Source organism: Intestinicryptomonas porci (genome assembly GCF_033971905.1).
Lineage (GTDB): Bacteria > Verrucomicrobiota > Verrucomicrobiia > Opitutales > Intestinicryptomonadaceae > Intestinicryptomonas > Intestinicryptomonas porci.
Map to the genome: position 1 here is coordinate 56691 of NZ_JALBUT010000005.1, position 114279 is coordinate 170969.

General features: G+C 45.4%; 100 protein-coding genes, 2 tRNA genes and 1 other RNA gene (2 of these 103 running past the window's edge). 50 read left to right on the forward strand and 53 right to left on the reverse strand.

Annotation, left to right across the window (positions count from 1 at the left end; genetic code table 11):
* Together MOX91_RS05160 and MOX91_RS05165 are read right to left on the reverse strand one after the other, a co-directional pair.
* Positions 1 to 866: the 5' portion of an alpha/beta hydrolase gene (locus MOX91_RS05160; RefSeq protein ID WP_370397016.1), read on the reverse strand. Its footprint begins 100 nt before the window's first position; the window shows 866 of its 966 coding nt (coding positions 1-866); it begins with the start codon at positions 864 to 866; its stop codon lies off the left edge, out of view.
* A 71-nt stretch (positions 867 to 937) separates the two neighbouring features.
* Entirely contained in the window at positions 938 to 1519 is a 582-nt protein-coding gene (locus tag MOX91_RS05165; RefSeq protein ID WP_370397017.1) for a sugar O-acetyltransferase, read from the reverse strand.
* Positions 1520 to 1623: 104 nt separating this feature from the next.
* On the opposite strand from MOX91_RS05165, the gene MOX91_RS05170 reads away from it, so the two are divergent.
* Positions 1624 to 2517: a LysR family transcriptional regulator gene (locus MOX91_RS05170; RefSeq protein WP_370397018.1), complete on the forward strand. Its 894-nt coding sequence runs from the start codon at positions 1624 to 1626 to the stop codon at positions 2515 to 2517.
* Positions 2518 to 2521: 4 nt separating this feature from the next.
* Here MOX91_RS05170 and MOX91_RS05175 read toward each other — a convergent pair whose 3' ends face one another.
* From MOX91_RS05175 to MOX91_RS05185, 3 genes are read right to left on the reverse strand one after another with little or no spacing between them, the layout of a single operon-like run.
* Complete coding sequence (locus MOX91_RS05175; RefSeq protein WP_370397019.1) at positions 2522 to 3409, reverse strand: DUF362 domain-containing protein; 888 nt, start codon at positions 3407 to 3409, stop codon at positions 2522 to 2524.
* Between the two features lie 23 nt (positions 3410 to 3432).
* Positions 3433 to 4296, reverse strand: a complete 864-nt coding sequence (locus MOX91_RS05180; protein ID WP_370397020.1) for a TIGR00282 family metallophosphoesterase — start codon at positions 4294 to 4296, stop codon at positions 3433 to 3435.
* Positions 4296 to 4964, reverse strand: a complete 669-nt coding sequence (locus tag MOX91_RS05185) for an adenylate kinase (RefSeq protein WP_370397021.1) — start codon at positions 4962 to 4964, stop codon at positions 4296 to 4298. Before MOX91_RS05185 ends, MOX91_RS05180 begins: the two co-directional genes overlap by 1 nt.
* A 79-nt stretch (positions 4965 to 5043) precedes the next feature.
* Here MOX91_RS05185 and MOX91_RS05190 point away from each other — a divergent pair, with 79 nt between their 5' ends.
* Complete coding sequence (locus tag MOX91_RS05190) at positions 5044 to 7245, forward strand: DNA polymerase domain-containing protein (RefSeq protein ID WP_370397022.1); 2202 nt, start codon at positions 5044 to 5046, stop codon at positions 7243 to 7245.
* Between the two features lie 3 nt (positions 7246 to 7248).
* Here MOX91_RS05190 and hemN read toward each other — a convergent pair whose 3' ends face one another.
* From hemN to MOX91_RS05210, 4 genes are read right to left on the reverse strand one after another with little or no spacing between them, the layout of a single operon-like run.
* Entirely contained in the window at positions 7249 to 8598 is a 1350-nt protein-coding gene (hemN, locus tag MOX91_RS05195; RefSeq protein WP_370397023.1) for an oxygen-independent coproporphyrinogen III oxidase, read from the reverse strand.
* Complete coding sequence (gene hemE / locus MOX91_RS05200) at positions 8595 to 9623, reverse strand: uroporphyrinogen decarboxylase (RefSeq protein ID WP_370397024.1); 1029 nt, start codon at positions 9621 to 9623, stop codon at positions 8595 to 8597. Before hemE ends, hemN begins: the two co-directional genes overlap by 4 nt.
* 1 nt (position 9624) lies before the next feature.
* Positions 9625 to 11181, reverse strand: a complete 1557-nt coding sequence (gene murJ / locus MOX91_RS05205) for a murein biosynthesis integral membrane protein MurJ (RefSeq protein WP_370397025.1) — start codon at positions 11179 to 11181, stop codon at positions 9625 to 9627.
* On the reverse strand, positions 11181 to 12260 hold the full coding sequence (locus MOX91_RS05210; RefSeq protein ID WP_370397026.1) for a M24 family metallopeptidase: 1080 nt from the start codon (positions 12258 to 12260) through the stop codon (positions 11181 to 11183). Before MOX91_RS05210 ends, murJ begins: the two co-directional genes overlap by 1 nt.
* 50 nt (positions 12261 to 12310) lie before the next feature.
* On the opposite strand from MOX91_RS05210, the gene MOX91_RS05215 reads away from it, so the two are divergent.
* The 4 genes from MOX91_RS05215 to MOX91_RS05230 are packed head-to-tail and all read left to right on the forward strand — an operon-like array spanning position 12311 to position 15278.
* Positions 12311 to 12790, forward strand: a complete 480-nt coding sequence (locus MOX91_RS05215; RefSeq protein ID WP_370397027.1) for a DUF192 domain-containing protein — start codon at positions 12311 to 12313, stop codon at positions 12788 to 12790.
* Position 12791: 1 nt separating this feature from the next.
* Positions 12792 to 13076, forward strand: a complete 285-nt coding sequence (locus MOX91_RS05220) for a hypothetical protein (protein ID WP_370397028.1) — start codon at positions 12792 to 12794, stop codon at positions 13074 to 13076.
* Entirely contained in the window at positions 13073 to 14422 is a 1350-nt protein-coding gene (gene mnmE, locus MOX91_RS05225; RefSeq protein ID WP_370397029.1) for a tRNA uridine-5-carboxymethylaminomethyl(34) synthesis GTPase MnmE, read from the forward strand. Before MOX91_RS05220 ends, mnmE begins: the two co-directional genes overlap by 4 nt.
* 28 nt (positions 14423 to 14450) lie before the next feature.
* Complete coding sequence (locus MOX91_RS05230; RefSeq protein ID WP_370397030.1) at positions 14451 to 15278, forward strand: GYF domain-containing protein; 828 nt, start codon at positions 14451 to 14453, stop codon at positions 15276 to 15278.
* A gap of 32 nt (positions 15279 to 15310) precedes the next feature.
* On the opposite strand, the gene MOX91_RS05235 is transcribed toward MOX91_RS05230, so the two are convergent.
* Together MOX91_RS05235 and MOX91_RS05240 are read right to left on the reverse strand one after the other, a co-directional pair.
* Positions 15311 to 16297 (reverse strand): endonuclease/exonuclease/phosphatase family protein, encoded by a 987-nt coding sequence (locus tag MOX91_RS05235; RefSeq protein ID WP_370397031.1) that lies wholly within the window; start codon positions 16295 to 16297, stop codon positions 15311 to 15313.
* The gene (locus tag MOX91_RS05240) at positions 16294 to 16914 is read right to left on the reverse strand and encodes a riboflavin synthase (RefSeq protein WP_370397032.1); all 621 of its coding nucleotides are present in this window, start codon (positions 16912 to 16914) and stop codon (positions 16294 to 16296) included. Before MOX91_RS05240 ends, MOX91_RS05235 begins: the two co-directional genes overlap by 4 nt.
* Before the next feature lie 192 nt (positions 16915 to 17106).
* On the opposite strand from MOX91_RS05240, the gene MOX91_RS05245 reads away from it, so the two are divergent.
* The 3 genes from MOX91_RS05245 to MOX91_RS05255 all read left to right on the forward strand — a co-directional run bounded on the left by MOX91_RS05245 (position 17107) and on the right by MOX91_RS05255 (position 20927).
* Positions 17107 to 18423 (forward strand): Gfo/Idh/MocA family protein, encoded by a 1317-nt coding sequence (locus tag MOX91_RS05245; protein WP_370397033.1) that lies wholly within the window; start codon positions 17107 to 17109, stop codon positions 18421 to 18423.
* A gap of 21 nt (positions 18424 to 18444) precedes the next feature.
* The gene (locus tag MOX91_RS05250) at positions 18445 to 20133 is read left to right on the forward strand and encodes a hypothetical protein (protein WP_370397034.1); all 1689 of its coding nucleotides are present in this window, start codon (positions 18445 to 18447) and stop codon (positions 20131 to 20133) included.
* A 104-nt stretch (positions 20134 to 20237) separates the two neighbouring features.
* Positions 20238 to 20927: an ABC transporter ATP-binding protein gene (locus MOX91_RS05255; RefSeq protein ID WP_370397035.1), complete on the forward strand. Its 690-nt coding sequence runs from the start codon at positions 20238 to 20240 to the stop codon at positions 20925 to 20927.
* Between the two features lie 56 nt (positions 20928 to 20983).
* Here MOX91_RS05255 and MOX91_RS05260 read toward each other — a convergent pair whose 3' ends face one another.
* The 3 genes from MOX91_RS05260 to MOX91_RS05270 form a co-directional block, all read right to left on the reverse strand.
* Positions 20984 to 22414 (reverse strand): AbfB domain-containing protein, encoded by a 1431-nt coding sequence (locus tag MOX91_RS05260; protein WP_370397036.1) that lies wholly within the window; start codon positions 22412 to 22414, stop codon positions 20984 to 20986.
* Positions 22368 to 23756 (reverse strand): glycoside hydrolase family 2 protein, encoded by a 1389-nt coding sequence (locus MOX91_RS05265; RefSeq protein ID WP_370397037.1) that lies wholly within the window; start codon positions 23754 to 23756, stop codon positions 22368 to 22370. The genes MOX91_RS05260 and MOX91_RS05265 overlap by 47 nt, the downstream gene beginning before the upstream one ends.
* 164 nt (positions 23757 to 23920) lie before the next feature.
* On the reverse strand, positions 23921 to 24904 hold the full coding sequence (locus MOX91_RS05270) for a diaminopimelate dehydrogenase (protein ID WP_370397038.1): 984 nt from the start codon (positions 24902 to 24904) through the stop codon (positions 23921 to 23923).
* A 269-nt stretch (positions 24905 to 25173) separates the two neighbouring features.
* Here MOX91_RS05270 and MOX91_RS05275 point away from each other — a divergent pair, with 269 nt between their 5' ends.
* The 3 genes from MOX91_RS05275 (at position 25174) to MOX91_RS05285 (ending at position 29291) form a co-directional block, all read left to right on the forward strand.
* Positions 25174 to 27171, forward strand: coding sequence for a hypothetical protein (locus MOX91_RS05275; RefSeq protein ID WP_370397039.1), 1998 nt, complete (start codon positions 25174 to 25176; stop codon positions 27169 to 27171).
* 64 nt (positions 27172 to 27235) lie between these two features.
* Complete coding sequence (locus MOX91_RS05280) at positions 27236 to 29143, forward strand: ATP-binding cassette domain-containing protein (protein WP_370397040.1); 1908 nt, start codon at positions 27236 to 27238, stop codon at positions 29141 to 29143.
* A 74-nt stretch (positions 29144 to 29217) separates the two neighbouring features.
* A tRNA-Pro gene (locus MOX91_RS05285) sits at positions 29218 to 29291 on the forward strand.
* A 132-nt stretch (positions 29292 to 29423) separates the two neighbouring features.
* Here the strand turns inward: MOX91_RS05285 and MOX91_RS05290 are convergent.
* On the reverse strand, positions 29424 to 30332 hold the full coding sequence (locus MOX91_RS05290) for a TolB family protein (RefSeq protein WP_370397041.1): 909 nt from the start codon (positions 30330 to 30332) through the stop codon (positions 29424 to 29426).
* 290 nt (positions 30333 to 30622) lie between these two features.
* Between MOX91_RS05290 and MOX91_RS05295 the strand changes: the two genes are divergently transcribed.
* On the forward strand, positions 30623 to 31672 hold the full coding sequence (locus MOX91_RS05295; RefSeq protein ID WP_370397042.1) for an SEL1-like repeat protein: 1050 nt from the start codon (positions 30623 to 30625) through the stop codon (positions 31670 to 31672).
* Between the two features lie 77 nt (positions 31673 to 31749).
* Here the strand turns inward: MOX91_RS05295 and MOX91_RS05300 are convergent, their stop codons facing one another.
* A complete protein-coding gene (locus MOX91_RS05300; protein ID WP_370397043.1) occupies positions 31750 to 32673 on the reverse strand; it encodes a bile acid:sodium symporter family protein in 924 nt (307 codons plus the stop codon).
* Between the two features lie 149 nt (positions 32674 to 32822).
* Here MOX91_RS05300 and MOX91_RS05305 point away from each other — a divergent pair, with 149 nt between their 5' ends.
* Positions 32823 to 34070 (forward strand): hypothetical protein, encoded by a 1248-nt coding sequence (locus MOX91_RS05305; RefSeq protein ID WP_370397044.1) that lies wholly within the window; start codon positions 32823 to 32825, stop codon positions 34068 to 34070.
* Between the two features lie 51 nt (positions 34071 to 34121).
* On the opposite strand, the gene MOX91_RS05310 is transcribed toward MOX91_RS05305, so the two are convergent.
* The 3 genes from MOX91_RS05310 to MOX91_RS05320 all read right to left on the reverse strand — a co-directional run bounded on the left by MOX91_RS05310 (position 34122) and on the right by MOX91_RS05320 (position 37683).
* On the reverse strand, positions 34122 to 35234 hold the full coding sequence (locus MOX91_RS05310; protein WP_370397045.1) for a 3-keto-disaccharide hydrolase: 1113 nt from the start codon (positions 35232 to 35234) through the stop codon (positions 34122 to 34124).
* Positions 35235 to 35450: 216 nt separating this feature from the next.
* On the reverse strand, positions 35451 to 36566 hold the full coding sequence (locus MOX91_RS05315; RefSeq protein ID WP_370397046.1) for a 3-keto-disaccharide hydrolase: 1116 nt from the start codon (positions 36564 to 36566) through the stop codon (positions 35451 to 35453).
* Between the two features lie 106 nt (positions 36567 to 36672).
* Complete coding sequence (locus MOX91_RS05320) at positions 36673 to 37683, reverse strand: lipid A deacylase LpxR family protein (protein WP_370397047.1); 1011 nt, start codon at positions 37681 to 37683, stop codon at positions 36673 to 36675.
* A gap of 19 nt (positions 37684 to 37702) precedes the next feature.
* On the opposite strand from MOX91_RS05320, the gene MOX91_RS05325 reads away from it, so the two are divergent.
* The 11 genes from MOX91_RS05325 to rsmI are packed head-to-tail and all read left to right on the forward strand — an operon-like array spanning position 37703 to position 45254.
* Positions 37703 to 38263 (forward strand): RsmD family RNA methyltransferase, encoded by a 561-nt coding sequence (locus MOX91_RS05325; protein ID WP_370397048.1) that lies wholly within the window; start codon positions 37703 to 37705, stop codon positions 38261 to 38263.
* A 7-nt stretch (positions 38264 to 38270) separates the two neighbouring features.
* Entirely contained in the window at positions 38271 to 38915 is a 645-nt protein-coding gene (locus MOX91_RS05330) for a hypothetical protein (RefSeq protein ID WP_370397049.1), read from the forward strand.
* Positions 38912 to 40054, forward strand: coding sequence for a MotA/TolQ/ExbB proton channel family protein (locus MOX91_RS05335; RefSeq protein ID WP_370397050.1), 1143 nt, complete (start codon positions 38912 to 38914; stop codon positions 40052 to 40054). Before MOX91_RS05330 ends, MOX91_RS05335 begins: the two co-directional genes overlap by 4 nt.
* Before the next feature lies 1 nt (position 40055).
* Positions 40056 to 40610 (forward strand): MotA/TolQ/ExbB proton channel family protein, encoded by a 555-nt coding sequence (locus MOX91_RS05340; RefSeq protein ID WP_370397051.1) that lies wholly within the window; start codon positions 40056 to 40058, stop codon positions 40608 to 40610.
* Positions 40607 to 41020 (forward strand): ExbD/TolR family protein, encoded by a 414-nt coding sequence (locus MOX91_RS05345; RefSeq protein WP_370397052.1) that lies wholly within the window; start codon positions 40607 to 40609, stop codon positions 41018 to 41020. The genes MOX91_RS05340 and MOX91_RS05345 overlap by 4 nt, the downstream gene beginning before the upstream one ends.
* Positions 41017 to 41697 (forward strand): TonB family protein, encoded by a 681-nt coding sequence (locus tag MOX91_RS05350; protein WP_370397053.1) that lies wholly within the window; start codon positions 41017 to 41019, stop codon positions 41695 to 41697. The genes MOX91_RS05345 and MOX91_RS05350 overlap by 4 nt, the downstream gene beginning before the upstream one ends.
* Entirely contained in the window at positions 41694 to 42911 is a 1218-nt protein-coding gene (locus tag MOX91_RS05355; RefSeq protein ID WP_370397054.1) for a tetratricopeptide repeat protein, read from the forward strand. Before MOX91_RS05350 ends, MOX91_RS05355 begins: the two co-directional genes overlap by 4 nt.
* Positions 42912 to 42924: 13 nt before the next feature.
* Positions 42925 to 43716: a dihydropteroate synthase gene (gene folP / locus MOX91_RS05360; RefSeq protein WP_370397055.1), complete on the forward strand. Its 792-nt coding sequence runs from the start codon at positions 42925 to 42927 to the stop codon at positions 43714 to 43716.
* Between the two features lie 4 nt (positions 43717 to 43720).
* A complete protein-coding gene (gene folB, locus MOX91_RS05365; RefSeq protein WP_370397056.1) occupies positions 43721 to 44086 on the forward strand; it encodes a dihydroneopterin aldolase in 366 nt (121 codons plus the stop codon).
* A complete protein-coding gene (gene folK, locus MOX91_RS05370; protein WP_370397057.1) occupies positions 44086 to 44568 on the forward strand; it encodes a 2-amino-4-hydroxy-6-hydroxymethyldihydropteridine diphosphokinase in 483 nt (160 codons plus the stop codon). The genes folB and folK overlap by 1 nt, the downstream gene beginning before the upstream one ends.
* Entirely contained in the window at positions 44565 to 45254 is a 690-nt protein-coding gene (rsmI, locus tag MOX91_RS05375; RefSeq protein ID WP_370397058.1) for a 16S rRNA (cytidine(1402)-2'-O)-methyltransferase, read from the forward strand. Before folK ends, rsmI begins: the two co-directional genes overlap by 4 nt.
* 6 nt (positions 45255 to 45260) lie before the next feature.
* Here rsmI and MOX91_RS05380 read toward each other — a convergent pair whose 3' ends face one another.
* Positions 45261 to 45857: a recombinase family protein gene (locus tag MOX91_RS05380; protein ID WP_370397059.1), complete on the reverse strand. Its 597-nt coding sequence runs from the start codon at positions 45855 to 45857 to the stop codon at positions 45261 to 45263.
* A 237-nt stretch (positions 45858 to 46094) separates the two neighbouring features.
* Between MOX91_RS05380 and MOX91_RS05385 the strand changes: the two genes are divergently transcribed.
* Both MOX91_RS05385 and MOX91_RS05390 read left to right on the forward strand, forming a co-directional pair.
* Positions 46095 to 47057, forward strand: a complete 963-nt coding sequence (locus MOX91_RS05385) for an adenine-specific methyltransferase EcoRI family protein (protein WP_370397060.1) — start codon at positions 46095 to 46097, stop codon at positions 47055 to 47057.
* Positions 47054 to 48154: an HNH endonuclease family protein gene (locus MOX91_RS05390; protein ID WP_370397061.1), complete on the forward strand. Its 1101-nt coding sequence runs from the start codon at positions 47054 to 47056 to the stop codon at positions 48152 to 48154. Before MOX91_RS05385 ends, MOX91_RS05390 begins: the two co-directional genes overlap by 4 nt.
* 1 nt (position 48155) lies before the next feature.
* On the opposite strand, the gene mnmA is transcribed toward MOX91_RS05390, so the two are convergent.
* From mnmA to rnpB, 4 genes are all read right to left on the reverse strand, one after another.
* Positions 48156 to 49229: a tRNA 2-thiouridine(34) synthase MnmA gene (gene mnmA / locus MOX91_RS05395; protein ID WP_370397062.1), complete on the reverse strand. Its 1074-nt coding sequence runs from the start codon at positions 49227 to 49229 to the stop codon at positions 48156 to 48158.
* A gap of 1 nt (position 49230) precedes the next feature.
* On the reverse strand, positions 49231 to 50415 hold the full coding sequence (devC, locus tag MOX91_RS05400) for an ABC transporter permease DevC (protein WP_370397063.1): 1185 nt from the start codon (positions 50413 to 50415) through the stop codon (positions 49231 to 49233).
* Positions 50415 to 51320: an efflux RND transporter periplasmic adaptor subunit gene (locus MOX91_RS05405; RefSeq protein WP_370397064.1), complete on the reverse strand. Its 906-nt coding sequence runs from the start codon at positions 51318 to 51320 to the stop codon at positions 50415 to 50417. The genes devC and MOX91_RS05405 overlap by 1 nt, the downstream gene beginning before the upstream one ends.
* Before the next feature lie 21 nt (positions 51321 to 51341).
* An RNA gene (rnpB, locus tag MOX91_RS05410) (RNase P RNA component class A) lies at positions 51342 to 51724 on the reverse strand.
* Between the two features lie 182 nt (positions 51725 to 51906).
* Between rnpB and MOX91_RS05415 the strand changes: the two genes are divergently transcribed.
* On the forward strand, positions 51907 to 52134 hold the full coding sequence (locus MOX91_RS05415) for a ferredoxin (protein WP_370397065.1): 228 nt from the start codon (positions 51907 to 51909) through the stop codon (positions 52132 to 52134).
* Between the two features lie 408 nt (positions 52135 to 52542).
* Positions 52543 to 53541 (forward strand): cation diffusion facilitator family transporter, encoded by a 999-nt coding sequence (locus MOX91_RS05420; RefSeq protein ID WP_370397066.1) that lies wholly within the window; start codon positions 52543 to 52545, stop codon positions 53539 to 53541.
* A 46-nt stretch (positions 53542 to 53587) separates the two neighbouring features.
* On the opposite strand, the gene fabV is transcribed toward MOX91_RS05420, so the two are convergent.
* On the reverse strand, positions 53588 to 54766 hold the full coding sequence (gene fabV / locus MOX91_RS05425; RefSeq protein ID WP_370397067.1) for an enoyl-ACP reductase FabV: 1179 nt from the start codon (positions 54764 to 54766) through the stop codon (positions 53588 to 53590).
* A gap of 10 nt (positions 54767 to 54776) precedes the next feature.
* Positions 54777 to 55673, reverse strand: coding sequence for a polyprenyl synthetase family protein (locus MOX91_RS05430; RefSeq protein ID WP_370397068.1), 897 nt, complete (start codon positions 55671 to 55673; stop codon positions 54777 to 54779).
* A gap of 149 nt (positions 55674 to 55822) precedes the next feature.
* Here MOX91_RS05430 and MOX91_RS05435 point away from each other — a divergent pair, with 149 nt between their 5' ends.
* Positions 55823 to 59083 (forward strand): SEL1-like repeat protein, encoded by a 3261-nt coding sequence (locus MOX91_RS05435; protein WP_370397069.1) that lies wholly within the window; start codon positions 55823 to 55825, stop codon positions 59081 to 59083.
* Between the two features lie 111 nt (positions 59084 to 59194).
* Entirely contained in the window at positions 59195 to 62437 is a 3243-nt protein-coding gene (locus MOX91_RS05440) for a glycosyl hydrolase 2 galactose-binding domain-containing protein (protein WP_370397070.1), read from the forward strand.
* 188 nt (positions 62438 to 62625) lie between these two features.
* On the opposite strand, the gene uxuA is transcribed toward MOX91_RS05440, so the two are convergent.
* From uxuA to uxaC, 6 genes are all read right to left on the reverse strand, one after another.
* Positions 62626 to 63807: a mannonate dehydratase gene (gene uxuA, locus MOX91_RS05445; RefSeq protein ID WP_370397133.1), complete on the reverse strand. Its 1182-nt coding sequence runs from the start codon at positions 63805 to 63807 to the stop codon at positions 62626 to 62628.
* Positions 63808 to 63833: 26 nt separating this feature from the next.
* Positions 63834 to 64649, reverse strand: a complete 816-nt coding sequence (locus MOX91_RS05450) for an SDR family oxidoreductase (RefSeq protein ID WP_370397071.1) — start codon at positions 64647 to 64649, stop codon at positions 63834 to 63836.
* Between the two features lie 91 nt (positions 64650 to 64740).
* Positions 64741 to 66573: a hypothetical protein gene (locus MOX91_RS05455; RefSeq protein ID WP_370397072.1), complete on the reverse strand. Its 1833-nt coding sequence runs from the start codon at positions 66571 to 66573 to the stop codon at positions 64741 to 64743.
* Complete coding sequence (locus MOX91_RS05460; RefSeq protein WP_370397073.1) at positions 66570 to 67664, reverse strand: Gfo/Idh/MocA family protein; 1095 nt, start codon at positions 67662 to 67664, stop codon at positions 66570 to 66572. The genes MOX91_RS05455 and MOX91_RS05460 overlap by 4 nt, the downstream gene beginning before the upstream one ends.
* Position 67665: 1 nt before the next feature.
* Entirely contained in the window at positions 67666 to 68811 is a 1146-nt protein-coding gene (locus MOX91_RS05465; RefSeq protein ID WP_370397074.1) for a Gfo/Idh/MocA family protein, read from the reverse strand.
* A gap of 21 nt (positions 68812 to 68832) precedes the next feature.
* Positions 68833 to 70236, reverse strand: coding sequence for a glucuronate isomerase (uxaC, locus tag MOX91_RS05470; protein ID WP_370397075.1), 1404 nt, complete (start codon positions 70234 to 70236; stop codon positions 68833 to 68835).
* A gap of 114 nt (positions 70237 to 70350) precedes the next feature.
* Between uxaC and MOX91_RS05475 the strand changes: the two genes are divergently transcribed.
* The 3 genes from MOX91_RS05475 to eda all read left to right on the forward strand — a co-directional run bounded on the left by MOX91_RS05475 (position 70351) and on the right by eda (position 73163).
* Positions 70351 to 71331, forward strand: a complete 981-nt coding sequence (locus MOX91_RS05475) for a LacI family DNA-binding transcriptional regulator (RefSeq protein WP_370397076.1) — start codon at positions 70351 to 70353, stop codon at positions 71329 to 71331.
* 87 nt (positions 71332 to 71418) lie between these two features.
* A complete protein-coding gene (locus tag MOX91_RS05480) occupies positions 71419 to 72513 on the forward strand; it encodes a sugar kinase (protein WP_370397077.1) in 1095 nt (364 codons plus the stop codon).
* Between the two features lie 14 nt (positions 72514 to 72527).
* Complete coding sequence (eda, locus tag MOX91_RS05485; protein ID WP_370397078.1) at positions 72528 to 73163, forward strand: bifunctional 4-hydroxy-2-oxoglutarate aldolase/2-dehydro-3-deoxy-phosphogluconate aldolase; 636 nt, start codon at positions 72528 to 72530, stop codon at positions 73161 to 73163.
* Between the two features lie 139 nt (positions 73164 to 73302).
* Here eda and MOX91_RS05490 read toward each other — a convergent pair whose 3' ends face one another.
* Both MOX91_RS05490 and MOX91_RS05495 read right to left on the reverse strand, forming a co-directional pair.
* Complete coding sequence (locus MOX91_RS05490; RefSeq protein ID WP_370397079.1) at positions 73303 to 73707, reverse strand: ankyrin repeat domain-containing protein; 405 nt, start codon at positions 73705 to 73707, stop codon at positions 73303 to 73305.
* On the reverse strand, positions 73671 to 74051 hold the full coding sequence (locus MOX91_RS05495; protein ID WP_370397080.1) for an ankyrin repeat domain-containing protein: 381 nt from the start codon (positions 74049 to 74051) through the stop codon (positions 73671 to 73673). Before MOX91_RS05495 ends, MOX91_RS05490 begins: the two co-directional genes overlap by 37 nt.
* Before the next feature lie 126 nt (positions 74052 to 74177).
* Between MOX91_RS05495 and MOX91_RS05500 the strand changes: the two genes are divergently transcribed.
* Positions 74178 to 75125, forward strand: a complete 948-nt coding sequence (locus MOX91_RS05500) for an SAM-dependent methyltransferase (RefSeq protein WP_370397081.1) — start codon at positions 74178 to 74180, stop codon at positions 75123 to 75125.
* Here the strand turns inward: MOX91_RS05500 and MOX91_RS05505 are convergent.
* Together MOX91_RS05505 and MOX91_RS05510 are read right to left on the reverse strand one after the other, a co-directional pair.
* Complete coding sequence (locus MOX91_RS05505) at positions 75122 to 78163, reverse strand: UvrD-helicase domain-containing protein (protein ID WP_370397082.1); 3042 nt, start codon at positions 78161 to 78163, stop codon at positions 75122 to 75124. The genes MOX91_RS05500 and MOX91_RS05505 overlap by 4 nt on opposite strands.
* A complete protein-coding gene (locus tag MOX91_RS05510) occupies positions 78156 to 80891 on the reverse strand; it encodes a PD-(D/E)XK nuclease family protein (protein WP_370397083.1) in 2736 nt (911 codons plus the stop codon). The genes MOX91_RS05505 and MOX91_RS05510 overlap by 8 nt, the downstream gene beginning before the upstream one ends.
* A 123-nt stretch (positions 80892 to 81014) precedes the next feature.
* Between MOX91_RS05510 and MOX91_RS05515 the strand changes: the two genes are divergently transcribed.
* The 8 genes from MOX91_RS05515 (at position 81015) to MOX91_RS05550 (ending at position 90120) form a co-directional block, all read left to right on the forward strand.
* Positions 81015 to 81869 carry a class I SAM-dependent rRNA methyltransferase gene (locus MOX91_RS05515; protein ID WP_370397084.1) on the forward strand — a complete coding sequence of 285 codons (855 nt, stop codon included), beginning with the start codon at positions 81015 to 81017 and terminating at the stop codon, positions 81867 to 81869.
* Between the two features lie 158 nt (positions 81870 to 82027).
* Entirely contained in the window at positions 82028 to 82486 is a 459-nt protein-coding gene (gene nuoE / locus MOX91_RS05520; protein WP_370397085.1) for an NADH-quinone oxidoreductase subunit NuoE, read from the forward strand.
* 1 nt (position 82487) lies between these two features.
* The gene (locus MOX91_RS05525) at positions 82488 to 84338 is read left to right on the forward strand and encodes an NADH-ubiquinone oxidoreductase-F iron-sulfur binding region domain-containing protein (RefSeq protein WP_370397086.1); all 1851 of its coding nucleotides are present in this window, start codon (positions 82488 to 82490) and stop codon (positions 84336 to 84338) included.
* Positions 84339 to 84357: 19 nt separating this feature from the next.
* Positions 84358 to 86736, forward strand: a complete 2379-nt coding sequence (locus MOX91_RS05530; RefSeq protein ID WP_370397087.1) for a sulfide/dihydroorotate dehydrogenase-like FAD/NAD-binding protein — start codon at positions 84358 to 84360, stop codon at positions 86734 to 86736.
* Between the two features lie 21 nt (positions 86737 to 86757).
* A complete protein-coding gene (gene gltA / locus MOX91_RS05535) occupies positions 86758 to 88194 on the forward strand; it encodes an NADPH-dependent glutamate synthase (RefSeq protein ID WP_370397088.1) in 1437 nt (478 codons plus the stop codon).
* Positions 88195 to 88965, forward strand: coding sequence for a 5'/3'-nucleotidase SurE (surE, locus tag MOX91_RS05540; protein WP_370397089.1), 771 nt, complete (start codon positions 88195 to 88197; stop codon positions 88963 to 88965).
* Positions 88966 to 89682: a ComF family protein gene (locus tag MOX91_RS05545; protein ID WP_370397090.1), complete on the forward strand. Its 717-nt coding sequence runs from the start codon at positions 88966 to 88968 to the stop codon at positions 89680 to 89682. It abuts the gene before it with no gap.
* Between the two features lie 120 nt (positions 89683 to 89802).
* Entirely contained in the window at positions 89803 to 90120 is a 318-nt protein-coding gene (locus tag MOX91_RS05550) for a protease inhibitor I42 family protein (protein WP_370397091.1), read from the forward strand.
* On the opposite strand, the gene MOX91_RS05555 is transcribed toward MOX91_RS05550, so the two are convergent.
* Together MOX91_RS05555 and MOX91_RS05560 are read right to left on the reverse strand one after the other, a co-directional pair.
* Positions 90106 to 91026: a bile acid:sodium symporter family protein gene (locus MOX91_RS05555; RefSeq protein ID WP_370397092.1), complete on the reverse strand. Its 921-nt coding sequence runs from the start codon at positions 91024 to 91026 to the stop codon at positions 90106 to 90108. The two genes, MOX91_RS05550 and MOX91_RS05555, sit on opposite strands and share 15 nt — an antisense overlap.
* A 76-nt stretch (positions 91027 to 91102) precedes the next feature.
* Positions 91103 to 91179 (reverse strand) — tRNA-Arg (locus tag MOX91_RS05560).
* 291 nt (positions 91180 to 91470) lie between these two features.
* Here MOX91_RS05560 and MOX91_RS05565 point away from each other — a divergent pair.
* The 4 genes from MOX91_RS05565 (at position 91471) to MOX91_RS05580 (ending at position 97346) form a co-directional block, all read left to right on the forward strand.
* Complete coding sequence (locus tag MOX91_RS05565; protein ID WP_370397093.1) at positions 91471 to 95235, forward strand: glycoside hydrolase family 2 TIM barrel-domain containing protein; 3765 nt, start codon at positions 91471 to 91473, stop codon at positions 95233 to 95235.
* An 80-nt stretch (positions 95236 to 95315) separates the two neighbouring features.
* Positions 95316 to 95999, forward strand: coding sequence for an SGNH/GDSL hydrolase family protein (locus tag MOX91_RS05570; protein WP_370397094.1), 684 nt, complete (start codon positions 95316 to 95318; stop codon positions 95997 to 95999).
* Positions 96000 to 96163: 164 nt separating this feature from the next.
* The gene (gene rpsR, locus MOX91_RS05575) at positions 96164 to 96346 is read left to right on the forward strand and encodes a 30S ribosomal protein S18 (RefSeq protein WP_370397095.1); all 183 of its coding nucleotides are present in this window, start codon (positions 96164 to 96166) and stop codon (positions 96344 to 96346) included.
* A 58-nt stretch (positions 96347 to 96404) separates the two neighbouring features.
* Positions 96405 to 97346, forward strand: a complete 942-nt coding sequence (locus tag MOX91_RS05580; RefSeq protein ID WP_370397096.1) for an L-threonylcarbamoyladenylate synthase — start codon at positions 96405 to 96407, stop codon at positions 97344 to 97346.
* Here MOX91_RS05580 and MOX91_RS05585 read toward each other — a convergent pair whose 3' ends face one another.
* Genes MOX91_RS05585 through MOX91_RS05600 form a run of 4 tightly spaced genes read right to left on the reverse strand, consistent with a single transcriptional unit; the run spans position 97347 to position 100579 of the window.
* The gene (locus MOX91_RS05585; protein ID WP_370397097.1) at positions 97347 to 98135 is read right to left on the reverse strand and encodes a DUF1189 family protein; all 789 of its coding nucleotides are present in this window, start codon (positions 98133 to 98135) and stop codon (positions 97347 to 97349) included.
* A complete protein-coding gene (locus MOX91_RS05590) occupies positions 98132 to 98935 on the reverse strand; it encodes an RluA family pseudouridine synthase (RefSeq protein ID WP_370397098.1) in 804 nt (267 codons plus the stop codon). Before MOX91_RS05590 ends, MOX91_RS05585 begins: the two co-directional genes overlap by 4 nt.
* Positions 98935 to 99981 carry a hypothetical protein gene (locus MOX91_RS05595; protein WP_370397099.1) on the reverse strand — a complete coding sequence of 349 codons (1047 nt, stop codon included), beginning with the start codon at positions 99979 to 99981 and terminating at the stop codon, positions 98935 to 98937. Before MOX91_RS05595 ends, MOX91_RS05590 begins: the two co-directional genes overlap by 1 nt.
* 1 nt (position 99982) lies before the next feature.
* On the reverse strand, positions 99983 to 100579 hold the full coding sequence (locus MOX91_RS05600) for a Maf family protein (protein ID WP_370397100.1): 597 nt from the start codon (positions 100577 to 100579) through the stop codon (positions 99983 to 99985).
* A 32-nt stretch (positions 100580 to 100611) separates the two neighbouring features.
* On the opposite strand from MOX91_RS05600, the gene MOX91_RS05605 reads away from it, so the two are divergent.
* Positions 100612 to 101388 (forward strand): ABC transporter ATP-binding protein, encoded by a 777-nt coding sequence (locus MOX91_RS05605; protein WP_370397101.1) that lies wholly within the window; start codon positions 100612 to 100614, stop codon positions 101386 to 101388.
* Here the strand turns inward: MOX91_RS05605 and trhA are convergent.
* Complete coding sequence (gene trhA / locus MOX91_RS05610; RefSeq protein WP_370397102.1) at positions 101385 to 102050, reverse strand: PAQR family membrane homeostasis protein TrhA; 666 nt, start codon at positions 102048 to 102050, stop codon at positions 101385 to 101387. The genes MOX91_RS05605 and trhA overlap by 4 nt on opposite strands.
* Before the next feature lie 121 nt (positions 102051 to 102171).
* On the opposite strand from trhA, the gene MOX91_RS05615 reads away from it, so the two are divergent.
* Positions 102172 to 103152, forward strand: a complete 981-nt coding sequence (locus MOX91_RS05615) for a glycosyltransferase family 2 protein (RefSeq protein ID WP_370397103.1) — start codon at positions 102172 to 102174, stop codon at positions 103150 to 103152.
* A gap of 72 nt (positions 103153 to 103224) precedes the next feature.
* On the opposite strand, the gene thiE is transcribed toward MOX91_RS05615, so the two are convergent.
* Positions 103225 to 103884 carry a thiamine phosphate synthase gene (thiE, locus tag MOX91_RS05620; protein WP_370397104.1) on the reverse strand — a complete coding sequence of 220 codons (660 nt, stop codon included), beginning with the start codon at positions 103882 to 103884 and terminating at the stop codon, positions 103225 to 103227.
* A gap of 73 nt (positions 103885 to 103957) precedes the next feature.
* Positions 103958 to 105037, reverse strand: a complete 1080-nt coding sequence (locus tag MOX91_RS05625; protein WP_370397105.1) for a tyrosine-type recombinase/integrase — start codon at positions 105035 to 105037, stop codon at positions 103958 to 103960.
* A gap of 231 nt (positions 105038 to 105268) precedes the next feature.
* Between MOX91_RS05625 and MOX91_RS05630 the strand changes: the two genes are divergently transcribed.
* Positions 105269 to 106003, forward strand: a complete 735-nt coding sequence (locus MOX91_RS05630; protein WP_370397106.1) for a hypothetical protein — start codon at positions 105269 to 105271, stop codon at positions 106001 to 106003.
* A gap of 84 nt (positions 106004 to 106087) precedes the next feature.
* Here MOX91_RS05630 and MOX91_RS05635 read toward each other — a convergent pair whose 3' ends face one another.
* The 8 genes from MOX91_RS05635 to leuS form a co-directional block, all read right to left on the reverse strand.
* Positions 106088 to 106633 (reverse strand): hypothetical protein, encoded by a 546-nt coding sequence (locus MOX91_RS05635; RefSeq protein ID WP_370397107.1) that lies wholly within the window; start codon positions 106631 to 106633, stop codon positions 106088 to 106090.
* A gap of 80 nt (positions 106634 to 106713) precedes the next feature.
* Positions 106714 to 108471: a menaquinone biosynthesis decarboxylase gene (locus tag MOX91_RS05640; RefSeq protein ID WP_370397108.1), complete on the reverse strand. Its 1758-nt coding sequence runs from the start codon at positions 108469 to 108471 to the stop codon at positions 106714 to 106716.
* A complete protein-coding gene (locus MOX91_RS05645; protein ID WP_370397109.1) occupies positions 108468 to 109058 on the reverse strand; it encodes a UbiX family flavin prenyltransferase in 591 nt (196 codons plus the stop codon). The genes MOX91_RS05640 and MOX91_RS05645 overlap by 4 nt, the downstream gene beginning before the upstream one ends.
* A complete protein-coding gene (locus tag MOX91_RS05650; RefSeq protein ID WP_370397110.1) occupies positions 109055 to 109921 on the reverse strand; it encodes a UbiA-like polyprenyltransferase in 867 nt (288 codons plus the stop codon). Before MOX91_RS05650 ends, MOX91_RS05645 begins: the two co-directional genes overlap by 4 nt.
* The gene (locus tag MOX91_RS05655; protein ID WP_370397111.1) at positions 109921 to 110334 is read right to left on the reverse strand and encodes a SufE family protein; all 414 of its coding nucleotides are present in this window, start codon (positions 110332 to 110334) and stop codon (positions 109921 to 109923) included. The genes MOX91_RS05650 and MOX91_RS05655 overlap by 1 nt, the downstream gene beginning before the upstream one ends.
* Positions 110331 to 111173 carry an LpxI family protein gene (locus MOX91_RS05660; RefSeq protein ID WP_370397112.1) on the reverse strand — a complete coding sequence of 281 codons (843 nt, stop codon included), beginning with the start codon at positions 111171 to 111173 and terminating at the stop codon, positions 110331 to 110333. Before MOX91_RS05660 ends, MOX91_RS05655 begins: the two co-directional genes overlap by 4 nt.
* 1 nt (position 111174) lies before the next feature.
* Complete coding sequence (locus MOX91_RS05665) at positions 111175 to 111924, reverse strand: hypothetical protein (protein ID WP_370397113.1); 750 nt, start codon at positions 111922 to 111924, stop codon at positions 111175 to 111177.
* Positions 111924 to 114279: the 3' portion of a leucine--tRNA ligase gene (gene leuS, locus MOX91_RS05670; RefSeq protein ID WP_370397134.1), read on the reverse strand. The gene runs 377 nt beyond the window's last position; only the last 2356 of its 2733 coding nucleotides appear in the window; its start codon lies off the right edge, out of view; the stop codon is at positions 111924 to 111926. The genes MOX91_RS05665 and leuS overlap by 1 nt, the downstream gene beginning before the upstream one ends.

A 114279-nucleotide genomic window follows, 5' to 3' on the forward strand; every position in this document is an offset into this window, starting at 1 on the left:
AGCTTTTTGTTTTCTCCCTTTAATTTTTTGAAAGCGTCTTCGCTGAAATACCTCGAATGGGCGTTTTGCCCGTGGACAAGCATTACGGCGTTTCTTATTTCGCCCGCGTAAGACAAAATCGGCATGTTTATAAACGGAAGGGCGGAGGTTTTATTCCAGCCGCCGTTTGAATTTAGCGAGCGTTTATGGTATCCGCGCTTTGTTTTGTAGTAGGCGTGGTAATCCTTCAAAAATTGCGGCGCGTCTTGCGCAATCTTGTCCGGCAATCCTCCCGCAAGCGCGTTTGTCCCGCTTAGGGCGTCGGCGGTGCGCTGGGCGTTTATCGATTTTTTCAGCTCGTATCTGGCGTCTTCATCCATTGAGTCGAAGTAGCCGTTTGCGCTTACCCTGCACATGTCGTACATCGTGGACGCCACTGCGGCTTTTATTCTGGTATCCATTGCCATGGCGTTTAATGCAAAGCCTCCCCAGCCGCAAATTCCGATAATCGAAATTTTTTCGGAATCGACGTCCTTTCTTGTAGATAGATAATCGACTGCGGCGCAAAAGTCTTCCGTATTTATGTCTGGAGACGCCACATAACGGGGTTCTCCTGAGCTTTCGCCCGTGAAAGAAGGGTCGAATGCTATTGCAAGGAAGCCGCGCTCTGCCATCGTTTGGGCGTAAAGTCCCGATGCTTGCTCCTTTACTGCGCCGAATGGTCCGCAAAGTGCGATGGCAGGCATCTTTTCGCTTGCATTTTTAGGAATATAAACGTCAGCGCAGATGGTTATACCGTATCTGTTGCGAAATGACGCTTTTTCGATTTTTACTTTGTCGCTTTTGGGGAACGTTTTGTCCCAATCGTTTTTTTCGGAATTATTCATGGTTTGTTTTGCAATGAGTTCAAGTGATGAAATAAAAACGAGAAGTGCTAAGGGTAATTTTTTTATTGTTTTCATGATTTTTCCTTTATTTTCCTTATAAATTTTGCGGGGACTCCCGCCACTACGGCGTTGTCTTCAACATCTTTTGTTACAACTGCGCCCGCGCCGACTATCGCGTTTTTGCCAATGATTACCCCGGGCAAAATTACGGCGTTTGCGCCAATCCAGGCATTTTGTTTGATTACTACGGGCTTTATTAAAAGGTTGTGCCTTCCTTCGGGATTTTCGGGGTGGGCTTCTGTCGTTATTTTTACGCCGGGGGCTATAAATACATCGTCTTCTATCGTGATTGAGCCTTGATCGAGGAAGGTACAGCCAAAATTGATGAACACGTTTTTGCTGATTTTCGTGAGCTTGCCGAATGCCGTGTAAAACGGCGGGAAAACTCTTACAGACGAATCCAATTTTTGCCCCCAAATTTCTTCCAGAAGTTTTCTTGCTTCATCGTCAGTATGGGGAGAATTGTTAAGTTCGCAAACAAGGCGCCTCGTGTTTTCAACTTCTTCGCATATTTCATTGAAATCAGGGTCGGTGTTTTTTATGACGCTTTTTTTGAGCATCCTTTCCGTCAGTTCTTTTGTTTTTCTTTTCATTGGCGCGTTTTTTTATTTTCATGATTATGCCGCATTTTTTATGAAATAGCAAATACTTATATTTTATGCTGTACAATGCCTTTAAGCTATGCTACAAAATTTATATGGAAACAAGAGTTTTGAAGTATTTTCTTGCGGTTGCAAAAGAGGGTAGCATGACGTCGGCGGCAAAAACTTTGCATATTACCCAGCCGACGCTTTCGCGGCAAATAATGGAGCTTGAAGAGGAAGTCGGGCACAAGCTCTTTACAAGGGGCTATCACAGTCTTTCGCTTACGATGGAGGGAATGTTTTTGAGAAAGCGCGCTGAAGAGATTATGGACATAATTTGCAAGACCGCTTCGGAGCTTAAATCCGCAAATAAGGGCGTTTCGGGCGATGTTTACATCGGGTGCGGGGAAAGCAAATCAATGGAAATAATTGCGGAAGCCGTAAATGAAACAAGGAAGGAATACCCGGAAATACATTTTCATTTTTTCAGCGGAAATTCCATATATGTTTCGGAACAGCTTGAAAAGGGCGTTTTGGATTTCGGGGTGTTTATTGAGCCTGCCGACACGTCGAATTTTGAAAGCATCGCTTTGCCTGCAAAAGACGTTTGGGGCGTTGTAATGAGGAACGATTGCAGGCTTGCAAAAAAGAAGTCGATTAAAGTTAAAGATTTGGTTGGCTTGCCGCTCATATGTTCAAGGCAGGCGTCAGAAGAATTCAGCCCGAACAATGCGTATAAAAAATGGTTCGGCAAATATTTTGAAAAACTCGACATTGTAGCGTCGTACAACTTGATTTACAACGCCTCGATAATGGTGAGAAGCGGGGTCGGATACGCCATAACTCTTGACAAGCTTTTAAACGTTATGGGCGGCGGGGATTTGTGTTTTAAGCCGCTTAGCCCCAGGCTTGAATCGGGGTTGAAATTCGCATGGAAAAAACGCCAAGTGTTTTCAGGCGCGGCTGAAATGTTTTTGGAGCGCATGAAGCGGAAATTCGCAAAATAAATTTTTAGGCATCCAAATCGACAAGCTCATAGTCTGGCGAGCCTATGCCGAGATTCTCCGAAGCATCTATTATGAGAACGCCGCGCCTGTCTTCAATTCTTCTTATTAGCGACGCTTTCCCTTTGTCTTTTGAGGCGTAAACCATATCAACGCACGCTTTGTCAAGAGCCACGGGGTCGAGCGACGACATTATTCCGATATCAGACATTTCGGGCTTTGCGGGGTCTGAATCGCAGTCGCAGTCTATGGAAAGGTCTTTCATTACATTTATGAACGCGATGTTGCCTTTCATGAAGTCAGTTATCGACTTTGAAGCGTCCGCCATCGACTCCAAAAATTTATCCTGCTCGCAAGACCATATTTTTTTAATGTCTCCCGCGCCGTGGATATATGCCTTCCCGTGCGAAGAGGCAATCCCTATTGAGATGTTTTTTAACGCCCCGCCAAATCCCGCCATCAAATGTCCCTTGAAATGCGACAGCACCATAATGGAGTTGTAATTTTTCAGATGCGAGCCGACATAATTTGACTTAATCCGCTTCCCGTTTGGAATTTTAAGCTCAATTTCGCCGTCGGAATCCATTATGTCAACATTTGCGATTTTGGAAAAGCCGTGCTCTTCCATAACCTTCAAATGCTTTTGGGTGGTATCTCTGCGACCTTCGTAAGCCGTGTTGCATTCAACAATGGTTCCTTTTAGCAAATCTACAAGTGGCTTTATGAAATCCGGCTTTAAGTAGTGGTTTCCCCCTGGTTCGCCCGAATGTATTTTTACGGCGACTTTACCTGATAATTCCCGCCCCAAAACTTTATACATATCGACAAGTTTTTCGGGAGTTATTATTCTCGAAAAATAAACTTTGGGTTTTGAGTTTTTTCGGGGTGAGGGCATATAACTTTTATTCGCTTGCGAATTTAATTTTGCGCTTCGGCTTGTTCTTCCGCGAGGCGTTTTTGCGCAAGCCTTATTTCTTCGGGCGTCGGCGGCAACGGCTCGCCGAATTTCGGGAATATGAACTGTTCGATTGATACAGGCTTTTTTGAAGCATCGTCTATTTCGACAATGCAGCCGCAAATTCTCGGGTCTTTTTCGGCGACTTTGAATGCGCGCGGTCTGCCGTCCATGAATTTTTGCAGTACGGCGTTTTTGTCCCTGCCGAGGCAGCCGTCCCAAGGTCCCGTCATTCCCAAGTCGGAAATGTACGCAGTGCCGTTTTCCAAAATTCTTGCGTCAGCCGTCGGAATGTGCGTATGCGTGCCGAAAACTACGGCGGCTTTCCCGTCGAGCAGGTTGCCCATCGAAACTTTTTCCGAACTTGTTTCGGAGTGGAAGTCCAAAATTATGATGTCGCACTTGTCTTTAAGTTCTTCGCAGACGGAGACTGCGGCGCGGAAAGGGCAATCTGCCTTTATTTTCATTAATGTTTGCCCAAGCAGGGAAAATACTCCTATTTTCATCGAGTTTTTTTCGATGACCAAATATTTTTTGCCGGGGTTTTCGGGCGGAATGTTTGCGGGGCGGCAGAGGTTTTCTATCGAATCTATTTCGCCCTCGAAGCACCTCTGGTCCCAGATGTGGTCGCCAAGCGTGATTGCATCGACGCCGAAACGTGTGAGATATTCCGCCATGTTCCGCGTAATGCCGCTTCCGCCGGCGGAGTTCTCGCCGTTTGCCACGACAAAGTCTATGCCGAAATCCTGCCTTATTTGCGGCAGAAAATCGCGCAGTATGTCCCTGCCGGGCTTGCCGACGACGTCTCCGATGCAAAGAAGCTTCATTATGCGATAAAGCCCAATTTTTGCGAAAGCTTCTTCATGTCGGCGTTAATGCCTTCCGAAGATGTAACAGATGGAATTTCCGTAAGAAGCCCGCGCTCGGAATAGAATTTCACGAGGGGGAAAGTGGTTTCGTGGAAAACCTTTAAGCGTTTGCGGATTGTTTCAGGATTGTCGTCGTCGCGGACAATCAAATCTCCGCCGCACTTGTCGCACTTGCCTTCAACTGCGGGCTTGTGGTCGCGGACGTGGTACGGAGCCTGGCATTTCGAGCAAATCATTCTGCCTGTCAAACGGTTTACGATTTCCTCGTCGTCAACTTTTATATAGATTACGGAAGTTATTTTGTCGCCGCTTTTTTCGAGTATATCGTCGAGAATTTCAGCCTGCCTTACCGAGCGCGGGAAGCCGTCCAAAACAAAGCCGTTTTTGGCGTCGCTTTCGGAAAGCCTGTCTTTTAGCATTGCGGCAGTTACTTCGTCGGGCACAAGTTCGCCCCTATCGATGTAGCTTTTGGCTGTTTTTCCGATTTCGGTCATCTCTTTGAGATTTTTGCGGAACAAGTCGCCCGTTGCAATCTGGGGAATTCCGAGAACTTCGCAGAGGGCGACTGCGCGCGTGCCTTTGCCGCTGCCAGGTGCGCCCAAAAGAATAATGCGTGGTTTTTCCATAAGTTTTTAGTTGAGTAAGCGAATAAGTTTGAAAAATCTTCAAATATCCGCAAGCATTTTTTCCGGAATTTGACTATTTATGCAGAATTTAAACATCTCCGATTCTTCCGTTTGCGGAGTTTGGGTTGCGCCAAACTCCGAAGTACATTTGCGTTTGCGCTCCAAAGACGGGCGGCATTATTCTGAAAAATGCGAATTCAAGCCGTTTTTATGGGCGGGAGGCGATGTTCAAGAAGGCGGCATAATCGAGAGTGTGGAAAGTTTAAAATGTCCCGAGGGCAAAACTTTGCCTCTATCGAAAATTTTGCGCTTTAAGAACATCGGAGACTATGCGGATTTTTTGAAATCGCGCCCGAAAACGCTTGCGGTTGAAAAAATCGCAAATTTGGAAAACCAGTTCTTGATGCAACACAAGGCAAGGATGTTTGGCGGAATGCGGTTTTCCGATTTAAGGCGAATTCAGCTTGACATTGAAACGTCTTCGGAATTCGGCTTCCCCAATCCCGACAGAGCAGGCGACAGGGTCATTGCAGTAGGCATAAAATTCGGGGAAAAATCAAAAATTCTTGAAATTGGGGAAATGACCGATGACGCGGAGCGCAATTTGCTTTTAGCGGTGCAGTCAGAAATTCAAAACATTGACCCCGACACTATTGAAGGGCACAACATTTTCAGGTTCGACCTCGATTTCATAAGGCGGCGTTCAAAGCGTTTGAAGATAAAAATGCAGTGGGGCAGGTTCGGGGCGGAATGCGCCTTCCGATCTTCGAGGATAAAAATCGCAGAGCGTATTTTCGACTATCCGCGCTGCGACATTGCGGGGCGCACGGTTGTCGATACATTGCTTCTTTTACAGATTTACGATATTTCAGCGCGCGAGCTTTCGTCTTATTCGTTGAAAGCCGCCGCTGTGCATTTCGGCTTTTCAAAGCCCGAAAGCAGGACGTACATAGAGGGGTCGAAGATTCAGGACTTTTTTGTGTCTGACAGGGAAACTTTCAGAAAGTATTTAAAAGACGACATACGCGAAACTTTCGAGCTTGCGAACAGGCTTCTTCCGTCGTACTTCGCGCAGGTTCAGAATTTTCCGCTTACCTTGCAGGAGTGCATTTTGCGCGGTACGGGTTTAAAGGTCGAATACATATTCCTTGAAAAATATTTGCATGCCAAATCCGCTCTTCCCGAAAGCGAGCCTGCGGCGAATTTTGTTTCGGGCGGATTTTCCGAAAGCTTCAAGTCGGGGGTGTTTAAAAATGTCTTGCATTACGACGTTGCTTCCCTTTACCCAAGCTTAATGCTCGTTTTGGGCAAATGCCCCAAGAACGACTATCTTGAAATATTTTTGGACGTTTTAAAAGAGCTTAGAGCCTACCGCCTGCAATATAAACAGCTTGCAAAAACTGCCGAAAATCCCGACGAGCGCAAAGAATTTAATGCGCGTCAGGCGAGTTTTAAAATACTCATAAATTCGTTTTACGGCTATCTCGGGCTTGCGACCGCGCGTTTCGGCGACGCAGCTTTGGCAGATGAAATAACCACAAAGGGCAGGGAACTTTTGGCGGGGCTTATTGAGAATTTCAAGCGCGAGGGTTGCGAGATTTTAGAGGCCGACACGGACGGAATTTACGTTTCATGCGGCGGATATTTTTCATGCCCGCAAAATCTTCTTCCGAAAGTTATAGAACATCTGCCAAAGGGGGTGGATTTAGAGTTCGACGGAGCGTACAAGTCGATGTTTTGCTACAAGGCGAAAAATTACGCGCTTCTTACGGACAGCGGGGTTGTTTTGAAAGGCTCCGCCCTTAGAAGCAGGTCGATGGAGGGCTTTTTAAGAAAGCTTACTTCCGATTTCATAGACATAGAGCTTGGCGCGTCTAATAAAAATTTGGGCGAACTTCTTGCGGAGGTTCGTGAAAATATCGAAAGCGGAAATATGGACATATCTGAGCTTGCAAAGAGCGAGTACATAAGCATCTCGCCCGAAGCCTATAAAAAAACCATCGAAGTTGCGGGCAAGGGCAGGAGGGCGTCTCTTGAAGCGGCTTGCAAGCTTGAAAATCCCGCGCGCGTGGGGGACAAAATTTCGTACTTCATAAGCGATGCCGAACTGAAAAAAGGCGCGGACTGGAAGAGGGCGTATCCGATTGAGATGTACGACAAAAACACCCTGCCTTACGACGCGAAATACTATCTTAAAAAGCTCGACGACTGGTGCGAAAAATTTGCGGACTTTCTGCCGAAAACCATTTCTTCTTCCGTCCAGCCTGAATTTGATTTTTAATGCTCAGAGCGTTTTTGAGTATCTGAATTTGTCGGACAATCTTCCGTCAAAGAGCATTGCGATGTTTCTAAGGAAGAGCCTGCCTGTTTGGGAAACTTCCACTGCGCTTTCGCCAATTTCCAAAATTCCGTCTTTTTGCATTTCCAAAAGAGCGGGGAATGCGCCTTGGAATTTTTCCCTGAAATTAAAGCCGTGTTTTTCTTCAAACTTTTTGAAGTCGAGCTTTAAAAGGCACATTATGTCCATTATGATTTCGCGCCGCAATTCGTCTTCTTCCGACAAAATTATGCCGCGCTCTATTGGCAGTATTGAACTTTTTACTGAATGTTCGTATTCTGCGTAGATTTTGAAATTTTGCCTGTAAGTATTTTTTGTCTGAGATATAGAAGTAAGCCCAAGCCCGAAAGATTCAAGCCCCGCGCGTGTGCTGTATCCTTGGAAATTGCGCTGAAGCGTGCCCGACTTTCGCGCCAAAATAAGCTCGTCTTGCGGGAGCGCGAAGTGGTCCAAGCCTATGTATTCAAAGCCCGCATCTTTGAATGCTTCCATTGCATCGCCAAAAAGCCCGACTTTTTCCGCGCCCGTTGGCATGGGATATTTTTCGAGAGCCTTTTGGGCGGCTTTCATCCACGGCACATGGGCGTAGTTAAATAGCGCAATTCTGTCGGGCTTTAATTGAAGGGCGTCTTTTATCGTGTTTTTGAAATTTTCGGGAGTTTGAAGAGGAAGCCCGTACATTAGGTCTATGTTGATTTTTTTTATCCCGAATTCGCGCAGCCATTCAAAAGCCTGCAAATTCATTTTTTGCGGTTGTATTCTGGCAATCGCCTTTTGGACGTTTTCGTTTGTGTCCTGCACGCCGATTGAGGCGCGGTTTACGCCGATTTTTGCAAAAGCTTCAACTTTTTCTTTTGTAAGCGTGCGGGGGTCGAGTTCTGCCGAGTATTCGCAATTCGGGGAAATGTCAAATCCGCTTTTTATTATTTCGCTTAATCTTGAAATTTGTTCGGGCAAAAGAAAGTTCGGAGTGCCGCCGCCGAAATGTATTTGTTCGAGCGGGCATCTTTTAAGCCCCGAATTTTGCCAGAGCCTTAGCTCTTCTTCGATAAGCGAAAGATATTCGTCCGCTTTTTTTGCGTCAGTGCAGACGCTTGAAGAGCATCCGCAAAAGAGGCACTGCGTCCTGCAAAACGGTATGTGTATGTAAAGGGAGCGCGGCAAATTTAAATCAACAGCCGCCTTCGCCAATTTTTGCTTGTCGCATTCGGAAGAAAAATGCGGGGCTGTCGGGTATGAAGTGTATCGCGGGCCCGAAGTTTCGTATTTTAAAATGAGCTCTGTAAGGTTTTTCATTTTTTGAAATTTTTTGCGGCGTTTGCGAAAGCTTCGACATTTTCTAATTTGGCGTCGGGCAGTATCCCGTGCCCCAAATTCAAAATATGCCTAAACGGCTTCATCTCATTCAAAAGCGAAATGGTTTTTTCTTCGACCTCTTTGGGAGAGGCTTCCGATAAAATGGCGTTTGGAATATTGCCTTGCAGACAGAATTGATTTTCGTTTTCTGTGGCAATTTGCGGCAGATTTTCCTGCGAAGACAGGCTGTAAACATCGGCGTTTACTTTTTTTACTTCGTCAAACCGCCCCTGCATTCCGTTTGCAAAAAATATGGTTTTTACTTTGTTTTGTATTTTCGACATCGCGAAATTCGCGCTTATCGCTGACAGGTCTTCGTACATGTTAAATGGGGCGCATGATGCCTGCGAATCGAACATCTGAAATCCGTCAATGCCGCATTCAACTTGCATCTTCGCGTATTCTGAAATCGCTATGGCAAGTTTTGCAAGGAGCATTTCAAAGGCGTATTGCTCGTTTGTGAAAAAATCGTGAAACTTTTGGAAATCCCTTGAAGAGCCGCCCTCAATCATGTAAGAGGCGAGCGTAAAAGGCGAGGCAGAAAAACCTAAAAGAGCTTTATTGGGAAGTTCCTTTCTGATTAGAGAAAGGGCGTCTTTAACATAGCTTAACTTCTCGCGGACTATAGATGCAGGCGGAAGCTTTCTTATGTCTTCCACGCTTTTTATTGTGCTTTCAAGCTCTATTCCTCCCTTGTCTCTAAAATTATATTTAAAGCCGAGAGCCTCTGCCACGACTAATATGTCGGAAAACACGATTGCGCAGTCAAAGTCAAACCTGCGTATTGGCTGCAATGTCGCTTCAAGTGAAAGTTCAGGAGTTTTCACTATTTCCAAAAAACCGTGCTTTTCTTTTAGCGCGCGGTATTCGGGCAGGTATCGCCCCGCCTGGCGCATAATCCAAAACGGAGTGCGTAAAACGGGTTTTCCTTCCACCGCATTTAAAAAAAGTTCTCGTGAAGTCATTTTAATCTTTCCTTCTCATAAGTTTTTTTACTTCTCCAAATTCCCTGAATTTGAAAACAAAAAGCAACATTGTGTAAATTGCGATTCCAAGCGGAACAAGTATTGCCGCGTTCGCGGCGGCGGAAAGCTTGCCGCTTAAAAGGCTTGAAAGACACGGCTTTAAAATCCAAAGAGAAAGCCCCATAAGAACTGACGCCGTAAGAATTTTTAAAATCTCAAAAAACACGTTTTGCATTTTGCGCCTCTTTGAAAAGAGCGCACTTAAAAGCGCGGCTTGGAATATCCCCGAAATCACGTTTGCGCCGACCAATCCCATCGCGCCGAATCTGCCCATTAAAAGCAATGCCGAAGTCAGGTTGACTATGAAAGCCATCGCTGAAACTTTCATCGGCGTTTTCATATCCTTTACCGAGTGGAAGCCCCTTGAAGAGAGGGTTGCGAGGGAATAAAACGGAATGCCTATTGAACCCAATATCAAAATCGGAGTGCAAAGTTCGACGTCGGCGTTTCCGAATTTTCCCCATTCAAAGAGCAGTTTCAATATTTCGGGGGCGAGAGCAATCAGCCCGACGCAGCTTGGAACGCAAATCAGCATAAGAGATATTATGGCGTTTGAAAAGTGGCGCGAATATTCGCCGCCTTCGCTATTTGCCGAGGCGAGGGAGAGTTTGGGGAAGTAAACCGTTATTATCGCGAATGTGAAAATTCCGAGCGGAAGCTCTATCAGCCTGCTTGAAACGTAAATCGCGCTGACTGCAATGTCGCTTACTTTCAGCGCGAGCATGTTTGAAACAAGTATGTTTGCCTGTATTACCGACGCCCCTGCGAGCGCGGGCAGAAACAGAGCGTTGAACTCCCTTACTTCGCTTGTCGATTTCAGGCTTGGGGAAAATCTCCAACCGCTTCTTTTAAGCTGGAAAAGCGGAATGAAAAGCTGTGCGAGCCCGCCTGCAAGAACTCCTGCGCACATACATTTTGCAATGGCGTTTGAATTCCCCTTGAAAAGCGCGGCTCCTATTAATATTGATGATATTATCGCAATGTTAAGCCATACTGCCGTGAGAGCGGGGAGCGCGAAATGCCCCAAGACGTTCAAGGCGGCGCAAATTAACGCCGCAAGGCATATCAAAATCATGTATGGCAGCATTATAGAGGTGAATGCCGAGCCTGCCAAAAATCTTTCGCCCGAAAAGTGCGCGGATTTCTCGGCGAAAAAGTAAAAAATTTCCGATATGGAAATTCCCAAGACTACAATCGCGCACAAAACCAAAAACGCGCGGGTTATTATTTTGTTTAGGAAATCGAAAGCCTTTTCTTCCCCGCCGTTTTTGAGGGTTTGCGAAAAAATCGGAATGAACGCCGAAGACAGCGCGCCTTCTCCCATCAGACGCCTGAAAAGGTTTGGAATTGTAAAGCCGAAGAAGAATGCGGAGCTGACCGCGTTCACCCCCAAAAAAGCGAGTGTCAAGGTGTCTCTCAAAAGCCCCAATACGCGGGAGCCGAACGTGCCGAACGCGACTTTTAGAATGTTTTTCAAACTGCGGGAGGATTTTGCCATTATTTTACAACCCAGTCGTAATGGAAATTGGAAAGCTTTTGGCATCCGTTTTGAAGCACAAGCACGTTGTCTTCAATCCTGCATCCGCCAACACCCTTGTAATACAGCCCGGGCTCTACGGTGACAACTTCGCCGCTTTTAAGAGTGTTTTTTGCAAGACCTAAGCGCGGCTCTTCGTGGACTTCCAAGCCGATTCCGTGTCCCGTCGAGTGGAAAAATCCGCGCCAGCCGTTGCCGTCAAAATCTGTTTTGTAGCCGTTTTTTTCAAAGAAAGATGAGACGTTTTTATGGATTAAGTCGGCTCTCTTGCCCGCCTTGATTTCCGAAATTGCGTTTTCCTGCGCTTTTTTTACGCTTTCAACAAGCTTTATTTGCGCACAGTTTGGCTCTCCCTTTAAGAAGGTGCGCGTCATGTCCCCGAAGTAGCCCGAAGATTTCAGGCGCGGGAAAATGTCGAATACGCAGAGTTCGTTCGCCCTTATTTTACCGTATCCTTCGCAGTGGGGGTCGCATGCCTGGTCGGCGCAGGCGGCTATTGTATTTTTGGATTCCGCCCCCATTTTGAGGCATTGCAATTCTATTTCAAATTTAAGAATTTCGCTTGTTAAAAACTTTCCGTTCCATTTTAGAAAACCGTTTTCAATCGAGCTTTCCCTGAAAATCTGCCAGACTCTTTCAAAGCTTGCGCTTGCGGCATCGTTCGCCTTTTTGATTTCAGAAATTTCGGCTTCGCTTTTTATTCTGCGTTCGGGAAAGAAGTCTCCGCCAGAAACTTTTATTTTAAGCCCCGCTTTTTTTAATTTTAGGAACATGCCTGAGGGAAAAGAGTTCGGGACTTCCGCTTCCGATATTTTAAGATTTGAAAATATTTCAAGGAGAGTGTCAAAATCGCTACCGTTTGACGGGTAAATTCCGTCAAAATCCGATTCTTTTCGGGCGCGTCCGATTTCAAGAGGCGAGCAAATTGCGTATTTTTTCCCCTTGTGGGTGAAGGCGAAAACGGCGTCGGGAATATTCATTTTTGCAAAATACAGCATATCGGGCGATTTTTCCGTATTTGCGTAAATAAGCTTTTCCATAATCATAAAATTGTTGCCTACAATCCAAACATATATAATGCTGTTTTGCCATGAAAATTTTTACAATTTTACTGGCGGCGGCTTTGCCTTTGATTTTCGGCTGTTCAAAAGTCGAAACCGAAAAAGCGGGCATTGACGCTCTCTTCCCCCAGAAAATCGGCAATGCGGAATTTTCCGCAAAAATAGCCCTGACAAATCAGGAAAAGGCAAAGGGGCTTATGGGCGTAAAGCAAATGGGGGAAAACGAGGGAATGATTTTTGTGAGCGACTTTCCGCACATGGCGTCGTTTTGGATGAAAAACACTCCGATTGCTCTCGATATAGCCTTTTTGGACGCCCGTGGCAAGGTTTTGGAAGTCAAGCAGATGTTCCCGCACGACGAAACCGCAGTGAGAAGCACGTCTTCCGACGTATGCTACTGCATCGAAATGAACAGGGGATGGTTTCTTAAAAATTCGGTGAAATCGGGCGATTTTTTGGATATGAAAAAGTTTTACGAAGCTGTAAAGAAGCGCAGGGGCGAAAATTAACATGGGCAGAAGTTTTGTTTCAAACAACTTTTCAAGGCGAAAGTTCATTCTGCTTGCGGCGAGCTTTTTCATTTCGACCATAGCATGGCTTGGAGCGTACGAGTTCTTTTCAAGCAATATGACAAATTGGCAGAAAAACCGTCCAATCGACATAAGAAACGAATCGGGGCTTACGCGCGCGAAAGTTTACATAGACTCTACCACTGCGGCTGGAATTGCGTTTTGCGTTTCTGCGGCAATTCTTGCAGTGATTGACAAAAAATCTTCAAAAAGGCAGAAAAAATGACATCAGACACCATAGCGGCTCTTTCCACTCCCAACGGCGAATCTGCGATAGCGGCAATCAGGTTAAGCGGCGGAATGTGCCTTGAAACGGCAAAATCCTGTTTCGGCAAATCCGAAATTTCTCCGCGTTTTGCGTCGCATTCGTCCTATGTTTCAAAAGACGGGAAAATTTTGGACGATGTTGTTTTCACGTTTTTTAAGGCTCCAAATTCATATACGGGCGAAGACATGCTTGAAATATGCACGCACGGCAACCCGTACATCGTGCAAACGGTGCTTGAAGACTTGTTCGCGAGGGGGGTTAGGGCGGCAACGCACGGGGAGTTCACGCGCAGGGCTTTTGAAAACCGCAAACTCGACTTGTCGCAGGCGGAGGCTGTCGCGCTTATGATTGCCGCAAGGAGCGAAAAATCTTTGGAGGCGGCCAGAAAACAGCTTGGCGGCGAGCTTTCAAAGCGCGTAAATTCGATGTGCGACACTCTCATAGAGGCTCTTGCGTATATGGAGGCATACATAGATTTTTCTGACGAAGACTTGCCAAAAGAGTCTTTCTCAAAGCCGAAGGAGCTTCTTGAAAAATTCGTTTGCGACGCTTCGCGCCTTGTGTCAACAAGCCGTTACGGGGCGGTTTTGCGCGACGGGCTGAATGTCTCCATCATCGGCGAGCCAAACGCGGGCAAGTCGTCTCTCATGAACTGCATTTTGGGCAGGAACCGCGCGATAGTAAGCCCCTCCGCCGGAACCACGCGCGACTTTATTGTGGAACGGTTTTCGATTGGCGGGTATTGCGTAAATTTAGCTGACACTGCGGGGCTTAGAACTTCGGGCGACGAGATTGAGAAAGAGGGAATACGCAGGGCGCTTGAAGTTGCCAAAGACTCAGATTTAAAGCTTCTTGTTTTGGATGTTTCCGAAAATTTTGACGGCGTTTTTGAAATCGCCAAAAGTTTCATAAGCCCAAGCAATACGATTGTGGTTTTAAACAAAATCGACAAGCCGCGCGCGCAGAATGCGGGTATTTTTAAAGATTTTGTGTCTGTGGAAGTTTCCTGCCTTGAAGACAGGGGAATAGAAAATTTAAAGGAAAAGATTTTGGAATTCATAACAAAAAATTCCATAACATCTTCATTTGACGATATTTTGGTTAGCGCGCGCCATTCGGGTCTTGTTGCAGATTCTCTTGAAAACGCAAAATCTGCCGTTGAAAAAATCGACTCTTCCGCCCCATCGGAACTCGTCGCAAGCGATATACGCGCCGCTTTGGACAGCCTTGGAGAAATTGTGGGAAGGGGCGACAGGGAAGAGGTTTTAAGCAAAATATTCTCGACTTTCTGCATCGGCAAATAGAAAATATAAAACGTTTTATTTTTTATCTATGTGGTATTACCTCGACAATAAGAAGAAAAAATGCGGTCCCGTTGCCGATGCCGCGCTTAACGAACTTTACACAAAACATATAATAAATCAGGACACGAAAGTCTGGTCGCGCGGAATGCAAAGCTGGGCGCAGTTAAAAAGTACTGATTTATTCAGGCAGTTCGGGCGCAAAACATACACGAGGTTAAAAGAGCTTTCAAACGCTACCAAGCTTTTCAGGGGCTTGCTTTCGGCTTTCACAATTTTGGTCTTTTTGACCCTGCTCATAGATTTTAAACGCTTGGCGTATTTTGAGAAGCTTCTCGTATCGCCCGACACTTCTTCAACTTTCTTGAAGTGCGTCGGTTTGGAATACCACAAAATATCGTTTTTGACTTCGCTTGTTTTGTTTATTCTTTTGCTGTTTATTGCAAAGGCGGCGCAGAACTGGATTTTCACGATAGTTTCAAACCTCCGCGCGCTCGACAAAAGTTGCAGGCTTTCGCCGTCTTTTTCGGGCTGGTCGCTTTTCATTCCCATTGTCAATTTGGTAAATCCGTTTATTGTCGTTTTTTATGTTTACAAGGCGTCAAAGAACGCGAATGGCAAGGCTTTGAATATTTTGGATTTGAATTTTTTGATTTTGTGGTGGTTTTTCACCTTGTTTGAGCTTTTGATTTTGTTCTTTCAAAAAATATGGTTTTCGGGCTTTGTCAGCATCGATGCGGCGAAGGGAATTTTGATTTTTGCGATTTACCACACGGTTATTCTTACAATCGCCTGCATTTTCTGGATAGTGCTTGTATCGAGGATTTTCCTTTTGCAGCGCAAGATTTTTTATAAATGACGAAAACAGCCGAACTCAAAAAGTTCGGTTGTTTAGTTTTTCGAGAAGTCCAAATCGGTAAAGACTGCCGCATGGTCGCTTGCGGATTTCACTATGGGCAAAACTTCCGCTTTTTCCGCGTATTTTTTCATGGGTTTTGATATCATGAAAAAGTCGAACTGCCGATATGCGTTTTCTTTTGCCCAATGGTATGAAAATGGCAAGCCGTTTGAGTTTTCCTGCTTCAAAGGCTCAAGGCCCGCTTTTTTCAGTATGGCTATTGCCCCGTCTTTTGGCTCTTCGTTAAAGTCTCCGCCGATTATGGCAAGACCGCCTTTTCTCAAAAATCTCGACATGTCTTTTGCGATTAACTCCGCTTCTTTTTGCCTGAACAAATTGTTTTCCCTGTCGCGGGCTTTTGCTCCGAACTTGCTTTTAAGGTGTATCGAGCCGAACCGCCAATCCTTGCCGCACGTTTTAAAATCTGCCACAAGCATTCCGCGCGGCGAACGCGCGCTTTCACCGAAATAGTCGAAGTTCTTTACGGCGAGAATGTTTGTTTTTTGAAACGGGATTTTTGAAAAAATCGCGCATTGCGGATATTCGGAGCTTTCTTCCGAAACCGCGAAATAGGGGTAGTTCATGCCGCTTTGCGAAAGGCGTTTTGCAAACTCTTTTGCGTAAGGCTCTCCGCCGATTTCCTCAATGCCGAGAACATCGGGGTTTATGTCTTTTATGATTTTTAAGATTTCCTCTTTTTCGTCTTCGGGCTTTGGAGATTTTATGCGCCTGCCGTTTTTCATTCGGTAGGTGTCAAGATAGCAGTGTACGTTCCATATGCACACCCTGATTTTGCCTTCTTCGCGTATTTTTGAAGGCTCGAGTTGTGCGGAAGTTTGGACTATATGGCGGTTTTTGCCAAAATTTCCGCTTAGAATGTCCTGCGGGGAAACTTGGTAAAATAGGGCGGCAAGCAAAACCGCCAAAAGCCACACGAGCTTTATCCAAATGTTTTTAGAGGGCTTTTTTCTTCTTCTCATTGAGGCTGGTAGGGGGATTTATCGCGGTTGCCGAGAGCGATTTTTTCAACGTATTTTGCGAGAAGGTCGAATTCCAAATTTACGAACTTGCCCGCGTGCGCCTGCGAAAGGTTTGTGACTTCCAATGTGTGCGGGATAAGCCAAACTGCGAGAGAATCGGGATGCACTTCTGCGATTGTTAGCGAAATGCCGTCTATTGCAATTGAACCTTTGTAAACCGCGTACTTTGAAAATTCTTGCGGGACTTCCACTCTCAAATAAAAATTCTTGCCCCTCTTTTCAAAATCGAGGATTTTTGCGCGGACGTCGATATGCCCCGATACAAAATGCCCTCCGAGCCTTGCTCCCGACTGCAAAGGTCTTTCCAAGTTTACGAGAGAGCCGCTTTTAAGACCTTCAAAGCTTGTGAGCCTCAAAGTTTCTTCCAAAAGCTCAAAACTTATTGTTTCTGCTTCTTTTTGGACGACAGTGAGACAGCAACCGTTGTTTGCCAGAGAATCGCCGATATTTAAATCTTCCGCTATGAACTTGGGGGCTTCGACTTTCATAAGCCAAGCCTTGTCTTTGTTTTCCAATGAAATCACTTTGCCTGTCGCTTCAACTATGCCTGTAAACATAAAAATCCTCCTGTTTTAAATTAAAGAACGCATACTAAATCGGAATTTATTTTAGTCAAGGTTGCGTTTTTTTGCGAGGCGAATTTTGCACTAAAATCTTGAAATCCTTTCCGTGTCTGCAATAATTTTTGGCAAAAAGTTTAATTTTTGTCTTATTTATGTAAAAAATAAGAAAATATTGGGAAAGGAAATATGAAAAAACTATCGAGAAGAGACTTCATAAAGAAGTCTGCCGCCGCGGCTTTTGCGGGCGCGTTTTTGCCGACAATCATACCTGCGTCGGCGTTGGGGAAGGGCGGAGTTTTGGCTCCGAGCGAAAGAATTGTGTTCGGCTGTATCGGTGTCGGAAGCCAAATGCGCGGGCACAGGGATTTTTATGCGGGCTTCGGAGGCTCACAGGTTATTGCGGTTTGCGATGTGCGCAGGTCTAACAGGGAAGAATCAAAGCGCGTTGTCGAGGAAATTTCGGCGCGCCGCAGCAATCTTGAAAACTACAAGGGCTGCGACATGACCGAAGACTATCAAGACATCATTGAGCGCGACGACATCGACGCCGTTGTAATTGCAACTCCCGACCACTGGCACGTTCAAATAGCCCTCGCCGCCGCAAAGGCGGGCAAGCACGTCTATCTTGAAAAGCCCATGAGCCTCACAATCGAAGAGGGCAAAATATTGTCGGACGCAGTGCGAAGAACCGGCATAAAGCTTCAAGTCGGCACACAGCAGCGAACGGAGGCTTCTTTCCGCAAGGCGGCTGAAATCGTGCGCAACAAGCTGATTGGCGACGTCAAGGAAATTTATACCGACATCGGGGTTTTCGCGCAGCCGAAAATTTTGAAGGAAGAGCCCATTCCCGAGGGGTTTAACTACGAAAAGTGGCTTGGGCCGTCTCCGTGGTATCCGTATAATTCCGAAAGAGTGCGCAGTTTCTGGAACGGCGGCTGGCGTTGTTTTTGGGATTATGGCTGCCGAAAGGACGGCGACTGGGGCGCGCACCACTACGACATCATCCAGTGGGCTTTGGGCAAGGACGATTCATTCCCGACACTATTTTGCCCGCCGAATACAGACGGTTCCGTTTGCAGGTTTTTCGAGTATGAAAACGGTCCGAGAGTGTACATAAATCCGTTCGGTCAAAACGGTGGAACAAAGGGGCACATGATTAGATTTATCGGAACAAAGGGCGAAGTAAGGGTGAGCCGCGGCAACCGTATCGACTCCGACCCCGAATGGCTTGCAAAGGGCTTTTTGCCAAACGGCTCGACAAAGCTTCAAGTAGTTCCGAACATCCGCGAAGATTTGATAAACTGCATACGCACGGGCGGAACTCCGATTTGCAACGCGGATGTCGGCTACCACACGAGCGCGACATGCCAGCTTTCCGCCATGGCGCTTCGCTTGAACCGCCCGATAAAGTGGGATGCAAAGGCTGAAAAAATAATTGGCGACCCTGTTGCGCAGTCGATGACTTCGCGCGTGCGCCGCGCGCCGTACTTCCTTGGCGTTTAACATCAAAACGGAGATTTTTTTATGAAATACACACATATTTTGGCGGCATGCGCGTTTATGCTTTCGGCATTTTCAAGCTTTGCCGAAATCGATGCCGCAAGAATAAAGCGCGACGTTCAGGTAATGGCAGGCGAAATCGAGCAGCCGATTAAATTTAACAACCAAAACCGCTCTTTCCGCGACAAGAATAACCGCGAGTACGAGTACCGCGATGCGGATGTAAATGACATGTCGAGGTACCAGTATCAGGACGACTTGTTAAACATACTGTTTGACGCGACGAAAAATCCCGCGGACTTGCAGGCTTTCGAGCGCGAAATTCTCGCGAATTTGGAAAGCGTAAAAGACGCGAACACGAAATGCGAACTCGTGAGAATGCTCGAGTTTGCGGGTTCTGAAAAGTCTTTCGCCTTTCTTAAAAAAGCGGCTCTTTCAGACGACGAAACTCTCGCTCTTGTTTCTTGCGGCGCGTTGCAGAAAATGCCCGCAAAAAATGCGGGAAACGTTTTGGTCGAAATATTTAAGAGCGCGAAAAATCCAAACGTAAAGAATATGGCTCTTTATGCCGTTGCAAAGCGTGGCGATAAAAAGCAGTTTGTCGATTCCCAAAAGAAATCAAAAGATTTTGCCATAGTTGCAATGGACGGTGCCGGCGTTTTGGTGCCGACAAGCCTTGACAAGTTTCAGCAGGACTTTTTGAAAAATCCCTCAAAGGCAAAAGCGCAAGAAGCCTTGAAATCTGCAAACGAATGGGAAGTTGCTTTTGTGGTTCCATATATCGCAAGCAAAGAAAATTCGCTTATGTCGGATTTGCAAACGGCGTATAATTCAGCCTCTCCGACCTTGAAGGCTTGGATAATCACAAATCTTGCAACTGTCCAAAATGATGTCGCAAAAAAGTTTGTTTTTGACAACCTTGAAGATGCAAAAGACCCATTTGTTTGCGTTTCTCTCGCCCTTGCGCTCGAAAAAATCGGCGGCAAGGAAGCGGTTGTTGAAATGATAAAGCTAAGGGACAAAACGCGCGGTCTTCCGCATGCAATCATCGCTTGGGCGATGGAGGGAATGCAGAAAGGCGGAGCTGAAATCGACGCTTTTATAATCGAAAAAGCAAAGCAGGATGATTCTAATGCAATTCGCTTGATTGGGCTTCGTTCAATAGACGCAAAGCCAATTCTGTTTGAAAAGCTCAATTCGCGCGTCTGGGGCGACGCTTTGGCTTCATATGAAATTTTGGCAACCGATGAAGATGTCGAAAAAATCATTGAATTTGCAAAGCAGAACAAGCCGAACGACAAGCAGTTCGTTTACCGTTTGGGCTTTGTCGTTAGAAATGTCGCAATCCGAACATCTGACGCTCAGAAGTCCTTGGAAATGCTTGAAAACGCATTCAAATCCGCGCCCAAAGAAATTTCGGAAGGCTTGGAAAAATGTTATTTCTTAGCCCTTATGGAATGCGGAGATGCTAATGCGTTTATGGCTCTTGCAAAGAAAGTTGCAGATGGCAAGGCCGGCAAAATAGAAATTTCCCAGCTTGCGCCTTTTGCCAAACGCCTGACAAGAGACAACTGGCGCAGAATGCCTGACCATCAAAAATGCGAACAGCTTGTGTCGGATATGATTGCCGGCGCAAAGTGCGGCGAAGCTGAAAAGTCCGCCTTGGAAAAATCTTTGGGCTATATTAAAAACAGGGGCGAAGAACCGAGATAATATTTATTTTTTTCAAGCGGCGCGGAGATGGAACGCGCCGCTTTTTTTGCGCCTTGGCTTAGAATTTGGTTGAAAGGGCGGGGGCTTTTTTGTTTATTTGTTTTATGATGAAAGAAAAATCCAAGGCAGTGATTTCAATTAGCGGGCTTCGCCACAATTACACCGAAGGCGACGGCGTTAAGGAAGTTTTGCACGGCATTGACCTGGATTTTTACGGGGGCGAAATCGCAATAATTATGGGGCCATCGGGGTCGGGGAAATCCACGCTCTTAAAGCTGATTGGCGCGCAGCTTACAATCCAAAGCGGTGACATCGTGATAGACGGCGACCATTTAAGCGGGGCAAACCAGTCGAGGCTTCGCGAGATAAGGCGCAAAATAGGCTTTATCTTCCAAAGCCACCATTTGCTTGATTCGATAACCGTTTTGCAAAACGTGCAGTTGCCGCTTGCTTTCGACAAGTCTCAGAACTCCAAAAGCTCGCGCGAACTTGCCTATGAAGCTCTCCAAACCGTCGGTATTGCGTCTCATGCGGAAAAAAAACCCGCGCACTTGTCGGGCGGTCAAAAACAGCGCGTTGCAATCGCGCGCGCGCTGATAAGAAAGCCCGCGATTGTTCTTGCAGACGAACCTACGGCTTCTCTTGACGAAAAAACGGGCAGGGAAGTTGTGGAGCTTATCAAAAAGATGTCGAAAGAATTGGGTGTTACGGTTGTGCTTGTAACGCACGACAACCGAATTTTGGATATTGCCGACAGAATTATCCGCATAAACGACGGCAACCTTTTGGTCTGATTTTTATTTGCGCAAAAAAAGCGGCGTTTTTGTTGCGCCGCTTTTGGGTTTTAAGCCTATTCAATGAGTTCGAGCGTTGAGTCAAACTTTTCGCCTCCTGTCTTTACGGGGGCGGCAACGAGGTTCCACGCCTTGTGCTTCATAAACTCGCCTTTTTTTGCCATTGATTCAAACGAGTAATGCAAGCCTTCGTGGTTGCCTTTTTTCATGTACCAAGTGGCGTTTTTCTTGTATTCATCGCTATCTTCAAATGTCTTCAAAGTGATGTTTCCGTCAGGATTTAGCGTCAGGTATTTGTCGGGGTGGCTCATAGACCTAAACGACACTCCGCTTTTGTCGGCAAGACCCGCTTCAAGTTCCCAATGGCAGTCGCCCATAACTTTGGGATTGCAGTCGAAGATACAACGGATTTTGTCTTTTTCCTCCCTTATTACTATAAATTTAACGGTTGTCTCTGTCGCTCGAATTCTGCGGGCAGGGTTTCCGATTTTGAAGTTTTCAAATTTGACTTGCGAGTTTTGCGCGAAAACTCCGCACTTGCCGTAGGAATTGAAGGCGTCTTTTGCAAATATGCGGTTGCCGTTTGCGTAAAGGTAGAGAACCGAACCGAAAGCCTGAGCTTTCAAATGGATTTTCCCCTTAATTTCGGTTTTCTTTTCAATGTCGATTTTTTCTGAATTTTCGCCTAAGCTTTTTATGAATATCGTGCCGTCTGATTTTATGCCGAAAAGATAGCCGCCGCCATTCGCCGCGCGCATTGCAATGCCTGCGGAGGCGTCTTTGCCTTCGGGCAGTTTAAATTCGCATTCGGCTATTGCGGAAGTTATGTTTGCGTCTTCTTTATTTTGGTTTTTCAGATACGCAAACTGCAAGTCTTTGCTCTTTTTAAGAACGGGATTTTTATCTGCGAACGAAAGCTTATCGTTTGCATTGGTGATTTTTGGCATATTTTTTGACGCGGATACGATTTTATCATGGGCGGCTTTTATCTTTTTTGCGTCCATTTTCAGTACTTTGCGGTCGTATGTGTATAAGCCGTTTGTCTCGCCTTCAACGTCGGAAATCTGGGTGTACATCGACGCGCTTAACCCCGGGTGGTACATCAGCGAATACAACTCGTTTTGCATTTGCAAGTACCGCTTTGTGAGGTCTTCGTTGGTTTTGTTCATCTCTCCGTAAGCCCAGCCGCCCCTGTCAAACCAGTTGTGTCCCTTTACGTTCAACCCCACTCCGCCAAACTCTCCGAGAGCCGCGAATGTGTTGCTTTCAAGAATGCCGGCGGAAGGGCCTTGGTATATGTGAAGGTCGTAAACATCCCCGCTTACATGCTCGTTGGGAAGTCCCGATGAGTCGTTTACGAAGCGGGACGGGTCGTACGCGCTGATTTTGTCGGAAAATCTTTTGATGTCTTCGCGCTTGCCGTACATCGACCAGCCTTCGTTAAATAAAATCCAGGTTATTATGCAAGGGTGGCTTATGTGGTTCATCTATGATTTCCTTGGCGTAGTTTTCAAAAATTTTGCGCTCCTCTTCGTTTGGTCTGAAACTTTCCCTTTTTACTTCTTTTTTGCCTTCCTTTATAAGCACTGAGTGCGTGTGTGAATTTGGCATGTCCTGCCACACGAGCATACCGATTTTATCACACCAGTAAAACCAGCGCGCAGGCTCAACTTTGATGTGCTTGCGGATTAGGTTAAAGCCTAAATCCTTGTGGTTTTGGATATCGCTTTTCAATGCTTCGTCTGTTGGGGCGGTCAGATTGCCGTCCGGCCAGTAGTCTTGGTCGAGAGTTCCTATTTGGAAAATAAATTCGTCGTTTATGGTGGGGCGGGTTATGCCGTTTATTACTTTTTTGCCGATTTCGCGCATTCCGAAATACGAATCGACTTCGTCAATGGTCTTGCCGAATTTCTTAACCTTTATTTTTAAGTCGTACAAGAATGGAGAGTCAGGCGACCACAGTTTTGCATTCGGGATTTCAAGCTTTATTTCCTTGTTTGCGACGTCGCTTGCTCCTGCAACTTTTTTATCGCCATCATATGCTTCGACTTCTATTTGCTGTAAAATTTCTTCTGCATTCGCGGTTATCGAAAGATAGCCGTTTTTAACGCTTGGTATGAGTTTTAGGCTGTCTATCGACCCTTTTGAAACGGGTTCGAGCCAAACCGTCTGCCAAATTCCGCTGCACGGGGTGTACCAGTAGCCTTCGGGTTCGATTCTCTGCTTGCCGACGGGATTTATGCCGTTATCGGTCGGGTCGTAAACGGAAACTATGATTTCGTTTTTGCCGCTTTTCAAAAGCTTTGAGATGTTGAACGAAAACGCGTCGTATCCGCCTTGGTGAGAGCCTGCAAGCTTTCCGTTTATGTAAACATCGCACATGAAATCGACAGCCCCGAAGTTTAGCTTTACGTCTTTACCTTTCCAATCCTGCGGAATTTCAAATTCGCGGCGGTATTTTAAGTATTCGTAATGCTTCATAACTCCCGAAAGCGCGGATTCTGCGGGGAATGGGACAAGAATTTCTCCCGAAAGTTTTTTGCCGCTTTTGATGTCTTTAAAGATGCTTTCGTCTGCGCCTTTCCAGTCGTATGATGGAATGCGCTTGTTGATGCCTTCAACCCCTTCAAATTCCCAGACGCCGTTTAAGTTCAGCCATTTTTCTCGCACGAGCTGCGGGCGCGGATATTCGGGCAGGGCGTTTTCGGGGCTCACAAGCTCTGCCCATTTTGTCATTAGAGGGGCGGTTTTCTTTTCCCATGCGCCAAGCCCCGAAACAAGCGAAAGCGCGGCGATTGAAAAAGCCAATATTTTCAGTTTCTTATCCATGGTGTTTTTTGCTTTTTTAAACTTGGTTTCAATTTAATGGCAAACTTTTTGTTTTTACAACTCTTTTTTGAAATTTTTTTGCGGAATCGAAAAACTGAAATTAAAGGCTCAAAAAAAAGAGGGAACAAATGCGTTCCCTCTTTTAGTCTTTTTTGATTTAAAAATTAAAGCATCGTTGCCCTTAATTCCTCGCCGCTTTTTGCGCTCAAATAGGCAGGGGCAATGTCAAACACAGTTTTGCAGCCGCTTGCGCCTTCTTTGGAAAGCCTGTATGCCGCGCGCGCGTAAGCGAGAAGCACGCATGAAGTAAATTCGGGGTTTGAGTCAAGCTTCAAGGAGTATTCGATGATGTGCTTGTTCTTGCCGCCGTTTGTAGAGCCGCTTCTTAGCACAATGCCGCCGTGCGGAATGCCGCTATGGTTTTTATCCAACTCTTCCTGCGAGATGAAATGCACCGTCGTGTCGTAGTCGGAAAAATAGTTCGGCATGTTTTTGATTTCTTTTTCCACCTTTGCCGCGTCCGCGCCTTCCTTCAAAACCACGAAACATTCCCTCGTGTGCTTCTGACGCGTTGTAAGCTCTGGATTTTCCCCCGCTCTCACTGCTTTTAGCGCGGAATCGACGGGAATTGTGTATTGCTTGCCGTCTTGCACGCCTTCAACCCTTCTGATTGCATCGGAATGCCCCTGGCTTACACCTTTGCCCCAGAAAGTGTAGTCTTTGCCTTCCGTTAAAATCGCATTTGCGTAAAGGCGGTTTAGCGAGAACATTCCCGGGTCCCAGCCGACGGAAATTATTGCGACCTTGCCGCCTTCTTTTGCGGACTTGTCAACGTTTGCAAAGTGTTCGGGAATTTTTGCGTGCGTGTCGAAACTGTCGATTAAATTAAAGAGCTTCGCATATTTCGGGGACTGCTTGGGCAGGTCTGTCGCGGAGCCTCCGCACACGATTAAAACGTCGATTTTGTCCGTCCAGTTTTGGATTTCGTCAACGCTTGCGACTTTTGCGGACTGCGTTTGGATTTTTAGGGATGCGGGGGCGCGCCTCGTAAAGACGGCGGCAAGCTCCGTATCGGGGTTTTGGCGTATGGCGCATTCAACGCCGCGTCCGAGATTTCCATAACCTAATATGCCGATTTTGATTGCCATAAATTTTCTTTTCTAAATTCGAGCTTTTTCATTGAAATCCGCGCACCTTGCGGGGATTTTTGAAAGTTTGCGTCGAAATTTTTATGAGCTTTATCTAAAAACGATTGCGCAAGTTCAATAAAAATACAAAAATGTTCTGAAAAAAATGCGCAAATTCTACAAAAATGTAAGATTTTACATTGCGAAAAGTTTTAGATTTTGCATGAAGAGATGTTGCGCGACTTATTTATTTGCTTGAAGTTTTGTATCTTAAAAAATATATTTTAATTATGAAAATATTATTCTGTGTCGCTACTTTTTTATGGGGATTGACTTGTTTTGCAACTATGCAAACTCCCGATATTATAAGGCATAATTTTAATGATTCTTATACTAATATATATGAATCCACGTTAGATGCCCATAATAATTTAAATCTGCCATTAGAAGTTTATTACGAAAAATTCCCGCAAAGAAGACCTTTTTTTGGCATTAATTCATCTGCTTGTTGGCGAGGTTATGTTGCGGAATATATGATTTCGAGCGATAACAAGCTTTATCTTACAAACGTAAAGAAAAGATGGTATTCTATTTCTGCGAAAAAAGTTATGGGGTACGAATGCGAATATCCGATTTTTTGCGATTGGTTTTCAATTGATAATTGGCGTGTAGGAAGCGTGTTTGATTTCGAGTACAAAAAAATTTCCGTAAAAAACGGCATAGTTGATTACGAGATAGAAGAATTTGGAAGCGATTGGTATTCAACTTCCGATATGGAGCGCAGGGCGGGTTTATTATATAGTCCTCAAAATGACAACTACAATAATTGGCATACGCTTATGGAGTTAAGTTCCCCTCAACGACATCTTTCAAAAGACGATTATTTTAAATTGTATGATGGCGGAATTTTCAAAACAAGGGGGCTTGTCAATTTTAAAGATGATAGACTCATACTTTTTGTGCCGAAAACAATAAAAATCTCCATTTCATACATCGAACTTAAAAATGACGATAAATATAAAAACTTTGATGGGAAATCAGTAGAGTGCGAAATTAGATTTATCAAAAATGATTATGATTTGCGTGGATATTTTGAAGTTCTAAGCATGCGCGAACTTTCAAAATCTGAAAGTATCCATAAAAATATTCCACTCAAATTTTATAGAGATGTTTGTGAGATTTATGATTTAGAACAATCTTATAGATTTCATAAAGAAGCTATGGATATTTCCAAAATAGATTTTTCAAAGCTTAAATTCAAATTGGAAGAAGATGGTTTATTATTCATTTTTTATAACGCAGATGAAAATATTGAGGAAACGGAATTTATTTCAGAGTCTGGTTTTGCCTCGTCTCAGATAACAGAAATTTTTTCCAAAAACGGCTCTTTTAAAATCAGAAAATACATTTCTCCTGAAAAAATTGGAGGGAAATATATTTATAATCTTTATATAGGCGATAAAAAAGTTTGGGAGTATGAGTTTGGCAAAAATCTGTATTCTGACATATATGTTGCAGAAGATGAAGAAGATTTTTACCATATTCTTTCGCTTATTCCAAAAACAACGGAGTCTGAAAAAATCTTAAATGATGCCTTTTATAGTTATTTTGAAAGATTTAAAGGCGGAGGGAAAATCTATTCTTTCAAGCTTAAAAAACTTTACGATATTTTAAACGCTACGCCCGATTTTTACGAAAAAAATATAGACCGATTTATACATAATCTTGATTATGAAATTTTCGATATTAAGACCAAAATTAAAATCGCAAAAATTGCCGAGAAAAAATCTGATAAGTTTTTGCCGCTTGCACATGCAAATTTAGACGAATTGCATGACCCGCAAACCTTGCAAAAACTAATTCGAGAAACAACGGAAATTTATGAATTGGAAGATGGCGTTTATAAGCTGATTAGCGCAAAAAATATAGAAGAAAAATCTCAGAGTAAACCCCAAAAAGATTTTGCCATTGCAATGTATCATATAGACATTGTGAAAAAATATTTTCCGCAAAATTACGCAAAAATCATAAAAGAAGGCATAAAATATTATAAAGAAAATCCTGAACTTTTAGAAGGAATTTCTTTTAATAGCCTTCTCTTGCTTGCGCAAAATTCAACAGATTGGGAAGATAAAATTTTCTTTGCAAAAGCAATGTCAAAAGAATTGTCAAACCCAATTTCAGAAAGCGAAATCGAAAAAACAAAAGGCAACTCCGACGCCTTTAAGTCGCTAATAAATGCGCTTATTAAAAACAAAAATGACCGCAGCATAGATTATGTTTTTTGAGTATTAACACCGCGTTTCTTTGTTGCGTTTAGGATAAATTTCTGCTTGTCTTGACGTTTTTATCATGAGCTTGATTTCGCTTAACAATGTATCGCTTAGGTATGGGGCGCATGTTCTTTTGGACAGGGCGGATTTGAACGTCGCAAAGGGCGATTTTCTTGCGATTGTAGGGCGAAACGGGTGCGGAAAAACGAGCCTCTTGAAGATTATAGCGGGCGTTGGAGAACCCGATAGCGGAATGGTCGAAAGGCAGCGCGGAATAAAAACCGCATATTTACCGCAGGAAGTCCCGACGGATTTGTCGGGGAGTGTGTATGATGTTGTGGCGGGCGGATTGAAGGAAATAGGGCAAAAGCTTGTCAGGTACCGCAATCTTTCGGCAACCATTTCCGCCGCGCATTCCGTTGAAGTTCAAAATGAATTTGACCGCCTCGTCCACGAAATCAACGAACTTGATTTGTGGAGTTTCGACGTTAAAATTTCAGAGACAATCGAAAAGCTTGAACTCGATGCAACTATGGAAGTTTCCACTTTTTCTGCCGGTCTTAAACGCAGGGTTTTGCTTGGCAGGGAGCTTGTGCAAAATCCGGACGTTCTTATCTTGGACGAGCCTACAAACCATTTGGACATAGAATCGGTGATTTGGCTTGAAAGCTTCTTGAAAGAATCGGGAAAAACTCTCGTGTTCGTTTCTCACGACAGGGTTTTTTTGGAAAATTTGGCGACGAGAGTTGTGGAAGTTGACAGGGCAAAACTCATATCTTTTGACTGCGGATTTAAGGAATTTTTGAAAAGGCGCGACGAGCTTTTGGAGTCGATTTCGCGCAACGAGGAAATTTTCGACAAGAAGCTCGCGCAGGAAGAGGCGTGGCTTAGACAGGGAATAAAGGCGCGGCGAACGCGCAACGAAGGCAGGGTTCGCGAGCTTATGCGGCTTCGCAAAATCCGCAGGGAGCGCAGGGAGCGTTTGGGCAGCGTCTCTTTAAAAATTCAAGATGCCAACGCAAGCGGGCAAAAAGTCATGGAAGTCGAAAACATCTGCGTGAATTTCGGCGAGCGTAAGATTATCGACGGATTTTCAACCACGATTTACCGCGGCGACAAAATCGGAATAATCGGGCGTAACGGCATCGGCAAAACGACTCTTTTGAACGCTCTTTTGGGGAAGATAAAGCTTTCTCAAGGTGTTGTGAATTTCGGTACGCGCCTTCAAATTGCATATTTCGACCAGCTAAGACAAAATCTTAATCCGAGCCAAAAGCCTTTCGACTACATCGGGGAAGGCTCAGACTATGTGACAGTTGGCTCTCAAAAGCAAAGCGTAGTCGGCTACCTTCAAAATTTTCTGTTCACACCCGAACAAATACATGGCGAAATCGCAATGCTCTCAGGCGGCGAAAAAAACAGGCTTTTGCTTGCAAAACTCTTTTCAAACCCCGCGAATGTGCTTGTCTTGGACGAGCCTACAAACGACCTCGACATGCAGACCATAGAGATTTTGGAAAATACCCTCGTGGATTTCCAAGGCACAATTCTGCTGGTTTCGCACGACAGGCAATTCTTAAACAATATCGTAACCGCTGTTTTCGGATTTGAGGAAAACGGAAAAATAACCGAGCTTGTCGGCGGATACGATGAATGGTTTAAATACAGAAGCCAAAAAATTCAGGCGGCTTCTCCAAAGCCCAAAGCGGAATCTTTGCCGAAACCAAAATCCGCCAAACGCGAAAAATTCACAAACAAAGAACGCATGGAGCTTGAGGGAATGCAGGGGAAAATCGAAGCGTTGGAGCGCGAGCAGGAAGAACTTTCAAATAAACTTCAAGATGTGGATTTTATTCGCCAAAATGTTGAAAAACTTCCCGAAATCAACGCCCGCCTTGAAGAAATCCAAAGGATAGAGAACGAACTTTTCGAGAGATGGTCATACCTTGAAGAACGCAAAACCGCCCTTGAAAACCCAAAAATATAAATTGAATTTGAATATGTTGCTAATTTTTATTGACATAAAAGCGAAAATAAAGAACATATAAAATTTTTCAATTACGGGTGATAGCGCAGTCTGGTAGCGCATCTGGTTTGGGACCAGAGGGTCGTGGGTTCGAATCCCTCTCGCCCGATTGATTTTTAAGCTTGTAAACAAAAGCGTTTGCGGCGTGGGGCTTGGTGGGGCTTTATTTTGTTAGTTTCACTTTTTTGTTTAGCCACCTTTGGGTGAGGCGTTTACTTTATCCGATTTTATCTTTTTGCGTTTATTCAGATTCGAGTTTATAGCTTACGAAGGCTAAGTGTTTGTTGTCGGGAGACCAAGAGTTAACGTTTATTGTGCCTTGTCCGCCGAACAGTTTTGCAATTGTTCTTGCGTTTGTGCCGTCGCAATTCATTACTCTAAGCTCCACGTTTTTGTTTGCGGGGTGGCTGTCGGGTTTTACATCTCCCTTTTGATAGGAGAGATATGCCACAAGCTTATTGTTTGGCGATGGATGGGCAAACCATGAATTTCTTGTTTCGTCGAATGTAATTTGCGTTTGGTTTGTACCGTCCGGGTTCATTCGCCAAATTTGCATAAGCCCTGTTCTGCATGAATTAAACCAAATTTGACCGTCCGGGGCAAATTCTGCTCCGTCGTCGAGTTCGGGGGCAGTTGTAAGGCGTTTTTCAGCTCCGCCCGTTGCGGAAATCACATAGATGTCGTAATTGCCCTTTCTTCCCGCGCAATATGAAAGTGTCTTTTTGTCGGGACTCCATCCGTGCAGGTAGCTCGGCCCTGCCGCGGTGATAAGTGTCGGCTTTCCCCCTTCGATTGGCAATGTATATATGCGCGACTGTCTGTCTTCTTTGGAGTGGTGGCTTATCGCGATTTCCTTGCCGTCGGGGGACAGAACGTGGTCGTTATTGCAGCTGTCGGCAAAATCGGTATTGATTTCAACGGGGTTTTGCGGATTGTCGGGGGATATTTTGTAAAGTTTGCCGCCGCTGTTATAGATTAGCCATTTGCCGTCTTGCGTCCAGTTGGGGGCTTCTATTTTATGAGGAAACGTTTTTACGATGCGCCTTGACCCATCTTCGATATTTATGATTTCCAAAAAGCTTGTGAGCTTTTCGGCGTTTGCGCTCAGCGCGAGAATTAGCGCGGAAATAAATAGATACAGCTTTTTCATAGGCAATAAATTTGTTAACTGGAAAATTTTTTACGCGCCTCGTTTTGTCTTGTCAAATTTTAAAAAAGTTCCCCAAAAATTTTGATTTAAGTTGGTGGATTTTTACCGCGGGGCAGTTCGCGATAACTTGACGCATTTAATTAAAATAGTTTTCCGCATAAATTTGCGCGGAGAATAATAAAAAAGATTGATTTCCATATAAAAAAGCTGATCATAAATATTCAGAAGAAAATTTTTTACGCGCCAATGATTAAATTGGCTTGCAGAAATTAAAAAAAATAAAAACGAAAATGAAAAAGATTATATCAAGTATTATTCGCTTTTTTAATAGTTGCGAACGCCATCCCGAAGAAAATTATAAAAAGACAGAAGAGTTACTTCAATCTGTGAAAACAGAACATAACGTCGAAATTTTGCGTGAAGCAGCCGAACAGGGAGATGCTTTTGCGCAATGGTCTCTTGGTATTTGTTATTCCAATGGTGAAGGCGTTGAAAAGAATCCTTATGAAGCAGTAAGATGGTATCGAAAGGCAGCAGATCAGGGATATGCTAGTGCGCAAAGATCTCTTGGTTTTTGTTATTCCAATGGGGATGGCGTTAAAAAGAATCCTTATGAAGCAGTAAGATGGTATCGAAAAGCAGCCGAACAGGGAAATGCTTTTGCGCAATGGGATCTTGGCTTTTGTTATTATTATGGTGAGGGTGTTGAAAAGAATCCTTACGAAGCGGTAAGATGGTATAGAAAGGCAGCCGAACAGGGATATGATCTTGCGCAAAGATCTCTTGGTCTTTGCTATAAAAAAGGAGAAGGAGTGGAAAAGAACCTTTATGAAGCAGTGAAATGGTATCGAAAATCAGCCGAACAGGGAAATGCTGATGCTCAATGCTCTCTTGGTATTTGCTATGAAAACGGAGAAGGAGTGGAAAAGAACCTTTATGAAGCAGTGAAATGGTATCGAAAAGCAGCCGAACAAGGAGATGCTGATGCTCAGTATTTTCTTGGAGCTTGTTATGAAAACGGAGAAGGAGTGGAAAAGAACCCTTATGAAGCTGCAAAATGGTATCATGAAGCAGCCGAACAGGGAGATGCTCATGCGCAATGCTCTCTTGGCTTTTGTTATTATTATGGTGAAGGCGTTGAAAAGAATCCTTACGAAGCGGTAAGATGGTATCGAAAAGCAGCCGAACAGGGAAATGCTAGTGCGCAAGGTTTTTTGGGATGTTGTTATTATTTGGGTGAAGGTGTTGAAGAAAATTACTCTGAAGCCATAAAATGGTGTAGTAAAGCAGCTGCGCAGGGGGATGAATATGCAATTGAAGCCCTGAAAAGATTTAGATAATTCCTAAAAAATTGTTTCCCAAGCAAAAAGACCCCCCTGTGTCGGGGCTTTTTTGTTTTGGGCGGGAAGGGGGCTAATTATTTCTCGAGCTTTTTGTAGAGTTGGGCGAGGATTGCGCCTGAAATATTGTGCCAGACCGAAAATATCGCCCCCGGAACCGCCGCCATTGCAAGGCTTGGGAATGCGCTTGAAGCAAGGCTTGCGGCGAGCCCCGAATTTTGCATTCCTATTTCTATCGACAATGCTTTTGTTTTTGAAAGGCTCATGCCGAACATTCGCGCAATCAAAAATCCGCAGGCAAAGCCCAAAATATTGTGTAGTATCACAACGCAAAAAATAACTCCCGCGCCGTCAAATATGTTTTGCGAATTATGGGAGACAATACAGCCCACGATTAGCGCGATTGCCGCAACTGCCATGCTTGGCGATATTTTTGCGAGCGTATTCAGCTTGTCTTTAAAAATTCTTTTGATTGCAAGCCCGAACGCGATTGGGATTATCACTACTTCAAATATAGACCACGCCATTTTTAGCGCGTCAACTTCTACATTTTTACGCAGGCAAAGATATACTATAAGCGGCGTAATGACAGGCGCAAGCAGGGTATTTACTGCTGTCATTCCGATAGACAAGGCGACATCGCCTTTCGCGATAAAAGTTATGACGTTGCTTGCCGTTCCGCCGGGGCATGCGCCGACCAAAATCACGCCTGCCGCAAGCGCGGGGTCGAGAGCAAAAATCTTTGAGAGGGCGTACGCAATCAGCGGCATTAGCGTAAATTGCGCGGCGCATCCTATTAAGACATCTTTGGGATGAACCAGAACTTCTTTGAAATCGCGCGCATTCATGTTCAGCCCCATTGCGAACATTATGAGCATCAAAAGCGGCGGCACAAGCGAGCCGTCCATCCACAAGAAAGTTTTTGGGAAATACAGGGCGCATATTGCCGCGCCAAAGACGATTAGGGCGATGTGCCGAGAAATAAAATCGCAAAATTTCATGGGCTGCGGTTGTTATGGATTGTAGGAAAATGAGCGTGCTTTTTTATTTAAAAATAATTGTTTGTTTTGCGGGGTGGTCAACATTTTTGTATGGTGGTTTTTTGCGCTTGAATATTTTTTTTAAGGCTGAAAATATACATTCGGTGTCCATGAAATATTATTTATTGCTTTTCGTTTCGGTTTTTCAAATCTTTGCGGGTTTTGCGCTTGCGAAAGACTACAAGTTTAGCGGCTCGATTTCCAGGGAGGTGCTTGAAAACTATTTGGAAAGGTCGATAACTCTTATGGATTTTGCCAACATGCCCAAGTTTTCGACGGAGGGCGATTATCCGCGCAAGGAGCTTGACATTGAATTTGTTAGGGATGTCGGGGCAAAGTTTGTGGGAAGAGCCATTTACAGGTGGGGCGGCGAGGACGCCTTGAACAATCCCGAATTTTTTTCTTATGCGAAAAATTTAATCGAAAAACTGCATTTGGTTGACGAAGAAATCATTGTGCAGGGTGCGGTGTTTGAGGCGGTTTATCCGACGGTGGAAAAAGTGGCAATTCCCGCATGGGTATTTGTGGAAATGTCTTTGCCCGTTGAAAAACGCAATTTCTCCTACGATAAAATGGTATTTGAAAATGGGCTTTACAGAAATCACTGGGGCAGGGGCGGCAGTGTGCCGGACATAACCCGCTTGGAAACGCGCCTATGGTTTTTGTATCTTGTCGGCTCTTATGTAAAAATCGGCGTCGAAGCTATCCACTTGGGGCAGGTAAAGCTCATGGGGGCGAATGACCCTGAAATGGGGGGTTGGGCTGACTTCATAAAGTTTCTGCGAAAATTTGCCGACCGCCATGCGCGCCGCAACAAAATCATATTTGACGCTCACACGCCCGACGGCTCAATGCTTTACAAGGGTGAAAGTTTGCTCGACTTCAATTCGTTTCCGCTTCGCATAAAGGAAGACTGTTTGGACGAGCCTGAAAAGATGAAAGGAATTTTGGAAGTCGGGCATACTGATTCGATTTACAAAAGAAGCGCGGGCTGCAAAACCCCTAACGGATGGAGCTGCGACAGCCTGCCTTATCTTGTCGAATTTGACAATTTCGGAATATCAAACCATGCGGGAAAGGCGGATTTAAACGACCATTTCATATGGGGGTACGACGAAATAACATGGCTTTATTTGCAGCCGCAAGAAGAGCGCGAACGCTGGCTTAAATACGCTTATGAATGGATTAAGAAAACCGATAAAAACGGGCATCTTCAAATGCCCGCAACGCGTATTTTGACGTTGAAAAAGTCTCAGCGCGGAAAGATAACGGTTCGCTCTGTCCCTCCGCAAGAAGGCATTTCGCATACTCTTAATTTGCAGTCTTGCATAAAAAGGATATGGGAGAGTGAAAAATAAAAACGGGCGCAAAAAAACATGCGCCCGCAAAACAAAAAAGATTTTAATTTCTTACTCGCGGAAATTCTTTTTCGTGATTATTTCGGGAATGATTGCTACGTCTTCATCCTTGATTTCTTCAACCCAGATGTTGCGGAATTTTACGGGGTCGCCGTGCCACTGCAATTTAATCGGGACGGGTTGTTCGCGCAGGTTTTTTAAATCTTTATCTCTCGAAAAATATTCTGTGCCTTCCCAAATTTCAATATCGTTATGGATTCTAATGCCGTTATGGTAGACTGTTATACGTGGGTAGCGTTCGAGCCTGCCGTTTTTTTCCTTTGCGCCGTAGAAAATTACATCGTATGTTTGCCATCTTTCGGGGGGAAGGCAAGCGTTTATTTGCGGCGGAAAAAATCGGTAGAGCGAGCCGCATTCGTCCCACTTGCCGTCTAGTCCGAAAGAATCGATAATTTGCACTTCAAACCTGCCTAAGAACAATCCCGAATTGCCGCGCCCCGGCGCAATTTCTCTTTCAGACTGGTCGGGTATCATAAATTCCATGTGGAGGCGGCAGTTTTTGAATTTGCGCTTAGTTTCGATGTCGCTTGACTGATTGTTTGCGTCGCGCGCGCCCATCATCGATTTTTCTTTCTTATCGAGCTTCCATGCGATTGGTTTGTTGTTGCATGCCTTCCATTCCGAGAAATTCGAACCGTTAAAAAGAACCGTTGCGCCTTTGGGGGCTTTCATGTTCAAGGTGGGGGATTGCCTTTCGATGCGCTTTACTTCAAAGGGGAATGTATATTCTTTTTCGACACCGTTTTCGTTCTGCTTGAAATAGTAAGTGCCTTCAACCTTGTCTTTTGTGATTTTGCCGTTGAGCGTAACCTGTGGACCCAAAAGATATGATAGGCGGCAATTTTGAATGATAATTTCACCGTCTTGCTCTTTGGTGTTGAAACTTGCGTAATTTTTACATCTGCGCCACAAGTCGCGCATGATTTCAACCTTGTAGTTATCGCCTTCTTTATGCACTCTAAAACACAGCTCGGGGTTCGCATTGAACGGTCCCCTTTGAGCCTTTATTTCGCCACAATATTCGCCTACGAGATCGTTAGTGTAAGCTAAAAGTGCGCCCGTTGAAAACATTGCCGCAATCGCCAAAATTGATTTTATCTTCATAAATTTTTCCTTTTTTATCCGCCATATAATTACACTTAACTACGAATTATAAAAAATTATTGGTGATTTCTTCAAGTCAAAATGTTTTAAATAATATTCTCGTTGGCGAAAATTTAAGAAAAAACAACGCAGTTTGGGGCGTAAAATTTGCGGGGAAACAAAAAAACGCGCTAATTTGCGCGGTTTTTTGAGGTTTTGCTATTTTTTTGTCCGGAGCTACTCGCGGAAATTCTTTTTCGTGATTATTTCGGGAATGATTGCCACGTCTTCATCCTTGATTTCTTCAATCCAGATATTGCGGAACTTCACGGGTTCGTTGTGCCATTGGAGCTTAATCGGGAATGAGTGTTCGCGCAGGTTTTTCAGCGATTTCCAGCAGGAGTTATAATCAGTGCCTTCCCAGATTTCCACGTCGTTATGGATTTTCATGCCGTTATGGTAAACCGTGATGCGCGGATTGCGTTCGAGCTTTCCGTTTTTGTCTTTCGCCCCGTAGAATAAGATGTCGTATGTCTGCCATCTTTCGGGGGGAAGGCTGGCGTTGAATTGCGGGGGCATAAAGCGGTAGAGCGCGCCGCATTCGTCCCATTCGCCGTTCGCGCCGAAAGAGTCGAGGATTTGGACTTCAAATCTGCCGAAGAATACGCCTGAATTTCCTCTCTGTTGTCCCATATAGCCTCTTTCTGACTGGTCGGGCGTCATAAATTCCATGTGGAGGCGGCAGTTTTTGAATTTGCGCTTGGTTTCGATGTCGCTTGACTGATTGTTTGCGTCGCGCGCGCCCATCATCGATTTTTCTTTTTTATCGAGCTTCCAGGCGATGGGCTTGTTGTTGCATGCCTTCCATTCCGAGAAATTCGAACCGTTAAAAAGAGCCGTTGCGCCTTTGGGGGCTTTCATGTTCAAGGTGGGGGATTGCCTTTCAATACGTTTTACTTCAAACGGGAAAGTGTATTCCTTTTCAACGCCGTTTTCCTTTTGCTTGAAATAGTAAGTGCCTTCAACCTTGTCTTTTGTTATTTTGCCCGTTAGAGAGGCTCTCGGGCCTTGCAGGTACGGAAGTTGCAAGTTTTCAAAGACGATTTCGCCGTTTTGCTCTTTTGCTGAAAATTGCGCGTAGGTTTTGCATCTTCTCCAAAGGTCGCGGACGATGTCAACTTTGTAGTCGCCGCCTTCTTTATGGACGCGGAAGCAGAGTTCGGGGTTGTCCTTGAAAGGGCCTTTGTCGGCTTTAATAACGTCGGAATATTCGCCGACTAAGTTGTTTGTGTATGCCAAGAGCGCGGTGTTTGCGAACGCCAAGGCAAGTGTGATTACATTTCTTAATTTCATAAATACTTAAATTCCCTCCATTTGAAAACTGTTATTTAGTGTACTAATGGGGGATATTAAAATATTTTTGAAATTTTTATCAAGAAATTTTATTCGAACAGTAAGATTAGAAAGTCCCACCAATCATAAGGGCTGAAAAATATTGGACTCCGCCGCGCTGGGTTTTGTATTCTTTGGAGCGCACGCACCAAGAGTAGGATACATAAAAATCTTTGTATCTTAAACTTGCGCCAAAGTTAAGCTCACCGACAAGCCATTCCTTATCGACGCTTCTATCGTATTTTCTAAGTACGTTGCCGTCTAAGAACATATTGTAGCCGACCGCTTTACCGACAAATCCCGCGTATATGTACGCATGCCAGTCGGGGCGGTTTTGCATGGCGTATTCCACTTGTTGGGAGCTTGAAAATTCAATTCTTGCGGCGTCGAAAGAGTAGGGCATGTTAAATCCGAAACGCCACAGCCCCTTTACAATTCCCTCTGTCGATACCGTCCCAAGGTTTGCGCCTGCCGAGCAGATAAAATCGGTGCGGAAATTGTCGGAAAGCGAATGCTCAAACACGCGTTCCGAGTGGTTTAGAGATATCGTGAAGGCAGGCTCGTTTTTTAGCTGGGTATCCCAGCCCATGGGTCTATCCACATTTATAAATTCGTGGTATCTTTTTTGGGTGTATTCCGCACCTGAAATTTCACCGACCACCCCGATTGTTATGGCGAAACTGTCTAAGGTGTTTTTTGTCGCGATGTGCGTCCCGTCCGTGATGTAGAGCCAGCCCGCGTATGGTCGGTCTGTCATGGGGGGATTTGTGTCGTCTATGTCGTAGCTTACATACATGTCCTGCCCGAGCGACAAGCTTTGGGTTGTCTGGGCGGATTTATCTGAATTTAAAAGCCTCAAAAACTTAAATTGCAGTTTATTTAAAAGCCAGTCGTCCGACGGCGACAGATAGGTGAGTTTCAAGCCGTTTGTATAGTAGCGGTCTGAAAATCCGATGTCGTTTTCGGCGATAAAGTATATCGAACTCTTGCGCGCAGGGCATTCTTCCGCCCGTGAGAGTTGCGCAAAAAAGCCGAGCAGAATTGATAGAGCGATTGACAAAGCCTTTAAATTTTTCATAATTTTATCAAATAAAAAAATGAGAATTACATCGGGAAAGGCAAGAGGAATTATTTTAAAGTCTCCGAAAGGCGACGCCACGCGCCCCGCAACCGACGCGGCGCGTCAGGCCGTGTTTTCTTCGATTTCAGACTTCGTAAGCGGCGCGAACGTTTTAGACCTCTTTGCAGGAACGGGGTCTTACGGCTTGGAGGCTCTGAGCAGGGGGGCAAGAAGCGCGGTTTTTGTGGAAAATTCAAGACAGGCGGCGGTTTGTCTTAAAGAAAACGTTTCTGCAATTAAAAAATCCATGGGAGAAATCGAGGCGCGGATAGTTTCGGCTGACTGTTTCAATTTGAAGCCGGAATCTTTTGAAGAGCCGTTTGATTTGATTTTTGCGGACGCTCCGTATCCTTTGCTTCAAAAAAAATCGGATGAAATTTTCGCCCTTTTGTTGCGCTTTTCCTCTACCGAAACTCTGGTTATGCTCGAAGCTCCCGCAGAATTTGAGCCTCCCGAAACTTCGGCTTTTGAGGTCTTGAAAAGGCTTGGCAAAAATTCCAAAGGCAAGCCGTCCCAGCTTTTAATGCGAAGAATTTAATTTCATTATGAAGATAAAAAAACTTTTGATGTTTGCCGCTGCGTTTTTGCAGGTTTTTGCTTATGCGGATTTTTCCGCGCAGGACCTGATGGAAAAGTCTGCGCAAAAAGTCGATATTTTGAAAAAAATCGCCGAGGCAAACGAGGTATGGATTGCGGAAAAAAGCGAACTGGAAGCGAGGCTTGCCGCGCGGCGGTCATTGAATGCCCGCATAAAACATTATATCGCGGAAGCGAAGGCGGAAAGCGAAAAATCGCAGGCGGCGGCTTCAGAAATTTTGGCGTCTATTGAAAAATTCAAAAAATTTGAAATTGATTTGGAAAAATCTTTGGCGGATTTGACAAAAAGTTTTTGGAAAAAATCGCAGAAATTGCCCGCTTTCTATGTATTGAAGGGCGCGCCTGAATCGGGCGGGACTTTCAAAGACGTTTATTCGTTTGCCGAAGCCGCTATCGAAGCGAGAATTTTTGCGCTAAAATCTTCAAGGGAATTGAGCGCGAGGGAGATTGACGGCGAAGAAGCCGTTTTTATCGGCATTTGCGCCGCGCTAAAAAAATCGGAATGCGCCGAAGTTTCGGAAATCATCGACATCTTAAACGGCAGGTCGCCGCATAAAATCATTCCGATTTCAGTTGAAAGGAAGGGGAAATGAAGAGAATTTCTGCTATGATTTTTTTCTGCCTTTTAAACTGTTTTGCATTTGCCGACGCTTTGCAAAATATGGAGGGGCAATGTTCGGATTTATTGAAAACTTACGGGCAAACCCTCTCTCAAATAGCAGATGAACGCGCCAAGTTAAACGAAAAAATCTTAAAGGCGGGAGAAGAGACGAAGTCGCTCGAAGCCGAGCTTAAATCAATTCGCGAAAATTCCGTAAATTACGATTTGGCGTTGAAAAATCTTGCCGCAAAGACTTCCATGTATGACGGGCTAAGAAGCGCGGTTCAGGAGCTTGCAGTATCTTTAAATTCCCAAAAAATCATGCCTGCGCGCGATTTTGACGGTGTTTTGTCGCAAATTTCCGAATTGCTTGAAAAGGCCGACGCGGAAATATTTTCCGCAAAAATTTTGGATTATGCCATTGTCGGGCAGAATGGGGAAGACTTCTTGAAATCGCTTGAAAGCGGCGGGCGTTTTAGCGCGAAACTTGACACGTCTTTGGGCAAAATTCCGCTTGTTAAAACGCGCACGTTCAAGCAGAAAATCGAGGTGGGCGGCGTGTGGATTTATCCGATTTTGGCGTTCGGCGCGATGGCGTTTTTGGTTTCGATTTTTAAGGCTTTCACATCGCTTTCGATGGGCAGGATAAACCCCGAATGCGTTGCAAAAATAAGTTCGCTTCTTGAAAAGGGCGACGAGGCGGGTGCGGTGAAGCTTGCGGAAAACGCCCCCAAGCCGCATTCTGCGATGCTCAAAAAATTTTTGGAAAACCGCGGAATTTCAAAGAGCCTTACAGAGGAAATTGCGTACGAGCAAATGCTTTCTTGCGGAGAAAAGCTGTTTTCGGGGCTTGGGGTTGTCGCGGTTTCGGCGGCAATATCCCCGCTTTTGGGGCTTTTGGGAACTGTGACGGGCATAATAAAAACATTCGGGGACTTGTCGGTTTACGGCGCGGGAAATCCGCAGCTTATGTCCGGCGGCATAAGCGAAGCGCTCATTACGACGGAGTTCGGCTTGATGGTTGCAATACCGTCTTTTGTCTTGCATGCAATTTTGTCGCGCAGAGGCAAGGCGATTTTGTCAGACATGGAGAAAGCGGCGTCGGAATACATATCGAAAAATTGCAAGTAAGATGGACGGTTTTTTTAAAGAGGCGACATTGTATGTAAAAAGCGGCGGGGTTTTGATGCTTCCGCTTTTTATGCTTGCGGCGTATCTTTATTACGCGGCGTTCATGCTATTATTCAAGCTTCTTAAATTCTACGCGGCGTGCAGAAATTCGGATTTGGTAAAGCGGAATTTGTGCGCTTTTTTTAACGCTGAAACTCTTGAAGATGCACTCGGCGGCAGGGATATGATAAAGGCGCGCTTTGATGCGGTAAGGCGCGAAATCATGCCGCCTGTATCGCGCTCTTTGGCGATGATAAAAATTCTTGCCGCAATCGCGCCGCTTTTGGGGCTTCTTGGCACGGTGTCGGGGATGGCGTTTGCGCTCTCCGAAATCGGCGGCTCTTCGAGCGGGGTCGCGGAGGGTGTTTCACGCGCATTGATTACTACCCAGTGCGGGCTTTCAATTGCTTTGCCCGCCATTATTATTGCCATGCTATGCTCGATGTTGAGGCAGAAAATTCTTGTTAATTTAAGCAGGTGCGAGTCCTGCCTGATTTTGGGGGAAGAAGAAAAATGAGCTTGCGCAAACCCTCTTTTGAAAATCCCGACTCGTCTTCGGAAATCAACATTTCGCCTCTTATAGACGTGATGTTCATACTGCTCATCTTTTTTGTGGTCACGATGGCATTTGCGGAAAAGTCGGCTCTTGAAATAGACCGCCCGAAGTCGGAAAAGGCTTCGCAATCTCCTGAAAAGGCGTTAAACATTTTTGTAGAAAAAAACGGCAGAATAAGCGTTGCGGGGGCATACGTAAGTATTGATTCCCTCGAAAAGATAGCCTCTTTGCGCGGCGAAAAAAACGCCGTTATAGATTCCGACGCGAGCGTTAAAATCTCGACGATAGTGGAAATCATGGACGCATGTTCGCGCGCGGGGATAGAAAAAGTTTTCATTGCAAGCGACAAGACAAGGGAGGGCGGATTATGAGCGCGCAGTTTCGCAATTCAAATCCTTTGTGCCTGCACGCCGCAAGTTTTACTTGTGCGGTTTTTTTAGGTGTTTTGATGTTTTTGGTTTTTCCTTTTTCGCGATGCCTTTCTTTGCGGGACGCCTGCGAGCCTGTAAAAACCCCTAAAAGGACGTTCGTTGAATTGTCGCCAAAGAAAGCTGAAATTGCCCATGCCAAAAATTCGCTTAAAGAAATGCGGGTTTCAACCTTGCCGCTTTCCGCTGAAAAAATCAAAGTTGAAATTCCCGCGTCAGATTTTGCAAAGTTTGCGGTTGAGGGGGCGGGCGATGCGTCTCTTTTCGGATTATCCGAATTTGATGGAGAGCGCGCCGCTTTGGACGCTTCAAATTTCGGTGTCGAGGCGTTTGAAATTTCCGAGCTTGATTTTACTCCGCGGTGCAGAAAGCGCGGGGCGTTGCAGTATCCGCGCAAGCTTTTTGAGAAGGGTATCGAGGGGGAAGTCCGCCTTATGGTGCAGATAAACGAGGACGGTGGCGTCGAGCTTGAAGGCGTCGAAAGCTTCACGCACGAAGAGTTTTTGGTTTCCGCAAAGAAATCCTTAAAGAGCCTTTTATACGATGCGCCGACCCGCAACGGCAAGCCTGCAAGGGCGCGTTTTATTTTGCCAATCACATTTAAAATTAACAAGAAATGAGAATTTTTGCACCTCTTTTATTTTTGCTTTTTTTCTTCGCGGCATTTGAGTTGAACGCGGCGGAGATTGAGCCTGCCGCCAACAAATTTGAAGCGGGCGTATTGAAAAGGGCGGCTTCCATTGAAGATTTGTCTCAGCGGGCGCAAGTCATTTTTGACGCTTTAAGCGACGAGCGCGCGGGAGCTCCGCTGTTATTTAACGCTGCCAATGCGGCTTGTCAAATTTCCGAAAAATCAAGGGCAAAAGAGTTGTTTTTTGCGTCGATAAAGAAAATGCCGAATTTCTACATGGCGCACCGCAACTTGGCTTATTTGCTTTTGGAGGAAAATGATTTTGAAGGCGCAATTAAAGAATTTGGCGTTGCGCTAAGCCTTTCAAATGCCGACTTCCAAAAAATATGCGCATCTCTCGGCTACTGCCATTTCTCGCTTGAAAATTATTCGCAGGCTCTGCTTTGCTTTGAAAACGCGCTTTTGTTTGCCCCAAAGGATTTAAAGCTTCTAAAATCGAAGGCGAGGTGTTTAAGCGAAATCGGCGACTATGCCCGTCTTGAAAACACGCTAAACGATATTTTGAAAATATCAAAAACCGACGCCGAAATTTGGCGGATGCTCGTATTTTTGCGCCTTAAAAACGGCGATAAATTCGGGGCTTGCGCGGCGGTTGAAGCTATGAAATCCCTGTCGCTTTCTGAAGAAAAAGACTCTGTTTTGCTTGGGGACATATATGCCGATTTAAATATGTTCTCCCCCGCAGTTGCGGCGTATTCAAGCGCAAAAATTCCCGAAGAAAAAGCGTATGAAATCGCGCGGTTTTTCGCTCTTTCAAACCATGTCGAAGAGGCGGAAAAAATCGCGTTAAATATTGGCAAGTCTTCATGGCGGTATTTTGAAATAATGGGTATTTTGTCTGAGGCAAAGGGCGAAAGCGCAAAGGAATTTTTTGAAAAATCGCACGCAAAAAATCCTCTAAATCCGTTTGTCTGCCTGAAACTTGCCGACATCGCGCTTGCGGAGGGCAATCTTGAATCCGCGCGCACTTTTTATGGCGCGGCAAAATCCAAACACAAGAGGCAAGCCGTTGCGGGGCTTGCAAATGTAGCTATTGCATCGGGGGATTTTTCTGCCGCCGCCGACTTGCTTGAAGGTTTGAAGCGTGAATTTAAAACAAGTGATTTTGACGAATTTATATTGAAACTTAGAAATGCAAAATAAAAATTTACAGATAATGGGAATTTTAAATTTGACCCCCGACTCGTTTTCGGACGGAGGCAAATTCAATTCAGTTGAAAACGCCTTAAAGCGCGTTGAAGAAATGGTTTCAGAGGGCGTTGACATTGTTGATGTCGGCGCGGAATCGACCCGCCCCGGCTCTGTTGAAATTACGGCGGAAGAGGAGCTTTCAAGGCTTGAAGAGCCGCTTAGTCAAATCAGAAAATCGTTCCCGAAAATCAAAATTTCCGTCGATACCTACAAGGGGGAAGTCGCAAAAAGAGCCTTGGAGCTTGGCGCAAACATAATAAACGACGTTTGGGGCGGAATGTGGGGCGCGTATTTCGGCGGCGAAAGATTTTCCACTTGCGACGTTGCAAGCGACTATTCCTGCCCGATAATTTTAATGCACAACCGCCCCGATTACGCCGAGCCGATTAAAAATTTGAAAGCGGAAATTTTTGCCGACTTTGAAAAAATTTTGGAAAACGCCCGCGCATGCGGAGTGCCATACAAAAACATAATTTTGGACGGAGGCATTGGCTTTGCAAAAACTTCGGAACAGAATTTGGAACTTTTGAAAAACTACGGCGCGCTTCGCAAATTCGGATTTCCTCTGCTCTTGGGGCTTTCGCGCAAGAGAATGGTAAAAAATGTCTTCGGCGAGAATTTTGAAGACGGGACGCTCGCTTTCAACTGCTACTCGATGGCGCGCGGGTCGGCGGATATTTTCAGAACCCACGAAGTCGGAAAGCACAAGCTTTTCGCAAGGGGAATCGGCGCGCTTAACTTGCAAAACGAATGGTAATTTTATGGACAAACTGATTTTAAAAAATATTAAGCTAAAAGGGAAGCACGGTTGCTTCGCCCACGAATTGAAATACCCCTGCGAATTTTGGGTTTCGATGAAAATCCATCTTGATACGCGGAAATCCGCAAAATCGGACGCCTTGGAAGACACGGTTGACTATCCTGCGGCAATCGCAATCGCAGAGGGCGTCATTATGGGCGAAAGCGTAAGGCTCATCGAAAAGCTTGCGGACAAAATAGCAGAACGGGTGCTTTTCAGATTTCCAATCGCAAAGAAAATCGAAGTCAAGGTTGTCAAACGCAATCTTGAAAACGTGCTGGACGAAATTTCCGTAAAAATAAAACGCAAGCGCGAGGATTACGCATAGTGGACGGCTTTGTTTTGGCATTGGGCTCCAATTTGGGAGAAAGGGGGCGCACTTTAAAAGAAGCCGTAGCATCCATCGGCGAATTTTGCGAAGTCAAAATGCTTTCAAAAATATACGAAACTCCGCCTGTCGGCTATGAAAACCAGGGAGATTTTTTCAATATGGCGGTTTTTTGCCAGGCGGAAATTTCGCCCGAAACCCTCCTTGAAAAGTGCAATGAAATCGAGGAAAAATTCGGCAGAGTCCGCACATTTAAAAACGCGCCGCGCACGCTTGATATAGACATCGTTTTTTTTGAAAATTTGCAAATTAAAACACCGCGCCTTGAAATTCCGCATCCACGCTGGAATGAGCGCGATTTTGTCATAACGCCGCTTTTGGATTTATTGGAGCAGGGGGCGTTTGATGGCGAAAATTTCGCCTTTGTAAAGGAAATCTTAAAGACAAAAACTCGAAAATTTAACCCCGTAAAAGACTTATGAGCGAAGGAAAACTTTATTTGGTCGCGACTCCAATCGGAAATCTTGGCGATATTTCAGAGCGCGCCGTCGAAACTTTGAGAAACTGTGATTTGCTTGCCTGCGAAGACACCAGAAATGCCTCCACCATACTTAAAAAACACGGCATTGAAAAGAAAATGGTAGTTTACGAAGACAGCCGCGAACAGAGGGTTGCTCCAGAACTTTTGGAGAGGTTGAAATCGGGCGAGAAAGTCGCGCTGATTTCCGATGCGGGAATGCCGTGCATTTCAGACCCTGGGTTTAGAATTGTGCGCCTTTGCAGAAAAGAGGGCATAGATATTGTTCCCGTTCCGGGGGCTTCCGCATTCACTGCCGCGCTTGCGGCATCGGGGCTTCCCACAAACGGATTTTTGTTTGTCGGCTTTCTCCCCGCAAAAAGCGCGGCGCGCAAGGCGTTTTTCGAGAAATACAAGGATTTCGACTATACTCTTTGCTTTTACGAATCGACCCACCGCATCGAAAAATTCGTGGACGACGCCCTCGAAGTGCTGGGAAGCGATCGCATAATTTGCGTCGCAAAGGAAATCACGAAACTGCACGAAAGATTTTTCACGGGAACGGTTGCGCAAGTAAAAGAGGAGCTTTCAAAATCAAATACCAAAGGCGAATTTGTCGTCCTCATCGCCCCCAAAGACTTTGAACTGTAAGGCGGCTTAGTTTTGGATTTGTTCTTTTAAAAAGTTGTATAAGGTTGAGCGGCTCACCCCGAACATATCTTTGATTTTTCTTTTGGAACAGCCTTCGCTGATAAGCTGTTTTATTTCATTGATGTTTTTTATTAATTTAGAAAACCGACTGCCTTTGGGGCGTCCTATTTTGCATCCTTCCGCTTTCTTTCTCGCGATGGCTTCTTTTGTGCGCAGAGAAATTAAGTTGCGCTCTATTTCCGCCGAAAGGGCAAAGGCAAAAGCAAGCACTTTTGAATTTATGTTGTCACTTAAATGGAAGTTTTCTTTTATTGCGATAATGTTTGTTCGTTTTTCAATTGACGAATTTAATATTGCCATAATTCCCATTAAGTTGCGGCTAAGCCTTGACATTTCTGAAATTATCAAGGTGTCGCTTTTATTCATTTTTTTTAGTAGATTTCCAAGTTTGCGGTCTTCTACTTTTTTTGTCCCGCTAATGGTTTCTTCTATCCACTTGTCGATTATTATATTTTTATCTTTGGCAAATTTTGTTATTTCGTATTTTTGGGTTTTAGTTGACTGCTTGTCGCAGCTTACTCTTATGTAGGCGTATGTCTTCATGTTGATTTTTTTCTTTACATTATTTTATGATATTGTACAAAAATAGGAACAGTTTTTTAAACATTTTTTAATATGATGAATGCAATAGGTTAAAGTGGTGTTTTTTTCAATGTTTTCTTGACATGATGTTGTAGGTTAAAATTTGGTTTGGGTGTGTTTAAAAAACTGTTCCTATTTTTTGACGATTGGGGATAATACCTAAAATGGAAGCAAGAATGGTTAAAGTTTGCGCTTTTTATGGCAAACCAAACTTTACATTCCGCAAAAAAACAAAAGAAAGATGAATTTTATACGCAACTTTCAGATATTGAAAAGGAGCTGAAACATTATAAAAGCCATTTTAATGGCAAAACTGTTTTGTGTAATTGCGACGACCCGCGCGTAAGCAACTTCTTTAAATATTTTAGCTACAACTTTGAGTATCTAGGTTTAAAAAAACTGATTTCCACTTGCTATAAAAATCAAGATGCAGACTGGTTTTCCAAACATGATGTTGAAAAGGCGATATGGCTTGAATATAATGGCGATAAAAACGGCAACAGAGTTCCCGATGCCAATGAAATCGGAATAAGGGAATTTAATGGAGACGGAGATTTCAGAAGCGATGAATGCATAGAGCTTTTAAAGCAGGCAGACATTGTTGTTACAAATCCCCCATTTTCGCTTTTCAGGGAATATGTTGCGCAACTTATGGAGTACGGTAAAAAGTTTTTAATAATTGGGAATAAAAATGCAGTAACATACAAAGAAGTTTTTAAGGCAATTAAAGAAAATCATCTATGGTTAGGAGTTAGAAATATAAATGATGATATGTGGCTTTTTCTTCCTGACGATGAAGAAAAATATGAAAAAATTGTAGATGGAAGAAAGATGAAGCATATTCAAGCTTGTTGGTTTACAAATCTTGATCATAGAAAGCGCAATGAAAATCTTATTCTGTATAAAAAATATACGCCACAAGAGTTTCCCAAGTATGATAATTACGAAGCTATCAATGTTGATAAAGTTGTTGATATCCCTTGCGATTATGACGGAGTAATGGGAGTACCCATTACATTTTTAGATAAGTACAATCCAGCGCAATTTGAAATTTTGGGTGATAGTCGTTATCATGATGGTCAAGATTTTGCAGACGATATAAATATAATAAAAGGGAAAGGTTTATATCGTAGAATTTTAATTAGGAGACGTAAAAAATGAAAATAGAGCTTAAAGAAATTTTGGTAAGAGACTTGGTTGAAGGGTATATTGACAATCAGGAAGACGGTGTTTGGGGATATGGAGGAAAGTTGAATATACGCCCTGCATATCAACGCGAATTTGTTTATAATGACGAAAAGCGCAACGAGGTAATACAAACCATTCGCAAGGGATTTCCTCTTAACATAATGTATTGGTTTAAAAACAAAGACGGCAATTTTGAGCTCTTGGACGGGCAGCAACGCACAATCAGTATTTGCCGATATGTGGAAAATGATTTTTCTATAAAATGGGACGGATATGAGCTTTCTTTCCACAACCTTACAGACGACAGAAGAGAAAAAATACTTAATTATAAATTGATGGTATATATCTGTGAAGGGATTGACGAGGAGGTCATTGACTGGTTTAAAATTATAAATATTGCGGGAGAAGTCCTGACAAATCAGGAAATTCTAAATGCCGTTCATACAGGAACTTGGCTTACGGACGCCAAGCGGCACTTCAGCAAGACAAATTGCGCGGCTTACAATTTGGGTAAAGATTATTTAAAGGGATCTCCCATTCGCCAAGATTTTTTAGAAACTGCAATCAAATGGATATGCGATGAAAAAATTTCCATAGATAAATACATGTCTTTGCATCAAAATGACGAAAATGCGGGCGAGCTTTGGCAGTATTTTCAAAACGTCATTAGCTGGATAAATATTATTTTCAATAATTATAGAAAGGAAATGAAAGGTATTGAATGGGGATTTTTATACAACAAATATAAATATGCTGATTTAAATGCCGCAAAAATTGAAGAGCGCGTAAAAGTCCTTATGGAAGACGATGATGTTTCAAACAAAAAAGGCATTTACGAATATCTTTTGGACGGAAACGAGAAGCATTTGAATATTCGGGCTTTTTCCGATTCGATGAGAAGAAGCGCGTATGAACGCCAAAACGGGGTTTGCCCGCATTACAAGAAAACTTTTGAAATAAAGGATATGGAAGCCGACCATATCACTCCTTGGAGTAAAGGTGGAAAAACAGTTCCTGAAAACTGTCAAATGTTGTGTAAAAACTGCAACCGCACTAAAAGCGGAAAATAGCCTACTTATATACTGCGCCGCCAAGGAGGGTGTTGCCGCGGTAAAGCGCGAGAATTTGCCCGCTTGCGATTGCCCTTTGCGGTTCGGAAAATTCCACTCTTGCAGTCCCGTCCGAAAGGGGCGTGAATTTGCTTTTCACAAGACCGTCGCGGTATCTTACGCGCGTTTCGATTTCCGTTTCCTCCGAAAGTGTCTTGTTTATCCAGTTTATGTTTTCAACTTCGACTTCCGTTTTCCACAAGTCGGGCTGGGTCGGCGAATCGAAGTCTATACGGAGCACGTTGTTTTCAAAATCTTTTGCGACCACGACATAATTTTTGTTGTCGGTGTTTGATGGAACTCCTATTCCCTTGCGCTGTCCAATTGTGTAGTTGAAAAGCCCTTTGTGTCTTCCGACTGTTTTTCCTTCGGCGTTTATTATGTCGCCGGGTTTTTCTTCGATAAATTCGCGCAAAAAGTCTTGTATTTTGATTTTGCCCAAGAAGCATATTCCCTGGCTGTCTTTTTTGTCGCAGTTCGGCAGTCCGTTCATTTTTGCGATTTCCCTCACTTCGCTTTTTAATAGAGAGCCGATGGGAAAGCTTGCCGATTGCAGCTGGGCTTGGGTAATCATCGCGAGGAAGTATGACTGGTCTTTGCTTGGGTCTGCCCCGATTAAGAGGTCTTTTGTGCCGTCAAAATTTTCGGTTGAAGCGCAGTAGTGTCCCGTTGCCACGACATCGCAGCCGCGCGATTTTGCGAAGTCGAGAAATTTGCCGAACTTCATTCTGCGGTTGCACATAACGTCGGGGTTGGGGGTGATTCCACGCTTGTAGCCGTCAACCATATATTCCACGATTTGTTCGCGGTATTCCTTTATGAAATCGACTACTTCAAAATCAATTCCGATTTTTTTCGCGCACGCTTCCGCATCTATTATGTCCTGATGCCACGGGCAATCGCCCATAAAGCTTGAAGCGTCCTCGTTCATCCATGTTTTCATGTATGCGCCGCATACGTCGTAGCCCTGCTGTTTTAAAAGCAGGGCAGCCACTGCGGAGTCCACTCCGCCTGAAAGAGCCGCCATTATTTTCATTTTAAAAGATGTCTGCGGGGTTTGCCGCGCGCAGTTTTCGGGTTGCCAAAAGCCCCGCCGAAGCGCACATAAAAACTGTTAGAAGAAATACTATTGAAAGGTTTGTGAAAGTCAGATAGGTGGGCATATTTGCGATTTCTCGCGTTGCGTAGTAGAGCAGGGCGGCGATTGCACTCCCTGGGATAAATCCGAGAACAGAGAGTATAAGCGATTCTTGGAAAATGACGCTTATAAAGAATTTGTCGTCAAAGCCTATCGCCTTCAATGTTGCGTATTCAGGGAGATGGTCAGTGACGTCGGTATATAGAATTTGATAGACTATTATGGCTCCCACAAAGATTGCGACCGCCATTGAGGCTGAAATCACAAAGCCGATTGGCGTGCGCTTATCCCAATAGTCGCGCTCTTTGTCGATAAACTGTTGTTTTGTCATTACCGAAACGTCGCTTGGCAGGATTTTTTTCAGCTTTTGAACTTCCTCTTTGGCGTCGAAGCCGTCTTTTAGCTTTATGACGCCGACGTTTACCACGCATTTTGGCGCGCTCCACATTTCATCGAATGTTTGAATGCTCATGAGAACATTGCCGTCTGCCGCGAATGTCGCCCCGATTTCAACAAGCCCTTCTATTTTAACGCGTTTCCCGCCGACTTCGGTTTCAAGGTGCGGATTTTTCAAGAAAGCCCGTTCGACTTCGCCGTATTGTTCCCGGGAGAGCTTGTCGAATAAAATTGAGCCGCGTTTTTTGAGGGCTTCATTCCCGCTATTTATGTCTTTCGGCAGGAAGGTTTTTTTTGACGGGTCGTAGGCTATTGCGAAAATGTCCCGCTCCTGTCCCGTATCGACATTTTTAAACGACATTGTGCCGAGTTTAAGCGGCGTTGCGTACTCGACTGAATCGAGTGCGTAAGCCTGGTCTAAGCGGATGTCGGGAAAGCCTCTTCCAACTCCGAAATATTCATAGTGGCTGCCGACTACAACCAAGTCGGCGTTTAGCAATGCGATTGGGGCTATTACCTGCTTGAAAAGCGCGGCTCGGAGTCCCATCTGAAACAACATCATTGCAACTGCAAACGTAATGCCCGCAAGCGCGACGTAAAAACGTTTTTTCTCTCCCGTAAGTTGCAACCAGGAAAGGGGAATTCCAAGCGGAATGGCGCGCCACAATATCTTCTTGAAAAGCCCCATTACTTTGCCGAAATCTTGACGCGGACAAGCGAGCCTATCAAGTTCTTAACTTTTTCAGGATTATCCAGCTTGATTTTTACGAAAATTACTTTGCGGTCGGTAAATTCCGCGGGGTCTTGGCTGAAAAGGCGGTTGCTTTTGACATACGGGGATATTTCAAAAACCCTGCCTTTTAAAACCTCGTTTCCCAGTGCTTCTGGGACGCATTCGCATTCGTCGCCTGTTTTCACTTTCGAGATGTCGCTGACATATACTTCGGCTTCGACGAACATTGAGGAAGTGTCGGAAATTTCGCAAATTCCGCCTTCGCTCACGACTTCGCCAAGCTTTGAATTTATCTCGACGATTTTGCCCGAAATCGGGCTTGCCAAAATAAATTCGTCAAGAACTGCCTGCGCTTCCTTAACTGAAATTTCTGCAAGGGCGATTTTATTTTTCGCGTCCGCCTTGACGAGTTCGAGCATGTTTTTCGACTGGTTAAGCTTGCGGAGAATTGACTTTTGCTCGTAGTTTATCTTTTCGCGTTCGACGCGCGGAGGGTCTTTTTTGAGGACGTCAATATTTTGCTCGTAAGTTCCGGCAAGCTCTTCTATCTGGTTTTTTATTTCCTCTATTGAAATTTCGCATGAAGATTTCAGGGCGGTTAGGTTTGCCTTTGATTTTTCAAGAGCCGCTTCCGCTTTTGCGCTTCCCTTTAGAATCGCGATTTTCTGCCCTTTTGCGACTTCATCGCCTTTTTTTACGAATATTTGCTCTACTATGGGAGTAGAGCCCATCGGGGAGGGGGCGGCAAATCGGGCGATGGTTTCAGACGCCGTGATTTTGCCGAGGCAGGCCACTGTTTCCTGCGCGTTTAACGACGCGCAGATTGCTGCAAATGCCATTGGCAGTAGAAATTTCTTCATAATCTGTTTTGTTTTAAAAGTTTGCGTCGGGAAGCTGTAAGCCGAATTCTGTTTCGGCGCAAAGGCGTTTCTTTGCGCCATAGCATTCATTTATCTACGCCGAAGCGTCTCCGCAAGGAGTGCGACATACCCGAAGATTAGCGGACGAGCAGCCCTTCTTCTTACGCTGTCTTGCACCGAATTGGGTTTGCCGTGCCGCCGCAAATTGCTTTGCAGCGCGGTGGGCTCTTACCCCGCCTTTTCACCCTTGCCGATTTCCCGGCGGTTTGTTTTCTGTGGCACTTTCCGTGAACGTTATTCAAGTTTTTGACCCAAAAACGTTCCCCGACTTTTCAATCGGAATTCCGCTCTGTGGTGTCCGGACTTTCCTCTTCCTTTTAAGAAGCGAATGCGCACTTCCCGACAATGAAATATGCTTGTTATTCGCCATCTTTTTGCAAGATAAAAATTTCGGCGCGCGCAGATTGCAAAATTGGGAAATATCTTGAAAAAAGATTGACGAAAAGGCGATTTTGTACGACTATAAGATAATTAAGCGATAGCGGTCTATCGAATTTTTCAACAACAAAATCAAAAAGTTAAAACTATGGCAGACAAAGCAGACAAAAACGAAAATAATGTACCCGGCAAATTCTATGTCGACAAACAATGCATCGAATGCGGACTTTGCAACGGCACTGCTCCCGACAATTTCTCAATGGGCGACGGCGGAGCGTTTGTTTCCCGCCAGCCTGAAAACGACGAAGAGCTTTCTTTGGCAAACGAAGCCAAGGATTCCTGCCCTGTACAGGCAATCGGCGACGACGGCGAATAATCGTTAAGATAAATTTTCCTCGGGCTTTCCTTTTGGCGGAAAGCCTTTTTTTTTGCAATTTTGAGCCGCAGGCGGGCATTCTCCGCTTTTTTATAAGTTGTTGCAAATAATGGCAAAATTTATTCAATTTGCGCTTATTTGGCGCGATTTTTGCTTGCGGCGTTTTTTTGGAAAAAAATTAAAGCGGAAAATTTTTTGCCGATATTGAAAATACAATACGTTAATATATCTTTTGGGTAAACGTACTGTTTTTCATATTCAATGTTATAATGGTTAAGGCGGGCGTTCTTCTTTGGAACGCCCGTTTTTTTGCAGGGGAGTTTGTCGCGCGCGCGATTTCGTTTTTTTTGCAGCGCGGCGAAAATTTGATTTTACAAAATGCAAGACAGCGGATTTTCTTGTTTTGTTATGGATAAAAATACTTTCGCAGAAAACGAGGCAAAGTTGAAATTTCGCGCGCAGTCGTGGATAGTTTGCGGTTCAGCCGTTTTGCTTGCCGCAAAATTTGCGGCGTATTTTTTGACAAATTCCGTTGCCATATTTACCGATGCAATGGAAAGCATTGTGAATGTTTTGGCGGGATTGGCGAGCCTTTACTGCATTTATTGCGCAAGCATGCCAAAAGACGGCGACCATCCTTTCGGGCACGGCAAAATCGAGCTTCTTTCCGCTTCTTTGGAGGCAATGATGATTATCTTGGCGGGCGGGCTTATTATTTTTGAGGCGGCGGGCAGGTTTTTTAACGCCCAGGCAATAAGCCGTTTGGATTTGGGCATTGCGATTGTTGCGCTTTCGGGGCTTGCCAATTTCATTATGGGGCAGATCAGCGTGAACATGGGGCGCAAGCACGATTCAATCGCCCTTGTCGCAAGCGGCAAACACTTAAAAAGCGATACTTATTCGACCATCGGGCTTGTTTTGGGGCTTGTCGCCGTCCGCTTGACGGGCTATTTGTGGCTCGACTGTGTTCTTGCGGCGGTTTTCGGATTTTTGATTTTGTTTGCGGGATTTGGCATTTTAAGAAAGACAATCGCAAACTTGACCGACAAGGCGGACGGGGAGTCTCTCGAAAAAATGCTTGGCGCGATAAATGGTAATATGCAAAGCGACTGGATAAACATCCACAATTTGAAAATAATAAAGTACGGCTCTTATTTCTATGTGGATTGCGACCTGACTTTGCCGAGATACTACAACATTTCGGAAGGGCATTGCGCCTATGAAAAATTGAAGGATGCCATGCGCGAAAATTTTTCGGACAAGATTTTGTTTTCGGTCCATTTCGACCCGTGCAAACCCGAGCAGTGCAAGCATTGCCAAATGGAGAATTGCTCATTGCGCTCAGAGCCTTTCCATTCGCGTGAAATTCTTACCATAAACTGCATGACGGAAGTCGAAAAGCACTAAAAAAAAGGGGCGGCGAACCGTCCCTTTTTGACATTCTCTTTTTTTCTTAAATTTCAACGTCTTCTTGGTAGTCAACTCCTTCAAGCCCGAAGCCGAAGAGTTTTAAAAATTCCTTTTGATAGCCTTCAAAATCCGTAAGCTCTTTCAAATTGGAAGTTTCGATTTTGTCCCAAAGCCCGAAAACGCCGTCTTGAACGTCTTGGCGCATTTCAAGGTCGTCGATATGGACAAGACCGTCGTCCTGATAGTTCAGGCAGTTGTCGTTGTAAAGCTGGGTTGAAAAGAGTCGCTCAATTTGTTCGATACAGCCTTCGTGTATGCCTTTTTCTTTCATTACCTTGTAAAGTATTGAAATATATAAGGGAACTACGGGAATAGCCGAGCTTGCCTGCGTCACAAGAGCCTTGTTCGCTGAAATAAAAGCTTTTCCGCGATGGATTTTTAATGTGGCGTCTATTCGTTCTGCGGCTTTTTCCAAATCTTTTTTTGCCTGCCCGATTGTGCCTTCGCGGTAAATCGGGTAGGTGAGCTTGGGCCCGATGTAGGTGTAGGCAAGCGACGTACAGCCTTCCGCAATCACGCCGGCTTCGTCGAGGGCTTTAATCCAAAGCTCCCAGTCTTCGCCGCCCATTACTTTTATGGTGTCTGAAATTTCCTTTTCCGTTGCAACCGGAACGGTCACTTCCACAATCTGCCCCTTGTCGGTATCAAGAGACTTGTTGCGCGCGGGTTCTCCGACCGCTTTTAATACGCTCTTGTATGTTTCGCCCGTTTTGGGATCTGTGCGGCGGGGGGAAGCGAGAGAATAGACGATTAAATCGACCTTGCCGGAGGGTGAATTTTTTATGGCTTCAATCGTCTTTTGCTTGATTTCATCTGAAAAGGCGTCGCCGTTTATGTTGGCGGCGTAAAGACCTGCCTCTTCGGCTTTTTTGGTAAACGCAACAGTGTTGTACCAGCCCGCGCTTGCGGTTCTGCCTCTTTCGGGATCGGCGGGGCGTTCAAAGAAAACGCCAATTGTGTCTGCATTGCAACCGAACGCCGCGCATATGCGGCTTGCCAGTCCGTATCCTGTTGATGCGCCGATGATTAAGGCTGTTTTGCAGCCGTTTTTCATTGCACCTTTTTGCTTTACGTATTCGATTTGATTTTCAACGTTTTTTGTGCAGCCCTTCGGATGCGAAGTGATGCACAAAAAACCTTTCACTTTGGGTTCTACTACCATAATTTCCCTTTTAGTTGATGCGGTTTTGCATATATAAAATCAAGTCCTTCAAGAAGCTTTCGTCTTTTCCCGTAAGCTTTTTGCAGGCTTCTATCGCCTTGTTTGAGAAATCCGCCGCAATCTCGCGCGATTTTTCAATGCCGTACAAGTTGACATATGTGAGCTTTCCGTCAGCCGCGTCGAGACGCACAGTTTTGCCCATGGTTTCGGTGTCGCTTGTCGCGTCCAAAATGTCGTCGATTACCTGGAAAGCCATGCCGACGTTGTAGCCGATTTCCCTTGCGAGCTTGAATTTTTCATCGTCCGATGAATCCGCAAGGCGTATGCCCATCGTGATAGCCGCCGTAATGAGAGCCGCTGTTTTGTTTTCGTGGATGAAGTTTAGCTTTTCGGGCGTCATTTTGCCGTCGCGCTCTCCGAGCACGTCTTCGACTTGCCCGCCAATCATCTTGAAACTGCCGCCCGCTTCTCCGAGGTCGCGCACCAAGTTTGCCGCAACTTTGGGGCTATCCTTGTAAGATTCTGCCAAGAACCAGAGCGAGAATGTCAAAAGAGCGTCTCCCGCAAGGAGTGCCATGGCTTCGTCAAACTGCTTGTGGCAGGTGGGCTTTCCCCTTCGCAAGTCGGAATTGTCCATTGCGGGAAGGTCGTCATGGATTAGCGAATAGGTGTGCATGCTCTCGATTGCGACGCATGCTGGAAGCGGGTCTAATGATGACGGCAGGAGTTCGTAAGACGCCAAAAGCAAGATGGGGCGCAGGCGTTTGCCGCCGACTTTCATGGAGTAGCGCATTGCCTGGTGTATGAGCGACGGGCGTGCGTCCGATGGCGGGAGATATTTTTCTATAGCGTCTTCAACCATTTGGCGTTTTTCTTCAAATGCCTTTTTAAATTCTTCTTTTTTCATAATGGCTTTAAATTCTCGAATAGATACCGAAAAAAGTCAATTTTTATTGTTTCGGCGGCCAATCCTGTAATTCTATGATTGACAAATTGTTATTTAATAGTTTAACCTGTTGGCGTCTCTTAAATCTCGTCTATAACCTCTTTCCCGTAATGAAAAAATACATTTTTACTTTTGTTCTGGCTTTAACGTCGCTTTTAAATTCCGTATCTTTTGCGGGCGAAATGTCCGATAATCTCGCGTTTTCAGACTTTGAAAAGTCTGTTAAACGGGAGTTTTGGCAGGACGGCTCAAAATTTACTTTTATTTTTTCCGCAGATTCTGAGCAAAAACTGACAATCGTGGGCGATTTGAAAAAGGGCGCAAATGTATTTGTTTCGGGGCAATTTTTCCTGCTAAAAACAGGGCTTGATATGCTTTTGCCGAAATTTAAAGAAAATGCCGAAATTAAAAATGCGCCGAGCGCAGACTTGGTGTACGGCGACAATATGTATATAATAAATCCTGATGATGTCGGGTTTATCATGAAAGAAATGGCATTGTCATCTTATGCCGAAATTTATAGAGACGATATTTTCGGCATGAACATAAGCGGCATCGCGCAAAAGTGCGCACTTGCAATTATGTTGGATAGCAATTTATCAAGAGATGAAAATTTTGATTTCTTTTTAACCGAGGCAGAAAAAATATATGAAGAAATAAAAGGCAAGAATGTATTGCCGGAGTATAGAGTTTTGAATTTTGTTTTTGAGATTCTTGAAAACAGCAAAGAAAAAAAGCCGTATTACAAGGCTGAATATTTAAAGCTTCTAAAAGAGTACAAGAAAAACCACTCTTTTAATCCGATCGACAAAACTTTTTACCACTTGCTTACAACTGACGATGCTCAAATTAAAGATGAATTGACCTCCTTTGTATCTTCTAATTTCAAAAACACTTCAAACTTTGCTGTTTTTCCAATTTGGTTTTCAATGACGAATGCGTTTGCAATAAATAAAAGTCAAAATGAACGCAATTTTAGCTTGGTTCGCGGACTTTTGGAAGAGCTTTTAAAAAGCGAAACTTTTGCAAAAGAGCGCGAAGATAAACTTCTTTTTGAAAGAGTTTTAATTGAAATTGACATGCTATCCAAAAATCCGAATTATGCCGAAATCAAAGATAGGTTGCAGGCAAGGAAGGAAACTCCGTTTGAAATATTGAAGCTTGCCTATGTCTTTGAAAAATTGGGCGGCGCGGAAAATTTGGAAAAATCGCGGGAATTTATGGCAAAATTCAAAAGCGAAATCCAAGGCTTTCCTCCGCTATATTCTCTTAATATAATTTTTAATGAAGATTTCGCGAAATTTATACTAAAAAATTTCGGAGTTTTAAACTATGCCGATTTTTTGGCAAGGTCGCCAAGCGGCAAAAAAATTCTTGAGGAAATCAAAACCGACAAGTCTTTCAACTTGTCAAAAGAAGACTTGATGAAAATTAAAATGCATGGCTATCTTTCCGACATCGAGGCTTGCGAAGAGCAGGAAGATTCGGAAGACAGAAAACTTGCGTTTAAGATTTTAAAAAGCCATCTCGAAAATGATAAAGAATGCCGCAATATAGGCTTTTTGCAGTATGTGCTGTTTTGCATGTGCGAGGGCAGGAATACCGAAAAAGATATTGAAGGCGCAAAAAAACTTTTAAGAGAGTATATTGGAAATCTCAAAAATTTAAAAGGTGAACACAAAGATTGGGTGTTGAGGGACATCTTGGAAATTCAAGAGACCCGCAATACTTTCGTAAATGGAAAGATAATCGAAATTAAATTGCCGAGTGAAATTATCGAAATTGCCAATAATTACAGCAAGGAAAACCGAACTGCCGACTTCTGCATGAAGGAATGCCAAAAGCTTTTGGAAGCAGGCAATCTTGAAGAGGCTTTGAAGTTGTACAGGGAAGCCGTCGAAAATGGATATACGGATACTTTTGAGCAAACTGATGCTTTAACGCGTTTATCAAAAATTTTGCCAGATGACGCGCTTGTGAAAGAAGCATGCCAAATAGGGCGAAATAGGGACGATAAATATTTTGACGCGTTTTCAGATTCAAGCATTTTTAAGGTATTTGCTCACCAAAAAAGGTATTCGGCTCTCGTAAAATATTTAAATTCGTCAAAGAAGATAAAGCCGTTTATAAAAGACGAAATTTTTGCAATCCTTTACAAGAAAGGCTTGGGCGTTACCAAAAATGAGGAAAAATCAGAAGAGCTTTTCAGAAAAGCGGAAAGTTTGAATACAAAACAGCTTTCGCTTATGGTAAAATTTTTATACGAATATGGTTTTTGGAGCGAAGCAGAAAAATCGCGCAAAGATTATCTGAATGAATTGCTCGTTCAAAAAAATCCAAATGATGTGGAGGCTGTTTTAAATCTTGCAGGCACTGAAATCCCGTCGCACAAGCACCCTGAAAAATTTGAGAGGATTGACAGGCTCTATCAGATGGCAATCCATTCTCCAAAATACGAAGGCGAAAAACTCGAATATATTTACAGGTTTTACGCTCTCGAAAACCGACCGAGCAGCGACTTGAAGAAGGCGTTTGAAGTTGCAAACATTGCGGCGAAAAAGAGAAATTCCTACAACAAAAACGAGGCAATGGAACGCCTTGCAACCCATTATTTATGCGGCTTGGGAGTCGAAAAAGACGAGAAAAAAGCGGTCGAAATTTTAAAGAATCTTTCCGAAGATAAAAGATGCGGAACATACGCGCCTGCCGTCTTGATTTACTGCATGGAAAATGGCGTGGCGGGGCTTGAAAAAGACGAAAAAAAGATTGACGCGCTTTATAAAAAAATTTCGCCTGATGATGTCTTTGGAATTACAAGCGCGCTAAGGGGCAGGCATTCCATTTACAAAAACCGCGCGCCTTTAAACAAGGAGTTTGCGACAAAATTTCTAAATGAACTCATTAGGCGCGGCATAAACAAAAAAGAAGCTTTGTTTACGGTTTACCGCTATGCAACAGAAAACAAGAACTTTGATCCGCCCGAATATCGCGATGAAAAACTCGCGTGGGATACTCTTCTTGAAATGGAAAAATTGAATGCAAAGGATAGTGGCATAAAACTCCGCAAGGCGCACCATTTGATAACGGGAGTCGGAGTTGAGGCAAATGTTGCGGAGGGGCTAGAGATTTTAAAAGAAATGGAAAGGCAGGGAAGCAAAATAGATGTTCCGCTAACATTTGCGTATATTTACTCTAACGGCATCGGCGTCGGGCGCGACGAGGCAAAGAGTAGAGAATACATCGCAAAATTGAAAAATAACAATTTTATAAATGGATGCCCGACAATAACAGAAAACAGCATTAATTACGGATATGTTTTGCCTTTCGGCAGAAAATGGCTTGAAGACTTGAAAAAGAATTTAAGGAAATAGTTTATAAGTTTATAAAGGCATAAGTCAAAAGGGCGCGGGAAGCTGCGCTCTTTTTTGTGTTTTGAATTTGGTATCTTGACAATCAAAGAAATTGAATTTAATTCTTTTATCATGAAAAGATTATATGTTTGTGCGGGGATTAGTCTTTTTGCGTTTTCAACTTTGTTTTCGCAAAATTTGGATAAAATCGAGCTTAATTCGGGGTGGATGTTGCAGGATTCTGAAATCGTCCATGAGGAAGCTCTGAAAGGGGACTGGTTTGAGCAAAACCAAACCAAGCTTCCCGCAGAGGGCAAGAAGCTTTCAACCCTTTCTTACGAGCCTCAAAATTGGCATAAGGCGACAGTCCCGGGAACGGTTCTTACAACTCTTGTAAATAACAAGATTTATGACGAGCCTTTGTATGACGAAAACAATCGCCCCGAAAAAATCCCCGAGTCTTTGTGTCGCAAGGATTGGTGGTACAGGACTGTCGTAAATATTCCCGAAGATTTTAAAGGAAGGCGCATTTGGCTGAAATTTACGGGCGTAAACTACAATTCCGAAGTCTGGCTAAACGGCAGAAAATTAGGCAACATAAACGGCGCGTTTATCAGGGAAAATTTCGACATCACAAAAGATTTTAAAGTGGACGCGGGCAAGCCGTCGGTTATTGCGGTCAGGGTTTCTCCGCCGCCCAACCCCGGCATTCCGTCGGAACACACAATGGGAACGACGAGCGGACCTTGCGGGGGAGAGTCTTGCATGGACGCGGCAAGCTTTTCGAGCTCTCAGGGCTGGGACTGGCAGTCGGGTATTCGCGACAGAAACAGCGGCATTTGGAACCGCGTATATTTGGCGGCAAGCGGCGATGTCTTGTTGGAAGATCCCTATGTAAAAACAGACTTGCCCGATTTGTCGAAGCTGGATTTGGCAACGGTGTCGATAGATGTTCCCGTCAAGAATGTATCTGAATATCCCAAAAAGGCATTGGTAAAAATTGAGTTTGAGGGCGTGAAACTTAAAAAGGAAATCGAATTAAAAGGCTGGGAAAGTGCGGTTATAAAATTTACTCCGCAGGAATTTGAGCAGCTCAACATAAAAAATCCTCGCCTTTGGTGGTGCAACGGGCTGGGAAAGCCTGAAATGTACAAGCTTGAGTTGTCTGTTGATGTCGAAGGGCGCGAAAGCGATGTCAGAAACCTTAATTTCGGTATTCGCAAGTTCGAGTATTTTGAGGAGGGCAACAAAAATTTCGCGCTTTCCATAAACGGCGTAAGGGTATTTATGAAAGGCGGAAACTGGGGTATGGACGAATCCTTGAAGCGTCTAAACCTCGACAGGCTTGAAACGCAGGTTAAAATGCACCGCGACGCAAATTTAAACATGATTAGAAACTGGGGCGGTCAAAGCAGAACCGATGAGCTTGCGGAGTTTTGCGACAAATACGGAATTATGCTCTGGGAGGAGTTTTGGCAGTTTGCAGAGCCGCAAAACAATTTGGTTTATCTTTCCAATATGCGCGACAAGATTTTAAATTACCGCAACCACCCGTCAATCGTCTTGTGGTGCGGGAGAAACGAGGCTACTCCGCCCAAGTATTTAAACGACAAGATGCGCGCGCTGGTTTTGGAGCTTGATCCGCTTCGCCATTATCAGGCAAATTCGGGAGACAAGCTTGGCTTTAATTCGGGCGGGCCTTACTGCTGGTTTCCGCAAGTCGCATTTCAGCGTTATATGGAAAGTCCGCGCTTCAATAAAAACGAAACTTTCAAAACCGAAATCGGCGCGCTGTCTGTTCCCACCATTGAGTCCATTCAAGGCATGTTCCCAAAAAGCGAATGGTTTGGCGTGACGGATTCCTGGGCGGAGCACAACTATTGCGCAGGAGACGGCAGAAAGCATATCCGCTTCATGACAACACGCCTTGGCGCGCCAATCAATTTGCCTGACTTTGTGCGCAAATCGCAAATTATGAATTATGAGTCGCACAAGGCGATGTATGAGGGCAGGCTTTCCAGAATGTTTAACCCCGCGCAGGGTGTTTTGCTTTGGATGACAATCCCCGCACAGCCGAGCTTCGTCTGGCAGATGATTCAATACGACTTGGAGCCAAACGCGACATTCTTTGCCATTAAAAACGCCAACGAGCCAATCCATATTCAGTATAGCGAAGCTGACGGCGGCGTTATTCAAATTGTAAACCACACACGAAATCCGCTTTCAGGGCTGAGGGCTGAACTTGCCGTTTATAATTTGGACGGAACTGTCGCTTTTAAAAAGAATTTTAGCGCAATCAAAGTCGGCAAAACCAGTGTCGAAAAAATTGCCGATGTGAAATTTCCGAAAGAAACAAGCAAGGTTCATTTCATAAAGTTAAAACTTTTTAGCGACAAAAGTTTGGTTTCTGAAAACTTCTATTGGCATAATTGCGCGGCAAATCCTGCGGATTCAAAACGCTTAAATGACGATAATTGGCTTGCTTCTGCCGACGACATGAAAGACTTAAACAATCTGCCGGAAGTCCTGCTCGAAACCAAGACGAATATGCGCATGGTCGGCAATCGGGTAGTTTTGGAAATGATAATCAAAAATAAGACGCCAAACATTGCGCTTATGGCGCACTTGCAGTTGCAGGGCAAAAAGTCAAAAAAGAGAATTTTGCCCGCGTTCTATTCCGATAATTACGTCTCGCTTGTTCCGAACGAAACCAAGTGCATTGCAATCGAATGCCGAAAGGAAGACTTGAAAGGAGATTCTCCCGTAATTAAGGTTGACGGCTGGAATGTAAAGGTAAAGGAGTCTTTGTACGTTTCGCAAAACAAAAATGCCGACGTCAACAACGAAAAGTGGGGCAAAAACGGTTTTGACTTTATCGCGCGCGAGCCTGTCCGCAAAGATGCAGTGCGCATAAATTGCGGAGGATACAACCGCGGCAACTTTGAAAAAGACCCCGGGGGAATGGAAATCTGGATGGGATACTCAACGCAGGACATGAAGACCTACGGACTAAAAAATCCCGCGCCCAAAGACGTTTATAGAACAGTGCGCTGGGCTGACTGTTCTTATAACGCATATCTTTCGGGCAAGCCGGGTTCGCTTTACACCGTGCGCCTGCACTTTGTCGATCAAGGCGAAGACAGGAAACCTAACCAGAGGGCGTTCAATGTTAAAATCAACGGCAAAGAAGTTCTAAAAGACTACGACGTGGTAAAAGAAGCGGGAATGCCATGCAAGGCAGTAATCGAAGAATTTAAGGACATTCCGTCTGACGCCGAAGGCAAGATTAACATTCACTTGTATGGCGGCGCGCCGCGCTTTGAAGGGGACAAGCGCGACCCTCAAATAGCCGGCATAGAAGTTCTTCCACAGTAAGAATAAGCTTTATATAAATAATTGCAAAAGGCTTCGATTCCCGAAGTCTTTTTTTTGCGTTCAATTTAAATGAATTTACATATCTTTCTTCCGGAAAAGGATTTTCTAAAAATCAAATATGATAAATTTTGCGCAAGGTGTTAGGCAGAAATAAAAAAAGCGGAATTGTGTTTCCGCTTTTTGTTTTCTTATTTTGAATCTTTATACATGATTCCGCGCATCAGTCCGCGGATTTCGGCAAGCCCTTTCATTCTGCCTATGAAGTTATAGCCGGGATTGTCGGGGAATTTCTTTTCAAGGTCGTCTGCCATGTCTCTTCCGTGGTCGGGGCGGAAAACCAAGAGCGGCTCGCCCGCAGCCTTGCGCTTGCCCTGCAATTCCATCAGCTTTTCGACGACAACAGGCATCGGAACTCCGCCTTCCAGATGTCCCGCTTCGTAGAAAGAGCCGTCCTCTTCTATTTTTGTGGAGCGCAGGTGGGTGCAGAAAATCTTGTCCTGCAACTCGTCTATCATTTTTGGCAGGTCGTTCTTCGCGCTTGCGCTCAAAGAGCCCGTGCAGAAGCAAATTCCGTTTGCGGAATTATCGCAGGAATTTACAATGTCTTTAAAATCTTCAACATTGCTTGCAATGCGCGGAAGTCCCAAAACGTCAAATGGCGGGTCGTCGGGGTGTATTGCCATTTTCTGCCCCAGTTCGGCGGCGACAGGAGTGACTTCCCTTAAGAAGTATGCGAGGTTTTCCTTCAATTTCTTTTCGTCAATGCCCTCGTAATTTGCGAGCATTCTGCGCAGGTCTTCCGCCTTCAAGCCCATTTTGCATCCCGGGAAAACGTCCATGATGGAGCTTTCAAATTCGGAAATTTGGCTTGGCGAAAGGGCGTCGAAGAATTTTTTTGCGCGGGATTTTATTTCTTCCGAATATGTGTTTTCTGCACCGTTTCTTTTTAAGACGAACATGTCGAATGCCGCGAATTGCGCCGCGTCAAAGCGCAGGCAGCGCGAGCCGTCAGGCAGCCTGAATTTCAAGTCGGTTCTAATCCAGTCGAGAACGGGCATGAAATTGTAAATTATGATTTTTATTCCGCATTCTGCGAGGTTTCGCAGGCTTATTTTGTAATTTTCTATGTATTTTTTCCAGTTGCCGCGCTGTGTTTTTATGTCTTCGTGTACGGGCAGGGATTCCACTACCGACCAGTTAAGCCCCGCATCGGCGCAGATTTTTTGGTGCGCTTTAATCGCGTCTATGCTCCAAACTTCGCCGTATGGAATTTCGTGCAAGGACGAGAACACATCGGTTGCCCCTGACTGGCGAATATATTGCAAGCTTACGTGGTCGCGCTTTCCGTACCACCTGAATCCTTCTGTCAAATACTCTTTCATTTTGAAAATCTCCTTTATACTCCCGAAAAGCACGAAAAGCCGCCGTCAACGGGAATTACCGTACCCGTCAGGAAAGCCGAAGCGTCGCTTGCGAGGAAATGTATTGTGCCAAACAAGTCTTCGGCGACGCCGAACTTGCCGAAAGGCGTTTTTTTGATTACATCGTTGCCGCGTTCAGTGTAAGAGCCGTCGGGATTTGTCAAAAGAGCCCTGTTTTGGTCGCTTATGAAAAATCCTGGGGCAAGGGCATTTACTCTTACGCCAGAGCCGAATTTCTTTGCAAATTCCACCGCGAGCCACCTTGTGAGGTTGTCAACGCCCGCTTTTGCGTTTGAATACCCCATAACCCTTGTGAGAGCCTGGGTTGACGACATTGAGGAGAAGTTGATTACAACGCCCTTTTTTTGGCGTTCAAAGGATTTGCCGAATACCAAAGTCGGCAAGACAGTTCCGCCCAAATTGAGGCTTAAAACTGCCTGCCACTGCGCGAAATCGAGGTCGAAGAAAGTTTTGTCGGGAGTTATGGTTGCCCCTGGCATGTTTCCGCCCGCACCGTTTATCAGGACGTCAATTCTGCCGTATTTTGCCAAAATTGCTTCGTTTGCCTTTTCGAGGGACGATTTGTCCAGCACGTCGCAGACGCAGTACATTGCGTCGCTTCCCGATTTTTTCGCGGCGGCAACCGCTTCTTGCAGCTTTTCTTCGCGCCTGCCCAAAAACACGACGTTTGCGCCTTGGCTTGCCAAGTATTTTGCGGCGGCTCCCGCGAGGACGCCTGTTGCGCCTGTTACCACGATTACTTTGTTTTTGATGTCAAAAATATTTTTCATTATGGAGTTAAATTAAAGTCTGTTTTGTCCTTTTCACAAGCTTTTTTAAGCTAAAAAAAGACGCACTTTTTCGGGTGCGTCTTTAAATTTTTTATGCGTTTTTCTTTTTATTTTGCAAGAGAATGTAGTTTATTACAACAACCGCCATAAATGTAAAGAACGCAATCGGTCCCGCAATCCCTATTTTGCTGTGCAAAACGTAAAGGCTTGCAATCGAAGTGCAAAGGAGCGTCATTCCCAAAAGGGCGTTCCACGCAACTCTTGAAAGACCGCGCGGAGCGGCGTCTTTTAATATGTTTTTGCTGTTTAATATAGCGAGGAACGAGCCGCTTGCAACGGGCAGAAGCACCATTGTTATCACGCCTGCGTAGATAACAAGCCACATTTTTGCTCCCGCCAAAAAGAGCGATACGCACGCGCTGAAAAATACGAGGGACGACCCGATTATCTCCCATTTGCGGTTGCCGAATTTTCCGAAAATTTCAGCGAAGCAAAGACCGCATATAAGCATGTTCATAAGCGTAGCGTTCATCGCCATTCCGAAAACGCCAAGCCCGAAGATGTATTTTGCGACTTTGTCTCCGACGAGCGGGGCAAGCGTAGAGGCAAGATTCATTGCGTCTCTTTTTACGAGCATTGAAACCACTTGCTTTTCAACCTTGTTTTGGTTTTGCATTAACGCAAGTTTTGCGGAAATAGGAAGGAATCCGAGAGCGTTGTTTCCTTGGCTTATCATACTTTTTTCAAGCAGGTTGAGATAGGGGGCTACGAGGTTTTCCGGCGGAAGAGCCTTGTCTTTTTGAAGCGTTAAATAAATTACCTTTGCGCCGTTTGGCACAAGCTCTTTTATGTAGTTTTGGTACTTGCCCGAATTATCGACGTATGCCATCGGGACAGATTTTACGATTTCGCCTTGCACTTGGTTTGTTGACCAAGCCGCATCAACCAAGCCGTCCACGGGCTTTGCGTGGAATTGCGAAGCCGCCGCAATCACGATGCAGGAGGTCGCGAGCAAAAACGGAATGAAGAGGCTTGAACAGAGGTTGAAAATCGCAAGCCCGCGGAAGTCTTTGTCCCAGCCCTTTTTTAACATTGAATAGGGGAAGAGGAATGTCATGTTGATTCCGACCGCCATCGCGGAGGCTGAAATTATGACATCGCGCTGTTCTTTTACGATGGAGCTTGACCAAAATTCCCTTGCACCGTCGCCGAGTTGGTTCAAATAAACCATAAAGTCGGGAGATGGCGCGCTTAACACTGACAGATTGGGGATAAAGCCCCTGAATACTTTTGCCCAGTCGATTTCGCCCTGAGTCGCAAGAAATATGACGACGCTGAAAAAGCATATTACAATCGTTGCGACGCTCAAAGTGATGATGCGCTCAAAGATTTTTGCCGCCTTGCCGCCCGCGGAGTAGAGCAAAATAAGCCCCATTGCCGCCAAGAAGAAGCAGAAAGTTATCACGCATTCGCTAACTTTTCCCATTGGCACGATGCCGCTGAAAATATTTTGCTGGATGGACGCGACTCCCAGCGCAAATTGCGGCATTGCGTTCACAAGACACGCCACCATTGAGGCGACCGCCCAACCGTAGCCCAAAATCGGGCTTATGTTCGAGTTCAGTTCGCGCATCGGCTTTTCGGTTATGGATAGCGATATGTATGCTATTGCCGACAATGTAATTATGCCCAAAACCATTGCAAAAGGCTGGAGCCACATAAAGCAGCATCCGCCCAAAACGCCGAGATACAGGGCGGATGCGAGAGATCCTCCGCCAAGCGTTGTCGCGCTTTGCAAAAAACCGGGGGCAGAATATTTCAGGTAAGTTTTAATTGTTGCAAGCTTGCCTTGCGCTTTCGCGTTCAGGATTTTTTTTCTGTCCGCTTCAAGCTGGAGATTTGTAGTTTTGGATTGTTCGCTCATGATGGATTTTTAGTGTTGAAATTTTGGTCTGCTTTTAACTGCGCGTTAAGGCATAGCCGAGCCGCCGCGAATGCGTGCGATTGCGCCATCGCGTTTTCTGTCCTGTTTAATATGTCGAGGGCGAAGTTTGCAAAGAAAGGGAAGCCCAGCCCGCGGCAGTCTATGCGGCGCACTCCGAGGCTGTCGGCGCAGTACAAAGTCTGGGGCGGATTGCCTTCTTTTGAATAGTCTATGTATTTGCGTATTTCGATGTATCCTTTTGTGCCCAAAATGAAAGTTCTGCCGTCTCCCCATACGGGAAGCCCGTCGGGCGTAAACCAGTCAACCCTGCAATAGCATGACGCCCCGTTTTTCGTTTTGACGAGAGCCTCCCCGAAATCCTGCAATTCGGGGTATTCGGGATTTGCCATGTTTTCCGCCCTCGCGCTCAAAATTTCGGCTTCGTCGCAGCCCGTAAATTCCAAAAACTGCTCAAACTGGTGCGAGCCTATGTCGCACAAGATTCCGCCGTACAGGTCTTTTTTGAAAAACCATTCGGGGCGGGCGTTTTTTGAAAGCCTGTGGGGCGCCAAAATCAGGACTTGCAAAACCTTGCCTATTGCGCCCGATTTTACCAGTTCGTTCGCCTTTTCCGCCGCTTCGTTATGCACTCTTTCGGCGAAGTAGGGCATATATTTTTTCCCTGTTTCTTTTGCGAGACTTTCGGCTTCTTCGAGCTGCGCCAAGGTCGTAAAAGGGGGCTTGTCCACAAAGAAGTCTTTGCCCGCGCTTAAAACTTTTTTCCCCATGTCGAAGCGTTTTGCGGGTATTCCCGCATTGGCAACCAGCTTAATTTCGGGGTCTGATAATATTTCTTCAAGTGAGCTTGCGGCTTTTATAAACGAGAAGCGTTTTTGAAATTCCGCGATTTTGTTTTTATCGAAATCCCAGACGTATTTGCATTCCGCGCCCGTTGAAAGCATGCCTTGGGTCATCGCGTATATATGTCCGTGGTCAAGCCCTGCCGCCGCAAATTTCAATTCGCCGTCTTTTACGACTTTTCGGCTTCCGCCGTCGGGAACATAATCGTATCCTGTCGCGTGTTTTTGCATTTTAGCGGAATGATTTTTTGAAGTCCAAGATGAAATCTTTGCGCACCTCTTTACGAAGTTCGCTCGACGCCTGTTTTTCTGCGAGAATTTTTGCATACAATTCATCGTCGAACGGAACGGGAATTTCCGAATTTTTAAACGACGAAAGAAGCATTGCGTTTGCAAGAGTAAGAGACAGCACGCCCTGCGAGGCGTCGTAATCGCACTTTGACTTGCCAAGGCACGCCGAAACAAAGTTGTTCATGACTTCCGCGTGCTGCCCGCCTTTGCCTTCAAACTCTTCCACTGTTTCAACCGTTTCGGGAGTGCCGAAAGCGTACTTTGTGTCAAGCGTAAACTCGCGTAGCGAACCGCCAACAAACTTGTGGATTTTAAGCTTGCCGTCTTCGGAGACAACGTAGGCTTTGTCGCCCGAAATTTCAAATCTGTTTGATCCGGGGTGCTCTCCGCTTGAAGTTATGAAAGTAGCCGTCATGTTTTCGGGGTATTCCATATAGCAGGTCACTTCGTCTTCCACTTCAATATTGTGGTATTTGCCGAACTTGCACCACGCTCTGAGCGACTGCGGCAAGCCGAAAATCCACGCAAAAGCGTCGATGTTGTGGATTGCCTGATTTATGAGCACTCCGCCCGCTTCGCCTTTCCAAAGCCCGCGCCATGCGCTCATGTCAAAGTAAATCTGGGGTCTGAACCAGTTTGTCATGTTCCACGACACCCTGTTTACCTTGCCGATTTCTCCCGAAGAAACCATCTCTTTTATGCGCTTGTAAATCGGAGTTGTGCGTTGGTTTAACATGACGGCGCAAATTTTTCCGCAGTCTTTCGCGAGGGCTTCCAACTTCTTTGCATCGGCAGTGCAAAGCGATATCGGCTTTTCGACAAGGACATTTTTGCCTGCAAGCAGGCATTTTTTCGCAAGCTCAAAGTGAGTGAAAGAGGGGGTTGCGATAACGATTGCGTCCGCGCCCCCTTCTTTTATCATCTGGTCGATGTCTGAGTAAAACGGGATATCGGCGATTTTAGGATTGTCCACTTTGCGCATGTCGCACACGCATGAAAGTTCGGCATCTTTTACCGCGCCCGAAGTCAGATTGTCGATGTGAAGCGAGCCTATCGGCCCCAAGCCTATTAAACCAATTTTCAGCATGTTTTCCTCCTGTAAGTTGTATTAGAATTTGAAATAGTTTGCGGCGTTGTTGTATGATATGTCGGAAACCATTTGACCGACAAGCTCCAAATCGTTCGGCAAAATGCCCTTTTCCATTTCGTCTCCCAAGAGATTGCACAAAATTCTGCGGTAATATTCGTGGCGCGAGTAGGAAAGGAATGAGCGCGAGTCTGTGAGCATTCCCACAAACCTGCTTAAAAGTCCGAGGGAAGAAAGGGCTTCCGTCTGTTTTTTCATACCGTCAATCTGGTCCAAGAACCACCATCCCGCGCCGTATTGGATTTTTCCCGGGCAGAGACTGTCTTGGAAATTTCCCGCCATCGTAGCGAGCATTTCAGTGTCTTTCGGGTGCAGATTGTAAAGAATTGTTTTGCCGAGCGCGTCCATCGAATTCAGATTGTCCAAGTGCTTTGAAAGCGGAAGCGCGAAATTTGCTTCTCCGATTGAGTCAAAACCCGTGTCAACCCCGATGGATTTTAGCATTTTTGCGTTATTGTTGCGCATTGGCCCTATGTGGAGCTGGCGAGTCCAGCCGCAGTCGTAGTCCATAATCGCGCACTGCGTTAAAACCGCGCTTTTAAACTGCGCAAGCTCTTTTTCGGAAACGGGCTTTCCCGACATGGCGGTTTTTAAAATTGCGTCCAATTCGCTTTCGGAAGCCTCTTCGTGCCAGAGGGTGGGAACGCCGTTGTCGGACATTCGGCAACCCATTGAGTGGAAATAGTCGTGGCGGTTTTTGAGAGCCGCAATCAGGTCTTCAAATTTTTCGATTTCAATGTTTGCGCTTTCGCCAAGCTCTTTCATGTATGAGGCAAAAGCTTGCGGAGCTTCTACCGAATGCGCCTTGTCGGGGCGGAAAGTCGGCAGGACTTTTACGCCGATGTTTTCTTTTGCTATTTGCTTATGGTATTTCAAGTCGCTTGCGGGGTCGTCGGTGGTGCATACGGTTTTTACGTCGTAGGCGACTTTCATGCACTTTCTCGCGCCAAGCCCGTTTTGCAGGACTTCGTTTGCGCGGCTCCAAATTTCGTCGGATGTTTTCGGGCTTAGCAGAACGTCGTCTATGCCGAAAAAGCGCGCGAGTTCAAGATGGGTCCAGTGGTAGATGGGATTTCTCAAAAGTTTTGGCATTGTTTCCGCGAATTTTTCAAACTTTTCGCGGTCTGAGGCGTCGCCTGTTATGAATTTTTCGTCAATGCCGTTTGAGCGCATTGCGCGCCACTTGTAGTGGTCGCCGCCCAAAAAAACTTGGGCGATGTTTTCCCAGTGCTTGTCTTCGGCAATCTCCTGTGGAGGGAGATGGCAGTGGAAGTCTATGATGGGCATCGGTTTTGCGTATTTGAAATACAGCTCTTTCGATGTTTCGTTTAGCAAAAGAAAATTGTCGTTTATAAAATGTACCATAAGCACTTTTCATAATCTCATTCGATTGAACACTTAGTCAATCTTTTTTATTTAAAAACTCGACAAAACGCGCCCGCTTTTGCAGAATGAGGAAAATTTATATATTTAGTCTGTATGAAAGTCACGCAAAAAGACATAGCGAAAAAATTGGGAGTTTCAACCTCTTTGGTTTCGAGGGTTCTGTCGGGCAGGGCGGAAGAAATCGGCATAAGAAGCGAAATCATCAAAGAAGTTGAAAGCCTTGCAAAAAAGATGAACTATGTTCCGAGCCTTGCTGCGCTTTCCTTGAAAGGCAAAAAGAGCGCGACAATCGGGGTGGTGGTTTACGACTTTTACGACCCATTTTTTACGAAGGTGATAGGCGAGCTTCAAAAAGTCGCAAACGATGAAAATTTCTCAATACTTTTGGTGGGGCTTACAAACCGCTCCGTTTCCGAGCAGAGTTTGCGCCCGCTTTACAAGCACAATGTTGACGGCATCATAATCGTCGGTTCATACGGCAACATGTCGTGGCTTTCAGATTTCAAGGAAATCCCAATTGCAAGAATCGGGCACGGGGAGGACGGCGAGTTGAAGCTTTCGGCGTCGGTTGACGAAAATTTGGCGATGAACTCAATCAGAAGCCATCTTTTGGAGCAAAAAGTTTCAAAAGTTGTTTTTGCCCGCCGAAACACATCCATCCATTCCCGAAGGGAAACGGCATTTTTAAATTCTTTCACCGGTGAAAGGTTCGCGCAGGCGTATTCGCTAAACAGCCTTTGCGAAAACGATATGGATTCGGGCGTCGATTTGGCTGAAATAATCTTGAAAAAGGGCGATTTGCCCGACGCCGTTGTCTGCGCTTCCGACGTCATTGCAATGAGCATAATAAAACGCTTTGCACAGGCGGGTATTCGCGTTCCGCATGATATTCTGATAACCGGTTTTGACGATATTTCAACTTCCGCATGCTTTATGCCGTCCATCACGTCCTACCGACAGTCTGTTGACATAGCGGTGCGCAAGGCGTTCTACGCAGTCGCGAAAGGACAGGGCAACGGGCATTTCGATTGCGAGGGCGAACTGGTTATCCGCACATCTTCTGTAAGAAGCTGATTTCTGAGCTTTCGATTTTTTAAAAAATGCTTGTGTTTTTTGTCTTTTTTGAAAATCTTTAAACTCATTAACAAAAAAATTACCAATATGATTAAAGTTAAGTCCTCAAACGATTGCAAATACGATATTTTGTCTCTTGGCGAAGTGATGCTGCGCCTCGACCCGGGCGATACGCGCACGCGCATTGCCCGCAGTTTCACCGCGTGGGAAGGCGGCGGAGAATACAACGTTGCAAGGGGCTTGCGCCGCTGTTTCGGGCTTAGGGCTGCTCTTGCGAGCGCGTTTGTCGAAAACGAAATCGGCTATTTGCTTGAAGACTTCATCTTGCAGGGCGGCGTTGACATGAAATACGTCAAGTGGTTTGAAAGCGACGGCGTAGGCAAAAACGTGCGCAATCCATTGAACTTCACCGAGCGCGGCTTCGGCGTGCGCGGTGCGGTGGGCTGTTCCGACCGCGGCAATTCCGCATGCTCTAAATTAAAGGCGGGCGACTTCGATTGGGAAAAAATCTTCGGCGAAGACGGCGTAAGATGGCTCCATACGGGCGGGATTTTTGCGGCTCTTTCCGAAACAGCCCCCGAAGTCGTTATTGAAGCCATGAAAGCCGCGCGCAAACACGGCACCGTGATTTCATACGACTTGAATTACCGCCCGTCGCTTTGGAAGAGCGTCGGCGGGCACGCAAAGGCTCAGGAAGTCAACAAGGAAATCGCAAAATACGTCGATGTCATGATTGGCAACGAAGAGGACTTCACCGCATGCTTGGGCTTTGAAGTTGAAGGCTTGGGCGCGGACGTATCGAACGTTCAGGTTGAGTCCTTCAAAAAAATGATAGGGCAGGTCGTGAAAGCCTATCCGAATTTCAAGGCTATCGGCACAACCTTGCGCGAAGTAAAGAGCGCGACCGTAAACGATTGGAGCGCAATCTGCTGGCATGGCGGCGAATTTTTTGAATCTAAAAAACGCCCCGGACTTGAAATCTTCGACAGGGTAGGCGGCGGCGACAGCTTCGCTTCGGGCTTCATTTACGGGCTTATGGAGCTTGGCGACCCGCAAATGGCGGTCGATTTCGGCGCGGCGCACGGAGCCTTGGCAATGACTACCCCCGGCGACACATCGTCAGCCCGCCTCGCGGAAGTCAAGAAACTCGCAAGCGGCGGTTCGGCGCGCGTGCAAAGATAATTTGAAAGGCAGTTATGGCAAATATTCGCAAAATTATTGAAGAAAAGAAAATCATCGCGGTTTTGACAATCGACAACGCAAAAGACGCAGTGCCTGTCGCAAATGCGCTGAAAGCGGGCGGCGTTACGGCAATCGAACTTACCCTGCGCACCCCTGCTGCATTGGAGGCAATCCGCAGAATACGCGGGGAAGTCGAAGGCGTGACCGTCGCGGCGGGAACGGTTTTGAAGCCCGAACAGGTAAAGCAAGTGGTTGAAGCAGGCGCAGACTTCGCTGTGTCGCCGGGCATCAATCCGCGCGTAGTTAAGGCGGCGCAAGATGCGGGACTGTTCTTCGGACCCGGCATTATGACGCCTTCGGAAATCGAAATGGCATTGGAGTTGGATTGCACTCTCCTTAAATTCTTCCCCGCAGGGACAACGGGCGGCTTGAAACACCTAAACGCAATGGCGGCTCCCTATAAACACTTGGGCGTAAAATTCATACCGCTTGGCGGCATTACCTGCGCAAACGTAAAGGAAATCCTTTCCGACAAACTGATAGCAGGCGTGGGCGGCTCTTGGCTTGCAAAGCCCGACGTCATCAACAGCGGCAACTTCGCCGAAATCGAACGTCTCGCCCGCGAAGTAACAGAAGTCATCAAAGGTTGAATTCTGCCTTTTAAAACTTTTAATGCGCACCTAAACAGTGCGCATTTTTTTTGTGCGATTTGTTTTCTTTTACTTGATAAATTAGCATCAAACTTTGACTTTATCCAAAGAGTAAAACATTATGCAGTCATAAAATATTTTATAACTCCAATTTATCTTTTAGATAATTTATGATTTTTAAATCTTCTTCTTTTGTGCGAGATTTAAAAAAATGATTATCTTGGTTGGTGTGTATGTCTTGTGCGACCTCCAAAAGCGTTTTTCCAAACATATCTTTTACGAACAAATTTGGGGAATAATTTTCAACTACATATTTCAGAGTGTCGAAATTTCCAAAACTGACAATATTGTGTAATAAAGTATTGTCTTCATCTGGAAGATTTACATCTGCTCCATATTTTTCAACCATTAACTTAATAGCATCGAGATTATTATATGCATGTGGCAATAATGATTCTTCAAAACGATCTCCTTTATGGACATCAATCCCGTTAGAAAGCAAGTAATCTAAAATATGCGTATGTCCAAAATAAATTGCTGCCATCGCAGGATTATACGAACAATCCCAATCGTTAACATCAAATGCGGTCCAAGTTTGTGGATATATTTTACAAGCTCTAAATTCCCACTCTTGCATGCTTCGATAAAGAAATGCCATTCAGGATAAAGAGATGGTTCTACGCCACAATCTTCTATTAGAAACTTTACTATCATCAAAGAGCCTGCTTTTGATGCATCCATTAAAACATTTCTATCGTTTAAATAGTCTCCATAGAAAGCGTTAAAATCTGCACCTAATGCAATGACATGTTTTACACCTTCAAAATTTGCAGATTGTGCATATTCAAATAGTTTTTTAGTATAATACTCTTCGTCTTTTATTTGCATTTTGCGCCAAATGATTTTGTTACAAGTTTATTTGTTTGATAAACATATTGTTGTTTTTTTTATTTTTTGCAATCGCGATGTTTTTTGTTTTACAGGGCGGGGGGAGGCTTGTAGGGTTTGTTTCTTATGAGCGAGGTATTGCGCAGGCTGGTTGAAATGTCGCCGATGTCGGTTGGCGAATACGTGGATTTTTGTCTTTTCGATTCCGTTTTCGGGTATTACAGGAAGGACAGGTGTCGTGTTGGCAGACGCGGCGATTTTTACACGGCGTCGTCTTTAAATCCGAAGCTATTTTCCGATCTTTTAAAAGAAGCGTTTTTTAATGTCGCAAAATCGAATTTTCCCGATTTTGAAATTGGCGATTTCAAATTTTGCGAAATAGGCGCGGAGCCTGAGCTTAATTTGTTTGAAAATTCAAAGGTGCTAAGGATTGGCGAGCCTCTTGATTTGTGCGGCAATTTGTTTGTTTTTTCAAACGAGCTTTTGGATGCCCGACCGTTTGACAAGTTTTGTTTTACAGGCGGTGAAGTTTTAAAGCAGTATTGCAGGTTTCAAGAAAGCGGCAAGGTTGAGATTTTTTACGAAAAAGCATCGGATTTTGAGGCGGAGTATTTGCGCGGGTATTTTGGGGATTTGGACGGCGGATTTACATTGGACTTTTCTTTTGACGCGCTGGATTTGCTTAAAAAAATATGCCGCCAAAGTTGGAGGGGCGTCTTGATTTTTGCCGACTACTTCCGCACTGTTGAAGAGCTTTTAAGTTTTGAGTGTGGCACTGCGCGGAGTTATTTCAAGCACGCCGCAACTTCCGACATATTTTCAAACTCTTGCGAATGCGACATAACGTTCAGCCCTGCCGTGGAGCCGTTTTTGGATATTTTAAAAGCCGAGGGATTTAGCTTTGCGGAGTGCGCTGCGCAGGGGAGTTTTTTCATGAAAAATTCTCAAAATGAAATCAGGCGCGTGGTTGAAACTGCGGGCGTGTTTTCACCTGAAAAGCGCGCCCTTGCGGAGTTTTTGACACCTCCGCACATGGGCGAGTCTTTCAAGGTTTTATGCGGCGCGAGGTTTTAAGAAACTTTTACCAACTTCGCGTTGCGGGCTGACAGGATTTTAAGCCCGATTTTTTCAAGGGGAATGCCCGAAGATTTTGAGAGGGCGAGTGCGTAGCGTTTCAGTTGCGCGGAGTGTCTTGAAATCAATTCGCTTTCGCTTGCGTCGTCGGTTTTAAAATCTATTATTTCGGCTCTCGTTCGGTTTTCAAAGAAGTTCACCCTGTCAATTCTTCCGCATTCCGTATCGTTTCCGTTTAAAATGCAGTAGGGGAGTTCCGCGCAAAAATCTTCGCACTCGAAAATCTTTTTGATTTCCGCATTTTCAAGGGATTTTTTGACTAATTCAAGCGCGTCTTTAAAATTTTCGGGGCAATCCAGATACTGATTTTTTGCGGCAAGGGCGGCCTCTTCAAGGCTCTTTTTGCCGTTTAGATTTTCAAAAATCGAGTGCGCGGCAAGCCCTGTCAAGTTTGCGGAGTTTCGGTTTAGAAAGTCGAATTCAAATTCGATTTGCCCGTATTTGGTTTCGTATTCTTCTTTCGGGGTTTCCGATTTTTCGATTTCTGAAAGATTTTCCTTTTGGGGGAAATCTTCAATCCAGGCTTCGTCGCTCAAATCGGTTTTCAAGCCGCGCAAGTCTTTCCCTTTTTCGTAAATGCCGAAATATTTTGCCAGAAAATGTTCAAAATTTCCGTTCCCTTCGCTTTTGGTTTCAGTTTTGTTTTTGTTTAAAATTATATGGATTGCTCGTTTTGCCCTCGTCAGAGCGACGTAGAATTTGCAGAGCTTTTCAAAATTTTCGCGCTCTTTGAATTCGTCGGAAGCCTCTTTTAAGTTCTCGTCAAATTCGCATATGTTTTTCGACGGCATATATACGACGTCGCCGTTGTTTCGGCTTTTTACGTTTGAAGAGCGGTTGCCTTGGGTATTGCCGAGTTCGGGAAGGATTACGATGTCGAAGTCAAGCCCCTTTGACTTGTGTATGCTCATGACCTGTATTGTATCGGACGCCGCGCCTTCGCGTATTTTGTATTTTTGAATGTAGTCGATAAAGTCGTCTGCGTCGCGGTTTTGCTCTTCGTCGAAATTCTTGCAAGCTTCCATGAATTGGCTTATTCTGTTTTTTGTGAAGCCGTCGAAATCCTTTAAGTTTTCCGAGAGGATTTTTGCAATAGGCTCAAACGCTTTTTCAAAACCCAAAGACGATATTTTTTTAGTTAGCTCTTCGTCCCAGTTTTCGTTTTGCAAAACTGCGCTTAGGGGAGACATTAAAACATAGTTTTTTGCAAAGCTGTCTTGCGGGTGAACGGAGAGCTTCAAGAGCGCGAGCATTGCGGGAATTGCAAGGTTGTCTTGGGCTATGTATATGTCAAGCTCGCTTGCGACCCTTATGTTCGATTTTTCCCCGTCTTTTTCTGCGGCGACTTTTGCGCGGATTGCCTCTATTATTTGCAGGGCTTTCTTGTTTGTCTGCACCAGCACCGCGCATGTCAGATTTCTCGCGGAGGGATTTTTTTCCTTTATGTAGTTGTAAACGGCGTTTCCGAGCGCGTCTTCCTCTTCGCTTTTTTCAAGAACTTCGACGGAAACTTCGCCTTTTTGCTTCCGGTTTTTTTCCGCGCAGTCGTGGTCTTCCCAAATCTTCGACCAGGCATTCTCGGCATTTTCGCCGAAATATGTTTTCATCATTGGGCGGTTAGAGAAGACTTTGTTTACGAAATCTATCACGGCGGGGCACGAGCGGTAGGAAGTTTTCATTTGTTCATTGTCTTCCATGTGGCTTTTGTAATGCTCGTAAATTTCTCCGAAAAGCTTCATGTCGCCGCCGCGCCAGCCGTAAATAGACTGCTTTATGTCTCCTACGAAGTAGAAGGATTTTTCGGGGTCTTGTATGGCTTCGTCTATTATGTCTTTAAAGACTTCCCACTGCAGGCGCGAGGTGTCTTGAAACTCGTCGAAAAGCCAGTGTTTTGTGCTTGAATCGAACCTGTATTCCGCGAATTTGCGCTCTACGGGGTTTGGGCTTTTGGCGATTGAAATTGTCATGTCGTTAAAGCTTAGAAGCCCCTGCTTGCGCACGGTTTTGTCGTAGATTTTTTCGTATGCGGAAACTATTTTGTAAATTGCGGACGCCGCCTTTTGCGAGGCGTCGGTTTGCGAATATAAAAGGCGTTTTATGTTTTGGTCGATAAGCGGATATTCGTCTTCGTCGATGTTTCCCGTCCCCCTTGCCGAACTTGTTTTACGGAAGTATTCCGCCATTTCGGACGTAAGTTTTCCGAGGTTATAAACGCGGTCGAAATCGGAATTTTTAAAAAATGTCAGGATGGAATTCTTTTTCTTTGCGCCTTTTTCTGAAAAGATTTTTTCAAGAAGCTCGGTGCATTCCCTGTATTTGTCCGAATTCCACTCGATAAGCGGAGTTTTCGGAATTATGGACATCCAGCGATTTTTGTCGGGTTGCAAAAGATATAAAAAATGGGCTTCGTCTATAAAGTTGCCAACGGTTGAGACAATCATTTTTTTGTCTTTTCCAAAGCTCGCCTCTTTGATTGCCTGCGCAAATTCCGCAATGGTGGAGCTGTCGCCTGCAAACTGCCTCAAAGTCTCAAAAAGAGCTTTTTCTTTCGCCTTGCCCTCTGAAAACTCGTCGAGTATTTCCACACTTTCGTTTATTCCGAGTTCGGAAGTGAAGAGCTTTAAAAATTTGGACGTGAACGAGTCGATTGTCGAGAAGTTCAGGTTTTGCAGCGATTTTGCGAACTTTTCCAAAATGATGGCAAAGTTCTCTTTTTTCAGCTCTCCGATTTCGGCGATTTTATTGATGTCTTTTGAGAGGCTGTTTGCGTACGCGTCGTTTTGGGCGGCTTCGGCAAGCTTTTGCATTGTTTTGCCGAAAAATTCCCCCGCGGCTTTTCGCGTGAATGTGAGGGCGCAAATTTCCTTTGGCTTTGCGCCGCCCGCGACAAGCGCGATTATGCGGTTTGTGAGGTTGTATGTCTTTCCGGACCCCGCGCTTGCGAGCGTTCGTTCGTTGTTGAAAATTATCTTATTCATTGGTACTTTGTTTTATTTGCGATAGGTCCAGAAATTTTCCGAGGTTTTTTGACGCGAAGCCGAAATATTCGGGATAGTCTGATTCAAGCGGGCTTTTTTCGCTTGGCTCGAATTTATAGTCCAAAATGTTTTGGGCGATTTCTTCCGCTTTTTTCTTTGCGCTTTCTTCCGCTTCGGGGGAATTTTTGTAATGTTCGATGCGCGTTTCTTCAGCGGATTTTGTAATCAAAAAGTACGCGGCTTCCACATTTTCCGAACCGAAGAATTTTTTTGCGGAGGCGATGTAAACCGGAAGCTGCAAGTCTTTCCAGACAAACTCTCCGCCCTTTGACAAATAGTGGTTTTTTGTGGCAGTGTCTTTGGGTGCGGTGTCTATTGTCTTGTAGTCAATCAAAAGATATTTGTTTTCGCTTTCGTTGAAGTCGATGCGGTCGATTTTCGCCTTGATTTGGAAGTTCAAAACGGAAAGCTCCTTTATTTCTTTTTCGGCGCATATCGTGCGCCATCCGTTTTTCCTGTGGAGGGCCTCTGTTTTTGCCGCGGCGGAGAACTTCGACAAAATGAAGTATTTTTGAAGCTCTATCGGCGTCGGGCGGTTTTTGCCAAATCTTGATTTAAAAATCGCGTCGATGTTTCTTTTTAAGATTGCGAATATGGCTTCTTCCGAGACGCTTTCGGCGTCTTCTTTTGCGAGAAGCTCCAATGCCCTGTGCGTGATTGTGCCGACGTCCATTGCGTCAAGCTCCGATTTCTTTTCGTCAACCGAATTTAACTTCAAGACGCGCTTTAAGTAAAAATCAAAAGGGCACGAGATGTAGTATTTGAAATCCGTAGCGTTCAAGCAAGCGGGCAGGGGCGCAGGCGGAACTTTCATCTTCCACGAATATGAAAACGCCCGCGAATGCTTGTCGCTTTCGGCGTCTTGGAAGAGGTGCTTTGCCCGCGCGGCAAGGTCCGATTTCGGCGTTTGCAAAAGAAGCCGCGATGGGCGCAGCGGCTCGCCGTCAAAGTCTGTTTGCGGAGCGTATATTTTTACGGCGGATTTTTCTCTCGAAGATAAAATTGTATGCAGGAAATAGGAGTCTCGCGCATGCCTTGCGTTTGCGGCGCGGATTCCCAAAAATTCGCGCAGGGAGTTTGGCATAAATGCGTCAGATGAAATGTTTTCTGGAACTTGCCCGTCGTTAAAGTCGGCTATCAAGAGGTTTGGCTCTGTTGTCCAAAATATTTCAAGCCAGTTTTTCATTTGAATTTCATCAAGCGCGCGGATTTTTCCGAAAGTTTTTTTGTCGGCGGCGTTTAAAAGAATTTCTATTGTTTCCGCCAAACTGGTTTTTCCGAAAACTTCTTCCGCCGCCTTTATTTGGCAAAGAATGCCGAATATGCTTTCGGCTTCCTCTTTTATGTTCGGGTCGAAAGTCTTGGTTTTAGAGAAGAGGTTTTGAAGAATTTGCGCAATTTTTTCCGAATTTAATTCGGCATTCGGCTCCAAAACGGAGTTTATCGCGTTAAAGAGCGAAAGGGCATTGTTGTCGCCTTTTTCTTTCGCAAAATCCATTGCCGTTTTGAGGTCTAAGGAAAAATTTTCAAATTTGTATTTGTCGATGATTTCAAAAATCTTTTTAGCGCATAAATTGGTTTTATGTTTTAGGAAAGACAGCATCGCGTCCTTTTGGACAATCGTTTTCAGGGAATCGAAACCGCAATCGGTGAAGTAGAGCCTGAGCGTTTTCAGAAAATCGAAAATTTCCCCGTTTGAAAGCTTTTCGCCTTCGGGGGAAAAAGACTTTATGTTTTTAGAGGCGAGGGCGCGGGCTATTGCTGATGAGCTTGAGCCCTCTTCGCAGGCGATGGCGCATGTTTGGGGTGCTTTGCTTCCGAATTTTGCGGCGTCTTCCGCCACGTTTTGCGCCTGAATCAGGCGCGTTTGGGGCACGGAAACATCGCCGTTTGAAATGTCGAAAATCTTGTCTTTCCAGTAATTGGTTTCTGGGATTCCGAAGGCGTCGAAATGCTTTGAAAGAGCTTCGTTTGCAATGATTAGCGAAAATATTTCAGCTCCTTTTTCTTCAAATTTTTTTAAGGAGGCAAATAAAATTTTCGGGGCGTCGGCAATTCCGACAAGAAAAATCTTTTTTGGGTTTCCCATCGGGTTTTCCAATGCTTCCAAGAGGGCGTCTGCGGGGTCTTTTTTTGAAATTTTTGAAAGCGACAAGGCGTAGATGCCGTCAAATTTTTCGATTTCTTTCCATCTGTCGGATTCTATGTTCGCGCTTTCCGAAATTTTTTTCGCCGCGTCTTTTATTGAAAGCCCCGCATGAGCGCACTGCGTCTTTATTTCCAGAAATTTCTTGAAGAAGTTTTTGGGGGAAGATGGTATGCCGCTTGGAAAAAGCGCGGGCAAATCGCCGTCCGAAAATTGTGAAATTGTGAAATTCAGCGCAAAACGCCTTTCTGTTTCGCTTGCGGACGGTATGTGCCGCGAAAGCCTGCAAAAAAACGCTTCGAGAGTAAGAATTTCAAGCCCAGCGATTCCGCCGCCGAATTTCTGCATGGATAAATTTGCAAGCTCGCGCGACAGGGCGTTCGCGCAGCTTTTGGTGGGAGCCAAAACCATCGCGCCCGAAAATATGAAATTACTGCGCGACGGATTCAGTATTTCAAAAATCTCTTTTGCGGCAGTTTTTGTGCTGTTTAAATTCGGTTCAATGAAAATTCTAATAGGCATATGTTTTTATATACTTCGGATTTCAAAAAATATCACGCCAATTTTAAAAAAAAATGAAAGGGCGTTTGTTTTTGCCATTTTCTTGTTGCCATCGAGTCGGGTTTTAAATTTGTTTGTCGGTAAATGGATATAAAGGTTTTATTTTCGGATTGGGACGGGTACGAGCTTTTGGACAGCGGCGACAGGCTTAAGCTTGAGCGTTTTGGAGAAGTCGTTGTGATTAGAAGCGAGCCGAAAGCTTGGTGGCGCAAGTCCAGCCCTGAAATCTGGAAAAATGCCGACGCCCGCTACTTGGACGACGACAAAAAGAACTCGAAATGGCAGTTTTTTAAGAAAGTAAAGCCTCCCGTAATGGATTTTAACGGCGTAAAATTCGCAACAAAATTTATGGACGGCTCCAAGCACTTGGGGGTGTTCCCCGAACAGTCTCCGCATTGGGACTTTATCGCAAAATCTGCATCTCAAAGGAAAAATCCAAGGCTTTTGAACTTGTTTGGCTATACGGGAGCCGCCACTTTGGTCGCGGCGAAAAGCGGGTGGCTTGCGACCCACGTTGACGCCTCAAAGCCATCTGTCGAATGGGCGCGCAAAAACCAGGAGATAAGCGGGCTTTCCGAAAAGCCCGTAAGGTGGATTATAGACGACGCCCTGAAATTCGCCCAAAGAGAGGCAAGAAGGGGGGCAAAGTACGACGCGATTGTACTCGACCCTCCCGCTTTCGGAAGAGGCCCGAAAAACGAGCTTTGGAAGCTTGAAAAAATGCTTCCGCAACTTCTTGAAGCCTGCCAAAAAATCCTTTCCGAAAATCCCATGTTCGTTATGATGACGCTATATTCCATTGAGGCTTCATCTGTCATGGCGCAAAATATGCTTAAAAGCTATTTCCCGAAACTGGGCGTCAGTTGCGGCGAACTTGCTCTTGAGGGTTCGGGAATGCCCTTGCCCTTGTCGATTTGGGCGATAGCTTCCGCAATGTAGCGTTTTTGATTTACAGTTGGATTTTTTTGCTCAATCGAGTGAGCTTTATTCGTTTTTTTGGCTTAATATCCAAAAAAAGCAGAAATATTTTCAAAAAAGTTTGCATATTTTAACGAATATGCGACAATTTTAATGCTTTTTATTTTAGTCAAAAAACTATGAATAACAACACACAATCAAAAAAATACGATTTTTCGGCTTACGAACCAAAGCGCGAAAATCTTGTGGCGGCTCTGCAAGACGTTCAGGACAAGGACGGCTACATTTCGGAGGACGCCGTCAGGGAACTCTCAGAATATTTTGGAATAACCAGAAGCGACATCTATTCCGTTGTAAGTTTCTACGCTCAATTTAAATTTAAAAAGCCCGGCAAGCACACAATAAAGGTTTGCAAGGGGACTGCCTGCCACGTTCGCGGCTCTGGGTCTCTTTTGGCGGCGCTTGAGGAGCGTTTGGGCATAAAGGAAGGCGAAACCACTGCAGACGGGCTGGTAAGCTTGGAGCGCGTGGCATGCCTTGGCGCGTGCGCTCTCGCTCCTGCCATAGTTGTTGACGAAAAGGTTTACGGCAGGGTTACTCTTGCCCAGTTGCAAAAAATTTTGGAAGGGTTGAAATAGCATGTCCAAACTCGAAGAATTGAGGGCTTCCGCCGAGAAGGAATGGGCGGAATTTACGTCTAACGAAAAGCCCCGCGTAATGGTTGGTGCCGCGACTTGCGGGCTGGCGTCCGGCGCGGGAGCCGTAATAGAAGAATTTAAAAAACAACTTGATAAAGCCGGATTGGGCGGAAAGGTCGATTTGGTTGAAACAGGTTGCATAGGTCTTTGCTATGCAGAGCCTTTGGTTGAAATAAGAAGCGCGAATACCCCATCTGTTTTGTATTCAAAGGTAAGCCCGAAAGACGTTGAAAAGCTGGTAAACTCCCACTTGATTGGCGGCGAACCTGTCAAGGAAAAAGCTGTGGGCGTCATGGACGACAAGCCGTTTAAGGGCATTGCGCCGTTTAAGGAACACCCGATGGTTGCCCTTCAAAAGAGGATTGTTTTGCGCAACTGCGGAGTGATAGACCCGACGAGCTTTTCACACTACTTGGCAAGGGGCGGATACAAGGGTTTGGAACGCGCGCTTTCAATGACGCAGGACGAAGTCATTGATGAAATGAAGCTTAGCGGGCTTCGCGGCAGGGGCGGTGCGGGCTTTCCTACGGGCGTCAAGTGGAGCTTTGCGAAGGCTTCGCAAAACGACGTAAAGTATGTTATATGCAACGCCGACGAAGGCGACCCCGGCGCGTTTATGGATAGAGCCGTTCTTGAAGGCGACCCCCATTCCGTCATAGAAGGCTTGATGATTGCAGGATACGCAATCGGCGCCAAATACGGCTACATTTACGCTCGCGCCGAATATCCTCTTGCAATAAAACGCTTGAAAAACGCAATTTCACAGGCTGAAGAAGCCGGAATTTTGAAAAACAAAGACGGCTTTTATTTTGAGATAAAAATAAAAAAAGGCGCGGGCGCATTCGTATGCGGAGAAGAAACTTCGCTCATGGCGTCGATTGAGGGCGTCAGGGCAATGCCGCGCCCCAAGCCGCCGTTCCCCGCAAACAGCGGTCTTTTCAAGAAGCCCACAAACATCAACAACGTGGAATCTCTCGCGGCGGCTTCGAGCATTATGCGCGAGGGCGGAGCGGAATACGCGAAGCTTGGCACTGAAAAGAGCAAGGGTACAAAAACTTTTTCATTGGCAGGCAAGATTGAGCGCACGGGGCTTATCGAAGTTGAAATCGGCACTCCCTTGCGCGACATCATAGAAAAAATCGGCGGCGGTTGCACTGATGGCAAGAAATTCAAGGCTGTTCAAGCCGGCGGCCCTTCGGGCGGCTGTTTGACTGCGGAGCATCTCGACGTTCCCGTTGACTACGAAACTTTGTCGGCATTGGGCGCGATTATCGGTTCGGGCGGCATGGTCGTGATGAATGAAGATTCCTGCATGGTGGAAGTTGCAAAATTCTTCTTAGGCTTTACGGGCAACGAATCCTGCGGCAAGTGCATTCCTTGCAGAATGGGCACTCAGCACGCCTTGAAAATATTGGAAAGAATAACTTCGGGCGAAGGCGAAGTTGAGGACATTGAACGCCTCAAAAAGATTTGCATGACGATGAAGCAGTCGTCGCTATGCGGATTGGGGCAGACCGCGCCAAACCCGATTCTTTCAACTTTGCGCTATTTTGAAGATGAATACATGGCGCATATCAAGGATAAGAAATGCCCCGCGCACGTTTGTCCGAAATTGGTACACTTTAAAATCGACCCCGAAAAATGCGTGGGTTGCACAATGTGCGCAAGGTCATGCCCAACGGGTGCTGCGCATGGCGAGTTAAAGCAAAAACATTCAATCGACCCCGAAAAGTGCATATCATGTTCCGCATGCTATCAGGCTTGCAAATTCGGCGCGGTTGTGCGCGATTAAAAAAACATACAATAATATTATGGAAAAGATACATTTAACGATAGACGGAGTTCAAATAGAAGCCAATAAGGGCGATACGGTCTTGCAGGCCGCCCGCAATGCGGGGATTTTTATCCCGTCATTGTGTGCCCACAAAGAATTAAGCCCTTACGGCGCATGCCGCTTGTGCGTTGTTGAAATCGACAATGTACGCGGAACTCCCACCTCTTGCACGACTCCCGCCGCTGACGGAATGGTTGTCCGCACGAACACCGAACAGCTCAATACACAACGCCGCCGCACATTGGAACTTGTGATGAGCGGGCACACCTCGGCATGTTTTAGTTGCGATTCGCGCGAAGAGTGCGAGGCTGTTAAGCCGACTCCCGCAAAGGCGGGCGTTTCAACGCGTTGCGGAACTTGCTCAAATCGTCCTGATTGCACCTTGCGCCAAGTGTCGCTTGGCAATTTTACACGCGATATGGGGCTTCCCTCGATTTACGACCCTGCAAAGGTCGAGCGCAACGATCCGTTTATCGACCGCGACCACAATTTGTGCATCTTGTGCGGCATTTGTGTGCGCACTTGCGAAAAAGTACATGGCGGCAAGGGCGCGATTGCCATTGCAAACCGCGGTGCAAAGGCGAAAATTTCCTCCGCATTCGGCAAAGAATGGAATATGGAAGAATGCTTGTTCTGCGGAGCCTGCATAGACGAATGTCCGACGGGTTGCCTTACCGACAGATGGTCGCGCTGGTTCGGGCATGAAGACGGCGTGCAAGAAAGCGTTTGCCGCATGTGCCCTGAAAATTGCAAAATCAATTTGCGTCTTAAAAACGGCAGGTTAATAGGTGTTGAAAAAACTTCTTTAAACCCCGAAGACCAGCTTTGCGCTCTCGGCAGATTCGGCTATGTCCAAATTTTGAACGCGCAGGGCAGGCTTTCCCGCCACTATGTGAGAATTGACGGGGAAATGATACCTTCTTCCTTTGAGGAAGCCGTGGAAAAGACCGCTGAAATTTTCGGTCGCAACATGGGTAAAATCCTGATTGCCATTCCCGAAATATCCGCGGACGAAGCGAAGAAATCGGCATTGGCTCTCTCAAAGAAATTCGGAGCGGACTTGGAATTTGTAAAGTTTGATGCGACGGAGCTTTCCGAAAAATCAAGAAAGAACATTGAGGGCAAAAAATATTCGGCAATGTTTGTCGCGGGCGACTATGTCGGCGAAGAGCTTGCAAGAAACGTTGAAAGTTTCGTAAACTTTGACTTTTTGCGAAACAAAGCCCAAAATTCCGCGGAAGTCGTTTTTGCGGGCGCATTTGAGGACGAAAAAAATATCGTTAAGAAGCTCGAAGGGCAGGAAGCGTTGACATCCGTTTTGAAGGCCTTGTCTTGCAAGTTCAATCTCGCAGAAGGCGAAGAATTGCCGAGGGTTTCGGAATTTACTTCGCCCAAAACTTCAAAAAGCGCGGTTGCAAAGGCTTACATGGGGCATTTGGTCGCCGATTTGGTTCCTGATTTCGCCGCATTCGGCTTGCCTGTTTCAAAGAAAACAGGCGAAGAAAAGGCGGCAGGCGGATATGAAATTTTGGAAAGCAAGGTTCTTGCGCCGAATTTCCACTCCATAAAAATCAAGGCTCCCGATATGGCAAAGTACGCCAAGGCAGGGCAGTTCGCGATTTTGATGGCGAACGAAAAGAGCGAACGCTCTCCGTTTACAATCATAGACTGGAGCGCGGAAGAGGGCTGGGTTCAGTTCGTCTTTGAAGAAGTCGGGCGTTCGAGCGCGGAGCTTGGCAGTCTTTCAAAGGGAGACTTCCTTGCTTCGGCAAGCGGACCTCTCGGTACTCCGTTTGATTTCTCGAATTTCAAGGAAGGTCAGAAGGTCTTGTTAATGGGCGGATGCTACGGCATAGCGGCGATTTATCCCGTCGCTCGCGAGCTCAAAAAAATGGGCGTAAAAACCGCCATTGCGATAGAGGCTTCGACTTCGTTTATGCTTTTCTTTGAAGACAAGCTGAAAACTGTCGCGGACGAGTTCATCGTTCTTACAAGGGACGGTACAAAGGGCATAAAGGGCGGATGCAGCAACGTTTACGAAAAGCGCGGCGGAGAATTTGACGCGGCGATAGCTGTCGGTTGCGTCTTTATGATGAAGCAGTGCTCCAAGTTCGCCTCAAAAACGCCTCTTTCACTCTGCTCTCTCAACCCGATTATGGTTGACGGAACGGGCATGTGCGGTGCGTGCCGCGTAAGCCTTGATGGCGAAACCAAGTTCGCGTGCGTTGACGGCCCGTTCTTCGATTTGGGCAAGGTTGACTTTAACGAGCTTGCAAAGCGCAGAACTGCTTATTCTCTGCTTGAAATCGACGCAATGCCGCGCCATTTGCATTCGGGCGGGGGGTGCCACAAATAATTTAGAATAGGTTTTTTTAGTATGTCAGAAAATACTGTAAAAAAGTTGAAAGCTTCGGGTTTGCCGCGCCACGCGATGCCCGAGCAAAATCCTAAAAAACGCGCCGCAAATTTCGAGGAAGTGCCTTACGGCTTTTCTTTGGAAATGGCGATGGACGAGGCGACAAGATGCTTGCGCTGTCCAAAACCAAGATGCGTTGCGGCATGTCCCGTCAATATACGCATACCCGATTTTATTGATTCGATAGCAAACGGCAACATTCAGGAAGCCGCAATAAAGCTTAAAAAGCAGAGTGCGCTTTCGGCTGTATGCGGAAGAGTTTGCCCGCAGGAATTGCAGTGCGAAGGCTCGTGCGTTCTGGGCATAAAGGGAAAGCCTGTTGCCATCGGCTCTTTGGAGCGTTTTGCGGCGGACTATGTGCGCCAAAACAATCTCGAAAAAATCCCCGAAAAAGCCGCGCCCACGGGCAAGAGGGTTGCAATCATCGGTTGCGGCCCCGCAGGCATAACCGCCGCGCTTGACACTGCGCTTGCGGGTCATGAGGTCGAAATATTCGAGGGCTTGCATTTCCCCGGGGGCGTGCTTATGTACGGCATTCCGCAATTCCGCCTGCCCAAGGAAATCGTGCTCCACGAAGTGAATACCTTGAAAAGCCTTGGCGTAAAGATACACTTAAACCATCTCATTGGAAAGATGCAGACGGTTGACGAGCTTTTGGCGAGCGGTTTTGACGCGGTATTCATTGGTTCGGGCGCGGGCTTGCCGAACTTTATGGGTATTCCAGGCGAAAACAGCGTCGGGGTATTTTCCGCAAACGAATTTTTGACGCGCTTTAATCTCATGAAAGCCTACGCGTTCCCGACATACGGAACGACCCCGATTAAGGCAAAGCACATCGTCACAATCGGTGGTGGCAATGTCGCAATGGACTCCGCGAGAACCGCGCTTAGAGCAGGGGCGAAATCGACCCTCGTATATCGCAGAGCGCGCGAGCAGATGCCTGCGCGCGCCGAAGAAGTCCACCATGCCGAGCAGGAAGGCGTCAACTTCCAGCTTTTGACTGCGCCCAAGCGCGTGGTGGCGGACGAAAACGGCAGGGTTATAGGTCTTGAATGCTCTAAGATGGAGCTTGGCGAACCCGATGCTTCGGGGCGCAGGGGCGTCGTGGAAATTCCGAACAGCGAATTTGTGATTGATTGCGATGCGATAGTTGTTTCTATCGGCAACCGCCCGAATCCGCTAATCCCGATGACTTGCAAAAACTTGAAGACGACCAAAAAGGGAACTTTGGAAATAAACCCAAATACTTTGGAAACTTCAATGAAGGGCGTATTTGCGGGCGGCGACGTCGTAAGCGGCGCGGCGACTGTAATCAGCGCGATGGGGCAGGCGAAAAAGGCGGCTCTAAGCATCAATAAATATTTGCGCGGAGAGCCTCTGGAACCCGCGCAGGAATAAATGAAAAAAATCCTGATTTCAAACGACGACGGAATTTTATCCCCTTTCTTGAGCCGCTTCATTGAGGCGTTTGAGGAGGTTTCGGACGAAATTTTGGTCGTCGTTCCCGCATCTGAGCAAAGCTGGATTGGCAGGGCTTACAGCAGGCATAAAACTTTGACGCTTGCCGAAAGAAAGTCCGATTTCAAAAAAACAAAGATATACACGGTTGACGGAACTCCGAGCGACTGCGTGAACATTGCTTTGGGGTGTTTGTGCAAAGATGATTTGCCTGATGTGGTGGTTTCGGGAATTAACATCGGGCAGAATTTGGGGCTTCCGCTTTTGTGGAGTTCGGGGACTTTTTCAGCTGCGGCGGAGGCGGCGGGTGCAGGCGTGATGGCGGTTGCCGCGTCATTACAGCTTGCAAACGAATTTTATGAGTCATGCAGGATAAACCACGAAACTCCCCCGAAAAAGCTCGACGATATTTTGCGTTCGGCTTGCGCCCACTGCGCGAATTTTGTGCGCGAAAAGTTTGAATCCAAAGACGCCCGTTTGGGGAGCGTTTTCAACATAAACTATCCATCCGAATACTCCTCTTCAACCCCGTTTGTGGAATGCGAGCCTGCTTCTGTAAAAATTCTTCCTTTTTACAGGCAAGATGAAAACGGCATGTTTTCGTTTAAATACGCGATAGACGGGGGCAGGTCTGTCGGCGGAAAGAAAACCGACATAGAGTGTTTAAAAAGCGGCGTTGCGTGCTACTCGTCAATTTGCGTGAGACCTTAAATGAAAATCTTTGAACGCCTTTTGGATTTGATTTTTCCGAGACACTGTATTGTTTGCGGAAAGGAAAATCCAAGCGGAGAATTCAGATATTTGTGCGAAGATTGCGCAAACAAGCCGTTTATAACTCAGGTTGAAAGATGCAAGCGTTGCGCTGAAATTGTAAGCATGCCTTGCAGTATATGCGCAAAATGCGCTTCTGATGAGCTTTATTTTGAAAAGTCGCTTGTGGTGTGCGAGTATGCCGATGCGGGGCGCAGTCTGGTTTTGGAATTAAAGTACCACGGCGGAATTTATGTGGCGGAAGACATGGCGCGTTTATTAAACAGGGTGGCGAATTTCAGGGAATATTTTGATGGCGCAATTTTGGTTCCTGCGCCGCTTCATTCAAAGAGAATGCGAAAGCGCGCGTACAATCAAAGCGAAGTTTTTTGCAGGGCGATTGTAAATCTTTATCCCGAGCTTAATTTGAAAGTGGAAAACCTGCTTTTGCGCAAAAAGTTCACTCCGACCCAGACGGCTCTTTCCAAGAAGGACAGAATTGAAAACGTGCGCGGAGCATTTGCTGTTAACGGCGGCTTAAATATTTCAAAAAGCGCGAAAATCATAGTGGCGGACGATGTCATGACAAGCGGAGCCACTTTGAACGAATGCGCGAGAACCTTAAAGCGGGCGGGATTTGAAAACATTTCGGCTTTTGCGTTTGCAAGAAGGTCTTAAAATTGATTTGCCCTGTTTAAAAAAATGGATTTTCATAAAATCATGAAGTTTTTTAAAGAAACAGCTTTTATTCTTTTAACCTTTGTCTTTTTCGGCTGCGCGTCCGAGAAAAATTTGAATTTGGAAAAAAATCAGACTTCCTGCAAGATAGGCGACACCATCGTTATTTCCTTGCCGCCGTACCAGTCTGCGGGCGCGGATTGGAGCATCGTAAATTACAGCGATAATTTTTTGAAAGTTAAATCGCGCGGCGTTAAGAAGTCATGCCCGATTTTCGGAGGCGGGGAAAATACGGAAATTTCGTTTGAGGCGATAAGGGAGGGGCGCGCAGAAATAAAACTCGGATACTTTAAAAGCGGCGCGAATGTCTATACCGAAACGCAGGATTTTCTGGTTGACATCGAATACGCGCACCCGTCAAAGCTAAAATCTTTTTGATTTGTTTTTTGCGATTTTGCGCTTGTCGTAAAAGTACATTTGAAGGGCGTTATACATATTGTGCCAAAGAACGTAAAAAGTCGGGCCGAGCGAAACCAAGGCGGCGTTTTCGCCGCCGAACACGAGAGCCAGAAATATGGTGAGCGTCGTGTTTTTTTGACCTAAAACTTGGCTTGATTCCCTTGCGTGGCGTCTTGACGAAATTTCTCTGCCAAGCCAGAAATTCATCGCGCAAATCAAAAGCGATATGAGCGCGATTTCTATCGAAGACGTCCACGATATGTCGGGCTTGCTTTCAAAAAATTCAGTGGCGTTTGAGGCGATTACAAACAATGTCGAGCACCACAGCCCGAAGTTAAACATTCTGAACCGAAGGGCAATGTTGCGCGCGTTGCGGCAGGTTTTACGCACAATAGCCGCAAGCAAAATGGGAATGCCTACCAACATTAAAAGCTGGAGCAGTACTTTGAGTGCAAAATCGAAGCTTCCGTTGCCGCTTATAAAAGGCAGAAGGACTATTAATATGAGGTCTATAAAAATGTTTGTTATGGCAAATCCCGTAAGCACAAATTCGACATTGCCGCCGAGAAATCCCATCACAACGGGGGCGGCGTTTGCAGTCGGCGTTATTCCGACAAAAAAAGCGGCGAGCGCAAGCGTTTCATAGCCGGATTCTTTTAAGATGAAATAGGGGACAATTCCCATCAGAATGTTTAAAACAAGAACTTTGAAGTGTTCTTTGCGCGGTTTCAACTTCGACAAATTTATTTGCACGCAAATTTGGAAGAACATAATCATCAGCGCAATTCGTATAAACCATACTGAAATTTCGACGCCGTTTACGTTCCATGAAAACCTGAAAACACTTTGAAGCAATATCCCGAGAACAAAGGGGATAAATATCATTGCCGGTCTGATTAAGACTTTCCACATATGCGGGCATAAAAAAAAGAGCTCGAAAGCCCCGAAACACAATTTGAAATGGCGCGCCTGACAGGAGTCGAACCTGTAACCTTCTGATCCGTAGTCAGATGCTCTATCCAATTGAGCTACAGGCGCGTATTTCAATTAAGAAAGTACCAAATAATGCTGAAATTTCTTTTTAATGCAAGCATTTTTTTTAGAATTTTTACTCATAAAATTTAAGATTTTGAATATCGTGCACTTATGTTTAAAAAAAATTGCTTTTTCGGAAAACTTTGCATGGTGCTGTGATATTTTTTTTGTTTTGCGCCTATATTACTGTAAAGTACAAAAGTGCTTTAAAAAATTTTTTCGAATAAATATTATTTCATTTTTAAAGATATATGCAAATTTTTTTGGGAAAGGAAACTCATGTTTTGTAAAAATTTGAAATTTTTAATGCTTGCATTGGCTTTTTCTGCGCTGCAACCCATGTTTGCGCTGTCTCTCGAAGAAGAGGCAAAGGCGACTTATCAGTGGGACGATATGTCGGTTTTTCGCATAAATAAAGAACCTGCAAGGGCTTCGTTTGTTTTGTGCGATTCTTTGGATTCGGCAAAGAAGCCGATTTCAATTTCAGATGTCGGCAAAATATATCATTCAAAGCCTTACAGGTTGTTAAACGGCGGTTGGCGTTTTGCTTTTTTTGACAGCCCGTCCGAATTGAAAGCCGAGTATTTTGAAAAAGATTTTAGCGACGAAAAATGGGACGCCGTAAACCTGCCCGACACATGGCAGACCCGCGGATACGACCGCATTTCCTACACCAATATCTTTCCCGAATTCATATTTGACTTGCAGGGGAAAAATCTGCCCGAATTTGCCGACATCAGATCCGATAATCCGTCGGAGGCAATGTTAAAACCGCGCATTCCCGATATGCACCGCCAAAGCGCGATATACCGAAATGTGTTTTCTATTGATGATTTTTCTCAGAACAAGGCGTATTTTTTGAGGCTTTGCGGGGTAAAATCAGGCGTGAAGGTTTTTGTAAACGGGAAATTCGCGGGCTACTCCGAAGATTCTTTCACTCCCGCCGAGTTCGACATTTCAAAATTTTTGAAAAAGGGGAAGAATGTTGTTGCTCTCCACGTCTTCAAATTCACGACGGGTTCTTATACGGAAGTGCAGGATATGCCGCACGTTATGGGCGTGATACGCGACGTGGTTTTGGTGGAAAGACCGAAAACCCATATTGCGGACATCGTTGCCGACGCCGTTATTGACGGCGGAAAATTCAAGTTTTTCTCAAAGGCTTTCGCAAAGAACGCGGAGAAAAAGCTTCCCGAAAACTTGAGTTTTGATTTGGTTTTCACCGATTCAAGCGGAAAGGTTTTGCGCGCGGCTTCGTCTGCGTTAAATTCGGATTTTTCAAGCTTTGATTTGGCTTTCAATGGCGGGGAAGTTTCGCCGTGGTCGCCCGACAAGCCCAATTTGTATCAGGCGATTTTTAGTTTGAAGCAGAACGGAGAAGTTTTAGAAACAGCCAAAATCGACGTAGGGTTCAGGACGTTTTTCATAGACGGGAGTTTGCGGCTTGTTTGGAACGGTTCTGTCGTGAAAATCAAGGGCGTAAACCGCCACAATTACGCCCCTGAAAAGGGAAGCGCGGTTTCGTTTGAAGTCCTTTTGAAAGACGTTTTGATGATAAAAGCCGCAAACATAAACGCTATCAGGACTTCACACTATCCCAATCCCGACGAGTTTTACATGCTGTGCAACAGGCTTGGCATTTTTGTTTTGGACGAAAACAATTTAGAGTCTCACGCTCTCTGGAACCATGTCCCCGGAGACAGCGGAACTTACGACGCTTCTTCTTGCGACAGAATGCAAAACATGGTTAAGCGCGACCGCAACCATCCATGTGTTTTCGGCTGGTCTTTGGGCAATGAAAACGGGAACCACTACACGAATGCGCACAAGAAAATGGAAGCTGTCGCAAAGAAATTTGCGCCCGCTCCCGCGCTTGTCCATTGCGAGCCTGCGACTTATTCAAAAGAAAACACAAGCTCTTTCCATTCCCCGATGTACGGCGGGCTAAACGCCATAAATTCCTATCTTTCCGCTCCGCGCAAAAAGCCGTTTATGTTTTGCGAGTACTGTTTTGCGATAGGAAATTCAATCGGCAACTTGGAGGACATATGGCTTAAAATGCGTTCCGAGCCGGCTCTTTTGGGCGGATTTATTTGGGATTGGATGGACAGGACGTTGTGGCTTCCCGCAAAAGGCGAAGGCGAACGCTTCTTGGGCGACGGAAGAGATTTCGGGACATGCCGCAATGCGGGCACATGGTGCGCTTCGGGTATTGTCGGAGCCGGGAGAAAATGGACTTCGGAGCTTAGCGAAGTGCGCAGGGTCTATCAGGACATTCAGATGTATCCGATTTCCGACGACAACCTGACTCTCCGTATTTCAAACGAATATTTGGACACCAATTTAAGCGAGCTTCACGGTGAAGTCAAAGTCAAGCGAAATGGGGACGTCATTGCGTCCGCTCCCCTTAAAATAGATTTGCCCGCAGGTAAAACCATTGAATACAAAGTTGCCCTTCCAGAATTTAAGTCGGATTTGCCGGGAGAATATTTTTATGAAATCAGCTTTAAGTGCGGTTCTTCCAATTTGGACTTGAAATCTATTTCAGATTCAAGCTCTACTCCCGAATCTGTTGCGGATTTCGCTTTTGGAAAGTTTTCCAAAAAAAGTTTTTTGATTAAGAAAACAGATTCCAAGAAAAGGGTATCGCCGAAGGGCAGGGTTGATGTTAAAAATTCAAACGGCAAGATTGAGCTTTCGTCTTCGTCTCTTAAACTGGTCTTTGACCAAAAGACGGCTTCGCTTGAATCTATTTCCGACAAGTTGGGCGAAAAAATTTCAACGCCGTTTAGCCTCGATGTTTCATCGGCTTGGATTGAAAACTACGGCAGGGCGCGCAGGGAGTTTGAAGAGTACAAGCTTAACGAACTTGTCCCGTCGATGCAAAAAATCGAAGTAAAAAAATTGTCGCCGTCGCTTGCGAGAGTTTTGACGAGCGCAAACCTTGTAAATGACGAGGGCATGGGCTTTGCTTTCGAGCAGGCTTATTCGCTTACGGGTGATGGCGTCTTGGAAGTTTCGACAAAAATAACGAAGTTAAACGACACGCCGAAAGACCTGTATTTGCCGAGAGTCGGAATGCGCGCTTTTATGCCCAAGAAAGAAGCTCATTCGGTGCGCTACTTGGGTTTTGGCGGTCATATGAATTATATCGACAGAATGCAGTCGGCGGATTTCGGAAAGTGGTCTTATCTTGTTTCAAACGAAATTTTCCCTTACGCCAAGCCCCAAGATTGCGGAAACCGCGGCGGAGTCAAGTTGTTTGAAGTAAAAAACGGCAGGGGAAATTCGCTTTTGTTTGCGGTGGATGGCGACGGGCTTAATTTCTCATTGCTGCCAAACAGTCAGGAGGAAATTCTGCGCGCCAAGCATTTCAAGGATTTGCCGAAGTCCGATGTTTGCGAGCTTAGGATTGCCCCGTATGTTTCGGGCGTCGGAAACGGCGCATTAGGTCCTGCAACATTGGATAAGTATAGAAACTATTTTGAAGGTTCTGTGGAATTCAAATTTTTGGTTTTTGGCGCGGGCTCTTCCATGTTGGAATCGGACGGCAAGTTTGATTCTTTCTACGGAATGCGTCTTTTGGACAAGTTTTCGCATACGTTTGCCCGAGAAGAAAAAAACAGGCAGGACAAATCTGTCATGAAGAGCATCGAGGGAGAGTGGATTTCAAAGGACGCTAAAATCGAATATTCTTCTCTTTCTAATGAATATCATCCAAAAGGCGGAAATCCGCTTCTTTGCGAGGGCAAAAATTTCGCTTTCCACACCGAGCGGAAAGACGATGTTCAATATGCTGTTATAGATTTGGGAAAAATTCGCGACATATCCGCAATACTTCTTTATAACCGCAAAGACAATGAGGGCAGCCGCACAAACAATATGCATGTTTATATTTCAAAAAACGGCAGTAATTGGGAAGATGTCTGGCAGACCAAAAACGCCAGAAAAACATGGAAAATCGTTTTTGACGAAAAGAAGAAAGCGCGGTTTGTCAAAATCGAGCTTCGCAAAAAAGAATATTTCCATTTGAGCGGAATAAAGATTTTTGGCAAGTGAGATTTTTTAGAGAAATTCGGCAAGTTTTTTGCCGAATTTTTTTCTTTCAATTTTTCGGAAAAACAAATAAATTTTATGTCATGAAAAAATTTATCGCATTGTTTGCGGCTTTTGCCGCATTTTCAACCCTGCTTTTTGCAGACTGGGCAAACTACGGCAGATACGCCAAGGCAAACGAAGAAGTGAAAGCTTCAAAAAACGCGCCTATTGCTGTGTTTATGGGGGATTCCATCACTGACGGCTGGTTCGGTTCGCGCAGGCAGTTCTTTACTGAAAACAACTATGTAGGGCGCGGAATAAGCGGGCAGGTTACAACGCAGATGCTTGCGCGCTTTCAGCGCGATGTTGTTGATTTAAAGCCGAAGGTCGTTCTCATTTTGGCAGGCACGAACGACATTGCAAGAAATCATGGTCCCATTTCGCTTGAAAACATTGCAGGCAATATTCAGTCCATGTGCGAAATTGCAAAGGCAAATAAAATCAAACCGGTGATTTGCTCCATACTTCCTGCCGCCGAGTACGGATGGCGCAAGGAAATCGAAAATGTCGGCGACAAAATTATTGAAGTCAATAAAATGCTTCAAGATTACGCAAAAAAGAACAAAATCGCATATCTCGACTACCACTCGAAAATGGTTGACGAAAGAAAAGGGCTTCCTTTGAAATATTCAAAAGACGGCGTGCATCCGACCGCCGAAGGTTACGCCGTAATGGAAGAAATGGCAAAGCCGTTCATTGAAAAAGTGGCAAAATCGCGCAACTAAAATCAAAATTTAAAGCAAAGAAAAGGGGCGGTTTAAAAAATCGCCTTTTTTTTGATTTTTTTTGAAAAAATTACTTGCATTGCGGGCTAAGTCTCTCTTTAATATAACGCTTTAAAAATAGATACAAGTTCATATTGTAAAAATATTTTAATTAAAAGCACAACATGTCAGAAGAACAAAAAAAGTCAGCTTTGGATTTGTCGTTTTCCGATACGGAAAGCTTAAATCGCTATACAACTGAAACCGGTAAAATTTTGCCGCGCAAATTTACGGGTTTGTCCGCAAAGGAACAGCGCCACGTAAAGAAGGTTATCAAGCAGGGGCGCAATATGCTCCTCATGAAGTAAAATCTGTTTTTGATTTATTCTTTTGGGCGGCTTCGGTCGCCTTTTTGTTTTAATGGTTTTGGACTCGTCAGACGCCTCTTTGAAAAGAGCCGCCGGAATTATTTTGGCGGGCGGCATTGTCGCGCTTCCGACGGAGACAGTTTACGGGCTTGCGGCAAACGCGCTAAACGCCGATGCCGTGCGCAAGATTTTCGAGGCAAAGGGGCGTCCGTTTATAGACCCTTTGATTGCCCACGTTTTGGATTTTGAGGCTCTTGAAAAAATAGCGGTTCCCAATCTTTCAGCCCGCAGGCTTTACGACGCGTTTTGTCCCGGCCCCATAACTTTCGTATTGAAAAAGAGAGACTGCGTGCCCGGAATCGTTAGCGCGGGCAAGCCTACCGTTGCCGTGCGAATGCCGTCCCATTCTGTAATGCGCAGGTTTATGGCTGAGGTAAAAGTTCCGCTTTCAGCTCCGAGCGCAAACCCTTTCGGTTATGTAAGCCCCACGAAAGCGCGGCATGTGGAAGCCCAGCTTGGCAGCAAAATCGACGCTATTATTGATGGCGGGAGTTGCGAGTGCGGGGTGGAATCGACAATAGTCATGCTTGTCGATGAAGACCGACCTATGCTTTTACGCCCGGGGCCTGTTCCAAGAAGTGAAATAGAGCGCGTTTTGGGGCGTGCGCTTATCGACCCGAAAGACAAAAATCCCGCGCATCCCACAGCCCCGGGCATGTTAAAAACCCATTACAGCCCAAAGGCGAAGGTAGTACTTTTTGAAGGCGAATGCGAGTTTGAAAGCGGTTCGGCAAGGGTGTTTTTCAAGCGTCCGCAAAATCCCCGAAAGGGCGAATTTTGGCTAAGCGAAAGCGGAGACGAGCGGGAGGCTGCGCGAAATTTGTTCGACTTGCTAAGAAATCTCGACGGCTCTTTTAGCACAATCTACTGCCAAAAACTGCCTGATAGTGGCATTGGCGAAGCAGTAAACGACAGGTTGGGCAGAGCCGCCGCCAAGTGATTATTCCATTTCTTGAAGCCTCAAAAGCGCAATGCGGCGCATCATTTTCCAGACAATGACAAAGCTTAGCATCGCAAATACAAAGCTTCCGATATTCGTTAAAAGTCCGCCCGCTGCCGATAAAATTATGGCGGGAGTGGAGGCGACAAGCGCGATTTTCACAGCTCCCGAAATTTTTATGTCGGGCATTGCATTGATGGAAAGAATATAGGTTGGAATTGTCACCGAAAGCAGCATTAGCGCGCTTGACATAATTGCAAATACAAAGTTGAAAACGGGAAATGCAAAGAGCGCGGCAGCTTTCAAGTACTCGATAAATCCGAGAGCGGAATCGGGGTTTATCGCAATTTCCGTCTTTTCGGGATAGACGCTTTTATAGTATTGCAAAACTTCCGAGTAGGGAACCCTCTTTTCAAAATCTCCGTTTAAGTTGAAGCTTATCCAGCTCTTTTCAAAGGCAAACAGCAGGTTTTCAAGCTTTTCAGGCGGAATAAAACCCGATGTAAAGCCAATGAAATCCTTGCCGCTTGAAAGCTTTACATAAACGGGATTTTCGCTTTGAAGGTCGATTCCGCTTTCCGTTATTTTGCAATTTGGAATTTGCGAAGATATTGTATCAGCCTCTTCGCTTAAAAATTTATACAAGTAGGGGATTGAACTCAAATCCGCAAAAAAAGACGCTATTAGCGATATGAAAAAGAAATAAATTACGGTTTTGAACTTCCATGTTTTCAAAACCAAATTGTACGCATTTGCGTCGTAAAAGCATTTCCATAGAAGAGATATCATATTTTGCCCATTTTTTTTATGAGAATTTCTCCGTTAAATTCAATTATGTCTTTGAAGGATTGAGGCAGCTTGTCTTCCGCGCAGAAATTTATTTTTTTGCCGTTAAATTCAAATTCGACTTCTGTTTTTGCGCAGTGCAAATACATGCGTTTTGCCCCCGCAAGGCGGCGAAGCCTGCGGTTTGCTTCAAAATCTCCGTAAGTTTCGTCTCCCAAAATCGGAAGCTTGTGCGAAGCGCATTGAATTCTAAGCTGGTGTGTCCTTCCCGTTTTCGGTTCAAGCCGCATTAAAGATAGCATAAGCTTGTTTTCGTCTATTCTTTCAAAGGCAAAGCGCGTGATTGCGCGCGTTCCTCCGCCTGTTTTGCCGCGCACGAAATTTCCGAATCTTTTTATGTCTAAAAAATCGTTCCATTCGCCCTCTTTGCCGAAAGGTCTTCCGACGCAGATTGCATAGTAGGTTTTTTTTGCGCTTTTTTCCTTGAACGCCTTTTTCAGCTCCGCGGCAAGCTCTTTGTTTGCCGAAGCCAACATTATGCCCGAAGTGGGGGAGTCGAGCCTGTTTATGAGGTAAAGATGCAGATTTTCTTCGCAACCTTCCGCTTTCCAAGAAAAGTATTCTTCTTTAAAGTTGTACTTTGCTCGCAGAATGGACGGCGTCATATTGTCTTTCGGATTGGGATTTGGATGCGACATTATTCCGCTTCCCTTTGAAATCGCGATTAGCCCGCAGGGGTCGAACGCTACTGCTTGCGCCTTTCTTGCAAAAGGAATTTTATCTATGAAATCTCTAATATCCATTATCGATAATAAAATGTAAACTTTACGGATTGGTCTTGCGAGCCTAAAACTGCAATCATTTCAGGCGTCCATTTTCCGTAGGGCGCGGTTGAAAGTATTGCCTGTTCGCACAGAGTTTTCCCGGTGGTTGTGGAGGAGTTGAAAAGAATTTTTATTGACGTGATTTCTCCGCTTGTGTTTAAGAAAAATTCAACCACGACCTGCGTGCCCGCTTCGCTTGAAAGGTTTTGCATTGATGCAAGCAAATACCACTGCCTTGCTACTGCTTCCGTCATTCTCTGTTCGTAAGCCCCAAATTCGCTGAAACGCGAATCGACTGCCGTAAGCCCCACCGCGTTTGCGTTTAGATTGTTCTTTCTTAGCGGGCCCGCGGCGGTTTGAAGGGAAAGGTGGGGGCGTGGCTTTGGCATCGGCAAGGGCTCTTCTTCCTGCAAAGGGGCGTTTTGTGGCGTTTCTTGGGGAGTTATTTCCTCTGCTATGTTCGACGCAGGCAAGGTGTCTTTATCGTCGAAAATTTCAGGCGGCGTGTTTTCATTTTGCGCCGCAGGGGGCGTTTGTTCCGAAAAATCCTTTGGGTTTGTTTGGGATTGTTGGCTTGGGTTTACGAGCGGGCGTTCGAGCGTCTCAAAAACCGATTCGGGGCTTTGGCTTAAAACTTCGTTTTGCAGGTTGCCCGAAACAATTTTGTTTGAGTCGTCGTTTCCGCCGTCTGTTTTAGGCAGGTTTGAATTGTCGGCTTCTTCCGCTTTTTCCTGCGCCGCTGTTTGGTTTTTGAAAGATTCAAACGGGGTGTCTTTCGGGGCGTCGTCGTTTGCGGCGGGGTTGGCTTCGATAAACTGCGGGATAACGCTTTCTATTTCAGGAGGTTCAAATTCCATGTCGAAATCGTCGTCGGCGTCTGTTTCGTTTGCCATTAGCGAAAAACTGTGCGGTACAAATTCCAAAATCAAAATATGGATAAGAATTGCCATAAACATTGAAACAAAGGCGGTTCTAAAATCCGTCTTTGAAGAGCCGAAGGGCTTTTTTTCAAATGTTTTTTGCATGTTATTTCAAAAATATTTTGAATGAGCCGAAAATCCTGCCGAGTTCATTTTTTAACAAAGAACAGGGAAGTCCCATGACGTTTTCAAAGTCTCCGTCTATTTTTTCTATTATAAGCTCCCCGAATTCTTGGGCGGCGTAAGCTCCCGCCTTGTCCAAAACATTTACTTTTTGCAGGTAGTTTTCAATATCTTGCAAATCCATTTTTTTGAAGCTTACGCGGCTTTCTTCTGCGGCGGTTTTAAAAATGTTTTCGCTTTTCAATATGATTGCGATTGCAGTAAACACGCTGTGCGTGCGCCCTTGCAAGGCGTTAAGCATCTCTTTGGCATCTTTCAAGTCTTTCGGCTTGCCGAAGAGCTTTCCGTCCAAGACAACGATTGTGTCCGCGCCCAAAACAACGTTTTTAGGATATTTTTCGGCGATTTCCATTGCCTTTAATTTCGCGTTTGAAAGAGCCGTTTTAAGGCAGTCTTCCGAAGAATTGCCTTCCTGCGCGCCCGAAGGCTCTGCAATAAAGTCGAAGCCGTGCTTTTGCATGAGCTCTTTCCGCCTCGGCGATGCCGACGCCAGTATAATTTGCTTGTAAACGCCTTTCATTTTTTGAAAATTCTATCCTTTTTGGAAAAACGATGAAAAAGATTTTGGATATACAAAATTTGTCATTTATAAAAGACAAGGAAATTTTAAAATCAATAAGCTGGCAAGTTGAAAAAGGCGAACGCTGGGCACTTTTGGGCGCAAACGGCGCCGGCAAGACGAGCCTTCTTTCCGTTATCTGCGGATATGAAGTTCCAAGTTCGGGCATAATGACAGTTGACGGAAAAACGTATTCTGAATGCGAATGGCAGAGGGTGCGCGAAAAAATCGCAATAGTTTCGGCAAACATAAACAGAAAAATCCAGACCTCCGAAACTGCGCTTGAAATTGTGGTAAGCGGCGAATTTGCAATGATAAATTTTTGGGGTACTGCCGACGAAAAAGTTTGCCAAAAGGCGGTTCGCAAAATGAAGGAGCTGGGAGTGTTTCATCTTGCGGCTTCCCGTTGGAGCCAGCTTTCTCAGGGCGAAAGGCAGAAGGTGCAGATTGCCCGCTCTCTGATGGTAAATCCCACCGTAATGTTTTTGGACGAGCCTTGCACGGGGCTTGACCCGGTGGCGCGCGACAACTTCGTGGGCTTTATGGAAAAAATATCGGAGTCGAAAAAAATCCCCGCAATCGTTTTGGCGACGCACTATGTAGAGGAAATCCCGCCTTCGTTTACAAACGCGATGGTGATAAGAGACGGCGAAGTCCTTGCAAGCGGCAAAATCGGAGACGTAGTGACAAGCTCCGTTTTAAGCGAAGCGTACGGGGCTGACTGCAAGGTAAGTCGCAGAAACGGCAGGTTTTCCCTTAAAATCTCTTAACCTATCAAGGCGCACGAAAAAAGCACGGCGAAGAAGTGGAACACTGTTCCCATTAGCACGAAGCCGTGCCAAATCGCGTGCGAGAATGCCTTTTTCTTCTGAACATAAAAGGCGACTCCAACCGTGTAGGAAAGCCCACCGAGCGCGAGAAACACTATGCCTGAAAGAGGCATAACCATTATAAGCTTCCAAATTACGCCGATAATAAGCCAGCCCATTCCCATGTAAAGAGCTATCGACCAAGCCTTGGTTCCGTTTGTGTCGGTGCAAAGCTTCATTGTGGTTCCTATTATCGCAAGCCCCCAGATAATGCCGAAAATCGTCCAGCCGAGCGCGCCCTTTATGTTTACGAACAAAAACGGAGTGTAAGAGCCTGCTATCAGGTAGTATATTGAAATGTGGTCGAATTTCTTTAATGCGCGCTTTCTGTTGGCATTGCTTGCCGCATGGTATAGCGTTGAAGCAGTGTATAACAGTATTATTGACGCCCCGAAAATCGAAGTTCCGACAATCGCCCAGGCGTCTTGGTAAATAGCTGAAAAAGTCGCTAAAATGGCGACTGACGCCACTCCGAACGCAATTCCGATTCCGTGTATCGACGCCGACCAAATTTCTTCGGTTCGCGAATATGCCGCGGCTGTCTTTTGCATGATGTTTTTCATTTTAAAATACCCGATTTGTTTTTGACGCTTTTTTAGTAGAGCAATCTCTGTTTCAATGCAATCAAATATATTGACTTTAAGGAAAATTTTTAAATATATTAAAAAAAACAGTTTATTTGGCATGGATATTTCAGATAACTCTTCAAAGTCTTTAATTTTGGAAAAACTGCAAGGCAAGCTCTCTTCTTTCATTGTGCCCTGCTTTAACGAAGAGGATGCGCTGCCGCTTTTTTACCGCGAGTTCTTGCGCGTTATGGACGAGATGGGAAAGCCGAACTTCGAGCTTATCTTGATTGACGACGGCTCCCAAGATTCGACTTTTGAAGTTATCTGCGAACTTGCCAAAGAAGATTCGCGCATACGCTATATATCGTTTTCGCGCAATTTCGGCAAAGAGGCGGCGATTTACGCGGGGCTTGAAAATGCAAAGGGCGATTTTGTCGCGATAATGGACGCCGACTTGCAAGACCCTCCGTCTCTTTTGCCGCAGATGTACGAGGCAATTTTGCTTGAAGGCTACGACTGCGCGGCAACGAGCAGGTCCGACAGGCGCGGAGAGGGCAAATTCCGCTCTTTTGTTTCCGACATGTTTTACAAGGTCATAAACAGGCTTTCCGAGGTGAAGCTCGTTGCGGGCGCGCGCGATTTCAGGCTCATGAAGCGCAATGTTGTCGATGCAGTTTTGTCTTTGCCCGAAAACAACCGCTTTACCAAAGGAATTTACGAGTGGGTCGGCTTTAAGACAAAGCGCATTGCTTTTGAAAACGTGCACCGTTGCGCGGGCAACACAAAGTGGTCGCTTGCAAGGCTTTTCTTTTACGCGCTCGACGGCATTTTGGCTTTTTCGACGCTTCCGCTTGCCTTGGCAAGCCTGATTGGGCTTGCATTTTGCATGCTTTCATCGGTTGCAATCGTTTTTGTCGTTATAAGGCAGCTTATTTTTCACAACTCAATTGAGGGCTGGTCTTCTTTGGTATGCATAATTTTGTTTTTGAGCGGATTACAACTTCTGTGCCTTGGCGTGATAGGGCAGTACATCGCAAAATTGTACTTGGAGACAAAAAGAAGACCAATATACATCATAAAAAAACAAAACTTCTAATATCAATCTATAATAAAGCGGCATCGAAAAATTTTTCGGTGCCACTTTTTTTTGCGCTTTATTATGATTTTTCTAAGCTGTTTTGTGATGCAAAAATTTTTGAGTCAGCTCGCGGACGGCACTGGCGGTGTCTTCGGGCTTTAAAACGTCGGAGACCGCGACAATTCTTTCGGCTCCCGACTTCGCAACACTTTCCACCGTGTTTAAATTTACCCCGCCAATGCAAAACCACGGAAGCTTTGGGCGCATTGCCTTGACTTCGCTTGCAAGCTCCAAGCCCACGGGAATTCTGCCGGGCTTGGTTTGGGTTGCAAACAGAGGACCCACCGCAAAGTAGTCGAGAATGTCGGAGAGGGTGTCGGCATTTTTGGCTTGTTCAATCGAGTGCGTCGAAAGCCCCAAAACTTTGTTTTTTCCAAGAAACTCCCGCGCCATTTCAGGGGGCATGTCGTCTTGACCAATGTGAAGCCCCGCAATGTCAATTTGCATTGCAAGCTCGATGTCATCGTTAATGATGAATATGGGGGCGTTTTCAGAGCGGAAAAGCGGCAGTATTTCCTCAGCAATTTTTTCGCGCTCCAAATGGGTTTCTTTTTTTGCGCGAAGCTGTATTAGCCCACACCCGCCATCAATTAACTGCTTGCATTTTTCAAACATCATGTCTTTTGCGACATATCCCGTATCCAAAATGCCGTAAAAAACCGACTCCCTTAACTTTTGCTTCAAATCCATTTTACCTTTTCAAAAATAATAATTTCAAAGATAGCATTGTCGTATTTACCTATGGTTTCTTTCAAGCATAAAATCAGTCGAAGAACTCTTTGGCGTCGGTTTTGGAGATGCTTTGCATATTGACGTATCGGGAGCGGAGGAGGGATAGGTCGCGGTGTCCCATATTGAGCTGGAGTCGCGGGAGGTCGGAGTATCTTTTCGCAAAGTAGCTTGCGTAGGTATGTCTTAATACGTCTTGCACCCAATGCCCCTTGAATCCTGAATTATCCCTGATTTTACGCCAGCGGCGTTGCCAATCCGCAGGGCAAACTGGTGAATGGTTTTCGGTTTTGTTGACAATCAAAAGGCTGTTTAGAACAGGGGATATTTCCACATGGCGGACGCCGCCTGTCTTTGAGCATTGCGAGCGGACGGTGATTGTCTTTTCTTCGGTATCTATGTCGCGCCAGGAGAGCCTGCGGACTTCGCGCGGACGAATTCCCGCGTAAATCAAGAGCGCGGCAACGACGGCGTATTTGGGACTTTCGCGCTGGGCGTTTTTGATTAACCGCTTTGTTTCGGATAGTTTCAGAGGCTGGATTTCCTTTTCGATTACTTTCCTGCGTTCGATTCGCTTTATGGGGTTTTTGTCGCACCACTCCCTGCGAATGGCAAATTCAAATATCGCGTGTAACATAGTCCGCGCCTTGTTGAATTGACTCGCGCTCACTTCGTGAGCCGCCTCGCCCTTCGGGTCTTTCGCCTGCGGCGAAATCTCATTCGCGCTTCGCTTGAATTGACTCGGGGTATGAAACGCCGCATTTATCAACTCTTCGCAATCGGAGACTGTCAGTTCCGAAAAGTTGCGGTTGGCAAGTTGGGGATTTGAACGCATCAGGCGATTTCCTAAATACCTGATGTCCCTTAAAGAATCCGGACGCAAAGTTTTTTTCTTTGTTTCGTAGTAAAGCTTAAAGCCTTCTGCAAAGGACATTTCTTTTGTGCGGATATGGCGCAAGCCGACTTCAATGACCTTCAAAACAAACTGTGCGTCGGTCAATTTGCTATCACTTGGCTTTGCGTCTAAAATATTCCTGACAAACCTTGCCGAATCGAGAGCCGAAACCTCCGCCTTCCCCAAAACTTCCATAACTGAGCTTAATGTAGTGTCCATCGTATTATAAATACTTATGTCAAACTAAAATTGCAAAAAAACTTTTGAAGTTCTTGAAATAAGCGAATTAATAAAATCGAATTTAACATTTTGAATATGCTTAGTTTGGAAGTTTGAGGAATTGTCTATATTTAGAAGTTTGTTATTATTCAAGATATTGTAGAATGGAAATATATACCGTATTTATAATACTAACTTTTAAATTATTATTTTTAGAAAAAGGAAATTCATATGAAATTGAAAGAAATATTATTATCTGCGCTTGCATTGGTTTCTTTTGCAGGTTCAGTGTTTGCCAATGAATACAAAGTCGAACTTTCGACAACTAATGTCGGATATTGGTGGTATAACAGAACTCAATATTCTGGTGGCAAAGACGAAAATAGCGGTTGGTTGTATTCCAATGCCAATAATTTGGTTGAAGTAAAAAACCTATACGAGTATTACGGTGGTGCAGATAGGTATTTTGAGCAACGCGATGCGTATATACAAATAGACCTTTCTTCATTGTCGGGTATCGATGTATCTACAATAACCGCAATTTCATTCAATTTTTATATAAAAGAATTGAATGACGCCACGTCCTCACCTGCAAGCTTCAAACACCTTGATGTTCAAAGTGTAGTCCCGACAGGCGATGCGGCGCAGAAACTTAGCGGATCGACAGAAATCGCAAATTCATCGACAATGAGTATAGGTTGGAATTCGATTGATGTGAGTTCGTCAATTATTTCTGACTTAGGGAATGGCTACGATTATGCGGTTTTCGGTTTCGAGAAATTCGGATCTGAAAAGGATCATTCTCGTCTGTTGACCTTCTATGCGCCATCTTCAACCGAGTTGGTAGATGGGGTTTCAGTAGTTCCTTATCTCAGCGTAACAACCAACGTTCCGGAACCATCCGCATATGCGGTAATTTTCGGGGCGATTGCGCTTGCGGTTGCAGTGTATCGCAGAAGAAAGTAGATTTTTTATTGGGATAAATAAGGCAAAAACGGCGCAAGGGGAGTTTCCTCTTGCGCCGTTTTGTGCCGTCGGGATTTAAATGTTTTATTTTATCGGGGAGAAAGGGTCGTTTATTCCTTCTTTTTTGTCGGTTGGCTCTTCCTCTTTTTGCGCGTCTTCGCGCGGGGACTTTTTAAGAACCCCTTTAAACCCCTTGATTTTTACGTCTATTCTGCCGAGTTTTTCAACGCCGAGATGTTCACGGCAGGCGTTAGTTAATTCGTCCTGCAAGATTGCCGAGACGTCCGCGAGTTTTTGCCCCATTTCAAGTTTGATTGCCACCTGCATGCAGAGGCGTCCGCGTCTTTCGTAGATTTTTACGCTCGGGCGGTTTGTCGTCCCGATTGAGTAGCACACGCTTTGGACGAGTTCGTTTAATGCGCTTGGAGTTACGCTGACAATTCCCGCGGAGTTGTTGAAAAGTTTTATCGGCGTGAAGCGTTTGCGGATTTTTAAAATTATCACAAGAAGAATCAATATGGCAACAACTACCAGCAAAAATTCCTTTACATAGGGCTTATCCCAAAGGTCTTTTGCAGTTTGCAATGTTTTTTCCAAATAGTCGGTCGTTTTTTGGTATGCTTCTTCCATATTTTATTATGCTTGCGATTATAAATCGGTTTCTACTTCCCTTTTATAAGAGCATATTCATTATGCTTTTTCAATAATATTTATTCAGTGTCAAAGCTTAGGTCTTCGGGCCATTCGCGATTATGCCCGTCTGCGGCATTTTTTTTGCAGGCGTCGATAAATGCGGTTTTTTCGGCAAAGAAAATATCGCGCGACGGATCGACGTTGTTAAAAATCTTCCATAGCAGTTTAGAAGCGTTTGCGATTTCAATCCCCTTGTCGAAAATCGCCACTGCCGCAAATGCCTTAAACATTGGCGAGCTTGCAAATTCCTTCAAAATTGCCATTCCCGAAAAATCGGCTTTTTCGATTGCGATTGCGCAGAAATTTTTTGTCGCAAAAATGTCTTCCGCTTCCGCGCCGATTTCTTTTGCTATGTCTTGAACATTTGGCATTTGGGGGAATTTGTTTTTGCCTCGTTGTGGTTCGCCTTTGATTCCCCTTGTCAAGTCAATGCCGATTTTTGAGCCGAAGAGAGGATTGGGCGCGGAGTGATCGAGAACATCGAGCACGCCTTGCGATATTACAAGGTCGCGGTCTTTGTCGAAACGCTCGGTAAAAATTTTCCATACTTCGCTTAAATTCGACGGATTTACGTCTTCATCGACAACCACGACGCCCTTGCAAAAGCTCATTTGCCCCTGTCCCCAAAGCCCGCTAATCAGGCGTTTTGCTTGTGCGGGGTATTCTTTTTTGATTGAAACAATCGCGATGTTGTGGAATACGCCTTCCCAAGGCAGAAAATAGTCTTCGATTTCGGGGAATATCGTTTTTAAGAGGGGAAGAAAAATTCTTTCGGTAGCCTTTGCCATGTAGCAGTCTTCCATTGGCGGGGGACCGACAAGAGTTGCGCAGTAAATCGGCTTTTCGCGCCTTGTTATCGCCTTGACGTGGAAAACGGGGTACATATCTGCCAGCGAGTAGTAGCCCGTATGGTCGCCGAACGGACCTTCAAGGCGCAGTTCGCAAGGATCGACATATCCTTCCAAAACAAACTCCGCCTCTGCTGGAACTTCCATGTCTATGGTTTTGCATTTTACCATTTTTACGGGCTTTTTTCGGAAAAATCCCGCGAGCATAAGCTCGTCTATTCCGCGCGGAAGCGGTGCGGTTGCGGCGTAAATCACACTCGGATCCGCCCCGATTGCGACGGCGACTTCCATCCGCCTGCCGAGCTTTTTGTATTCGTGGAAGAAGTGCGCGCCGTCTTTATGGATGTGCCAGTGCATGCCTGTCGTGTTTTTGTCGAAAACTTGCAGGCGATACATGCCGAGGTTTCTTGTTTTGCCGTCGGGAGACTTTGTGAATACGAGCGGCAGCGTCACGAACTTACCCGCGTCTTTTGGCCAGCATTTTAGTATAGGAATTTCGTTTAAATCGACATCTTCGCCGATTTTTACGACTTCCTGGCAAGGGGCGGTTTTCCCCCTGAATTTGGACGGCAAAATTCTAAGCATCGGCAATAGCTTTTTTGCGGCATCGAAAATTTCCCCGAATGTGCGCGGAGGGGATAGGCGGGTAAGCTCCGCTATTTCATCGCCTGAGCTTGCGAGGTTTTTTACGCCGAGAGCCATCGACATTCTCTTGTCGCTTCCAAATAGGTTTGTGGCGGCGGGAAATTCGGAATTTTTCACGCGCTCAAAAAGAAGGGCTTTGCCGCCGCCTGGCTTTTTGGATTCTGCGTCTGTGATTTTTGAAATCTCAATTTCGCTTGAAACTTCTTCGCGCACCCTTTTTAGCTCTCCCGCGTCTTCAAGCGCGCGGATAAATTCCGCCAGATTTTTATAAGATTTTTTCATTGGTATTTTTCGCCCCATTGGGCTGTCAAGTTTTGCTTAATTCCCATTGCGGAAAGCGTCCGCGCAACCACAAAATCAACGAGTTCCTTAACGGTGTTTTCCTTAAAATAGAATGCAGGGCAGGCGGGGAGAACCACGGCTCCCGCCTCCGTTACGGAAACCATGTTGCGGAGGTGGATTAGCGAAAGCGGAGTTTCCCGCGCGACAAGCACGAGCTTGCGCCTTTCTTTAAGCGCGACATCTGCCGCCCTGCAAATCAGATTGTCTCCCGTGGCTGTGGCAATGCGCGAGAGCGTTTTCATCGAGCAGGGGCATATCGCCATTGCGTCGAAGTAAAACGAGCCGCTTGCAATCGGCGCTGAGAAATCGAAGTCGTCAAAAAATTTTACACTTGGGAATTTTTGCGAAAGCGCGTTTGCAAAATCTTGAAATTCAATGCCGAGTTCGCTTTTAAAAATCGGTTTTGCCGCCGAGCTTGCCGACGCGTAAACGGACGCGCCGCTTTCCGCAAGGACTTCCATTAGACGCCTTGCATATGGCATTCCGGAAGCACCGCAAATTCCGACCGCGATTTTTTTACCCGTCATTTGAAAAGGCCTCCGAGTGCGACTGCCGCAAGGGTTAAAAACGAGCATAGCGCATTTATGTAGAAGAAAACCAAGTCGATTTTTTTAATGCCCGACTTAATGAAAATCAAAATCGCCAAAACGTACAGTGCCAAAATTGCGGCGCAGATTGCGTAAAAAATTTTTCCGAGCGAAAACGCCGTGCCTGTCAAATATAAAAACACAATGGATAAAAGCAGCATTGCAGAGCTTGCCATTATGGATTTTTGCCTGCCGAAGAGCGCCGGTATTGAATGGAGTTTTTTAGATGTGTCAAAGTCTTCGTCTTGCAGGGCGTAGAGGACATCGAATGCGGCTATTTGAAACAGCAGGGCAAGCGAAATAAAAATTATCGAAAATGAAAACTTGCCGCTTGCGGCGCACCATGCCCCCGCAGGCGCGAGCGACAGGGCTAATCCCAAAACAAAGTGGCACAAGCTCGTAAATCGCTTGCAGTAGGAGTATCCTAAAAGGACGATTAGCGCGGGAAATGACAGCCAGAAGCAAAGCTCGTTTAGCATTCTTGCGGAAACTATCATTACGATTGCGGAAAATGCGACAAATATGAGCGCGGAAGCTTTTGTTATTCTGCCTGCGGGAATGGAGCGGTTTTTTGTCCGCGGATTTTCTGCGTCGAATTTAGCGTCGGCAATCCTGTTAAAGCCCATTGCCGCGCTGCGCGCCCCGAAAAACGCAAGCACAATCCAAAAAAGTTTTACCGGCGAAAATCCGAATCCCGAAAAACAGGCGAGCAAAAATCCCGCAAGCGCATAGGGCAGGGCAAAAAGCGTATGCCCGAGCTTTATCATTTCTGCGTATTCAAAAAAATTGCGGGTAAGTCTCATTAAATTTTTGATTTTGCAAAATCAGTGATTTTTTCGCAAAGCTTGGAAAGCCCGTTGCGCCTGTTTGGCGAGAGGTACTGCTCTATGCCGATTTCGGATAAAAACGCGCAGTCAAAATCCAAAATTTCCTGCGGAGAAAGACCGCTGTACATTTCTGAAACCAGCGAGGCAATACCCTTGGTGATTATTGAGTCGGCGTCGGTTTTAAAGGCGCATTTGCCTTCTTCAAATGACGGCACAAGCCACAGGTTCGAAACGCATCCCCTCACGAGATATTTTTCGCTTTTGAACTCTTCGGCAAGCCCTTCTTTATTTTTTGTTTTTGAAATGATGTATTCAAAGCGTTCTTCGGGGCTTTCAAAAAAGCCGAATTCTTCGCGCAGTTCATCTTTTCTTTGTTCAACTATGCTCATATTCCAAAAATTTTTATGCCGTGTTTGTTTGCAAGCTCCAATGTTTTTTCAGGCTCCAAGATTATCACACTGCCTGCTTCAATCGCCGCGTTTAAAATATTTGAGGCGGCGAGCTTTCTGATGGTGCGCTCCCCGATTACGGGAACGTCGAAGCGGTAGTCTTGGTTTGGCTTTACCGTCTTTACAAAGAGGCTGTCTTTTGCCTCGAAAGAACCCGCGCGCTCCAGCATTTTGTCTGTGCCTTCCCATGCTTCAACCGCAAGCACGCTTCCTCTGGAAACAACGCACGACTGCCCGATGTCAAGCCTTGCGCATTCATGGGCAATCTTTAAGCCGTGCAAAAGATGTCGCTCTTCGACATTCCATTTTCTGCCGCAGATAAAACCATGCGCTGCTATTTGTTCATCCAAAAAAGAGCGCGCATCGAGAAGTTTGCAACCGACTTTTTCAAGCTCGTTTGCTATTGCCCCGAAAATTGTTTCGGCATTGCGCTCTTTAAGGGTTGCCAATATTGTCAATGCTTTTAAGTCGGGGACAAGCCCCTTAAAAAGTTTTTTTGGCGTAACTTGTCCTGCCATTATGGCGTATTTTGCGCCGAATTTCTTTGTGTATTTTAGAAGTCTCCCAAGCTGACCTACATTTGCCCTTGCCCTGTCTTCTTCGGAAAATTGGTTGTATAGGTCGTCTTCGGTTTCGCCTTCGATTGCGATAAGCTTTACGTTTAAGTTGTGCCTGCGCAGTTTTCGCAAAGTTTCGCCGGGGTAAACTCCTTTGCCCGCAATCAGTTCTATGACCGCGTTTTCGTCGAAATCTTCGGGGAGGAATTTTGAAAGGCTCATATTATCTTATCGGGTCGCGCGTCCGTATGAAAAATTCTTTGAACGCTATTCTTCTTACGCAAATTTTTCCGTCTTCGCCGCGGTAAAATTCTGTGGTTTTAAAGACGTCGGAAGCTGAGCCTGCCTCTGATTTGAGGCTTGCTTTTTGCGATATTGAACTTTGCTTTTTTTCGGCTTTTAACTCTCCGTTTTCAAAAAAACAAACCAATTCGTAGCCGATAGGTATGTATTCCCTATCGTTTGAATCGGGCTTTGAATACCTTATTGCGGCGTCGTATGCGCGCACGGTGAGGGTTGAGCCGTCGGTTTTGATTTTTATGTTGTTTCCGACAGGCTCTATTGTTCCGAATTTCGTCTTGATTTTAAACGAGCTTGCGGGGCGGAATTCGCCCCTTGCAAAAACCGCCTCTCCCTCGTCGATGGCAAATACAATGTTTGAGGATTCCATTTCAGAGTAGAGCGGAAGGCTTGCCGTTTGCACTTTTTCTTGTTCGAATTTTTCAATCGAAACTTTGCCCGAAAGAACCATGCAGGACGAATAGTTTGAAAACGCTACGCTTGCAAATCCCTCTGAGCTTGCGGAGATTTTTGCATCTTTTGCAACCGCCAATTCTCCCTGTTTTATTTTTGCGCTTTGCGCGGAAATTTCCGCATTTCCCCTGAGGGTGCGCACAAACATAAGACCGTTTTCGGCTTCTGCTGAAATAGGAAGGGCGAGGAAAACAGGCAGTATTGCAAAAAGCTTTTTCATTATTTTGCCACGATGTTTATGATTTTTGCGGGGACGTAAATTTCCTTAACAATCTGCTTGCCCTCGATGTGTCTTTTTACGCCGTCAAGCGACTTTGCCATGTCCAAGGCGTCTTCTTTGTTTGTGTCCTTTGAAATTTGCATTTCAGCGCGCAATTTTCCGTTTACCTGCACCGCGATTTTTACGGTGTTGGTGTGCAGTAAAGACTCGTCGCATTCGGGGAAGGGGGCGAGCGTTATTGAGGTTTTTTCGCCGAACTTTGCCCAAATTTCTTCCGCAATGTGCGGCGCAAACGGCGCGACAAGCTGTATGAATTTTTTTGCGCTTTCAGCGGAAATCTTTTCCTCTTTTTGAAGGGCGTTTAAGCAAATCATCATCTGCGAAATTGCCGTGTTGAAGCGCAAGCTTTCGATGTCGGATGAAACTTTTTTAATGGTTTCGTTTAAGACTTTAAGGAATTCTTCGGAGTCTTTTGCGCCGCATTCGATTTTCTTTGAAATCGTCCCGTCGCGTTCGACGTATTCCCTCCAAATCTTTTTAAGAAAGCGCGAAACGCCTTCAATTCCGCTTGTGTTCCACGGCTTGGAATCTTCCAAAGGCCCCAAGAACATTTCGTAAAGGCGCAGGGAATCCGCGCCGTAACGTTCGATTATTTCGTCGGGGTTTACAACGTTGCCGCGGCTTTTTGACATCTTAAACGAGCGCGCGTCAACTGATATTTGCGGGTTTGACTTCAACACAAATCCCGCGCCCTGCTTTACGACTTGGTCTTCGGAAAGCTTTACGGTTTCTTCATCGCCCGAAAGCTTGTCGGCACTTACAAATTCTCCGTTTTTGTTTTTGTAGGCGGTGTATTCGAGCTGACCCAAAATTATGCCCTGGTGGAAGAGTTTTTTGAAAGGCTCGCTTGTTTTTACCACTCCGCAGTCGTAAAGAACCTTGTGCCAAAAACGGGCGTACAAAAGGTGCAAAACCGCATGCTCCGCTCCGCCGATATAAAAGTCGGGCGTGCCCCAGTAGTTTTCCGCTTCTTCCGAAATCAACGCTTCCGTGTTTTTCGGGTCGCAATAGCGCAGATAGTACCAGCATGAGCCCGCCCATTGCGGCATTGTGTTTGTCTCGCGGCGGGCGTTGAACCAGTCGTCGCCTTCGGGCTTTTGCGATGAGGGCACTGTTTCGCCTGTTTTTATGTTGACACAGACATTAAGCCATTCCGAAGCGTGCGCAAGGGGGCTTTCTCCCGTGCCTGACGGCGCGTATGTCTCTATTTTAGGAAGAGTGAGCGGCAGGAATTTTTCCAATATTGGAAGCGCGAAAAGTTTTTTGCCTTCGTCTGAAACGTAGCTTACTGGATTTTGGGGAAGCCCCTTGTATCCGTTTTGAGCCGCTTTTATGTATGCGTCTTCTTCGACCCACAAAATCGGGAATGGTTCGCCCCAATAACGCTGGCGCGAGAAGAGCCAGTCTCTTAGCTTGTAGTTTACGGACATCTTGCCGCAGCCTTTTTCTTCGAGGAATGCGGTTATTTTCTTCTTGCCTTCCAAAGAGTCCGTGCCGTCCCATTGTTCGGAATTTACCATTTTGCCCACGTCAGTGAAGGGCAGGGGAATGTCGTTTCCGTTTTCGTCCTTTTTGTCGATTACCCTGATTACGGGCAGGTTGTATTTTACCGCGAAGTCGTAGTCGCGGTCGTCATGCGCGGGAACGGCCATGATTGCGCCCGTGCCGTAGCTCATCAAAACATAGTCTGCAATCCAAATCGGGACTTCTTTGTTTGTGAGCGGATTTATTGCGTACGAGCCTGAAAATACGCCGCTTTTGTCCTTTGCAAGGTCTGTTCTATCCAAATCGCTCTTTGACGCCGATTTTTTGATGTATTCGGCGACCGCCGCTTTGTTTTCTTCGGTCGTGAGCTTTTGGACGAGGGGGTGTTCGGGGGCGATTACCATGTAGGTGACGCCATAGAGAGTGTCGGGGCGCGTCGTGAAAATTTTAAGCTTCTCGTCAAAGCCCTTGATTTTAAATTCGACCTCCGCGCCTTCGGAGCGTCCAATCCAGTTTGCTTGCAAGCGTTTTGTTGAATCGGGCCAGTCGAGGTCTTTAAGCCCCGCCAAAAGCTTGTCGGCATAAGCTGTGATTTTCAAGACCCACTGGCGCAACTTGCGGCGTTCAACGGGGTGCTTTCCGACTTCGCTTTTGCCGTCGATTACCTCTTCGTTCGCCAAGACCGTGCCGAGTTTCGGACACCACCACACGGGTTTTTCATCGACGTACGCCAAGCCTTTTTCAAAGAGCTTTAAGAAAATCCACTGCGTCCATTTAAAGTAATTTTCGTCTGTCGTGTTTATTTCCCTG

Bases quoted from the DNA above. Each gene is read 5' to 3' on its own strand.
- hemE (WP_370397024.1), bottom strand. From the start codon at position 9,623: ATGACTTCACGAGAACTTTTTTTAAATGCGGTGGAAGGAAAACCCGTT.
- MOX91_RS05165 (WP_370397017.1), bottom strand. From the start codon at position 1,519: ATGAAAAGAAAAACAAAAGAACTGACGGAAAGGATGCTCAAAAAAAGC.
- MOX91_RS05500 (WP_370397081.1), top strand. From the start codon at position 74,178: ATGAGCGAGGTATTGCGCAGGCTGGTTGAAATGTCGCCGATGTCGGTT.
- MOX91_RS05210 (WP_370397026.1), bottom strand. From the start codon at position 12,260: ATGGAAAAGCTTATTTACGCAAATACGGAAAAATCGCCCGATATGCTG.
- MOX91_RS05380 (WP_370397059.1), bottom strand. From the start codon at position 45,857: ATGAAGACATACGCCTACATAAGAGTAAGCTGCGACAAGCAGTCAACT.
- MOX91_RS05310 (WP_370397045.1), bottom strand. From the start codon at position 35,234: ATGAAGATAAAATCAATTTTGGCGATTGCGGCAATGTTTTCAACGGGC.
- rpsR (WP_370397095.1), top strand. From the start codon at position 96,164: ATGTCAGAAGAACAAAAAAAGTCAGCTTTGGATTTGTCGTTTTCCGAT.
- fabV (WP_370397067.1), bottom strand. From the start codon at position 54,766: ATGGTAGTAGAACCCAAAGTGAAAGGTTTTTTGTGCATCACTTCGCAT.
- MOX91_RS05645 (WP_370397109.1), bottom strand. From the start codon at position 109,058: ATGACGGGTAAAAAAATCGCGGTCGGAATTTGCGGTGCTTCCGGAATG.
- uxaC (WP_370397075.1), bottom strand. From the start codon at position 70,236: ATGGTACATTTTATAAACGACAATTTTCTTTTGCTAAACGAAACATCG.
- MOX91_RS05465 (WP_370397074.1), bottom strand. From the start codon at position 68,811: ATGCTGAAAATTGGTTTAATAGGCTTGGGGCCGATAGGCTCGCTTCAC.
- MOX91_RS05570 (WP_370397094.1), top strand. From the start codon at position 95,316: ATGAAAAAATTTATCGCATTGTTTGCGGCTTTTGCCGCATTTTCAACC.
- MOX91_RS05280 (WP_370397040.1), top strand. From the start codon at position 27,236: ATGAGCTTGATTTCGCTTAACAATGTATCGCTTAGGTATGGGGCGCAT.
- MOX91_RS05235 (WP_370397031.1), bottom strand. From the start codon at position 16,297: ATGAGAAGAAGAAAAAAGCCCTCTAAAAACATTTGGATAAAGCTCGTG.
- MOX91_RS05330 (WP_370397049.1), top strand. From the start codon at position 38,271: ATGAAGATAAAAAAACTTTTGATGTTTGCCGCTGCGTTTTTGCAGGTT.
- murJ (WP_370397025.1), bottom strand. From the start codon at position 11,181: ATGGCAAAATCCTCCCGCAGTTTGAAAAACATTCTAAAAGTCGCGTTC.
- MOX91_RS05420 (WP_370397066.1), top strand. From the start codon at position 52,543: ATGGATAAAAATACTTTCGCAGAAAACGAGGCAAAGTTGAAATTTCGC.
- MOX91_RS05390 (WP_370397061.1), top strand. From the start codon at position 47,054: ATGAAAATAGAGCTTAAAGAAATTTTGGTAAGAGACTTGGTTGAAGGG.
- MOX91_RS05440 (WP_370397070.1), top strand. From the start codon at position 59,195: ATGAAAAGATTATATGTTTGTGCGGGGATTAGTCTTTTTGCGTTTTCA.
- MOX91_RS05255 (WP_370397035.1), top strand. From the start codon at position 20,238: ATGATGAAAGAAAAATCCAAGGCAGTGATTTCAATTAGCGGGCTTCGC.
- MOX91_RS05605 (WP_370397101.1), top strand. From the start codon at position 100,612: ATGAAAAAGATTTTGGATATACAAAATTTGTCATTTATAAAAGACAAG.
- mnmA (WP_370397062.1), bottom strand. From the start codon at position 49,229: ATGAAAATAATGGCGGCTCTTTCAGGCGGAGTGGACTCCGCAGTGGCT.
- MOX91_RS05290 (WP_370397041.1), bottom strand. From the start codon at position 30,332: ATGAAAAAGCTGTATCTATTTATTTCCGCGCTAATTCTCGCGCTGAGC.
- MOX91_RS05385 (WP_370397060.1), top strand. From the start codon at position 46,095: ATGGCAAACCAAACTTTACATTCCGCAAAAAAACAAAAGAAAGATGAA.
- MOX91_RS05405 (WP_370397064.1), bottom strand. From the start codon at position 51,320: ATGAAGAAATTTCTACTGCCAATGGCATTTGCAGCAATCTGCGCGTCG.
- surE (WP_370397089.1), top strand. From the start codon at position 88,195: ATGAAAAAAATCCTGATTTCAAACGACGACGGAATTTTATCCCCTTTC.
- mnmE (WP_370397029.1), top strand. From the start codon at position 13,073: ATGACATCAGACACCATAGCGGCTCTTTCCACTCCCAACGGCGAATCT.
- MOX91_RS05250 (WP_370397034.1), top strand. From the start codon at position 18,445: ATGAAATACACACATATTTTGGCGGCATGCGCGTTTATGCTTTCGGCA.
- MOX91_RS05275 (WP_370397039.1), top strand. From the start codon at position 25,174: ATGAAAATATTATTCTGTGTCGCTACTTTTTTATGGGGATTGACTTGT.
- MOX91_RS05180 (WP_370397020.1), bottom strand. From the start codon at position 4,296: ATGAAGCTTCTTTGCATCGGAGACGTCGTCGGCAAGCCCGGCAGGGAC.
- hemN (WP_370397023.1), bottom strand. From the start codon at position 8,598: ATGAAAAACCTTACAGAGCTCATTTTAAAATACGAAACTTCGGGCCCG.
- MOX91_RS05170 (WP_370397018.1), top strand. From the start codon at position 1,624: ATGGAAACAAGAGTTTTGAAGTATTTTCTTGCGGTTGCAAAAGAGGGT.
- MOX91_RS05265 (WP_370397037.1), bottom strand. From the start codon at position 23,756: ATGGATAAGAAACTGAAAATATTGGCTTTTTCAATCGCCGCGCTTTCG.
- MOX91_RS05305 (WP_370397044.1), top strand. From the start codon at position 32,823: ATGAAATATTATTTATTGCTTTTCGTTTCGGTTTTTCAAATCTTTGCG.
- MOX91_RS05220 (WP_370397028.1), top strand. From the start codon at position 12,792: ATGGGCAGAAGTTTTGTTTCAAACAACTTTTCAAGGCGAAAGTTCATT.
- MOX91_RS05490 (WP_370397079.1), bottom strand. From the start codon at position 73,707: ATGGCAGCAATTTATTTTGGACATACGCATATTTTAGATTACTTGCTT.
- MOX91_RS05545 (WP_370397090.1), top strand. From the start codon at position 88,966: ATGAAAATCTTTGAACGCCTTTTGGATTTGATTTTTCCGAGACACTGT.
- folP (WP_370397055.1), top strand. From the start codon at position 42,925: ATGGGAATTTTAAATTTGACCCCCGACTCGTTTTCGGACGGAGGCAAA.
- MOX91_RS05635 (WP_370397107.1), bottom strand. From the start codon at position 106,633: ATGGAAGAAGCATACCAAAAAACGACCGACTATTTGGAAAAAACATTG.
- MOX91_RS05350 (WP_370397053.1), top strand. From the start codon at position 41,017: ATGAGCGCGCAGTTTCGCAATTCAAATCCTTTGTGCCTGCACGCCGCA.
- MOX91_RS05355 (WP_370397054.1), top strand. From the start codon at position 41,694: ATGAGAATTTTTGCACCTCTTTTATTTTTGCTTTTTTTCTTCGCGGCA.
- thiE (WP_370397104.1), bottom strand. From the start codon at position 103,884: ATGGATTTGAAGCAAAAGTTAAGGGAGTCGGTTTTTTACGGCATTTTG.
- MOX91_RS05295 (WP_370397042.1), top strand. From the start codon at position 30,623: ATGAAAAAGATTATATCAAGTATTATTCGCTTTTTTAATAGTTGCGAA.
- MOX91_RS05665 (WP_370397113.1), bottom strand. From the start codon at position 111,924: ATGAAAAAGCTTTTTGCAATACTGCCTGTTTTCCTCGCCCTTCCTATT.
- MOX91_RS05505 (WP_370397082.1), bottom strand. From the start codon at position 78,163: ATGAATAAGATAATTTTCAACAACGAACGAACGCTCGCAAGCGCGGGG.
- MOX91_RS05215 (WP_370397027.1), top strand. From the start codon at position 12,311: ATGAAAATTTTTACAATTTTACTGGCGGCGGCTTTGCCTTTGATTTTC.
- MOX91_RS05530 (WP_370397087.1), top strand. From the start codon at position 84,358: ATGGAAAAGATACATTTAACGATAGACGGAGTTCAAATAGAAGCCAAT.
- MOX91_RS05270 (WP_370397038.1), bottom strand. From the start codon at position 24,904: ATGGCAATCAAAATCGGCATATTAGGTTATGGAAATCTCGGACGCGGC.
- MOX91_RS05260 (WP_370397036.1), bottom strand. From the start codon at position 22,414: ATGAACCACATAAGCCACCCTTGCATAATAACCTGGATTTTATTTAAC.
- MOX91_RS05435 (WP_370397069.1), top strand. From the start codon at position 55,823: ATGAAAAAATACATTTTTACTTTTGTTCTGGCTTTAACGTCGCTTTTA.
- MOX91_RS05495 (WP_370397080.1), bottom strand. From the start codon at position 74,051: ATGCAAATAAAAGACGAAGAGTATTATACTAAAAAACTATTTGAATAT.
- MOX91_RS05525 (WP_370397086.1), top strand. From the start codon at position 82,488: ATGTCCAAACTCGAAGAATTGAGGGCTTCCGCCGAGAAGGAATGGGCG.
- MOX91_RS05660 (WP_370397112.1), bottom strand. From the start codon at position 111,173: ATGAGCCTTTCAAAATTCCTCCCCGAAGATTTCGACGAAAACGCGGTC.
- nuoE (WP_370397085.1), top strand. From the start codon at position 82,028: ATGAATAACAACACACAATCAAAAAAATACGATTTTTCGGCTTACGAA.
- devC (WP_370397063.1), bottom strand. From the start codon at position 50,415: ATGGGGCTTTTCAAGAAGATATTGTGGCGCGCCATTCCGCTTGGAATT.
- MOX91_RS05185 (WP_370397021.1), bottom strand. From the start codon at position 4,964: ATGGAAAAACCACGCATTATTCTTTTGGGCGCACCTGGCAGCGGCAAA.
- MOX91_RS05340 (WP_370397051.1), top strand. From the start codon at position 40,056: ATGGACGGTTTTTTTAAAGAGGCGACATTGTATGTAAAAAGCGGCGGG.
- MOX91_RS05345 (WP_370397052.1), top strand. From the start codon at position 40,607: ATGAGCTTGCGCAAACCCTCTTTTGAAAATCCCGACTCGTCTTCGGAA.
- MOX91_RS05600 (WP_370397100.1), bottom strand. From the start codon at position 100,579: ATGAAAGGCGTTTACAAGCAAATTATACTGGCGTCGGCATCGCCGAGG.
- MOX91_RS05460 (WP_370397073.1), bottom strand. From the start codon at position 67,664: ATGCAAAAACACGCGACAGGATACGATTATGTTCCCGACGGCGGAAGC.
- MOX91_RS05650 (WP_370397110.1), bottom strand. From the start codon at position 109,921: ATGAGACTTACCCGCAATTTTTTTGAATACGCAGAAATGATAAAGCTC.
- MOX91_RS05515 (WP_370397084.1), top strand. From the start codon at position 81,015: ATGGATATAAAGGTTTTATTTTCGGATTGGGACGGGTACGAGCTTTTG.
- MOX91_RS05335 (WP_370397050.1), top strand. From the start codon at position 38,912: ATGAAGAGAATTTCTGCTATGATTTTTTTCTGCCTTTTAAACTGTTTT.
- MOX91_RS05590 (WP_370397098.1), bottom strand. From the start codon at position 98,935: ATGGATATTAGAGATTTCATAGATAAAATTCCTTTTGCAAGAAAGGCG.
- MOX91_RS05625 (WP_370397105.1), bottom strand. From the start codon at position 105,037: ATGGACACTACATTAAGCTCAGTTATGGAAGTTTTGGGGAAGGCGGAG.
- rsmI (WP_370397058.1), top strand. From the start codon at position 44,565: ATGAGCGAAGGAAAACTTTATTTGGTCGCGACTCCAATCGGAAATCTT.
- MOX91_RS05320 (WP_370397047.1), bottom strand. From the start codon at position 37,683: ATGAAAAATTTAAAGGCTTTGTCAATCGCTCTATCAATTCTGCTCGGC.
- MOX91_RS05230 (WP_370397030.1), top strand. From the start codon at position 14,451: ATGTGGTATTACCTCGACAATAAGAAGAAAAAATGCGGTCCCGTTGCC.
- MOX91_RS05595 (WP_370397099.1), bottom strand. From the start codon at position 99,981: ATGCAAAAAACATTTGAAAAAAAGCCCTTCGGCTCTTCAAAGACGGAT.
- MOX91_RS05325 (WP_370397048.1), top strand. From the start codon at position 37,703: ATGAGAATTACATCGGGAAAGGCAAGAGGAATTATTTTAAAGTCTCCG.
- MOX91_RS05480 (WP_370397077.1), top strand. From the start codon at position 71,419: ATGATTAAAGTTAAGTCCTCAAACGATTGCAAATACGATATTTTGTCT.
- MOX91_RS05455 (WP_370397072.1), bottom strand. From the start codon at position 66,573: ATGAGCGAACAATCCAAAACTACAAATCTCCAGCTTGAAGCGGACAGA.
- MOX91_RS05630 (WP_370397106.1), top strand. From the start codon at position 105,269: ATGAAATTGAAAGAAATATTATTATCTGCGCTTGCATTGGTTTCTTTT.
- MOX91_RS05175 (WP_370397019.1), bottom strand. From the start codon at position 3,409: ATGCCCTCACCCCGAAAAAACTCAAAACCCAAAGTTTATTTTTCGAGA.
- MOX91_RS05300 (WP_370397043.1), bottom strand. From the start codon at position 32,673: ATGAAATTTTGCGATTTTATTTCTCGGCACATCGCCCTAATCGTCTTT.
- MOX91_RS05240 (WP_370397032.1), bottom strand. From the start codon at position 16,914: ATGTTTACAGGCATAGTTGAAGCGACAGGCAAAGTGATTTCATTGGAA.
- MOX91_RS05555 (WP_370397092.1), bottom strand. From the start codon at position 91,026: ATGATATTTATCCCCTTTGTTCTCGGGATATTGCTTCAAAGTGTTTTC.
- eda (WP_370397078.1), top strand. From the start codon at position 72,528: ATGGCAAATATTCGCAAAATTATTGAAGAAAAGAAAATCATCGCGGTT.
- MOX91_RS05315 (WP_370397046.1), bottom strand. From the start codon at position 36,566: ATGAAATTAAGAAATGTAATCACACTTGCCTTGGCGTTCGCAAACACC.
- MOX91_RS05430 (WP_370397068.1), bottom strand. From the start codon at position 55,673: ATGAAAAAAGAAGAATTTAAAAAGGCATTTGAAGAAAAACGCCAAATG.
- MOX91_RS05415 (WP_370397065.1), top strand. From the start codon at position 51,907: ATGGCAGACAAAGCAGACAAAAACGAAAATAATGTACCCGGCAAATTC.
- MOX91_RS05640 (WP_370397108.1), bottom strand. From the start codon at position 108,471: ATGAAAAAATCTTATAAAAATCTGGCGGAATTTATCCGCGCGCTTGAA.
- MOX91_RS05510 (WP_370397083.1), bottom strand. From the start codon at position 80,891: ATGCCTATTAGAATTTTCATTGAACCGAATTTAAACAGCACAAAAACT.
- MOX91_RS05655 (WP_370397111.1), bottom strand. From the start codon at position 110,334: ATGAGCATAGTTGAACAAAGAAAAGATGAACTGCGCGAAGAATTCGGC.
- gltA (WP_370397088.1), top strand. From the start codon at position 86,758: ATGTCAGAAAATACTGTAAAAAAGTTGAAAGCTTCGGGTTTGCCGCGC.
- MOX91_RS05475 (WP_370397076.1), top strand. From the start codon at position 70,351: ATGAAAGTCACGCAAAAAGACATAGCGAAAAAATTGGGAGTTTCAACC.
- MOX91_RS05450 (WP_370397071.1), bottom strand. From the start codon at position 64,649: ATGAAAAATATTTTTGACATCAAAAACAAAGTAATCGTGGTAACAGGC.
- MOX91_RS05615 (WP_370397103.1), top strand. From the start codon at position 102,172: ATGGATATTTCAGATAACTCTTCAAAGTCTTTAATTTTGGAAAAACTG.
- MOX91_RS05585 (WP_370397097.1), bottom strand. From the start codon at position 98,135: ATGATATCTCTTCTATGGAAATGCTTTTACGACGCAAATGCGTACAAT.
- MOX91_RS05245 (WP_370397033.1), top strand. From the start codon at position 17,107: ATGAAAAAACTATCGAGAAGAGACTTCATAAAGAAGTCTGCCGCCGCG.
- folB (WP_370397056.1), top strand. From the start codon at position 43,721: ATGGACAAACTGATTTTAAAAAATATTAAGCTAAAAGGGAAGCACGGT.
- MOX91_RS05190 (WP_370397022.1), top strand. From the start codon at position 5,044: ATGCAGAATTTAAACATCTCCGATTCTTCCGTTTGCGGAGTTTGGGTT.
- trhA (WP_370397102.1), bottom strand. From the start codon at position 102,050: ATGAAAAACATCATGCAAAAGACAGCCGCGGCATATTCGCGAACCGAA.